Genomic DNA, 114,535 nt, shown 5'->3' with positions numbered 1-114,535 from the left:
TTGACGTGCGTGTTATTGCTGCCAGTAACGAGAATATCCCCCGACAACTTGAGTTGGGTAAGTTTCGTTCAGACCTCTATTACAGACTCAATGTCCTGATGCTTCACTTGCCGCCATTACGCGAAAGACAAGAAGATATTCCTCTTTTGTGTCGCTATTTTCTTCGCCGGTATCTCCCCAAAATAACACCGATACCCGGTTTTACTTCTGGTGCGATGCGGGAACTTTGTGAGTGGTCGTGGCAAGGAAATATCAGGGAGATGCAGAATATAATGACCCGGGTTGCGACTACGGTAAGAGGGAAACTGATAGACAGGGAAACCATTAAATATTTGCTTGAAGGGTCGGTACCACCAGAGAACGACTGCGATTTTTCACAAGAGAAAGAAGAAATTATCAGAAAAGCGCTTGTCGAAGCCGGAGGCAAAAAAGGGAAAGCAGCCGCCAGTATTGGTATGAGTCGTACCACTTTCTGGCGGAAAACACGAAAAACAGAACGTTAAATCTGAATTTATACAGCCATTTTGGGGGCTGGTGGCAAACCGACCTGTTGTTACGCTCCGAATGCCTGTTATTGCTGGCATCGTATCTTAAGTTGAGTATTTGCTGAAAAGCACAATGACGATTCAGATTGTTGACAACGTGTGTTTTGTTTATATCGGATGTGTCGACCTGAGAAATCGTATAAATTCAATATATTGCAGTCGCTATGTAGATTTGATAAGCATAGCGCACCAGGCTATTTTACGTTTGTCATTAGCCTCTGATTATTTCTCTTTCCCGCGTCCGTGCATTTCCTGAAATAGCTTTCCGACCTCAACAAAATAATCAGTCAGTGAATTGATCACGACTTGCACCTTCAACGGCAGTTTATCTTTTTCTGTATACAGCGCATAAACCGGACGTGGATCTGACTGATAACGTGGCAACAGGATCTCAAGATCCCCGTGATTGATCTCATTGATCACCCACATCAGCGGTACATAGGCGATTCCTGCCCCCGCGGTTAACCAGCGCACCAGCGTCATCGGATCATTAGTCACAAATCGCCCTTGTGGGATCAGTCGAGTCGAGATCCCTTCTGGTGCGATCAACTCAAATTCATTGTCCGGGCGCACGCTGTATTCAAGCCATGAATGACTACTTAAATCGGCGGGTTTTTCCGGCACGCCATACTGCGAAAGATAGTTTTTGGCGGCGCATACCACCATTGGCATCGCCCCCAGACGACGGGAAAACAAGCTGGAATCCTGCAATGCGCCGACGCGGATCACCACATCCAGACCATCGGCAATCAGATCAGGTGCAGGAATACCTGTGACCAGATTCACGCTTAAACCGGGATATTCTTTCAGCATCTTTGCCGTCAAGCCAGCGAGAACATTTTGTGCCATGGTTGAAGAACAGCCGATGCGCAGCGTCCCGATGGGGGTGTTGTTAAAAGCATACAGTTACTCATGAACGTCCTGCACTTCATGGAGCATTCGACGGCAGCCTTGATAGTAAATTCTTCCCGCCTCGGTCAGGCCAATGCTGCGCGTACTGCGATTTAGTAGCTTAACCTGCAGCTCGTCTTCCAGTTTAGACACCGTCTGACTGATGGACGAAACGCTCATCTGTAGCTGTCTGGCGGCGGCGGTAAAAGAGCCAAATTCAACCACTTTGGCAAAAACCGACATGCGTTTTAGTCGTTCCATTATTCACTCTAACTTAAAAGTGATTTAGATCACATAATATAGATAACAGCATAACAGTTACGCTAATATATTAAATATCAATCAACGGCAATGTTGCTCTCGCTCGGCTTTCCATGCCCTTCTCTGCGGCGACAGATGCTGAAAATAATAACACCTGCTCTCTCTATACAACCAAGGTCAACATGAGTCTGTTTCCCGTTATCGTGGTGTTTGGGCTGTCATTCCCACCGATATTTTTCGAATTGCTTTTATCACTGGCGATTTTCTGGCTGGTGCGCCGGGTACTTGTGCCAACAGGTATTTATGATTTTGTCTGGCACCCGGCGCTGTTCAACACTGCGCTCTATTGCTGCTTGTTTTATTTGATATCGCGACTGTTCGTTTGAGGTTGAAGTGAAAACACTAATAAGAAAATTCTCCCGTACGACCATCACGGTCGTATTAGTCATCCTGGCTTTCATCGCAATTTTTCGCGCCTGGGTCTATTACACTGAATCTCCGTGGACGCGTGACGCGCGCTTTAGCGCCGATGTGGTGGCGATCGCGCCGGATGTCTCTGGACTCATTACCCAGGTGAATGTTCATGATAACCAACTGGTAAAAAAAGGACAGGTACTGTTCACCATCGACCAGCCGCGCTATCAAAAGGCGCTTGAGGAAGCGCAAGCTGACGTTGCTTATTATCAGGTGTTAGCACAGGAGAAACGTCAGGAAGCTGGACGTCGTAACCGTCTGGGCATACAGGCAATGTCTCGCGAAGAGATAGACCAGGCGAATAACGTGCTGCAAACGGTTCTGCATCAGTTAGCGAAAGCCCAGGCGACCCGCGATCTGGCAAAACTGGATCTTGAACGTACGGTGATCCGCGCGCCAGCAGATGGCTGGGTAACGAACCTCAACGTCTATACCGGTGAATTTATTACGCGCGGATCAACGGCGGTTGCGCTGGTGAAACAGAATTCCTTCTATGTGCTGGCCTATATGGAAGAAACCAAACTGGAGGGCGTACATCCAGGTTATCGCGCTGAGATCACGCCGCTTGGCAGCAACAAGGTACTGAAAGGTACGGTCGATAGCGTTGCTGCCGGGGTGACCAACGCCAGCAGTACGCGTGATGATAAGGGCATGGCGACCATTGATTCCAACCTTGAATGGGTACGTCTGGCGCAACGCGTTCCGGTACGTATCCGCCTCGATAACCAGCAAGACAATATCTGGCCTGCGGGAACGACTGCCACCGTGGTTGTTACTGGTAAACAGGATCGCGACGAAAGTCAGGATTCGTTTTTCCGTAAAATGGCCCACCGCCTGCGTGAGTTTGGTTAATCACGATGGGCATTTTCTCTATCGCTAACCAGCACATTCGCTTTGCGGTTAAACTGGCGACCGCTATCGTACTGGCGTTGTTTGTTGGTTTTCACTTTCAGCTCGAAACGCCACGCTGGGCGGTGCTGACGGCGGCGATTGTTGCTGCAGGCCCGGCCTTCGCAGCTGGCGGTGAACCTTATTCTGGCGCTATTCGTTATCGCGGCTTTTTGCGAATTATCGGCACTTTTATTGGCTGTATTGCTGGACTAGTGATCATTATTGCGATGATCCGCGCGCCATTGTTGATGATCCTGGTGTGCTGTATCTGGGCCGGGTTTTGTACGTGGATCTCCTCGCTGGTTCGGGTTGAAAACTCCTACGCGTGGGGGCTTGCCGGTTATACGGCGTTGATCATTGTGATCACCATTCAACCGGAACCGCTGCTGGCCCCGCAGTTTGCCGTTGAACGTTGCAGCGAAATTGTCATTGGCATTGTGTGTGCCATTGTGGCGGATTTACTCTTTTCTCCACGCTCGATCAAGCAAGAAGTGGATCGCGAACTGGAAAGTTTGCTGGTCGCGCAATATCAACTAATGCAGTTGTGCATCAAACATGGCGATGGCGAGGTTGTTGATAAAGCCTGGGGGGATCTGGTCCGTCGGACCACAGCTCTGCAAGGGATGCGTAGCAACCTGAATATGGAGTCCTCCCGCTGGGCACGCGCCAATCGACGCTTAAAAGCGATCAATACACTGTCGCTTACGCTGATCACTCAGTCCTGTGAAACTTATCTTATTCAGAATACGCGCCCTGAACTGATTACCGATACTTTCCGTGAATTTTTTGACACGCCAGTAGAAACCGCGCAGGACGTTCACAGGCAGCTTAAACGCCTAAGGCGGGTGATTGCCTGGACCGGGGAGCGCGAAACGCCCATCACCATTTATAGCTGGGTAGCGGCGGCAACTCGTTATCAGTTACTTAAGCGTGGTGTCGTCAGCAATACAAAAATTAACGCTACCGAAGAAGAGATTCTGCAAGGTGAGCCAGAAGTGAAGGTTGAGTCTGCTGAACGCCATCATGCGATGGTCAATTTCTGGCGCACCACGCTTTCCTGTGTTCTGGGAACGTTGTTCTGGCTGTGGACTGGCTGGACTTCCGGCAGCGGCGCAATGGTGATGATAGCAGTGGTCACCTCGTTGGCGATGCGTTTACCGAATCCGCGTATGGTGGCGATCGACTTTATCTACGGGACGCTGGCGGCGCTGCCGTTGGGATTACTCTACTTTTTGGTGATCATTCCCAATACGCAACAAAGTATGTTGCTGTTGTGCTTAAGTCTGGCAGTGCTGGGATTTTTTCTCGGCATTGAAGTGCAGAAGCGGCGACTGGGATCGATGGGGGCGTTGGCCAGCACCATAAATATTATCGTGCTGGATAACCCGATGACCTTCCAGTTTAGTCAATTCCTCGACAGTGCATTAGGGCAAATCGTCGGCTGTGTGTTGGCGTTTATTGTTATTCTGCTGGTACGGGATAAATCGCGCGATCGGACTGGACGTGTATTGCTTAATCAGTTTGTCTCTGCGGCTGTTTCCGCGATGACCACCAACGTTGTGCGGCGCAAAGAGAACCATCTTCCGGCGCTTTATCAACAGTTGTTTTTGCTGATGAATAAATTCCCCGGCGATTTGCCGAAATTTCGTCTGGCATTAACGATGATTATCGCTCACCAGCGACTGCGCGATGCGCCGGTGCCGATAAATGAAGACTTATCGGCATTTCATCGGCAAATGAGACGGACTGCGGACCACGTTATTGCAGCTCGCAGTGATGACAAACGCCGTCGTTACTTTAGCCAGTTGCTGGAGGAACTGGATATTTACCAGGAAAAGCTACGCATCTGGCAGGCGCCGCCGCAGGTCACAGAATCGGTGCATCGGCTGGCGGGCATGCTGCATAAATACCAGCACGCGCTAACCGATAATTAAGCCAAAAGGTGTTGGTTGATATTGCAGACAGACTCCAGATTGCCTGATGCGCTACGCTTATCAGGCCTGCAAGGGAATTGCATTATATTGAATTTGCACATCCTGGTAGGCCGGATAAGGCGTTCACGCCGCATCCGGCATGAACAAAGCGCACGTTGTCAGCACTCTGAAACCGACGCCAAAAGGTGTCGGTTGATATTGCAGACAGACTCCAGATTGCCTGATGCGCTACGCTTATCAGGCCTACAAGGGAATTGCATTATATTGAATTTGCACACCCTGGTAGGCCGGATAAGGCGTTCACGCCGCATCCGGCATGAACAAAGCACACGTTGTCAGCACTCTGAAGCCGACGCTAAAAGGTGTCGGTTGATATTGCAGACATACTGTAAATTGCCTGATGCGCTACGCTTATCAGGCCTACAAGGGAATTGCATTATATTGAATTGGCACACCCCGGTAGGCCGGATTAAGGCGTTCACGCCGCATCCGGCATGAACAAAGCGCACGTTGTCAGCACTCTGAAGCCGACGCTAAAAGGTGTCGGTTGATATTGCAGACATACTGCAAATTGCCTGATGCGCTACGTTTATCAGGCCTGCAAGGGAATTGCATTATATTGAATTGGCACGCCCCGGTAGGCCGGATAAGGCATTCACGCCGCATCCGGCATGAACAAAGCGCAACTTTGTCAGCACTCTGAAACCGACGCCAAAAGCGTCGGTTTTTTCATGTCTATACTTAGCGATGATCGGCTGAACTGGCCGCGAAACGTGACGGTGGTAACAGATGAATATCTATACCTTTGATTTTGATGAGATCGAGAGTCAGGAAGATTTCTATCGCGACTTTAATCAAACCTTTGGTCTGGCGAAAGAACAAGTTAGCGATCTCGACTCACTGTGGGATGTATTAATGAATGATGTCCTGCCGTTACCACTGGAGATCGAATTTGTTCATCTGGGGGAGAAAACGCGTCGGCGTTTTGGGGCGTTAATATTGCTGTTTGATGAGGCGGAAGAAGAGCTGGAAGGGCATTTGCGTTTTAATGTTCGCCATTAGCGTAAAAAAAGCCCCCGAACCGGGGGCAATATCGTCGGACAGACGGTTGGGGGTTACTTGTACAATTCTGCCGTAGCGTGCCAGGTATCACCGCTGCGAGCTTCAGTAATCTGGTAGGCCGTTGCACCTTTCTCTTCTGCTTTTTTGTTCAGCATCTCACGCATATCCATTGGAGAGGACGCTACACCGCTGACGGATACAGTACCGATTGGTTCACGATTCTGTGCCTGGGCAGCATCAATGGAGTCGGCAGCGAATGCGCCGAAAGAGAGAACAGAAAGTACACTTAATGCAGTAACAGCGGTTTTGATTTTCACCTCGACATAATCTTTTAGCTGGGCCTTTGTTTCGTGACCCATATCACAAAATCAAGTATACACTAATTATTGCTCTAATTAATACCACACTAACTGTTTCAGTTGATACTAAATGTTAAAAATATTGATTTTTATAACAGAAAAGAATTAAAAAACGAGCGGCATAAAATAAATGTTAATTATTTCAATGGTATATGGATTTTTGCAAAATGTGCGTTATCGATATTAAGTATTCACTATGTGAATAATATGTCGCGATAAAACGCACTATTCGTTAAATGAATCGCAGGGAGATGCGGAAGGCGGTTAAGAGGGAACGGCGGGATTTTCCCGCCGCCAATAGCGACGGGATAGAGATTAAAGCTCCTGGTCGAACAGCTCTAAAATCGCTTCGTACAGGTCTTTGACGCTGAAACCGTTCGCAGGGGTGGTAAAGATGGTGTCATCACCAGCAATGGTGCCGAGAATACCTTCTGCTTTACCCAGTGAGTCCAGCAGACGTGCAATCAACTGTGCCGCGCCCGGACTGGTGTGAATCACAACGACAGCATCGTTGTAGTCGATATCCAGCACCAGATTTTTCAGCGGGCTGGAAGTGGTCGGTACGCCTAATTCTGCAGGCAGGCAGTAAACCATTTCCATTTTTGCGTTGCGGGTGCGTACAGCACCAAACTTCGTCAACATCCGCGAGACTTTGGACTGGTTAATATTGTCAAAACCCTGCTCCTGTAATGCGGCGACAATTTCGCCCTGGGAGCTAAATTTCTCTTCTTTAAGTAACGCTTTAAACGCTTTAACTAATTCTTCTTGCTTAGCCGAGCTTCGCATAAGTCACCCGATATGGTGGTTGATACAACATTATTGTGCATACAGATGAATTTTTATGCAAACAGTCTGCCCTGGAGAGGGCTGAAATAATGTTATGAAAGAGCGGAATTTTATCAAATTTCGTTATTGAGAAACATGCCTGTGTCACGGTGTGTAAATTTCGCTTAAAAGTAAACTTATTGTTATCAAATTGATATTGTTTTGGCTAAACGGTAGGGTATATTGTTACCACCTGTTGGAATGTTGCTCTAATGCATAAGAGGCTGTTAATTACGTAAATTAGCTTCCTGATTACGTCAATTAAATGCATAAACGCTAAACTTGCGTGACTACACATTCTTGAGAAGTGGTCATTGTAAACGACGAATTTGTGGATTAAGGTCGCGGCAGCGGAGCAACATATCTTAGTTTATCAATATAATAAGGAGTTTAGGATGAAAGTCGCAGTCCTCGGCGCTGCTGGCGGTATTGGCCAGGCGCTTGCATTACTGTTAAAAACCCAACTGCCTTCAGGTTCAGAACTCTCCCTGTATGATATCGCTCCAGTGACTCCCGGTGTGGCTGTCGACCTGAGTCATATCCCTACTGCTGTGAAAATAAAAGGTTTTTCTGGTGAAGATGCTACTCCAGCGCTGGAAGGCGCAGATGTAGTACTGATTTCTGCGGGTGTAGCGCGTAAACCGGGTATGGATCGTTCCGACCTGTTTAACGTTAACGCCGGTATTGTGAAGAATCTGGTTCAGCAAGTTGCGAAAACTTGCCCGAAAGCGTGCATTGGCATTATCACTAACCCGGTTAACACCACTGTGGCTATCGCTGCGGAAGTGCTGAAAAAAGCCGGTGTTTATGACAAAAACAAGCTGTTTGGCGTTACTACGCTGGATATTATTCGTTCCAACACCTTTGTCGCGGAACTGAAAGGTAAACAACCGGGTGATGTAGAAGTGCCTGTTATTGGCGGTCACTCTGGCGTTACTATTCTGCCGCTGCTGTCACAGGTTCCTGGCGTCAGTTTTACCGAGCAGGAAGTCGCAGATCTGACCAAACGTATCCAGAACGCGGGCACGGAAGTGGTTGAAGCAAAAGCCGGTGGCGGGTCTGCAACCCTGTCGATGGGTCAGGCCGCAGCCCGTTTTGGTCTGTCTCTGGTTCGCGCATTGCAGGGCGAAAAAGGCGTTGTTGAATGTGCTTATGTTGAAGGCGACGGTCAGTACGCACGTTTCTTCTCTCAGCCGCTGTTGCTGGGTAAAAATGGCGTGGAAGAGCGTAAATCTATCGGCACCCTGAGCGCATTTGAACAGAACGCGCTGGAAGGTATGCTGGATACGCTGAAGAAAGATATCGCGTTAGGCGAAGAGTTCGTTAATAAGTAATGAATTAACGAATAACAAAAAACCGGAGCACAGACTCCGGTTTTTTTGCTTTTAACGCCGGTATTAATTCGTCGCTGGATATTCCTGAATAGTAACCTGCAACGTTAACTGTTTATCGTCACGCATCACCACGACTGGAATCACTGAGCCGGGGCGAATTTCTGCAACCTGATCCATTGTCTCCAGAGCCGAGATGGCGGGTTTGTTATCCACCGAGATAATCAGATCATTAACCTGAATACCTGCATTTGTCGCCGGGCCATCAGGCGACACTTCGTTAACCACGATCCCTTGCAGTTGATCCATGCCGCCATTCTGCGCATGTAATGGAGCGATCTCGCGCCCACCAATGCCAATGTAGCCACGGATCACTCGTCCATCACGGATCAGTTTATCCATAATTTTGGTCGCTAACTGGAAGGGGATGGCAAAACCGATCCCTTCCGGCGTTTCACCATCGTTACTCTTATCAAATGACAGCGTGTTAATACCCATCAGTTCGCCTAGCGAGTTAACCAGCGCACCGCCGGAGTTACCGTGGTTTATAGAGGCATCGGTTTGCAGAAAGTTTTGTCGCCCGGTCGGGTTCAGGCCGATTCGCCCGGTGGCACTGATAATCCCTTGGGTAATGGTCTGCCCGAGGTTGTACGGGTTACCGATCGCCAGCACCACATCGCCAATGTGCGGTACGCGGCGTGGATTGATCGGAATCGTTGGTAAACCGCCAGTGGCGTTAATTTTCAACACTGCCAAATCGGTCAGAGAGTCCGAGCCAACCAGCAATGCTTCGAAAACCCGACCATCCTGCAAGGCGACAATGATCTGATCGGCGTCGTTGATAACGTGTTTATTGGTGATGATGTAACCGCGTTGATCCATGATTACGCCGGATCCCAATGTGCGGATCTCAAGCTGGTTGTGCGAAGTTGTGTTCAAACCGCGGTTGTAAACGTTAACCACCGCTGGCGCAGCGCGGCGAACCGCCAGATTATAACTGGCAGGCGTCTCATCGGTACTGTCGAATTGCGGTACGGAAAGCGGATTAATGTTGCGTAGCGAAGGCATCGCCACCAGCAAAATAGCGCCGACAATTAATCCGATCGCAACGGAACGTAAGAGCTTCACAAACATGATGGAGGCATCGTTAAAAAAGGGAACGGCAGCAGCATATCACGAGTCAACTGGACATCACACATTAGCCTGATGCCCGGTTTACGACATTAACGCATCAGCAGGTAGATGCTTTCATTGCCACGTATGATTTGCAAGGCGATTATGGCCGGTTTTGCCGCCAGTACTTTGCGCATTTCAGCAATTGAGTTAACTCGATCGCGGTTGACGCCAATGATCATATCGTCTTTTTGTAAACCAGCCTGAGCCGCAGGACTACCTTTGACGACTTCATCGATCTTAATTCCTTTTCCGCCATCTTTTAGCTGACCATCGCTCAGGGTCGCACCTTCCAGCGCTGGTGTGATCATCTCGGCGCTGGCCGACGAAGAAGTGCTGGTATCGAGCGTCACTTCCACTTCCAGCGGCTTGCCGTTACGCAGCAGGCCGAGTTTCACTTTCGTACCTGGTTCGGTAGTTGCGATGCGGGAGCGCAATTCAGCAAAACTGTTAAGTGGTTTGCCATTGAGGCTGGTAATAATATCGCCCGCTTTGATGCCCGCTTTCGCCGAGCCGGAACCCGGCAGCACTTCGCTGACAAACGCGCCACGCTGTACATCAAGGTTGAAGGCTTTGGCGATATCGGCACTCATCTCCGTGCCTTTGATGCCTAACAGACCGCGTTTGATCTCACCAAAGTCGATAAGTTGTTGCGCCAGAGTTCGCGCCATATTACTGGGGATGGCAAAACCAATCCCCACACTGCCGCCGCCGGGGGCAAGGATTGCGGTGTTGATGCCGATTAATTCACCGTTAAGGTTTAATAGCGCACCACCGGAGTTACCGCGGTTAATGGAGGCATCAGTTTGAATAAAGTTTTCCAGGCCTTCGAGATTCAGCCCACTGCGACCTAATGCAGATATAATCCCGGAGGTGGCGGTTTGCCCGAGGCCAAACGGGTTACCGACTGCAACAGCAAAATCGCCAACGCGCAGTTTGTCAGAGTCAGCAATAGCGATTTGCGTTAATTTGCCTGGATTCTGGATTTGTAGCAGGGCGATATCGCTCTGGTCATCGCCGCCAATCAGCTTTGCATCGAACTCTCGCCCATCATTGAGCTGAATACTGATTTTCTGTGCCTGATTAATTACGTGATTATTGGTCAGCACATAACCTTTATTGGCATTGATGATGACGCCGGAGCCTAAACCTTCGAAAGGTTGTGCCGGTTGCTCCGGTAAATCATCACCGAAAAATTTTTTGAATTCTTCCGGGATTTTCTGATCCTGACTGGCTGTCCCCTCAACCCGAACGCTCACCACTGCGGGAAGCACTTTCTCCAGCATCGGGGCCAGGCTGGGCAGTGGAGGCTGGCCGGCAACCTGACCGGGAATCGACGCGACGGCCTGAAATGGCGCCGAGAGAGTTAACCCGACACTTAACGCTAACGCACTCAACAGCTGGGTTTGTTTTTTCATTATTCCTGCTCTCGTACCTGAATGATAAGAAAAGAGATTCAAAACAGTTTGATGTTATTGAATTTTCAGACGGCTAACAATGAGACGCCAAATTAAATGATAGTCGGGGAGGGAGATAAGAGGAGGGCGCAACGACTGCGCCCGAAAAATAAATTAGTCGCGCTTTGCACCAGTACGCAGCAGGCCGGATGCGCCTTCAGAATAGTCACGCGGCATTTGAACCGGCGCTTGATCGTTGCTGGCTTCGGACTCGGCCAGACGATTACGGAACGGGTTGGCTTCCGCAGACAGTTCTGGCAGCAGGCTGCTGGAGCTTTTCGCCATGTGTTGATACAACTGGCGATAGTCGTGCGCCATGGTATCCAGTAATTCCGCGCTGCGGGCAAAGTGGTTAACCAGCTCTTCGCGATACTCGTCCAGTTCAGCTTTATTCTTTTCCAGTTCGTACTGCAACGCCTGTTGCTGGCGTAGTTTACGATTACCAAAACGCATGGACACAGCACCAATAATGATGCCGACGACTAACCCAATTAGCGCATATTCCCAGGTCATGAACATCTCCCGTTGTCTTTTGTTTCCGTAGGGTGTTGGCTTCAGGCTCCATGCCTGCGGCTGATTATGCCACTATAACCGTTAATTCCACAGAAGTGGAATCCCGACAGCATATCGCGTAGTGTAGAACGGCCTTTTTTTCGTCAACCGTGAACAACGGCACACCGATTATTCAAGGAATAACAATAAGATCATGCAAAGCCCTACCCCAACATCGCAATACCTGAAGGCCCTCAGTGAGGGCAACCATCAACCCGATGACGTACAAAAAGAGGCCGTCAGCCGGCTGGAGATTATCTACCAGGAATTAATCAGCAGCACGCCGCCAGTTGCGAGGACGGGTGGATTAATGGCGCGAGTCGGTAAATTGTGGGGTAAACGCGAAGAGGTAAGCAGTACACCGGTGCGTGGCTTATATATGTGGGGCGGGGTGGGACGCGGGAAAACCTGGCTGATGGACCTTTTCTATCAAAGCCTGCCGGGTGAGCGGAAACAACGCCTGCATTTTCACCGTTTTATGTTACGCGTGCATGAAGAACTGACCGCATTACAGGGGCAGACCGACCCGCTGGAAATTATTGCCGATCGCTTTAAAGCAGAAACTGACGTGCTCTGTTTTGATGAGTTTTTCGTTTCTGATATTACCGACGCCATGCTACTGGGCGGCCTGATGAAAGCCCTGTTCGCTCGCGGAATAACGTTGGTCGCAACGTCAAATATTCCGCCGGATGAGCTTTATCGCAATGGCCTGCAACGTGCGCGTTTTTTGCCTGCAATCGATGCTATTAAACAGCATTGTGATGTCATGAACGTGGACGCCGGTGTTGATTATCGACTGCGTACACTCACTCAGGCGCATCTGTGGCTTTCTCCGCTCAATGATGAAACGCGCGAACAGATGGATAAACTGTGGCTGGCGCTGGCGGGGGCAAAGCGAGAAAAATCCCCATTGCTGGAAATCAATCATCGACCGCTGGCGACAATGGGCGTTGAGAATCAGACGCTGGCTGTGTCATTTGCTACGCTATGCGTCGACGCCCGTAGCCAACATGACTATATTGCGCTTTCACGCCTGTTTCATACCGTGATGTTGTTTGATGTACCGGTCATGACGTCGCTTATGGAAAGTGAAGCCCGGCGTTTTATTGCGTTGGTGGATGAGTTTTACGAACGCCACGTCAAGCTGGTGGTGAGCGCGGCAGTGCCTTTATATGAGATTTACAGAGGCGAGCGGTTAAAATTTGAGTTCCAGCGTTGCCTGTCGCGTTTACAAGAAATGCAAAGCGAAGAGTATTTGAAGCGCGAGCATTTGGCGGGGTAAAACCTGCCACAAATCACAAAAAGGGGTCGATCTTTGACCCTGACTTCTCTATAATCCTGCGACCCCACGTTACAAGAAAGTTTTTTTCCCAGAACTTTTTGTGTGCTGGCATAGGCTATTCGAAGGGGTAGGTTTGCCGGACTTTGTCGTGTGAACCTCAACAATTGAAGACGTTTGGGTGTTCACCAACGTGTAACTATTTATTGGGTAAGCTTTTAATGAAAACTTTTACAGCTAAACCAGAAACCGTAAAACGCGACTGGTATGTTGTTGACGCGACCGGTAAAACTCTGGGCCGTCTGGCTACTGAACTGGCTCGTCGCCTGCGCGGTAAGCACAAAGCGGAATACACTCCGCACGTAGATACCGGTGATTACATCATCGTTCTGAACGCTGACAAAGTTGCTGTAACTGGCAACAAGCGTACTGATAAAGTGTACTATCACCACACCGGCCACATCGGTGGTATCAAACAAGCGACCTTTGAAGAGATGATTGCCCGCCGTCCTGAGCGTGTGATTGAAATCGCGGTTAAAGGCATGCTGCCAAAAGGCCCACTGGGTCGTGCTATGTTCCGTAAACTGAAAGTTTACGCGGGTAACGAGCATAACCACGCGGCACAGCAACCGCAAGTTCTTGACATCTAATCGGGATTATAGGCAATGGCTGAAAATCAATACTACGGCACTGGTCGCCGCAAAAGTTCCGCAGCTCGCGTTTTCATCAAACCGGGCAACGGTAAAATCGTCATCAACCAACGTTCTCTGGAACAGTACTTCGGTCGTGAAACTGCCCGCATGGTAGTTCGTCAGCCGCTGGAACTGGTCGACATGGTTGAGAAACTGGACCTGTACATCACCGTTAAAGGTGGTGGTATCTCTGGTCAGGCTGGTGCGATCCGTCACGGTATCACCCGCGCTCTGATGGAATACGACGAGTCCCTGCGTTCTGAACTGCGTAAAGCTGGCTTCGTTACTCGTGACGCTCGTCAGGTTGAACGTAAGAAAGTCGGTCTGCGTAAAGCACGCCGTCGTCCGCAGTTCTCCAAACGTTAATTGCTTTCTGCTCTGACAGAATACAATTTGCGAAAAAACCCGCTTCGGCGGGTTTTTTTATGGCTAAAACCTGAATCCACATCAAAACAGCAAACGTGTTTTTTGCTGCCGTCTGACAGGCAGGTAAAACAAAAACAACATCGTTGATAAGGGATTAAGTCAACTATTTCAGACTAAAGCGCATCTCTTTTTCCCCATTTCCGACATCGACTCACCACAAAGGTCGTAAAATCTGGTAAACTATCATCCAATTTTCTGCCCAAATGTCGGGTATTGCTCATTTTTTGTTTGATTTTCGAACAATGAGAGTAGTTCTACATTGGGTAACTCAACTTCTGACTGGCCACCCGGTGGCTGGTAGCAGTAAAAATTCTGACTATACCTGGAGGTTTTCATGGCTGTCGCTGCCAACAAACGTTCGGTAATGACGCTGTTTTCCGGTCCTACTGACATCTATAGCCATCAGGTCCGCATCGTGCTGGCTGAAAAGGGTGTAAGTTTCGAGATCGAACACGTGGAAAAGGACAATCCGCCTCAGGATCTGATTGACCTCAACCCGAATCAGAGCGTTCCGACCCTGGTGGATCGTGAGCTGACCCTGTGGGAATCTCGCATCATTATGGAATATCTGGATGAGCGTTTCCCGCATCCGCCGTTGATGCCTGTTTACCCGGTAGCTCGTGGTGAAAGCCGTCTGTATATGCACCGCATCGAAAAAGACTGGTACACGTTGATGAACACCATCATCAACGGGTCAGCCTCTGAAGCGGATGCCGCACGTAAGCAACTGCGCGAAGAACTGTTGGCCATTGCGCCAGTCTTCGGTCAGAAGCCGTACTTCCTGAGCGATGAGTTCAGCCTGGTCGATTGCTACCTTGCCCCGCTGCTGTGGCGTTTACCGCAACTGGGCATCGAGTTCAGCGGCCCGGGGGCGAAAGAGCTGAAAGGCTATATGACCCGTGTCTTTGAGCGCGACTCTTTCCTTGCTTCCTTGACTGAAGCAGAACGTGAAATGCGTCTGGGCCGGAGTTAATTTGCATGGATTTGTCACAGCTAACACCACGTCGTCCCTATCTGCTGCGTGCATTCTATGAGTGGTTGCTGGATAACCAGCTCACGCCGCATCTGGTGGTGGATGTGACGCTCCCTGGCGTGCAGGTTCCTATGGAATATGCGCGCGATGGGCAAATCGTACTCAACATTGCGCCGCGTGCGGTAGGGAATCTGGAACTGGCGAATGACGAAGTGCGTTTTAACGCGCGCTTTGGCGGTATTCCTCGTCAGGTTGCTGTGCCGCTGGCTGCCGTGTTGGCAATTTATGCCCGGGAAAATGGCGCAGGCACGATGTTTGAGCCTGAAGCCGCCTACGAAGAAGATGCCAGCATCATGAATGATGAAGGGGCATCAGCAGACAATGAAACCGTTATGTCGGTCATTGATGGTGACAAGCCAGATCACGATGATGACCATCATCCTGATGATGAACCGCCACCGCCGCCACGAGGTGGTCGTCCGGCATTACGCGTCGTGAAGTAAAATAAAAACAGGCCCATGCGGCCTGTTTTGCTATCTGTCATCTTTTCGCCTGATTTTGATACTGTGTTACGATAACTTCGTTATTATTCGCTAACGCATTTTCCAGAATGAGCCCTATGAACGCATTTGATCCGCAAGCAGAAGATTCTCCGGCTACTATCGGTCGCAACTTACGTCGTCGTCCGCTGGCGCGTAAAAAACTCTCCGAAATGGTGGAAGAAGAGCTGGAGCAAATGATCCGTCGTCGTGAGTTTGGCGAAGGGGAGCAACTGCCGTCTGAACGCGAACTCATGGCGTTCTTTAATGTCGGGCGTCCTTCGGTACGTGAAGCGCTGGCGGCGTTAAAGCGCAAAGGCCTGGTACAAATCAATAACGGTGAGCGCGCTCGCGTCTCACGTCCTTCTGCGGATACCATCATTGGTGAGCTGTCCGGTATGGCGAAAGATTTCCTTTCTCATCCTGGCGGGATCGCCCATTTCGAACAGTTACGTTTGTTCTTTGAATCCAGCCTGGTGCGTTATGCGGCGGAACATGCCACCGATGAGCAAATTGATCGGTTGGCAAAGGCGCTGGAAATCAACAGTCAGTCGCTGGATAATAACACCGCGTTTATTCGTTCAGACGTTGATTTTCATCGTGTGCTGGCGGAAATCCCGGGTAATCCGATCTTTATGGCAATTCACGTTGCCCTGCTCGACTGGTTGATTGCCGCGCGTCCGACGGTGACCGATCAGGCACTGCACGAGCATAACAACGTTAGCTATCAACAGCATATTGCGATCGTTGACGCGATCCGCCGTCACGATCCCGATGAAGCCGATCGCGCGTTGCAATCGCATCTCAACAGCGTTTCTGCCACCTGGCACGCCTTCGGCCAGGCGACCAACAAAAAGAAATAATGCCACTTTAGTGAAGCAGATCGCATTATAAGCTTTCTGTATGGAGTGTTGCTAATTTAATCTGGTACAACAGGTATAAAGGTATATCGTTTTATCAGACAAGCATCACTTCAGAGGTATTTATGGCAACGAATTTACGTGGCGTAATGGCCGCACTCCTGACTCCTTTTGACCAACAACAGGCACTGGATAAAGCGAGTCTGCGTCGCCTGGTTCAGTTCAATATTCAGCAGGGCATCGACGGTTTATATGTGGGTGGTTCGACCGGCGAAGCCTTTGTACAAAGTCTTTCCGAGCGTGAACAGGTACTGGAAATCGTCGCCGAAGAGGCGAAAGGCAAGATTAAACTCATTGCCCACGTAGGTTGCGTCAGCACCGCCGAAAGCCAACAGCTTGCGGCATCTGCCAAACGTTATGGTTTCGATGCCGTCTCCGCCGTCACGCCGTTCTACTATCCTTTCAGCTTCGAAGAACACTGCGATCACTATCGGGCAATTATTGATTCGGCGGATGGTTTGCCGATGGTGGTGTACAACATTCCTGCTCTGAGCGGGGTAAAACTGACTCTGGATCAGATCAACACACTGGTTACGCTGCCAGGTGTCGGTGCCCTGAAACAGACTTCTGGCGATCTCTATCAAATGGAACAGATCCGTCGCGAACATCCAGATCTGGTGCTCTATAACGGTTACGACGAAATCTTCGCCTCTGGTCTGCTGGCGGGCGCTGATGGTGGTATCGGCAGTACCTACAACATCATGGGCTGGCGTTATCAGGGTATCGTGAAGGCGCTGAAAGAAGGCGATATCCAGACCGCGCAGAAGCTGCAAACCGAATGTAATAAAGTCATTGATTTATTGATTAAAACTGGCGTATTCCGCGGCTTGAAAACCGTTCTGCATTATATGGATGTGGTGTCTGTGCCGTTGTGCCGCAAACCGTTTGGTCCGGTAGATGAAAAATATCTACCAGAACTGAAAGCGCTGGCTCAGCAGTTGATGCAAGAGCGCGGGTGAGTTCTTTTCCCTCACCCGCCCCCTACCGGGTGAGGGGAAAGAAACGCATCTGTACCCTACAACGTTCATACCAAAGCGTGTGGGCATTGCCCACAGCGGGAGACTCACAATGAGTACAACGACCCAAAATATCCCGTGGTATCGCCATCTCAACCGTGCACAATGGCGCGCATTTTCTGCCGCCTGGTTGGGATATCTGCTTGATGGTTTTGATTTTGTTTTAATCGCTCTTGTACTGACTGAAGTACAAAGCGAATTTGGACTGACGACGGTGCAGGCGGCAAGCCTGATCTCTGCTGCTTTCATCTCTCGCTGGTTCGGCGGTCTGATGCTCGGCGCCATGGGCGACCGCTACGGACGTCGACTGGCAATGGTCACCAGTATTGTTCTCTTCTCTGCTGGTACTCTGGCTTGTGGCTTCGCGCCTGGCTACATCACCATGTTTATCGCACGTCTGGTCATCGGCATGGGAATGGCTGGCGAATACGGTTCCAGCGCCACCTATGTTATTGAAAGTTGGCCAAAACACCTGCGTAACAAAGCCAGTGGTTTTCTGATCTCCGGCTTCTCTGTGGGGGCCGTCGTTGCTGCTCAAGTCTACAGCCTGGTCGTTCCGGTCTGGGGCTGGCGCGCACTGTTCTTTATCGGCATCTTACCGATCATCTTCGCCCTCTGGCTGCGGAAAAACATCCCGGAAGCGGAAGACTGGAAAGAAAAACACGCAGGCAAAGCACCAGTACGTACCATGGTGGACATTCTCTACCGTGGTGAACACCGTATCGCCAATATTGTAATGACGCTGGCGGCGGCGACTGCGCTGTGGTTCTGCTTCGCCGGTAACCTGCAAAATGCCGCAATCGTGGCGGTTCTCGGGTTGTTATGTGCCGCTATCTTTATCAGTTTTATGGTTCAGAGTACGGGTAAACGCTGGCCGACAGGCGTAATGCTGATGGTCGTTGTACTGTTTGCGTTTCTTTACTCATGGCCGATTCAGGCGCTGCTGCCAACGTATCTGAAAACCGATTTGGCTTATGACCCGCATACCGTCGCCAATGTGCTGTTTTTTAGCGGCTTTGGTGCGGCGGTGGGTTGCTGTGTCGGCGGTTTCCTCGGTGACTGGTTGGGAACGCGCAAAGCCTATGTTTGCAGTCTGCTGGCTTCGCAACTGCTGATTATTCCGGTATTTGCGATTGGCGGTGCAAACGTCTGGGTGCTTGGTTTGCTACTGTTCTTCCAGCAAATGCTTGGACAAGGGATCGCCGGGATCTTGCCGAAACTGATCGGCGGCTATTTCGATACTGACCAACGTGCGGCGGGGCTGGGCTTTACCTACAACGTTGGCGCATTGGGCGGCGCACTGGCCCCAATCATCGGCGCATTGATCGCTCAACGTCTGGATTTGGGTACTGCGCTGGCATCGCTCTCGTTCAGTCTGACATTTGTGGTGATCCTGTTGATTGGCCTGGATATGCCATCCCGTGTTCAGCGTTGGTTGCGCCCGGAAGCATTGCGAACTCATGATGCTATCGACGGCAAACCCTTTAGCGGTGCCGTGCCGTTTGGCAGCGCCAAAAACGATTTAGTCAAAACCAAAAGTTAATCCTGTCGCCCGGTCCTGGACCGGGTCTTTTGCTAAGGGAAGATATATGTCGTTACTTGCACAACTGGATCAAAAAATCGCGGCTAACGGTGGCCTGATTGTCTCCTGCCAGCCGGTGCCGGACAGCCCGCTCGACAAACCTGAAATCGTCGCCGCCATGGCATTAGCGGCAGAGCAGGCGGGGGCGGTTGCCATTCGCATCGAAGGTGTGGCAAATCTGAAGGCCACACGTGCGGTAGTGAGTGTGCCGATTATCGGGATTGTGAAACGCGATCTGGAGGATTCTCCGGTACGCATCACCGCTTATATTGAAGATGTCGATGCGTTGGCGCAGGCGGGCGCGGATATTATCGCCATTGACGGTACCGAACGCCCGCGTCCGGTGCCTGTTGAAACGCTGCTGGCGCGTATTCATCATCACGGTTTGTTGGCAATGACGGACTGTTCAACGCGAGAAGATGGTCTGGCATGTCAAACACTGGGCGCAGAAATTATCGGCACCACGCTTTCTGGCTATACCACAGCAGAAACGCCGGAAGAGCCGGATCTGGCGCTGGTGAAAACGTTGAGCGACGCCGGATGTCGGGTGATTGCTGAAGGGCGTTACAACACGCCAGCTCAGGCAGCAGACGCAATGCGCCACGGCGCATGGGCGGTGACGGTTGGTTCTGCAATCACGCGCCTTGAGCACATTTGTCAGTGGTATAACACAGCGATGAAAAAGGCGGTGCTATGACCACACTGGCGATTGATATCGGCGGTACTAAACTTGCCGCCGCGCTGATTGGCGCTGACGGGCAGATCCGCGATCGCCAAGAGCTACCGACACCTGCAAGTCAGACTCCTGAAGCACTGCGTGAATCCTTAGCTGAGTTAGTTGCTCCGCTACAGACTCAGGCACAGCAGGTCGCTATCGCTTCAACCGGGATTATCCGCGACGGCAGCCTGCTGGCGCTGAATCCATGTAATCTCGGTGGATTGCTTCACTTTCCGTTAGTTAAAACGCTGGAACAACTTACCAATTTGCCGACCATTGCGATAAACGACGCGCAGGCTGCGGCATGGGCAGAGTATCAGGCGCTGGAAGGCGATATAAACGATATGGTGTTTATCACTGTTTCTACTGGTGTTGGCGGCGGTGTGGTCAGCGGCGGCAAACTGCTGACCGGCCCTGGTGGTCTGGCGGGTCATATCGGGCATACGCTGGCCGATCCACACGGCCCAGTCTGTGGCTGTGGGCGCACTGGTTGCGTGGAAGCGATTGCTTCTGGTCGCGGCATTGCGGCGGCGGCGCAAGGTGAACTCATGGGCGCGGATGCGAAAACTATTTTCACGCGCGCCGGGCAGGGCGACGAACAAGCGCTGCAACTGATTCACCGCTCTGCACGCGTGTTGGCAAGATTGATTGCCGATATCAAAGCCACAACGGATTGCCAGTGTGTGGTGGTTGGCGGCAGCGTTGGTTTGGCGGAAGGATACCTGGCGCTGGTGGAAACGTATCTCGCTCAGGAGCCAGCAGCATTTTGCGTTGATTTACTGGCGGCGCACTATCGCCATGATGCAGGTTTACTTGGGGCTGCGTTGTTGGCCCAGGGGGAAAAATTATGATGATGGGTGAAGTACAGTCATTACCGACTGCTGGATTGCATCCGGCGCTACTGGACGCGTTAACGCTGGCATTAGCCGCCAGTCCGCAAGAAAAAACACCGGGCCGCTACGAATTACAGGGCGACAATATCTTTATGAATGTTATGACGTTTAATACTCAATCGCCCGTTGAGAAAAAAGCCGAATTGCACCAGCAGTACATTGATATTCAGTTGTTGTTAAACGGTGAGGAACGGATTCTGTTTGGCATGGCAGGTACTGCGCGCCACTGTGAAGAGTTCCATCATGAGGATGATTACCAGCTTTGCAGCACCATTGAGAACGAGCAAACCATCATCCTGAAACCGGGAATGTTTGCCGTATTTATGCCGGGAGAGCCGCATAAACCGGGATGTGTTGTTGGCGAGCCGGGTGAGATTAAAAAGGTGGTGGTGAAGGTTAAGGCTGAGTTAATGGCTTAAAACTTAGTTCATTTTAAAGATTCTGCAGACAGTGTCTGCCAATTTCCCTGTTGTTTGAATTCACCAGACACTGTCTGGTGAATTTCAATATGTTGAAAATAAAGATAAAAAACTCTCATCTGACGTAGATTTTGTTTAGAAAATCCGCGTTTATACCGTCGACTTAAATCCTGCGATAACCGATCAATCAGTTGTGCACCATAAGCCGCTTTTGCCTCGCCGCCTTGTTCAAATTTGACAATCCGTCGGCCAATTTCCCAGTACGTCGCGGTCATTAACGCGTTAACACTACGTACCGTTTCCGTCCGGGCGCTATCGACCAGATGAATAATGTCGTCGTGGATTTGCTGGTAGCCTGCTGTGGTTCCTTCTGAGAGCGATTCCATTATCTGTCCCTTTATATGGCGCTGTATTGAATAATGGAATCAGCTATACGCCGGGCATCTGCCGGTAACAATCCAGATGTGCGTATTACATTGGTTTTCTTCAGATTATGCGAGGCGCTTTCCAGAACGAAAGGAGAATTTCAGCGCCGACTCTTTTCTGAGGAGGCGGCGCTGGAGCAGGGATTAAACTTCCAGCCAGTTCATAATGCCATCTGCCGCTTTACGACCTTCGGCAATAGCGGTCACCACCAGATCGGAACCACGGACGATATCGCCGCCAGCAAAGATTTTCGGGTTACTGGTCTGGAAGGCGTTATCGCTGCCTGCTGGAGCGATAATACGCCCTTGCGAATCCAGCTCAACGCTGTGTTTTGCCAGCCATTCCATGCTGTGTGGACGAAAACCAAACGCCATGATCACCGCATCTGCCGGAATGATATGTTCTGACCCTGCAACAATCTCCGCGCGGCGACGGCCTTTGGCATCGGGTTCGCCCATTTCGGTGCGCACCATTTTCACGCCGCTGACTTTACCGTTGCCATTCACTTCGATACCCAGCGGCTGGAGGTTGAATTTGAACTCAACACCTTCTTCCCACGCGTTTTTTACTTCGCGGCGGGAACCCGGCATGTTCTCTTCATCACGACGATAGGCACAGGTAACGTGCTTCGCACCCTGGCGTACAGACGTGCGCACGCAGTCCATCGCGGTATCGCCGCCGCCAAGAACCACTACGCGTTTGCCTTCCATGCTGACGAACGGTTCTTCGCGGGTTTCACCAAAGCCCATTAACTGTTTGGTGTTGGCGATGAGGAATGGCAGCGCCGCGTACACGCCATCGGCGTCTTCGTTTTCCAGCCCGCCGCGCATTGACTGATAAGTTCCGACGCCAAGGAATACGGCATCGTAATCACTCAGCAGATCGTCCAGTTGTACGTCGCGGCCCACTTCGGTATTGAGTTTGAATTCAATACCCATGCCAGTGAAGATTTCACGGCGGCGCGTCATTACCTCTTTTTCAAGCTTGAAGGCCGGAATACCGAAGGTCAGCAATCCGCCAATTTCCGGGTGACGGTCGAAGACGACCGCTTTCACGCCGTTGCGCGTCAGGACATCCGCGCACGCCAGACCTGCCGGACCAGCGCCGATAATCGCCACTTTTTTACCGGTCTGTTTCACGCCGGACATATCGGGACGCCAGCCCATTTCGAACGCTTTATCATTGATATAGCGCTCAATGTTGCCGATGGTTACTGCGCCAAACTCATCGTTCAGGGTGCAGGAACCTTCGCACAGACGATCCTGCGGGCAGACACGTCCGCATACTTCTGGCAGAGTGTTGGTCTGGTGCGACAGTTCTGCCGCTTCAAAAATACGTCCCTCGTTGGCGAGTTTCAGCCAGTTCGGGATGTAGTTGTGTACCGGGCATTTCCACTCGCAGTATGGGTTACCGCACGACAGGCAGCGGTCAGCCTGCGCTTTGGCCTGGCCTTCGGAAAACGGCTCGTAAATTTCCACAAACTCAATTTTGCGGATCTTCAGCGGTTTCTTTGGCGGATCAACGCGCTGCAGGTCGATAAATTGATAAACATTCTGACTCATTGTTGCTACCCCTTACTGCGCCTGCACGCGCAACTCTGCTGCGCTACGACTACGGTGACCCAGCAGTGCTTTTACATCACTGGACTTCGGTTTAACCAGCGCGAATTTAGTGGCAAAGGTCGACCAGTTCGCCAGAATTTCTTCACCACGCTGGGAACCGGTATGCTGCACATGCTCGGTGATAAGACCACGCAGATGCTCTTCATGGATCGCCAAATCGTCAACGCTTAAGACTTCCACCAGTTCCGGGTTAACGCGTTTGCGGAAATCGCCGCTTTCATCGAGAACGTAGGCGAAGCCGCCGGTCATGCCCGCGCCGAAGTTCACGCCGGTTTTACCCAGAATACAGACAATACCGCCTGTCATATATTCACAGCCATTGTCGCCAATGCCTTCCACCACGGTGATAGCACCGGAGTTACGCACGCCGAAACGTTCACCCGCGCGGCCCGCGGCATACAGACGACCACCAGTGGCGCCATACAGGCAGGTGTTGCCGATAATGCTTGCTTCATGGCTGCGGAAGGCTGAGCCAACCGGAGGACGAATGGCGATTAAGCCGCCCGCCATGCCTTTACCGACATAGTCGTTAGCATCGCCCGTCAGATACAGCTCCACGCCGCCGGCGTTCCACACGCCGAAGCTCTGGCCCGCGGTGCCGTTGAAGTACGCTTTGATCGGATCGGCCGCCAGCCCCTGATCGCCGTGCGTCTGGGCGATATAGCCTGAAAGCGACGCGCCGACAGAACGATCAGTGTTGCGAATATCGAACCAGAAGGTTTTGCTCTGGCGCTCATCGACAAAGGGTTTCGCCTGTTGTAGCAACTGCGCGTTTAGCAGGCCATTATCAAACGGCGGGTTGTTTTCGGTGCAGTAGAGCGCTTTGCCTGGATGTGGCTCGGCAGTCTCCAGCAGCTTCGACAGTGTCAGTTTCTGTTGTTTGGCAGTGAAACCGTCCAGCTCTTTCAGCAGGTCGGTGCGACCAATCAGATCTACCAGACGCGTTACGCCCAACTGTGCCATCAGCCCGCGGGTTTCACGGGCGATAAATTCAAAGTAGTTGGTCACTTTGAACGGCAGGCCGTGATAGTGGTTCTTACGTAGTTTGTCATCCTGAGTTGCTACGCCAGTCGCGCAGTTGTTCAGGTGGCAAATACGCAGATATTTACAGCCGAGCGCCACCATCGGGCCAGTGCCGAAGCCGAAGCTTTCTGCGCCGAGAATGGCTGCTTTGATGATATCAACGCCAGTTTTCAGACCGCCATCAACCTGTAAACGGATCTTGTGACGCAGACCATTAGCGACCAGCGCTTGCTGTGTTTCAACAAGCCCCAGCTCCCACGGGCAACCTGCGTATTTCACCGATGAAAGCGGACTTGCGCCAGTGCCGCCGTCATAGCCTGCGATGGTAATTAAGTCCGCGTAGGCTTTCGCCACACCGGTAGCGATAGTGCCGACGCCCGGTTCGGACACTAACTTCACGGAGATCATCGCTTTCGGGTTGACCTGTTTGAGGTCGAAAATGAGCTGCGCTAAGTCCTCGATAGAATAAATATCGTGATGCGGCGGCGGTGAAATTAGCGTGACGCCGGGTACGGAATAGCGCAGTTTGGCAATGTAAGGAGTGACTTTATCACCCGGCAACTGACCGCCTTCGCCCGGCTTCGCGCCCTGGGCGACTTTAATTTGAATGACGTCGGCATTGACCAGATATGCCGGAGTAACGCCGAAGCGACCGGACGCCACCTGTTTAATGCGCGAGACTTTGTTGGTGCCATAGCGCGCCGGGTCTTCACCACCTTCGCCGGAGTTAGAGTTGCCGCCGAGGCTGTTCATCGCTTCTGCCAGCGCCTCGTGGGCCTCCGGGCTTAACGCGCCGATAGACATCGCGGCGGTATCGAAGCGTTTAAACAGTTCGCTTGCCGGTTCAACATCAGCAATGTTGACCGAGTTTTCACCCGGCGTAATTGCCAGCAGATCGCGCAGCGTGGTTGCCGGGCGTTCATTAACCAGCTTCGCATATTCCTGATAGTCGCTGTAATTGCCACTCTGTACCGCCTGTTGCAGCGTGCGTACGACGTCCGGGTTGTAGGCGTGGTATTCGCCACCGTGCACGTATTTCAGCAGGCCGCCCTGGCTGATAGGCTTACGCGCCAGCCAGGCTCGTTTCGACAGATTCAGCAGATCCTGCTGGAAGTCTTCAAAGTTCGCGCCGCCAATACGGCTGACCGCCCCCTGGAAGCACAGGCCCACGACATCATCGTGCAGACCGACCGCTTCGAACAGTTTCGAGCAGCGGTAAGAGGCGATGGTGGAGATGCCCATTTTGGACATGATTTTGTACAAGCCTTTGTTGATGCCGTTACGGTAGTTGAGCATCACGGTACGATAATCTTTGGCAATCGCGTGGGTGTCTACCAGGCGGCCCAGCGTTTCATAGGCAAGGTACGGATAAATAGCCGTCGCGCCGAAGCCCAGCAACACGGCGAAGTGATGTGGATCGCGGGCGCTGGCGGTTTCGACGATGATGTTAGCATCGCAACGCAGGCTTTGATCGACCAGACGGGTCTGGATCGCGCCAACCGCCATCGGGGCCGGAACCGGCAGGCGATCTTTAGCAATATTCCGATCGGAAAGCACCAGCAGCACGGTGCCGCTACGCACCATTTGTTCGGCTTTATCGCACAGCTCTTTAATCGTTGCGTCGAGCGTGGTTTTGCTGGCGTCAAAGGTGATATCCAGCGTATCCGCGCGATAGTGCTCCTCTTTCATCGTGGTGAGTTGTTTGAAATCGGAGTAGAGCAGAATTGGCGATTTAAAGCTTAAACGGTGCGCCTGGCCTTCTGCTTCGCAGAAGACGTTCATTTCGCGGCCGATGCTGGTGGCAAGCGACATAACATGCGCTTCACGCAGCGGGTCGATTGGCGGGTTAGTGACCTGGGCAAACTGCTGGCGGAAGTAGTCGTAAATAATGCGCGGCTGGCTGGAGAGCACGGCGAATGGGGTGTCATCGCCCATCGACCCAACGGCTTCCTGGCCGTTTTCGCCCAGCACGCGGATCACGGAATCCAGTTCTTCCGCGCTGTAGTTAAACTGTTTCTGGTAGCTGGCAAGCGTGTCGTCGTCCAGTTCGCGGCTACCGACTTCTTCATCGGGCAGATCTTCAAACGGTACCAGGCGGCGGACGTTTTTCTCCATCCACTCTTTATAAGGATGGCGGCTTTTCAGGTCGTCATCGGTTTCTGCCGAGTGCAGAATGCGCCCGCTGCGGGTGTCGATCACCATCAGTTCGCCTGGGCCCACGCGGCCTTTTTCCACCACTTCGTCGGGCTGGTAATCCCAGATACCGACTTCAGAGGCACAGGTGATGAGCTTATCTTTGGTGATGACATAGCGCGCCGGACGCAGACCGTTACGGTCGAGGTTACAGGCGGCAAAACGACCGTCAGACATCACGATGCCCGCCGGACCATCCCACGGCTCCATATGCATGGAGTTAAAGTCGAAGAACGCGCGCAGTTCCGGGTCCATATCCGGGTTGTTCTGCCAGGCGGGCGGCACTAACAGACGCATGGCGCGGATGATATCCATCCCGCCTGCCAGCAGCAGTTCCAGCATGTTATCCATCGAGCTGGAGTCAGAACCCGTTTCGTTGACGAACGGCGCGGCATCGTGCAGGTCAGGGATTAGCGGCGTCTGGAATTTATAGGTACGGGCGCGTGCCCACTGACGGTTGCCGGTGATGGTGTTGATTTCACCGTTATGTGCCAGGTAGCGGAATGGCTGCGCCAGTGGCCAGCGTGGCACGGTGTTGGTGGAGAAGCGCTGATGGAACAGGCAGATGGCCGATTCCAGACGCAGGTCCGCAAGATCCAGATAAAAGCGCGGCAAATCCGCCGGCATACACAGACCTTTATAGATATTCACCAGATTCGACAGGCTACAGACGTAGAAGTCTTTGTCGCTTTCGAGACGCTTTTCAATGCGGCGACGGGCGATAAACAGACGGCGCTCCATATCACGCGGACGCCAGCCCGCCGGAGCGTTAACGAAAATTTGCTCAATACGCGGCAGAGAGGAGAGGGCGATTTCACCCAGCACGCCTTCGTTAGTGGGGACATCACGCCAGCCCACAATCGATAAGGTTTCGCGTTGTAATTCTTCTTCCACGATGCGACGTGCGGCAGCGGCGAGTTCAGGATCTTTATTCAGGAAAATCATCCCGACGGCGTAGTTTTTAGCTAAACGCCAGCCGCGTTCCTGCGCAACGATGCGAAAAAAGCGATCCGGTTTTTGTAATAACAAGCCGCAACCGTCTCCGGTTTTACCATCGGCGAGAATCGCTCCACGGTGCTGCATGCGGGCCAGTGCGTGTATGGCGGTACGCACTACCTTGTGGCTAGGTTCGCCTTCTATGTGGGCGATCAGGCCGAAACCACAGTTATCCCTCTCAAGGGATTTATCGTACAACATATCGTGAACCTCCCCCAGGCTCTGCGGGAACCCCACTTCCGAACCGCTGCGCACGGGCACAGAAAGAGCATGGCGACGGGGGTTACGTTTCATACGTTTACCTCGCATTCGCCCCTTTTTTATCCTTTCGCATCGGTTAATACGGTGAAGAGGGGATCTCAATTACTGCATAAATATGATGAGCAGGTCGCTCATCCAGAAAGCTTCCAGCGGATTTCCAACTTATCGGGAAAGCAGACACAGGTCAAATGGCAAGCGCATTGATACGGAAATGTGCTTTAGCGCAAAAATCTTTGTTAATTTATTGAAAGTTAATAAAAAAATTATTTTGGCTTAATGATGGCTGAGTAAAGGAAACGTCGGGTTACTGACTGCTATCGAGTCGTGTTAACCCTTATCCTGCCTTGAACTGACGGTGAGGCTAGTGTTTTATCCTGCCTTTCGCGTGAAAAGCGTTTCATACTACTGTTTTTGTCTAAAATCTCTCGGACGATAAAAAAATCCGACGCAAGATAAGTAAAAATAATTCATGCCATGCTGCATGAAATGTCAGTAATTATGATTTGTTATGCAGTTGATAAAGGTGGGCCAGGGCGATTGATCCAGGTCATCGCCGAATTGGGCTAAAAATGGCAGGCTTTGGCCTCTTTTCAGGGCGCGGTCTATCAGATTATGCAGTTACAGAAATTAGTCAATATGTTTGGTGGGGATCTTACCCGTCGTTATGGGCAAAAGGTGCATAAGCTGACGCTGCACGGCGGTTTTAGCTGCCCGAATCGCGACGGCACCATTGGGCGCGGGGGCTGTACGTTCTGTAATGTTGCTTCGTTTGCTGATGAGGCCCAGCAACATCGTTCGATCGCCGAACAACTGGCGCATCAGGCTAATCTGGTCAATCGCGCGAAACGCTATCTTGCCTACTTTCAGGCTTATACCAGCACCTTTGCTGAAGTTCAGGTACTGCGCTCTATGTATCAACAGGCGGTGAGCCAGGCCAACATTGTCGGTTTGTGCGTCGGTACGCGCCCGGATTGTGTGCCAGATGCGGTGCTGGATCTGCTCTGTGAATATAAAGACCAGGGTTATGAAGTATGGCTGGAGCTGGGGTTGCAAACTGCACACGATAAAACGCTGCATCGCATTAATCGCGGTCATGATTTTGCTTGCTATCAGCGCACGACCCAACTGGCGAGGGAACGCGGGCTGAAAGTGTGCGCGCACTTAATTGTCGGGCTGCCGGGAGAAGGGCACGCCGAATGCCTGCAAACGCTGGAGCGAGTGGTTGAAACCGGTGTTGACGGTATAAAGCTGCATCCGCTGCATATTGTGAAAGGCAGCATTATGGCAAAAGCCTGGGAAGCGGGGCGTTTAAACGGCATTGAACTGGAGGATTACACAGTGACGGCGGGGGAAATGATTCGTCATACGCCACCGGAGGTTATCTACCACCGTATTTCCGCCAGCGCCCGTCGCCCAACTTTACTGGCGCCGCTGTGGTGTGAAAACCGTTGGACGGGCATGGTCGAGTTGGATCGCTATCTTAACGAATACGGCGTACAAGGATCGGCATTGGGACGCCCGTGGTTACCTCCAACAGTGTAGGTATTGAGGGGAATTCCGCATTTCTCACACAATTTACAACGTCACTGTCAGAATTGGGTATTATTGGGGCAGGTTGTTGTGAAGGAATTCCCTAATGAAGCAAATTCGTCTGCTGGCGCAGTACTATGTTGATCTGATGATGAAGTTGGGGCTGGTGCGCTTCTCAATGTTGCTGGCGCTGGCTCTCGTCGTTCTCGCCATTGTGGTACAAATGGCAGTGACCATGGTGCTGCATGGACAGGTCGAAAGCATTGATGTTATTCGCTCTATCTTCTTTGGTTTATTGATTACGCCGTGGGCGGTCTACTTTCTTTCGGTGGTTGTTGAACAGCTGGAAGAGTCCCGGCAACGCTTATCACGTCTGGTGCAAAAACTGGAAGAGATGCGCGAGCGCGATCTGAGCCTCAATGTGCAATTGAAAGACAATATTACCCAGCTTAATCAGGAAATTGCCGATCGCGAGAAAGCCGAAGCCGAGTTGCAGGAAACGTTCGGCCAACTGAAAATTGAAATTAAAGAACGCGAAGAGACGCAAATTCAGCTCGAACAACAATCCTCATTTTTACGTTCATTCCTTGACGCTTCTCCTGATCTGGTTTTTTACCGTAACGAAGATAAAGAGTTTTCCGGCTGTAACCGTGCGATGGAATTGCTGACCGGGAAAAGCGAAAAACAGTTGGTGCATCTAAAGCCTGCGGACGTTTATTCGCCAGAAGCCGCAGCGAAAGTCATGGAAACCGATGAGAAAGTGTTCCGTCATAATGTGTCCCTCACTTATGAACAGTGGCTGGATTACCCGGACGGACGTAAAGCCTGCTTTGAAATTCGTAAAGTGCCGTATTACGACCGCGTGGGTAAACGTCACGGTTTGATGGGCTTTGGTCGCGACATTACCGAGCGTAAGCGGTATCAGGATGCGCTTGAACGCGCCAGCCGTGACAAAACGACCTTTATCTCCACCATCAGCCATGAGTTACGTACACCGCTGAACGGTATCGTCGGTCTGAGTCGCATTCTGCTGGATACCGAACTGACCGCCGAACAGGAAAAATATCTCAAAACCATCCATGTTTCCGCCGTTACTTTGGGGAATATTTTCAACGATATTATCGACATGGATAAGATGGAGCGACGCAAGGTTCAGCTTGATAACCAGCCGGTTGACTTCACCAGTTTCCTAGCTGACCTGGAAAACCTCTCTGCGCTACAGGCGCAGCAAAAAGGCTTGCGCTTTGTTCTTGAGCCGACGCTACCGTTACCGCATCAGGTTATTACCGACGGTACGCGTTTACGCCAGATCTTGTGGAACTTAATTAGCAACGCCGTCAAATTTACCCAGCAAGGCCAGGTTACTGTGCGCGTGCGCTACGATGAAGGCGAGATGTTACATTTTGACGTGGAAGACTCTGGTATCGGTATTCCGCAGGATGAGCTGGATAAAATTTTCGCCATGTATTACCAGGTTAAAGATAGTCATGGCGGTAAACCTGCCACTGGAACCGGTATTGGTCTGGCGGTATCTCGTCGTCTGGCGAAAAATATGGGCGGCGATATTACGGTTACCAGCGAACAGGGCAAAGGTTCAACCTTTACGTTGACGATCCACGCACCGTCGGTAGCAGAAGAGGTTGATGATGCGTTTGACGAAGATGATATGCCTTTACCCGCGTTGAATGTGTTGCTGGTGGAAGACATTGAACTGAACGTCATTGTTGCTCGTTCGGTACTGGAAAAACTGGGTAACAGCGTCGATGTGGCCATGACCGGCAAGGCGGCGCTGGAGATGTTTAAGCCGGGTGAATACGACCTGGTGCTGTTGGATATTCAACTGCCGGACATGACCGGACTGGATATATCTCGTGAACTAACGAAGCGGTATTCGCGCGAAGATTTACCACCGCTGGTGGCCTTAACCGCCAACGTGCTGAAAGATAAACAAGAGTACCTCAACGCCGGAATGGATGATGTGCTGAGTAAGCCGCTTTCCGTGCCAGCACTAACCGCGATGATCAAGAAATTCTGGGATACCCAGGATGATGAGGAGAACACGGTGACAACTGAAGAGAGCAGTAAATCAGAAGCATTGCTCGATATTCCCATGTTGGAACAGTATCTCGAACTCGTGGGGCCGAAGCTGATCACTGACGGGCTGGCGGTGTTTGAGAAGATGATGCCAGGCTATGTGAGCATACTGGAGTCGAATCTGACGGCGCAGGATAAAAAAGGCATCGTTGAGGAAGGGCATAAAATTAAAGGCGCTGCCGGTTCAGTGGGGTTACGCCATCTGCAACAGCTTGGTCAGCAAATTCAGTCTCCCGATCTTCCTGCATGGGAAGATAACGTCGGTGAATGGATTGAAGAGATGAAAGAAGAGTGGCGTCACGACGTAGAAGTGCTGAAAGCGTGGGTGGCAAAAGCCACTAAAAAATGACCCCGGCTATACCGGGGTGCGCGAATACTGCGCCAACACCAGGGAAATCGTAGCTGCGCCGTACATTATTATGATGCGTTACAAAGGCACAGCGCTGTTTTTCAGGCCGCACGCAGTTAAGATAGCAAATCTTAAATGATTTGTTACATGAATCATTTAAATGTGTGATGCGTAGCGTTTTTATTAAAAAGATTAATGTGTTTTAGTCAGTTGCGAAAGGATGATCACAATGAAGAAAATTGGCGTAGTTCTGAGCGGATGCGGTGTTTACGACGGTTCTGAAATACATGAAGCCGTGCTGACGCTTCTGGCGATAGCGCGTAGCGGCGCGCAGGCGGTCTGCTTTGCGCCGGATAAGCAGCAGGTTGATGTCATCAACCATTTAACTGGGGAGGCAATGGCTGAATCACGTAATGTGCTGATTGAAGCGGCGCGCATTGCTCGTGGTGAGATCCGTTCTTTGGCGCAGGCCGATGCTGCCGAACTGGATGCGCTGATTGTGCCCGGAGGCTTTGGCGCAGCAAAAAATTTAAGCAACTTTGCAAGCCAGGGCAGCGAGTGCCACGTTGACAACGCGTTAAAAGCACTGGCGCAAGCGATGCATCAGGCCGGTAAACCGCAGGGGTTTATGTGTATTGCTCCAGCAATGTTGCCGAAAATCTTTGATTTCCCCCTGCGCCTGACCATTGGTACAGATATTGATACCGCTGAAGTGCTGGAGGAGATGGGGGCAGAACATGTACCTTGCCCGGTCGATGATATCGTTGTTGATGAAGACAATAAGATTGTCACTACGCCAGCATATATGTTGGCACAGAATATCGCTGAAGCGGCAAGCGGTATCGATAAGCTGGTTTCCCGCGTACTGGTTCTGGCTGAATGAGCAAAAGCCGCTTAACGGCGTTCAACTTTGTTCGCCGTTTTCTTCTGCGGTTAGTCGTTGTCCTCGCTGTGTTCTGGAGCGGGGGCATTGTACTGTTTAGTGTGGTTCCGGTACCGTTCTCGGCGGTAATGGCGGAGCGGCAAGTGAATGCCTGGCTACACGGTAATTTTCGTTATGTGGCGCATTCTGAGTGGGCCAGTATGGAGCAAATTTCGCCGTGGATGGGGCTGGCGGTGATTGCCGCTGAAGATCAAAAATTTCCCGAGCACTGGGGGTTTGATGTCGCTTCCATTGAGAAAGCTCTGGCACACAATGAGCGCAATGAAAACCGCATTCGCGGTGCATCAACCCTTTCCCAGCAGACGGCTAAAAATCTTTTTTTGTGGGATGGGCGTAGCTGGATACGTAAAGGGCTGGAAGCTGTCCTGACGTTGGGGATAGAAACAGTCTGGAGCAAAAAGCGCATCCTGACGGTTTACCTCAATATTGCTGAATTTGGTGAAGGGGTGTTTGGTGTCGAAGCCGCGGCGCAGCGCTATTTTCATAAGCCAGCCAGCAAACTTACTCAGTCGGAAGCCGCGTTACTGGCAGCAGTGCTACCGAACCCGCTACGTTTTAAAGTTTCTGCGCCATCAGGTTACGTGCGTAACCGTCAGGCGTGGATTTTACGACAAATGCGCCAGTTAGGCGGCGAGTCATTTATGCGGCAACACCAACTGGATTAAGCTTCGCGTGAGGAGAGGGCGAGCCTTTTGCTCTCGCGAGGCAGCGCCTCTTTTTGTAGAGCAATAGCTAATGCCGGTTGTGCGACAAACCGTTTCCATAACCGCGCTTGTTTACGCTGGCAACACCACTTCGACCAGGTCGCCAGTGGAATTAGCGTACTTTCCCCAATATTGTCGCAGACGACAGGGACAATCTCTGATTCGCTGATACGATGGCAGAGGATGTTTTGTGGCTTCAGCGACATCGTCACGATGCGATTATCCTGTAAATAACGTTTCAGTTGTTTCAGTAACTGGCGCAATTGTGTGACATCATCTTCGTAACGGCATTGCTCAGCAAATTCACTCAACGTAATTGATGGCTTTCCGTCGAAATCGGTAATTACGTCGTAGACGTAACCCGTTCCACAATCCGTCTCAACTGTACCGTGGTAGCGTGGGAGCCCGCTCCAGTCTTTTAATCGGCGGCTAAGGTGCGCATAGTATTTTAACTCACGGCGAATCTCTTTATCCCCACCGTCGCCACGGTGGTAGACAATCTTAATGCAGCGTTGGGTATCATCCGGATGCGCATAACATTTACGATGTCTTCCGGTGCCCAGGGGAGTTTGTGCGGATAAGTGGATCATGCCATCTCCTGGAAATATATCCTGACATTCTCCAGTATGGGCGTTTTACTTAAACAGAATTTAAACAGCTTTTCTTAAGGTTTTCTTAATATTGGTTTGGGGATAAAAAGCGCACGAAATGTACAAATCTCGGAAGCCAGGGATGATCCCATCCCAGGTGCTATTTCGTCTGAAGGTGTGTATTTAGAGGGATTTAAGTGTCTGAATGATGAAGGTTAATCTTCGTCAAAACCGGAGTTAAAGAGGGCGATAACGGCGGCAAGTGCCTCAACTTCCTGTGGGCCAGTTGCTTCTACTTCAATCTGCCGTCCTTTGGCGGAGTCCAACATCAACAGAGCAATAACGCTATTGGCTTCAGCTTCGGTCCCTTCGTCGTTGCGTAGCAGCACTTCAGCGTCAAAACCTTGCATTAATTCAAACAATTTCATAGCAGGCCGGGCATGCATGCCCAGCTTATTAGTGATTTCGACAGTTTGTTTGACGGTCATGATTTGCGTTTTTCCAGCGTACGATGGCGTGACTGCACGTTTTTACCGCGTGAGCGGAAGTAGTCTGCCAGTTGTTCTGCAATATACACCGAACGGTGTTTCCCGCCGGTACAACCAATAGCGACCGTCAGGTAGCTACGGTTATTGGTTTCCAGCATAGGTAACCATAGCTCAAGATAACTACGCGTCTGGTAGATAAAATTGTGTACTTCTGTGTGGCGGTCAAGGAATGCGGCGACGGGCTTATCAAGACCGGTCATCGGACGCAGTTTGGGATCCCAGTGCGGGTTCGGCAGGAAACGTACGTCAAAGACGTAATCCGCATCGATAGGAATACCGTGCTTGAAGCCGAAGGACTCAAACACCATCGTCAGTTCACGCTCACGTTTACCCAGCAAACGGGTACGCAGCATTTCTGCCAGCTCGTGAACGGACATTTCTGATGTATCGACAATCAGATCGGCCCGTGAGCGCAGTGGTTCCAGCAGATCGCTTTCCTTGTCGATAGCACTTTCCAGCGACAGGTTTTTGCTGGAGAGCGGATGCAGGCGTCGCGTATCGCTGTAACGGCGAATTAAGGTGTTACGGTCGGCATCAAGAAAAAGCAGTTGCGGTGAGAAAGCATCAGGTAGATTGCTCATCGCCTGTTCGAATATTTCAGGCGACTCTGGCATATTGCGAACATCAATGCTGACAGCAGCAGAAATCTCGCGATCGGCCAGGGTGCGGGCCAGATCGGGTAACAGTACGACGGGAAGGTTATCCACGCAGTAAAAACCCATATCTTCCAGCGCACGCAGGGCGACAGATTTACCTGAACCTGAACGTCCGCTGACGATCATCAGTACCATGTACTGTTTCTCCTCACAACGTCTAAAAGAGACATTACCGAATAACTACGCTTCATTCGGAGTACCTTCGGTATCCGTAATGATTTGATACAGCTCTTCATCGCTCTGGGCGGCGCGTAAACGGCGGCAAATGGTTTTGTCCGCCAGGCGTTTCGCAACCAGTGAAAGAGTATGCAGGTGCGTTTTGGTTTGGTCAGCAGGCACCAGCAGGGCAAAAAGCAGATCGACGGGTTGGTTGTCGATAGCATCAAAAGCGATTGGCGTTTCCAGTTGAACGAAGACGCCAACGGCACGCAGGGTATCTTCTTCCAGTTTGCCGTGCGGGATCGCAATGCCATTACCGATACCGGTACTGCCCATTTTTTCCCGCGTCAGGATAGCTTCAAAAACTACCTGAGGCGGCAGGCTAAGCTGCTTTGCCGCCAGTTCGCTGATGATTTCCAGTGCACGTTTTTTGCTCTGGCAGTGGACGCGACTTCGCGTACATTCCCTGTTAAGAACACTGCTAAGCTGTAGAGTTGTATCATTATTTATCATAATTTCACCTAAGAACCCGTCCACTCAAACCGTGGAACAGGTTCGGAGCATTAACCGTACAAATGGCCTGTTGTGCTGCACAACAGGCCGTTATGCACTTGCTAATCGCCCGGACAATTAGTGTTGTTTCAATTTATCTTTATGCTTGGTCAACTGACGTGCCAGCTTATCAATTAAACCGTCAATGGCGGCGTACATATCCTGACCTTCCGCACTGGCATGAATTTCACCACCGTTAACATGCAGTGTCGCATCTGAGGTGTGGGTGACTTTCTCCACTTTCAGAACAACATAAACCTGGTTGATTCGGTCAAAATATTGCTCAAGTTTGGCAAATTTTGAGGTGACAAATTCGCGCAGGGCCTCGGTGATCTCGACGTTATTTCCGGTAATGTTGAGCTGCATAGCGTCTTCCTTATCAGTTGGGTCAAACGAGCTGTTTACGCTGGTTTGACGGCGGAATGGATAAAGACTCTCGGTACTTCGCAACAGTACGGCGCGCCACCATGATACCTTGTTCCGACAGCAAAGAGGTTAACTTGCTGTCGCTCAACGGTTTCGCTGGGTTTTCCGCCGCGATTAATTTCTTCACCAGTGCGCGAATCGCTGTGGAAGAGGCTTCGCCCCCGCCCTCAGTATTGACGTGACTGGAAAAGAAATACTTCAGTTCAAAAATGCCTCGTGGACTATGCAGATATTTTTGCGTGGTCACGCGAGATATCGTCGATTCATGCATCTCGACGGCCTGGGCGATATCGGCCAGCACCATCGGTTTCATATATTCTTCGCCTTGTTCAAAGAAGGCTTGCTGCTGTTCAACGATACAGTGACTGACGCGCAGCAGCGTATCGTTACGGCTTTCCAGACTCTTTATCAACCATTTGGCATCCTGCAGATTGCTGCGGATAAACTGACTATCGCCATCGTTGCGTGCGCTGTTGCACATTGAGGCGTAGTGCTGGTTGATTTGCAGACGCGGAATGCTGTCACTGTTGAGTTCAACCGTCCAGCGACCGTTATGCTTACGTACTAACACGTCTGGAATGACATATTCCGGTTCGCCGGTCTGGATCGACTGACCCGGACGCGGATCGAGCGACTGGATCAGATTGACGGCTTCTTTCAGCACATCTTCTTTCAGTCGTGTAACGCGCATTAACGTGCGGAAGTCGTGATTGGCTAACAGATCAAGGTGATCGCTTATAATGAGTCTGGCCTCTTCCAGCCACGGCGTGGTTTTGTCGAACTGGGAGAGTTGGATCAACAGGCAGTCGCGCAGATCTTTCGCTGCTACGCCAACCGGGTCAAAGCGCTGGATCCGTTTGAGGACAGCTTCAATTTCATCGATATCGATCTCGTCATCACCCATGCTTTCGAGAATATCTTCCAGCGGCACGGTGAGATAACCCGTCTCATCAACAGCATCGACGATAGAGGTGGCGATAGCGCGGTCAGTATCGGAAAACGGCGTCAGTTCGACCTGCCACATCAGGTAATCTTGCAAGGTTTGCGTCGTTTCACCCTGATAGATCGGCAACTCGTCGTCGATGTAGTCGCCGCTGGTGCCAGATGGTGTACCGGCGGTATAGATCGTGTCCCAACTGGCATCAAGCGGTAGCTCTTCCGGCATCTCTTTTTGTTCGAGCGCGTCAGCGGCGTCCAGCGTTTCGCTGTCTTGTGTTTCGCGGGTGTCGATTTCTTCATGAGTGTCGATTTGCTCAAGCAGCGGATTGCTCTCCAGCGCTTGCTGTAGCTCCTGCTGAAGCTCCAGCGTGGACAACTGCAACAGACGAATCGCCTGTTGTAGCTGAGGCGTCATCGCCAGTTGTTGACTAAGCCTGAGTTGCAAACCTTGCTTCATGTTCAGAATCGTATTCTCCTGCTAAAACGTCGCAAACTTCTACCCTATCAGAGTCTGAAGTCTTCCCCAAGGTATACACGCTTAACGTGTTCGTCTTGTAAGATTTCCGTAGGCGTGCCGTGGGCGATCAAATGCCCCTGACTGACGATGTAAGCGCGTTCACAAACCGCCAGTGTTTCACGCACATTGTGGTCAGTGATCAGCACACCCAGACCGCTATCGCGCAGATGTTCAATAATGCGTTTGATGTCGATAACCGAGATCGGATCAACCCCAGCAAATGGTTCATCGAGCAGGATAAATTTCGGATTCGCTGCCAGTGCGCGGGCAATTTCTACACGGCGACGTTCACCACCGGAGAGTGACTGTCCCATGCTGTCGCGCAAATGCTCAATGTGGAACTCTTCCATCAGCTCATTTGCGCGGTCTTCGCGCTGTTCAGCCGATAAGTCGTCACGAATTTGTAGCACTGCCATCAGGTTATCGTAGACGCTCAGGCGACGAAAAATTGAAGCTTCCTGCGGCAGATAACCGATACCGCGACGTGCGCGGGCGTGTAGTGGAAGCAGGCTGATATCGTCATCATCAATGATGATGTTGCCCGCGTCGCGCGGCACGATACCTACAACCATATAGAAAGTCGTTGTCTTACCGGCGCCGTTTGGCCCAAGCAGACCGACAATTTCCCCGGAATTGACGGTCAGACTGACGTCTTCTACCACGCGGCGGCCTTTATAGGCTTTTGCAAGGTTCTTTGCGGTTAATGTTGCCATAACGAATTAATTACCCTTCTTCTGCGCCGGGGTTTGGCCTTTGTTGTTTTTGTCCTGCAACTGCGACGGTACCAGAACGGTGGTGACGCGCTTGCCTTTGTCGCTGAAAGCCTGCATTTTCTGCTCTTTCACCAGATATGTGATCTTATCACCCGTGATGTTGCTGTCGATCTGCTTCAGAAAGGCATTGCCAGTAAGTACAACAAAATCTTTTGCCAGTTCGTAGTGCATCTGGGAGGCGTGACCTTCGACAGGTTTGCCGTTGTCCTGCATCTGATAGAAAGTTGCAGGTTTACCGTAGCCATCGATCACTTCTTTACCTTGTTCGCCACCGGGACGGGTGACGACCACTTTATCGGCATTAATTTTGATGGTGCCCTGGGTAACGATGACGTTACCGGTGAAGGTAACCACGTTGCCTTGCATATCAAGAGACTGCTGGTCCGATTCAATGTGGATCGGCTGGTCAGTGTCCCCGGTTACGGCAAATGCCGGAATACTGGCGGCCAGAAGTGAGCTGGCAAGCACAAGATTAAGGCTGAGTTTGTTTGTTTTGAATTTCATAGGATGTTCTAACCTTTTCAATCAGCTCGGCGTTCTTGCTGCGTAAGTTGCCGCGCATTTTCAGACCGCTGGAGTTAAATGTTGTTCCGTATAACGTGACGAGGTCTTCAGAGGTAACATCCTGCGTTACCAGATTGATCTGCGCGTTATCTGTCGTGATTCTACGAAGTTGAGAGTCCGGCACTAGCGCGTTGACTTCAACGTGTCCATACAAATAGAGCATCCGGTCATTAGTCAGCTTGGCTTTATCAGCTTTTACCGACCATGTCGGGATTTTATCCTTATCAAACGTGGTAAGTACCGGCTGCGTAAACCACGAAACAGCCTGATCGGAATAATATTCAACGTGTTGAGCAATCAATCGATAGCTTAGCGCTCCTTCTGGGTTATAGACGAGCGTGTCCGTATGCTCGCTTTTATAGGTGGGATCATTATTGTTGACGACCACCTGGGCGATATCGTCTTTCTCGGTCATGTTAATGCCGATCATCACCAAAACCGCCAGTGATAGCACAATGATAACCCAACGTCTGGCTTTACTCATATCGATTGCCCTTTGGCTTCATCCAGTTTGCCCTGCGCCAGGAGTAATAAGTCGCAAACTTCTCGTACCGCGCCGCGACCGCCAGCAATGTACGTCACATAGTCGGCGCGTGGAATCAACAGTGGATGCGCATCGGCAATGGCAACGCTTAAGCCCACTTTTTCCATCACCGGCCAGTCGATGAGATCATCTCCAACGTAAGCCACGTTTTCCGGTGCGATCGCCAGTTTTTTTAGCAGATCGTTAAAGGCGATAAGTTTGTTCGACTGCCCCTGGTATAAATGGGTGATCCCTAAAGTCGCACAACGATCTTCTACCAGTTTAGCCTTTCGCCCGGTAATGATAGCGACTTCAATATCAGAGGTGAGCGCACAACGAATGCCATAACCGTCACGAACATTGAACGCTTTCAACTCTTCGCCGTTGTTGCCCATATAAATCAGACCATCTGACAATACGCCATCGACGTCGAGGATCAGCAGACGAATATTTTCTGCTTTTGCCATAACATCAGCGCTGACAGGGCCGTAACAGGTCTCAATCGACGCACCTGCTTTACTCATTGTCGTTTATCCTTGAATCTTTACACTACGCCTGCACGCAGTAAATCATGCATATGTAACACACCGAGTAAACGGTCGCCATCGGCAACCATTACGGAGGTGATATGGCGGGACTGCATTAAGTTCAGCGCCTCGACGGCCAGAATGCCAGGACGTACGCGAATTCCGCCTGGCGTCATCACATCGGCAATACCTAATTGACGGACATCCACGCCCATATCGAAGACACGGCGTAAATCGCCGTCGGTAAAGATGCCTTCAATCATCATATTGTCATCGCAAATGACGGTCATACCAAGATTTTTGCGGGTGACTTCCAGTAATGCGTCTCGCAGACTGGCGGTTTTTTTGACATGCGGGATCTCATCGCCCGTATGCATAATATCGCTGACCCGTAACAGAAGTTTACGACCTAGTGCGCCGCCCGGATGCGAGAGCGCAAAATCCTCAGCGGTAAAGCCGCGTGCCTTTAGCAGAGCAACGGCGAGCGCATCGCCCATGACTAGCGTGGCGGTGGTGCTGCTGGTCGGCGCCAGCCCCAGTGGACAGGCTTCTTTCGCGACTTTAACACACAGGTGCACGTCTGCTGCGCGCGCCATGCTGCTATCCGGGCGGCCCGTGATGCAGATTAACGGTACGCGCAGACGCTTGAGAACCGGAATTAATGCGGATATTTCGCTGGATTCGCCTGAGTTGGAGATGGCTATCACTACGTCCTGCGGAGTGACCATGCCTAAATCACCATGCGCGGCCTCACCAGGATGCACAAAAAACGACGGCGTACCGGTGCTGGCAAACGTTGCGGCCATTTTGCGTCCAATGTGCCCCGATTTTCCCATCCCCATGACCACGACTTTCCCTTTACACCAGAACATCTTTTCACAGGCGAGTGTGAAATTCTGATTGATATATTGATCAAGCTCCGCCAGGCATTCACGTTCAATCGCCAGGACTTCTTTACCTGTTTGCTGAAAGTCAAAACCCGGTTGTAACTCTACGTGCGACATAATGCGTTTCCAGTTATTCAACGAGTATTGGCGATAACCAGTACAACATCGCCAGCCATACGATAAATCCGCTTATTAATAATCCCCCTACGCCGCGGCCTGGTTGAGGGGAGCGTCGCCAGCACAGCAACGCAAAAATAATGCTCACCAGCAGCATCACGCTATAGTCACGGCTGTACGCCAGCGGGTTAATTTCCCCTGGCGTTATCAGCGCAGGCAGGCCCAACACAATAACGATATTAAAAATGTTCGCACCGATGATATTACCGACGGCGATGTCGTTTTCACCTTTACGAACACCGGCTATTGCGGTTGCCAGTTCCGGCAGGCTGGTGCCGATAGCAACTACCGTCAGACCGATGGTCAGCTCGCTGATAGCAAAATAATTTGCCAGCACAGTCGCATTATCAATCACCATTCGCGTTGCTACTGGCATGATAATCAGCGCAATACCGAGCCATAAAAATGCGACGGGCAATCCCCCTTCGCGTGGCAACTCTGCCAACTGTTCTTTGGCCAGGCTGTCCGTCCCCTGACGCTCGGTCTGACGTGCAAGTTTAACAATGAACAGCAGCCATAGCACAGCCAGAAAAAGGAGAAAGATACCATCGTTACGGCTAAGTTGTCCGTCGTAGAGTACGGAACCAGCCACCACGCTGACCAATAACATTAAGGGTAATTCGCGGCGCAGAACATCGGAATGGACGGTAAAAGGGCGCACCAGCGCGGCCAGACCGAGAATCAGTAATATGTTGATAATGTTTGAGCCGAGCGCAGTGCCGACAGCTAAGTCTCGTTGTTCATGTAATGATGTTGCGAGTGAAACGATGATTTCTGGCAGTGAAGTCCCAATACTGACGATCGTCATACCGATGATTAGCGGTGGAATGCCAAACGTTCGGCAAAGAATTGAGGCGGCAAATACCAGACGGTCGGCACTGTAAACGACCAAAAGTAAACCAACAATTAACAGTGCCGTTGCTAAAAACATCTAACGTCCTTTCTTCAGGTATACTCGCCGGTCCGCTGAAGATTTTCAGAAAGCCGTGACGAATTCTTAATTTTGACTTTATGCGGCTAAAAAGTAAAACAAATGCCAGCTTTCGCTAACCATGGCAGGTAATATTCTGTAAATATGCTGGGTTCATGGTTAAATTGAGCGCCATGCTTAGAAAAACAACGCAAGACGAAGGGTGAATCAATGGATCAGTCTGTGGCGAATTTAGTCGATATGCGCGATGTCAGTTTTACGCGTGGCAATCGCTGCATCTTCGATAATATTTCCCTGACCGTGCCGCGAGGGAAAATTACGGCAATCATGGGGCCATCAGGTATCGGTAAAACGACGCTGCTCCGACTGATTGGCGGGCAGATCGCGCCAGATAACGGCGAGATCCTTTTTGATGGCGAAAATATTCCGGCAATGTCTCGTTCGCGGTTGTATACGGTGCGTAAGCGGATGAGCATGTTGTTCCAGTCCGGGGCGTTGTTCACTGATATGAACGTATTTGACAACGTCGCCTATCCACTGCGCGAACATACCCAACTACCCGCGCCATTGCTACATAGTACGGTGATGATGAAACTGGAAGCCGTGGGGTTGCGTGGGGCGGCTAAACTTATGCCATCGGAGCTTTCTGGCGGAATGGCGCGACGCGCGGCGCTGGCGCGCGCGATTGCCCTGGAGCCGGATCTCATCATGTTTGATGAGCCGTTTGTTGGACAAGATCCGATCACCATGGGCGTACTGGTGAAGTTGATTTCCGAGCTGAACAGTGCGCTGGGTGTGACCTGCGTGGTGGTTTCTCACGATGTGCCGGAAGTATTAAGTATTGCGGATCACGCCTGGATTCTGGCGGACAAAAAGATTGTCGCTCACGGTAGCGCCCAGGCGTTGCAAGCAAATCCTGATCCGCGCGTCCGTCAGTTTCTGGACGGGATTGCTGATGGGCCTGTTCCGTTCCGCTATCCTGCCGGCGATTATCACGCTGATCTTTTACCAGGGAGTTAAGCCACTCATGCTGTTAAATGCGCTGGCGTCGCTCGGACATAAAGGGATTAAAACCCTCAGAACGTTCGGGCGGGCCGGGTTAATGTTATTCAATGCACTGGTCGGCAAACCAGAATTTCGCAAGCATGCACCGCTGCTGGTGCGTCAGCTCTATAATGTCGGCGTCCTGTCGATGCTGATTATTGTGGTTTCTGGCGTGTTCATCGGAATGGTGCTGGGACTGCAAGGTTATCTGGTTCTGACGACTTACAGTGCGGAAACCAGTCTGGGTATGCTGGTGGCGTTATCGTTACTGCGCGAGCTGGGACCGGTGGTCGCCGCGTTGCTGTTTGCCGGGCGCGCCGGTTCGGCGTTAACCGCTGAAATCGGCCTGATGCGTGCGACTGAACAACTCTCCAGTATGGAGATGATGGCCGTAGACCCGTTGCGCCGGGTTATTTCTCCACGTTTCTGGGCTGGGGTTATTTCATTGCCGCTGCTGACGATTATTTTTGTCGCCGTGGGGATTTGGGGCGGTTCGCTGGTCGGTGTCAGTTGGAAAGGCATTGATAGCGGGTTCTTCTGGTCGGCAATGCAAAACGCCGTCGACTGGCGTATGGATCTGGTTAACTGTCTGATTAAAAGCGTAGTGTTCGCGATTACAGTGACGTGGATTTCGTTGTTTAACGGTTATGACGCCATCCCGACTTCTGCCGGGATTAGCCGGGCAACCACTCGCACCGTTGTCCACTCGTCTCTGGCCGTACTGGGGCTGGATTTTGTGCTGACCGCATTGATGTTTGGGAATTGAGTTCATGCAAACGAAAAAAAATGAAATTTGGGTGGGTATCTTTTTATTAGCAGCACTGCTGGCGGCGCTGTTTGTTTGCCTGAAGGCAGCAAACGTAACGTCAATGCGTACTGAGCCGACCTACACGCTCTATGCGACGTTCGATAACATCGGCGGTCTGAAAGCGCGCTCTCCGGTGAGTATTGGCGGCGTTGTTGTGGGGCGTGTCGCGGATATTACGCTGGATCCGAAAACCTATCTGCCACGTGTAACGCTGGAAATTGAACAACGTTATAACCACATTCCCGACACCAGTTCGCTGAGCATTCGCACCTCCGGCTTGCTTGGAGAACAATATCTGGCGTTAAACGTCGGTTTTGAAGATCCAGAACTGGGAACTGCTATTCTGAAAGATGGCGATACGATTCAGGACACTAAATCTGCGATGGTGCTGGAAGATCTCATCGGTCAGTTCCTTTATGGCAGTAAAGGCGATGACAATAAGAATAGTGGTGATGCGCCAGCAACTGCTCCAGGTAATAATGAGGCTACTGAACCTGTGGGTACAACGAAATAATTTCAGGAGAACCGACGCATGTTTAAACGTTTAATGATGGTCGCTTTGCTGGTGATTGCGCCGCTGAGCGCGGCAATCGCGGCAGATCAGACCAACCCGTATAAGCTGATGGATGAGGCGGCGCAGAAAACGTTCGATCGCCTGAAGAATGAGCAATCGCAAATTCGGGCCAACCCGGATTACCTGCGTACCATCGTCGATCAGGAACTGTTACCGTACGTACAGATAAAATACGCCGGTGCGCTGGTACTGGGCCAGTACTACAAAAGCGCGACCCCGGCCCAGCGTGAAGCTTACTTTGCCGCTTTCCGTGAGTACCTGAAGCAGGCTTACGGTCAGGCACTGGCGATGTATCACGGTCAGACTTATCAGATTGCGCCAGAACAACCGCTGGGTGATAAAACGATTGTGCCTATTCGCGTTACCATTATTGATCCAAATGGCCGTCCTCCGGTGCGTCTGGACTTCCAGTGGCGTAAAAACTCCCAAACGGGCAACTGGCAGGCTTACGACATGATTGCTGAAGGCGTCAGCATGATCACCACCAAACAAAACGAGTGGGGGACGCTGCTACGTACCAAAGGCATTGACGGCCTGACTGCGCAACTGAAGTCTATTTCTCAACAGAAAATCACTCTGGAAGAGAAAAAATAATGAGCGAGTCGCTGAGCTGGATGCAGACAGGGGATACCCTGGCATTAGCCGGAGAGCTGGATCAAGACGTATTGCTGCCGCTTTGGGAAATGCGAGAAGAAGCGGTGAAGGGAATTAACCGCATCGATCTCAGCCGCGTGTCCCGCGTTGATACAGGTGGACTGTCGTTGTTGCTCCACCTTATCGATTTGGCGAAAAAGCAGGGCAATAGCGTGACGCTTCAGGGGGTAAACGACAAAGTGTACACCCTGGCGAAATTGTATAATTTACCTGCTGATGTCCTGCCCCGTTAAATTTTTCAGGCCGGATAAGGTGTTAATCACCTGTCCGGTAAATCTGTCTGCAAGTCGAGCCTTGTCTGATTTACCAGCGAGGCTTTTTGCTTATTTATGACAGCGCAACTTTGCTCTAAGATGTTTCGCTGGTTTATTTACTGATGAATGAAGAGCCCATGGAAAATAATGAAATTCAGAGCGTGTTGATGAACGCACTTTCCCTCCAGGAAGTCCACGTTTCCGGCGATGGCAGCCACTTTCAGGTTATTGCTGTGGGTGAGATGTTTGACGGCATGAGTAGGGTAAAAAAACAGCAGACGATTTATGGTCCGCTGATGGAATATATAGCGGATAACCGTATTCATGCTGTGTCGATCAAAGCGTATACACCGGCGGAGTGGGCGCGCGATCGCAAACTGAATGGCTTTTGAGCTATGGGCGACTCGCTGGTAGCGGATATGAATTGTTAACTGAGAATAAACTAAATGGATAAATTTCGTGTTCAGGGGCCAACAAAGCTCCAGGGCGAAGTCACAATTTCCGGCGCTAAAAATGCTGCTCTGCCAATCCTTTTCGCTGCGTTGCTGGCGGAAGAACCTGTAGAGATCCAGAACGTCCCGAAACTGAAAGACGTCGATACATCAATGAAGCTGCTCAGCCAATTGGGCGCAAAAGTAGAACGTAATGGTTCTGTGCATATTGATGCTCGCGATGTTAATGTCTTTTGCGCGCCATACGAACTGGTCAAAACCATGCGAGCTTCTATTTGGGCGCTGGGGCCGCTGGTGGCCCGTTTTGGCCAGGGACAGGTTTCTCTACCTGGTGGTTGTACTATCGGCGCTCGTCCGGTTGATCTGCATATTTCCGGCCTTGAGCAGTTAGGCGCAACCATCAAGCTGGAAGAAGGTTATGTAAAAGCATCTGTCGATGGTCGTCTGAAAGGCGCGCATATCGTGATGGATAAAGTCAGCGTCGGTGCAACTGTGACCATCATGTGCGCAGCGACTCTGGCGGAAGGCACCACCATTATTGAAAATGCGGCGCGTGAACCCGAGATTGTTGATACCGCTAACTTCCTGATTACGTTGGGCGCGAAAATTAGCGGTCAGGGCACCGATCGTATCGTCATCGAAGGTGTGGAACGTTTAGGCGGCGGCGTCTACCGCGTGTTGCCTGACCGCATTGAAACCGGTACTTTCCTTGTGGCGGCGGCGATCTCTCGCGGCAAAATTATCTGTCGCAACGCTCAGCCAGATACTCTTGACGCAGTGCTGGCGAAACTGCGTGATGCCGGAGCGGACATCGAAGTTGGCGAAGACTGGATTAGTCTGGATATGCATGGCAAACGTCCGAAGGCTGTGAACGTGCGTACCGCGCCGCATCCGGCATTCCCGACCGATATGCAGGCCCAGTTCACGCTGCTGAACCTGGTGGCGGAAGGCACCGGATTCATCACCGAAACGGTCTTTGAAAACCGTTTCATGCACGTGCCAGAGCTGAGCCGTATGGGCGCGCATGCCGAGATTGAAAGCAATACCGTTATCTGTCACGGCGTTGAAAAACTTTCCGGCGCACAAGTTATGGCGACCGATTTACGTGCTTCAGCAAGTCTGGTACTCGCAGGCTGTATCGCAGAAGGTACAACGGTTGTTGATCGTATTTATCACATCGATCGTGGCTACGAGCGCATTGAAGACAAATTGCGCGCACTGGGCGCTAACATCGAACGTGTGAAAGGCGAGTAATCGTCTGATAGCTGGCAGCCCCGTTCGCGGGGCTACCGCCAGGCTACTCATTTTTGCGGTTTGGTGTAGCTTCGCATCAACTGCGTTCTGTCGATAAACTCATGTGTCTGCGGATCATGATAGCGTGATGGCCAGATAACCCAGGGGTCAGTTCCCAGCGCTTTCGCAATAATCATCTCTCCCTTTGGCCATGGACGCGACAACGCATTCGCCAGTGTTGAAGAACTTAAACCGTTTCTGCGAGATTCCGCCGCCATTGACGTACCTTTTTTCCGCAAGCCAGCAATAATATCTGCGGGATGCCAGTCAATGAAATTATTCTCCATCTTTCCTCACTCCTTAAGTCACTTACATTCAGAACATAAACTTCGGGTAGCACAACTATACTCTGGATGGCGTATTGCTCTAAAAAGTTCCTGTAAAGAGTGTGAATATTCAGAATATATCAAGATTAGCGGGCTGAAGTTTAGACAGCATTAAGCCGAATAAAGAGTTTTTTGGAGTATACTGGAATCATCCCGCGCAGCACGCGGGATGAGGGGAAGGGATTAACGATCGCGTTGAACCGCGATGTGTGCGAGGCCGATTAATGCTTCTCGCCATGGCGTATCCGGTAATACCTGCAATGCTGCTATAGCTTTGTCTGCTTCTTCCTCTGCACGCTGACGCGTCCATTCCAGAGAACCACAAGCGTTCATTGCTTCCAGAACCGGTTCCAGTAGATGGCGACCATTACCTTGCTCAATAGCTGTACGGATCATCTGCGCCTGTTCTGGAGTACCGTGATGCATGGCATGTAGCAGCGGCAGTGTTGGCTTGCCTTCGTTCAGATCATCCCCAACGTTTTTACCCAACTGCTCGCCGTCGGCGTTATAGTCCAGCAGATCGTCAATGAGCTGGAAGGCCGTGCCAAGGTAGCGACCATAATCTTGCAGGCCTTTTTCCTCTTCCGGCGTACAGCCTGCCAGAATACCGGAACACTGAGCCGCAGCTTCAAACAGACGCGCGGTTTTGCTGTAAATAACGCGCATGTAGTTCTCTTCAGTGATATCCGGGTCATTAACGTTCATAAGTTGCAGAACTTCACCTTCTGCGATGACGTTGACTGCTTCTGACATCACCTCCAGCACTTTGAGCGAGCCGAGGCTGGTCATCATCTGGAAAGCGCGGGTATAAATAAAATCACCGACCAGCACACTGGCAGCGTTGCCAAATGCGGCATTGGCCGTGGCTTTACCACGACGCATATCCGATTCATCCACAACGTCGTCGTGTAGAAGGGTCGCGGTGTGGATAAACTCGATCAGAGCGGCGATGGTGACATGCGCATTTCCCTCATAGCCAACGGCTCTGGCAGCCAGTACGGCAATCATCGGACGAATACGTTTACCGCCGCCGCTAACGATGTAATAGCCTAACTGATTGATCAGCTGGACGTCGGAATTAAGCTGCTCGAGAATTGCCGCATTAACACCCGCCATATCTTGCGCGGTTAACTCATTGATTTTTTCTAAATTCATCGCAAAAGCCGGGCTTTTCGCCCCGATTACCTTACTGTGAACACAGGCAACTTAGGGTTTATGGTTAGGAATATATGCTGATTGTACTGAAAAAACGGCACAGATAAACGTTACCGTACAAGTTGTGTTTTTTTCTTCGTGTATTGACTGTAGCACTTGTCAAAGGCGCGCGTTTTGCGTAATATTCGCGCCCTATTGTGAATATTTATAGCGCACTCTGAATCATTGAAAAGGTGTGCGCGGAAGCGGAGTTTTATATGTACGCGGTTTTCCAAAGTGGTGGTAAACAACACCGAGTAAGCGAAGGTCAGACCGTTCGCCTGGAAAAGCTGGACATCGCAACTGGCGAAACTGTTGAGTTCGCTGAAGTTCTGATGATCGCAAACGGTGAAGAAGTCAAAATCGGCGTTCCTTTCGTTGATGGCGGCGTAATCAAAGCTGAAGTTGTTGCTCACGGTCGTGGCGAGAAAGTTAAAATCGTTAAGTTTCGCCGTCGTAAACACTATCGTAAGCAGCAGGGCCATCGTCAGTGGTTCACTGATGTGAAAATTACTGGCATCAGCGCCTAAGACCTGAGGAGAGATTTCAAATGGCACATAAAAAGGCTGGCGGCTCCACACGTAACGGTCGCGATTCAGAAGCTAAACGCCTGGGCGTTAAGCGTTTCGGTGGCGAATCCGTTCTGGCGGGTAGCATCATCGTTCGTCAACGTGGCACCAAATTCCACGCTGGCGCTAACGTAGGTTGCGGTCGTGACCACACTCTGTTTGCTAAAGCAGACGGTAAAGTGAAATTCGAAGTTAAAGGCCCGAAAAACCGTAAATTTATCAGCATCGAAGCTGAATAAGTTTTTCGCGTCCCGGTAACGGATGAAAGCCCCGCAACACGTTGCGGGGCTTTTTACATTAGATAACCGGTAAAAAATGCTCACAGCGCGGCGTTAATCCGCAAACGCGTTTTGCAGGAAATACGGTATGAAGCAGCAGGCAGGCATTGGTATTCTTTTAGCGCTCACTACAGCAATTTGCTGGGGAGCGTTGCCAATCGCAATGAAGCAGGTGCTGGAGGTCATGGAGCCTCCGACAATCGTGTTTTACCGTTTCTTGATGGCAAGCGTTGGCCTGGGCGCCATTCTTGCAGCGAAAAAGAAACTGCCGCCATTACGTGTTTTTCGTAAGCCTCGCTGGTTGATTTTGCTGGCAGTGGCGACTGCCGGGCTGTTTGGGAACTTCATCCTGTTCAGCTCGTCTTTGCAATATCTGAGTCCTACTGCCTCGCAGGTGATTGGGCAACTCTCGCCGGTAGGCATGATGGTTGCCAGCGTATTTATCCTGAAGGAGAAAATGCGTAGCACCCAGGTTGCGGGGGCATTGATGCTTTTGAGTGGGCTGGTGATGTTCTTTAACACCAGTCTGGTCGAGATTTTTACCCGACTCACCGATTACACCTGGGGAGTTATCTTTGGGGTCGGTGCGGCGACGGTTTGGGTGAGTTATGGCGTGGCGCAAAAGGTTTTATTGCGTCGGTTGGCTTCACCGCAGATTCTGTTTTTACTGTACACTTTATGTACAATAGCGCTCTTCCCACTGGCACAGCCTGGGGTGATAGCGCAGCTTAGCAACTGGCAGCTCGCATGTTTAATTTTTTGCGGGCTGAATACGTTGGTAGGATATGGCGCCCTGGCGGAAGCGATGGCACGCTGGCAGGCAGCGCAGGTGAGCGCGATAATCACGCTTACCCCACTGTTTACGCTGTTTTTTTCAGATCTTTTATCACTGGCCTGGCCCGATTTCTTCGCCAGACCGATGTTAAACCTTTTAGGTTATCTCGGTGCGTTTGTCGTGGTTGCGGGCGCGATGTATTCCGCCATTGGTCATCGTATTTGGAGCGGATTACGTAAGCATGCAACGGTGGTATCGCAACCCCGCGCAGGCGAATGATTTACGGAGAATAAAATGAAGTTTGTTGATGAAGCATCGATTCTGGTCGTTGCAGGTGATGGCGGTAATGGTTGCGTGAGCTTCCGCCGCGAGAAATATATCCCGAAAGGCGGCCCGGATGGCGGCGACGGCGGTGACGGCGGTGACGTCTGGATGGAAGCCGACGAAAACCTGAATACGCTTATCGATTATCGTTTTGAAAAATCTTTCCGCGCGGAGCGTGGTCAGAATGGCGCAAGCCGCGATTGCACCGGTAAGCGTGGTAAAGACGTGACGATTAAAGTGCCAGTAGGTACGCGTGTTATCGATCAGGGCACCGGTGAAACCATGGGCGATATGACCAAACACGGTCAGCGTCTGCTGGTTGCCAAGGGCGGTTGGCACGGTCTGGGCAATACCCGTTTTAAATCTTCTGTTAACCGTACACCACGGCAGAAAACCAACGGTACGCCGGGCGATAAGCGCGAGCTGCTGCTGGAGCTGATGCTGCTGGCTGACGTCGGTATGCTGGGGATGCCAAATGCCGGTAAATCGACCTTTATCCGTGCGGTCTCGGCGGCTAAACCGAAAGTGGCGGATTATCCGTTTACCACTCTGGTGCCAAGCCTGGGCGTGGTACGTATGGATAACGAAAAGAGCTTCGTTGTTGCCGATATTCCGGGGCTGATTGAAGGCGCTGCTGAAGGTGCTGGTCTGGGGATTCGCTTCCTGAAGCACCTGGAACGTTGTCGCGTGCTGTTGCACCTCATCGATATCGATCCGATTGATGGTACCGATCCGGTTGAGAATGCGCGCATTATTATCAGTGAACTGGAAAAATACAGTCAGGATCTGGCAGCGAAACCACGCTGGTTAGTCTTCAATAAGATTGACCTGCTGGATAAAGCGGAAGCCGAAGAGAAAGCGAAAGCGATCGCTGAGGCGTTGGGCTGGGAAGATAAATATTATCTGATCTCTGCGGCGAGCGGACTGGGCGTGAAAGAGCTCTGCTGGGATGTGATGACCTTTATCATTGAAAACCCAGTTGTGCAGGCCGAGGAAGCGAAACAACCAGAGAAAGTCGAGTTCATGTGGGATGATTATCACCGTCAGCAGCTTGAAGAGATTGCTGAAGAGGATGATGAAGACTGGGACGACGACTGGGATGAAGACGACGAAGAAGGCGTTGAGTTCATTTACAAACGTTAATGACCGATGACAAATGGCCTGATGCGCTACGCTTATCAGGCCATACAGAGTATGGCAATATATTGAATTTGCATAATTTTGTAGGTCGGATAAGGTGTTTACGCCGCATTCGGCATAAACAAAGCGCACTTTGTCAATAATCTGAAACCCCGGCCATGCGCCGGGGTTTCTCTTTAGACTAATTATTCTGATAAATATCTTTATACAAACGGCTTTCAAAACGCACTAACGGAATACGGCGATTACGCTGATCCGCCGGTTCTACTGCATAGCCAGAAAGATATTGTACAAACGCCATTCGTTGCCCACTTGCTGTGGTGATGAATCCTGCCAGGTTATACACGCCCTGCAACGAACCGGTTTTTGCCGAAACTTTGCCATCCACACCTGCCTGATGCAGACCTGCACGGTACTGCAAAGAGCCGTCATAGCCCGCCAGCGGCAGCATGGAGATAAAGTTAAGTTCATTATCGTGTTGAGCTATGTATTGCAGCACTTGCATCATGGTGGCGGGGGCAATCAGGTTATGCCGCGAAAGCCCTGAACCATCGGCAATAATCGTGTTACCAATATCGATACCAGCTTGCTGGCGCAGGATCTGACGCACGGCGTCCGATCCGGCCCGCCATGTTCCAGGCACATTGAAGCGCGCATGACCAATCATGCGGAAAACTGTATCAGCGATCATGTTGTCCGACTTTTTCAGCATAATCTTAAGCAGATCGTGCAAAGGCGCTGATTGTTTACTGGCGACCACCGTTCCTGGTTCATTAACCTGCGTCTGGCGCAGCAACGTGCCGCTATAAGTGATACCCGCCTGCTTTAGCTCATCTTTCAGGATGGCCCCAGCGTAGCTGGCGCCATCCTGCACGGCGAAAGCCAATGGTAGCGGCTCTGAACGTTGTGGCAGGCATCCGGTCAACGTAAAACGATTCAGGTCGCCAGGCACTACGTCCAGCTCGCAATATTGTGCCTCAGCAGAGCCGCGAGGAAGCGTTCGTACCTGGCTGAACATCGTAACGGGGTAATATGACGCCACACGAATAAAAGCCATATCACCAGGTTTTTGTGCGCTGTAAAGCGAGACGGAGAAGCAGTTGCGATCGACAATAGCGGCGGCTGGCGGAGCGCTAAAGCATTGTGTCATATCGTTCCACGGCCAGCCGGGGGCTTTATCGTGGCTGGCGAAAATAGAAGTATCAACGAGCACATTGCCATCGATTTGTGTGACGCCAGACTTTTTCAACGCGGTGACCATATTGCGAAGATCCTGACGTTTTAGTGTCGGATCGGCACCAAATCGTGCGACTAAGTCGCCTTTAAGCACACCGTTCTCTACGTTGCCTTTGGTTTCCAGCGTGGTGGTAAAACGAAAATCGGGGCCAAGCTGAATTAATGCCGCCAGCGCAGTGATCACCTTCTGTGTACTGGCGGGAAGCGCCATCTGTTGACTGTGGTAATCAATAGTAGGGGCAGAAGCGCCGACTTTTTGCACCATCAGGGCAAGGTTGGCACCGACGGGGAGTTGAGTAATGTACTCATCAACATTCGCGGCCTGAACACTGAACGCTATACCGCTGGTCAGTCCGATGATAAATCTGGAAAATCGCATAATCTCGCGCTAACAACCTGGAATCAAGCCGTCATACTACGGCGCAACGCCCTATAAAGTAAACGATGACCCTTCGGGAACTTCAGGGTAAAATGACTATCAAAATGTGAATTGTAGCTGGCCTGGGACCTGTTCCCGGGTCGGTATTTTTTTGCTTCTGGTCCCGGCGAGGAGTTGTGCCGGGCATGCCGAACAGCCGGGGTGGGTGGAGACCTGCCCCATCAGGAATATTCAAGAGGTATAACAAATGCAAGCTATTCCGATGACCTTACGTGGCGCTGAAAAATTACGCGAAGAGCTGGATTTTCTGAAATCTGTGCGCCGTCCTGAAATCATTGCCGCTATCGCTGAAGCGCGCGAGCATGGCGACCTGAAAGAAAATGCTGAATATCACGCAGCCCGTGAACAGCAAGGTTTTTGCGAAGGACGTATCAAAGATATCGAAGCCAAGCTGTCGAACGCGCAGGTGATTGATGTCACCAAAATGCCAAATAATGGTCGTGTGATTTTTGGTGCAACCGTAACGGTGTTGAATCTGGATTCTGACGAAGAGCAGACTTATCGCATCGTTGGCGACGACGAAGCTGACTTTAAGCAGAACCTGATTTCTGTAAACTCGCCTATTGCTCGTGGGCTGATTGGCAAAGAAGAAGATGATGTTGTGGTCATCAAAACACCGGGCGGCGAAGTAGAATTTGAAGTCGTTAAGGTGGAATACCTGTAAGAATTACCCAATACTCAAGATGTTGATGTATTGTAAAGAAAGGAAAAAGGCCGCTATGCGGCCTTTTATCAACGAACAGAGCGTGGCATTTTGCTCTCCTGTCTGCGGAAAATCCCTCGTTTTACACAGCAAATGTGTGTAACTTTAGGATAATCTTAGCGCGGCAGCGAGATTTTACGTTCTTTAGTTGGACGATAAAGCACCAGCGTTTTACCGATGACCTGTACGTTACAGGCGCCGGTTTCGCGCACGATAGCTTCCACGATCAAGGTTTTAGTTTCGCGATCTTCCGAGGCGATTTTCACCTTGATAAGTTCATGGTGCTCTAACGCTTGTTCAATCTCGGCCAGTACCCCTTCGGTCAAACCATTGCTGCCAAGCAGAACTACCGGCTTGAGCGGATGTGCCAGACCTTTCAGGTGCTGTTTTTGTTTAGTACTCAGATTCATCGTATTTTTTGCTTACGTTGGGATTGAAAACGGGTCATTCTACCGCCATCTCCCATATATCGCCAAATAGGCGCGTAAAAATTTACGCAATTGGTTACGATGAGTTATCCCAATGGGAAAGTTAAATGACAGGTAAGAAGCGTTCTGCCAGCTCCAGTCGCTGGCTTCAGGAACACTTTAGCGATAAATATGTTCAACAGGCGCAGAAAAAAGGGTTACGTTCCCGTGCCTGGTTTAAACTTGATGAAATACAGCAAAGTGACAAACTCTTTAAACCGGGGATGACGGTTGTCGATCTTGGTGCTGCACCAGGTGGTTGGTCACAGTATGTGGTCAGTCAAATTGGCGGCAAAGGTCGCATCATCGCTTGTGATCTTTTACCTATGGATCCTATCGTTGGTGTGGACTTTCTTCAGGGCGATTTTCGTGATGAACTGGTAATGCAAGCATTACTGGAGCGCGTAGGCGACAGTAAAGTCCAGGTTGTCATGTCCGATATGGCACCAAACATGAGCGGAACACCGGCGGTGGATATTCCCCGTGCCATGTATTTGGTGGAACTGGCGTTAGAAATGTGTCGTGATGTTCTGGCGCCAGGTGGCAGTTTTGTTGTGAAGGTGTTCCAGGGCGAAGGTTTCGATGAGTATCTAAGGGAAATTCGCTCCCTGTTTACGAAGGTCAAAGTTCGTAAGCCGGACTCTTCTCGTGCTCGTTCGCGGGAAGTGTATATAGTAGCGACCGGGCGTAAACCCTAACCGGGAGATTTCAAACGAAAGTTTGAAAGATGCTGGATATAGAGTATCCTGACGCTGTTTTTAACACAGTTGTAATAAGAGGTTAATCCCTTGAGTGACATGGCGAAAAACCTAATACTCTGGCTGGTCATTGCCGTTGTGCTGATGTCAGTATTCCAGAGCTTTGGGCCCAGCGAGTCTAATGGCCGTAAGGTGGATTACTCTACCTTCCTACAAGAGGTCAATAACGACCAGGTTCGTGAAGCGCGTATCAACGGACGTGAAATCAACGTTACCAAGAAAGATAGTAACCGTTATACCACTTACATTCCGATTCAGGATCCGAAATTACTGGATAACCTGCTGACCAAGAACGTCAAAGTTGTCGGTGAACCGCCTGAAGAACCAAGCCTGTTGGCTTCTATCTTCATCTCCTGGTTCCCGATGCTGTTGCTAATTGGTGTCTGGATCTTCTTCATGCGTCAAATGCAGGGCGGCGGCGGTAAGGGCGCTATGTCGTTCGGCAAGAGCAAAGCACGTATGCTGACGGAAGATCAGATAAAAACGACCTTTGCTGACGTTGCCGGTTGCGACGAAGCAAAAGAAGAAGTTGCCGAACTGGTTGAGTATCTCCGTGAGCCGAGCCGTTTCCAGAAGCTGGGCGGTAAGATCCCGAAAGGCGTGCTGATGGTTGGTCCTCCGGGTACCGGTAAAACGCTGCTGGCGAAAGCGATTGCAGGCGAAGCGAAAGTTCCGTTCTTTACTATCTCCGGTTCTGACTTCGTTGAAATGTTCGTTGGTGTGGGTGCATCCCGTGTACGTGACATGTTCGAACAGGCGAAAAAAGCGGCACCGTGCATCATCTTTATCGATGAAATCGACGCCGTAGGCCGCCAGCGTGGCGCAGGTTTGGGCGGTGGTCACGATGAACGTGAACAGACCCTGAACCAGATGCTGGTTGAGATGGACGGCTTCGAAGGTAACGAAGGTATCATCGTTATCGCCGCGACTAACCGTCCTGATGTACTCGACCCAGCGCTGCTGCGTCCTGGCCGTTTCGACCGTCAGGTTGTTGTTGGCTTGCCAGATGTTCGTGGTCGTGAACAGATCCTGAAAGTTCATATGCGTCGCGTACCTTTGGCACCCGATATCGACGCGGCAATCATTGCCCGCGGTACTCCTGGCTTCTCTGGTGCGGACCTGGCGAACCTGGTGAATGAAGCGGCACTGTTCGCTGCTCGTGGCAACAAACGCGTTGTGTCGATGGTTGAGTTTGAGAAAGCGAAAGACAAAATCATGATGGGCGCGGAACGCCGCTCCATGGTGATGACGGAAGCGCAGAAAGAATCGACTGCTTACCACGAGGCTGGTCATGCGATTATCGGTCGCCTGGTACCGGAACACGATCCGGTGCACAAAGTGACGATTATCCCACGTGGCCGTGCGCTGGGTGTGACCTTCTTCCTGCCTGAGGGCGACGCAATCAGCGCCAGCCGTCAGAAACTGGAAAGCCAGATTTCTACGTTGTACGGTGGTCGTCTGGCGGAAGAGATCATTTATGGTCCTGAACATGTTTCTACCGGGGCGTCAAACGACATTAAAGTTGCGACTAATCTGGCGCGTAACATGGTGACCCAGTGGGGCTTCTCTGAGAAATTAGGTCCGTTGCTGTATGCGGAAGAAGAAGGGGAAGTATTCCTCGGACGTAGCGTGGCGAAAGCAAAACATATGTCCGATGAAACTGCACGTATCATCGACCAGGAAGTGAAGTCACTGATTGAACGTAACTATAATCGTGCGCGTCAGTTGCTGAATGACAACCTGGATATCCTGCATGCAATGAAAGATGCGCTCATGAAATATGAGACCATCGATGCGCCGCAGATCGATGACCTGATGGCACGTCGCGATGTTCGTCCGCCAGCAGGCTGGGAAGAACCAGGCGCTTCTAACAATTCTGGTGATAACGGTAGCCCAAAGGCGCCGCGTCCGGTCGATGAACCGCGCACGCCGAACCCGGGTAACACCATGTCAGAGCAGTTAGGCGACAAGTAAGTTCCCGCATCAGATGACTGTATTTGTACCGAAAACCCCGGGGCTTGCTCCGGGGTTTTTTCTTATCAATTTATACCAGGGATAACACCATGAAACTCTTTGCCCAGGGCACTTCACTGGACCTCAGCCATCCTCACGTAATGGGGATCCTCAACGTTACGCCAGATTCTTTCTCTGATGGCGGCACGCATAACTCGCTGATTGATGCGGTGAAACATGCGAATCTGATGATCAACGCTGGTGCGACGATCATTGACGTTGGCGGCGAGTCCACGCGTCCAGGGGCTGCGGAAGTGAGTGTTGAAGAAGAGTTGCAGCGTGTTCTTCCGGTGGTTGAAGCGATTGCTCAACGATTTGAAGTCTGGATCTCGGTTGATACATCTAAACCGGAAGTTATTCGTGAATCAGCGCGAGCGGGCGCTCATATCATTAACGATATCCGTTCCCTTTCCGAACCCGGCGCTCTGGAAGCGGCTGCAGAAACTGGTTTACCGGTTTGCCTGATGCATATGCAGGGAAATCCAAAGACCATGCAGGAAGCACCTAAATATGACGATGTCTTCGCCGAGGTAAATCGCTACTTTATTGAGCAAATAGCACGCTGTGAACGGGCGGGCATCGCAAAAGAGAAATTGTTGCTCGACCCCGGATTCGGTTTCGGTAAAAATCTCTCCCATAACTATTCATTACTGGCGCGCCTGGCTGAATTTCATCATTTCAACCTGCCGCTGTTGGTGGGCATGTCACGAAAATCGATGATTGGACAGTTGCTGAACGTAGGACCGTCCGAACGCCTGAGCGGTAGTCTGGCTTGCGCGGTCATTGCAGCAATGCAGGGTGCGCACATTATTCGTGTTCATGACGTCAAAGAAACCGTAGAAGCGATGCGAGTGGTGGAAGCTACTCTGTCCGCAAAGGAAAACAAACGCTATGAGTAATCGTAAATATTTCGGTACCGATGGGATTCGCGGTCGTGTAGGGGATGCGCCGATCACGCCTGATTTTGTGCTTAAGCTGGGTTGGGCAGCGGGTAAAGTTCTGGCACGTCACGGCTCCCGTAAGATCATTATTGGTAAAGACACGCGCATTTCTGGCTATATGCTGGAGTCAGCACTGGAAGCGGGGCTGGCGGCAGCGGGCCTTTCTGCGCTCTTTACCGGCCCGATGCCGACACCGGCAGTGGCTTATCTGACGCGTACTTTCCGCGCAGAGGCCGGGATTGTGATTTCTGCATCGCATAACCCGTTTTACGATAACGGCATTAAATTTTTCTCCATCGACGGCACCAAACTGCCGGACGCGGTGGAAGAAGCCATTGAAGCCGAAATGGAAAAAGAGATTAGCTGTGTTGATTCGGCAGAACTGGGTAAAGCCAGCCGTATCGTTGATGCGGCGGGTCGCTATATCGAGTTTTGCAAAGCCACGTTCCCGAATGAACTTAGCCTCAGTGAACTGAAGATTGTCGTGGATTGTGCAAACGGCGCGACTTATCACATTGCGCCAAACGTGCTGCGTGAACTGGGGGCGAACGTTATTGCCATTGGTTGTGAGCCGAACGGCGTAAACATCAATGCCGAAGTGGGGGCGACAGATGTGCGTGCGCTACAGGCGCGCGTGTTGGCTGAAAAAGCGGATCTCGGCATTGCCTTTGACGGCGACGGCGACCGCGTGATTATGGTTGACCATGAAGGCAATAAAGTCGATGGCGATCAGATCATGTATATCATTGCGCGCGAAGGTCTTCGTCAGGGCCAACTGCGTGGCGGCGTGGTGGGGACATTGATGAGTAACATGGGGCTGGAGCTGGCATTGAAACAGTTAGGCATTCCATTTGCTCGCGCAAAAGTGGGCGACCGCTATGTACTGGAAAAGATGCAGGAAAAAGGCTGGCGTATTGGCGCGGAGAACTCCGGTCACGTGATCCTGCTGGATAAAACGACCACAGGTGACGGCATTGTTGCTGCTTTGCAGGTGCTGGCGGCGATGGCGCGTAATCATATGAGTCTGCATGACCTTTGCAGCGGCATGAAAATGTTCCCGCAAATCCTGGTTAACGTGCGTTATACCGCGGGAAGCGGCGACCCGCTGGAGCATGAATCAGTCAAAGCTGTGACCGCAGAAGTTGAAGCGGCACTGGGGAGCCGTGGACGCGTGCTGCTGCGTAAATCCGGTACCGAGCCGTTAATTCGCGTAATGGTAGAAGGCGAAGACGAAGCGCAGGTGACTGAATTTGCGCATCGTATCGCAGATGCAGTAAAAGCGGTTTAATGTGATAGCTAACTGATTAAAAAGGCGGCGATTGTCGCCTTTTCCCTTTATCAAAATATCGATTTTGCTGTTTTTTTCCGCAGTTGATACAATGCAGTAAAATTGCCCTTGCGAAGGCCATTCGCTTTGGTTAGTATTCACACCCGCTTCAGTGGGAAAGATTAAAAAATCCCGTTTTATTGGTTGAAGCATTGGGACGCGGCAACTCCGCAAGGAACAGGTTGATTATGTACGAAGCTCTTTTAGTTGTTTTCCTTATTGTGGCGATTGGCCTTGTTGGTCTGATCATGCTGCAGCAAGGTAAAGGCGCTGATATGGGAGCCTCCTTCGGAGCAGGCGCTTCCGCTACGCTGTTTGGTTCAAGTGGTTCTGGTAACTTCATGACCCGCATGACGGCGCTGTTGGCAACGTTATTCTTCATCATCAGCCTGGTGCTGGGTAACATCAACAGCAACAAAACCAATAAAGGTAGTGAATGGGAAAACCTGAGTGCTCCGGCGAAAGCCGAACAGACTCAGCCAGCTGCTCCGGCTAAACCGACCAGCGATATCCCGAACTAAAAAGTAATATCTGTGCCGAGGTGGTGGAATTGGTAGACACGCTACCTTGAGGTGGTAGTGCTCAATAGGGCTTACGGGTTCAAGTCCCGTCCTCGGTACCAAATTCCAGAAAAGAGACGCTGAAAAGCGTCTTTTTTTTCGTCTGATAAATATAGCTTTATTAAGCGTATCGTTATCAGACGACAGTAGAAATACGTGATGTTGGCGTAAGTGGCTTACAGGGCTACAACGCACATAATAAAAAGGCCGCTTTCGCGGCCTACTAAACAGAATCTTTCCCGATTACTTCGTTTTGTTCTCCAGATTTTCGACCTGCGGCACACCCGAGGCAGCAGAAGAGGAGAGCAGCCCCGTTTTTGCGTAACCAAACAGTTTCTCGCGGGTATCTGTAATATCCAGATTACGCATGGTCAGCTGGCCGATACGATCATCTGGCGAGAACACCGAGTCACCTTTTTCCATCGTCAGACGTTCAGGCTTATAAGTCAGGTTGTCAGAGACGGTATTGAGGATGGAGTAATCGTTCCCGCGACGCAGCTCAAGAGTGACTTCACCTGTAATCTGGCTGGCGACCCAGCGTTGCAGGGAGTCACGTAGCATCAGCGCCTGGGAATCAAACCAACGTCCCTGGTAAAGCAAACGGCCCAACTGACGACCATGCGCATGATACTGCTCAATGGTGTCTTCGTTGTGAATACCGGTCAGCAGACGTTCATAAGCGATATGCAGCAGCGCCATCCCAGGAGCTTCGTAGATGCCGCGGCTTTTTGCTTCAATAATACGGTTTTCGATCTGGTCGCTCATTCCCAGACCATGACGACCGCCGATGCGGTTAGCTTCCAGCATCATTTCTACGTCGTTGCTAAAGGTTTTACCGTTCAGCGCCACCGGATGACCTTGCTCAAAGCGTACTGTGACTTCTTCTGCCGGGATCTTCACGCTCTCGTCCCAGAATTTCACGCCCATAATCGGATTGACGATTTTGACGCTGGAGTTGAGGTATTCCAGATCTTTCGCCTCGTGTGTTGCGCCGAGCATGTTGGAATCGGTGGAGTAGGCTTTTTCGACCGACATTTTATAGTCGAAACCGCAGGCAATCATAAATTCAGACATTTCATGACGACCGCCTAGTTCATCAATAAAGTCAGTATCGAGCCACGGTTTGTAAATCTGTAGTTCTGCGTTGGTCAGCAGGCCATAACGATAGAAGCGTTCGATATCGTTACCTTTGTAAGTGCTGCCATCACCCCAGATATTCACGCCATCTTCTTTCATAGCCGCAACCAGCATGGTGCCGGTCACGGCGCGACCCAGTGGAGTCGTGTTGAAATAGGTCAGGCCGCCAGTGGTGTTATGAAATGCGCCACACTGAATAGCGGCAATACCTTCGGCTACCAGTTGTTTGCGACAGTCGATAAGACGTGCGTTCTCCGCGCCGTATTCCATGGCACGACGAGGGATCGCATCATAATCCTCTTCGTCTGGTTGGCCCAAATTTGCAGTATATGCATAAGGAACCGCTCCCTTTTGTCGCATCCACAGCAGTGCGGCGCTGGTGTCCAGACCGCCAGAAAAAGCGATACCAATACGTTGACCTACCGGGAGATGCTTGAGAATCGTTGTCATAAAATAACACCCTGCTTGATTAACTGATGATGAGCCTGGATTTTTGCTCTTATTGAATTTTTATGCAAAATAAATGAGTTTTCATTTAATCATCTTTTATCAAAGACAGGAAGGGGAGAGCGTGTTTTTTGTAAAATAATGCGCTTAAGGGAGAGCAGGAGAGGACAAAAGCATTCAAGAAATGAAAGTGAGCTGGATATTCATTCACATGATTAGCAATAAGCGTTGACAAAATGTGGCGTAGATCACTATAATGCCCGCAGATTTTACGTCCCGTCTCGGTACACCAAATCCCAGCAGTATTTGCATTTTTTACCCAAAACGAGTAGAATTTGCCACGTTTCAGGCGCGGGGTGGAGCAGCCTGGTAGCTCGTCGGGCTCATAACCCGAAGGTCGTCGGTTCAAATCCGGCCCCCGCAACCACTTTCCCTTAGAGTTCTTTTTCAAATATACTGTGAAGACTTCGGCCTTCGTAGTGGGATTTGAAAAAATCCTTCTGGAAAGTGCTCCAGACCGCAGTTGCGGTTATAGGGTTCAGTTATATAAAGCCCCGATTTATCGGGGTTTTTTGTTATCTGACTACAGAATAACTGGGCTTTAGGCCCTTTTTTTATGTCTTGGGGGTGGGCTTGTCCACATTAGAGCAAAAATTAACAGAGATGATTACTGCGCCAGTTGAGGCCCTGGGTTTTGAACTGGTTGGCATCGAGTTTATTCGCGGTCGCACATCCACACTGCGCATCTATATTGATAGTGAAGATGGCATCAATGTTGATGATTGTGCTGATGTGAGCCACCAGGTGAGCGCTGTGTTGGATGTTGAAGATCCCATCACCGTTGCTTATAACCTGGAAGTCTCCTCACCGGGTCTCGATCGCCCACTGTTCACGGCTGAACACTACGCCCGTTTTGTCGGAGAAGAGGCGACTCTGGTTCTCCGTATGGCGGTACAAAACCGTCGTAAATGGCAGGGCGTTATCAAAGCAGTAGACGGTGAAATGATCACAGTTACCGTCGAAGGTAAAGATGAAGTGTTCGCGCTGAGTAATATCCAGAAGGCGAACCTGGTTCCCCACTTTTAATAGTCTGGATGAGGTGAAAAGCCCGCGATGAACAAAGAAATTTTGGCTGTAGTTGAAGCCGTCTCCAATGAAAAGGCGCTGCCTCGCGAGAAAATTTTCGAAGCGTTGGAAAGCGCTCTGGCTACAGCAACCAAGAAAAAATATGAACAAGAGATCGACGTCCGTGTACAGATCGATCGCAAAAGCGGTGATTTTGACACTTTCCGCCGCTGGCTGGTTGTTGATGAAGTTACACAGCCGACCAAAGAAATCACTCTTGAAGCCGCACGCTTTGAAGATGAAAGCCTGAACCTGGGCGATTATGTTGAAGATCAGATTGAATCTGTCACCTTTGACCGTATCACCACCCAGACGGCAAAACAGGTTATCGTGCAGAAAGTACGTGAAGCTGAACGTGCGATGGTGGTTGATCAGTTCCGTGAACACGAAGGTGAAATCATCACCGGCGTGGTGAAAAAAGTAAACCGCGACAACATCTCTCTGGATCTGGGCAACAATGCTGAAGCTGTGATCCTGCGTGAAGATATGCTGCCGCGTGAAAACTTCCGCCCTGGCGACCGTGTTCGTGGCGTGCTCTATTCCGTTCGCCCGGAAGCGCGTGGCGCGCAACTGTTCGTGACTCGTTCCAAACCGGAAATGCTGATCGAACTGTTCCGTATTGAAGTGCCGGAAATCGGCGAAGAAGTGATTGAAATTAAAGCAGCGGCTCGCGATCCGGGTTCTCGTGCGAAAATCGCGGTGAAAACCAACGATAAACGTATCGATCCGGTAGGGGCTTGTGTAGGTATGCGTGGCGCGCGTGTTCAGGCGGTTTCTACTGAACTGGGCGGTGAGCGTATCGATATCGTCCTGTGGGATGATAACCCGGCGCAGTTCGTGATCAACGCGATGGCACCGGCAGACGTTGCTTCTATCGTGGTGGATGAAGATAAACACACCATGGATATCGCCGTTGAAGCCGGTAACCTGGCGCAGGCAATTGGCCGTAACGGTCAGAACGTACGTCTGGCTTCGCAACTGAGCGGTTGGGAACTCAACGTAATGACCGTTGACGACCTGCAGGCTAAACATCAGGCGGAAGCGCACGCAGCAATCGACACCTTCACCCGTTATCTCGACATTGACGAAGACTTCGCTACTGTTCTGGTAGAAGAAGGCTTCTCGACGCTGGAAGAACTGGCCTATGTGCCGATGAAAGAGCTGCTGGAAATTGAAGGCCTTGATGAGCCGACTGTTGAAGCACTGCGCGAGCGTGCTAAAAATGCACTGGCCACCATTGCACAGGCCCAGGAAGAAAGCCTCGGCGATAATAAACCGGCTGACGATCTGCTGAACCTTGAAGGGATGGATCGTGATTTGGCATTCAAACTGGCCGCCCGTGGCGTTTGTACGCTGGAAGATCTCGCCGAACAGGGCATTGATGATCTGGCTGATATCGAAGGGTTGACCGACGAAAAAGCCGGAGCACTGATTATGGCTGCCCGTAATATTTGCTGGTTCGGTGACGAAGCGTAATAAACTGTAGCAGGAAGGAACAGCATGACAGATGTAACCGTTAAAACGCTGGCCGCAGAGCGACAGACCTCCGTGGAACGCCTGGTACAGCAATTTGCTGATGCAGGTATCCGGAAGTCTGCTGACGACTCTGTGTCCGCGCAAGAGAAACAGACTTTAATTGACCACCTGAATCAGAAAAATTCGGGGCCGGACAAATTGACGCTGCAGCGTAAAACGCGCAGCACCCTTAACATTCCAGGTACCGGTGGAAAAAGTAAATCGGTACAAATCGAAGTCCGCAAGAAACGCACCTTTGTGAAACGCGATCCGCAAGAGGCTGAGCGCCTTGCTGCGGAAGAGCAGGCGCAGCGTGAAGCGGAAGAGCAAGCCCGTCGTGAGGCAGAAGAATTGGCCAAACGCGAAGCGCAACAAAAAGCTGAACGTGAGGCCGCAGAACAAGCTAAACGTGAAGCCGCTGAACAAGCGAAACGTGAAGCTGCGGAAAAAGACAAAGTGAGCAATCAACAAGACGATATGACTAAAACCGCCCAGGCTGAAAAAGCCCGCCGTGAGCTGGAAGCTGCAGAGCTCAAGCGTAAAGCCGAAGAAGAAGCGCGTCGTAAACTCGAAGAAGAAGCACGTCGTGTTGCTGAAGAAGCACGTCGTATGGCGGAAGAAAACAAATGGACTGATAACGCAGAACCGACTGAAGATTCCAGCGATTATCACGTTACTACTTCTCAACATGCCCGCCAGGCAGAAGATGAAAGCGATCGTGAAGTCGAAGGCGGTCGTGGCCGTGGTCGTAACGCGAAAGCTGCGCGTCCTAAGAAAGGCAACAAACACGCTGAATCAAAAGCTGATCGTGAAGAAGCTCGCGCAGCAGTACGTGGCGGTAAAGGCGGAAAACGTAAAGGTTCTTCGCTGCAGCAAGGCTTCCAGAAGCCTGCTCAAGCCGTTAACCGTGACGTTGTGATCGGCGAAACCATCACCGTTGGCGAACTGGCGAACAAGATGGCGGTTAAAGGTTCTCAGGTCATCAAAGTGATGATGAAGCTGGGCGCAATGGCAACCATCAACCAGGTCATCGACCAGGAAACCGCACAACTGGTTGCTGAAGAGATGGGTCACAAAGTTATCCTGCGTCGTGAAAACGAGCTGGAAGAAGCGGTAATGAGCGACCGTGACACGGGGGCTGCGGCTGAGCCGCGCGCACCGGTTGTGACCATCATGGGTCACGTTGACCACGGTAAAACCTCTCTGCTGGACTATATTCGTTCAACGAAAGTGGCTTCTGGCGAAGCGGGCGGCATTACCCAGCACATCGGTGCATACCACGTTGAAACTGAAAATGGCATGATCACCTTCCTGGACACCCCGGGGCACGCCGCATTTACGTCAATGCGTGCACGTGGTGCGCAGGCAACGGACATCGTCGTCCTGGTTGTCGCTGCAGATGACGGCGTAATGCCGCAGACCATCGAAGCAATCCAGCATGCGAAAGCTGCACAGGTTCCGGTGGTGGTGGCAGTGAACAAGATCGACAAACCAGAAGCCGATCCAGATCGCGTTAAGAACGAACTCTCCCAGTACGGTATCCTGCCGGAAGAGTGGGGCGGTGAAAGCCAGTTCGTACACGTGTCTGCGAAAGCGGGTACCGGTATTGATGAACTGCTGGATGCTATCCTGCTGCAGGCTGAAGTGCTGGAACTGAAAGCGGTACGTAAAGGTATGGCGAGCGGCGCGGTTATCGAATCCTTCCTTGATAAAGGTCGTGGTCCGGTTGCCACCGTTCTGGTACGTGAGGGTACGCTGCATAAAGGCGACATCGTTCTGTGTGGTTTCGAATACGGCCGTGTTCGTGCAATGCGTAACGAACTGGGTCAGGAAGTGCTGGAAGCAGGTCCGTCCATTCCGGTGGAAATCCTGGGCTTGTCCGGTGTTCCGGCTGCAGGTGATGAAGTGACCGTTGTTCGTGACGAGAAGAAAGCACGTGAAGTTGCGCTGTATCGTCAGGGTAAATTCCGCGAAGTTAAACTGGCGCGTCAGCAGAAATCTAAACTTGAGAACATGTTCGCCAACATGACCGAAGGTGAAGTTCACGAAGTGAACATCGTGCTGAAGGCTGACGTTCAGGGTTCTGTGGAAGCGATTTCCGATTCCTTGCTGAAACTGTCTACTGACGAAGTGAAAGTTAAGATCATCGGTTCTGGCGTCGGGGGTATCACCGAAACCGATGCAACCCTGGCAGCAGCGTCCAACGCGATTCTGGTTGGCTTTAACGTACGTGCTGATGCATCTGCGCGTAAAGTTATTGAGTCCGAAAGCCTGGATCTGCGTTACTACTCCGTCATCTATAATCTGATCGATGAAGTGAAAGCGGCGATGAGCGGTATGCTTTCTCCAGAACTGAAACAAGAAATCATCGGTCTGGCGGAAGTTCGTGACGTGTTCAAATCACCGAAATTCGGTGCCATTGCAGGTTGTATGGTTACTGAAGGTGTGGTTAAACGTCATAACCCGATCCGCGTTCTGCGCGACAACGTGGTTATCTACGAAGGCGAGCTGGAGTCCCTGCGCCGCTTCAAAGATGACGTTAACGAAGTCCGTAACGGCATGGAATGTGGTATCGGCGTTAAGAACTACAACGACGTGCGCACTGGCGATGTGATCGAAGTATTCGAAATCATCGAGATTCAGCGTACCATCGCTTAAGGTTGTCTGGGTTGTAAGCCGGATAAGGCATTTACGCCCCATCCGGCAGCCGTTGCTTGATGCGACGCTGGAGCGTCTTATCAGGCCAATGTGAGCAGCCCTTCCACCTGAGATTAATTTTAAAAGGGGCTTATGGCCCCTTTTTTGTCAGGAGAATTTATTATGGCGAAAGAATTTGGTCGCCCACAGCGCGTAGCGCAGGAAATGCAAAAAGAGATCGCTATCATCCTGCAACGTGAAATTAAAGACCCTCGTCTGGGGATGATGACCACCGTTTCCGGTGTCGAAATGTCTCGTGACCTGGCCTATGCCAAAGTGTATGTGACTTTCCTCAACGACAAAGATGAAGACGCGGTTAAAGCGGGCATCAAAGCGTTGCAGGAAGCTTCCGGTTTCATCCGCAGTCTGCTTGGCAAAGCCATGCGCTTGCGTATCGTGCCGGAACTGACCTTCTTCTACGATAACTCACTGGTTGAAGGGATGCGTATGTCAAACCTGGTGACCAGCGTGGTCAAACATGACGAAGAACGTCGTGTTAACCCGGACGACAGCAAGGAGGACTAATGAGTCGTCCTCGTCGTCGCGGTCGCGACATTAACGGCGTTTTGTTGCTGGATAAACCGCAAGGTATGTCCAGCAACGATGCGTTGCAAAAAGTAAAACGGATTTATAACGCCAACCGTGCCGGGCACACTGGCGCGCTGGACCCGCTGGCGACGGGCATGCTGCCGATTTGCCTCGGGGAAGCGACGAAATTTTCCCAATATCTGCTGGATTCCGACAAACGCTATCGGGTTATTGCGCGTCTTGGACAGCGCACCGATACTTCTGACGCAGACGGGCAAATCGTTGAAGAGCGTCCGGTAACCTTTAGTGCAGAGCAACTGGCTGCAGCGCTGGATACCTTCCGTGGTGACATTGAACAGATCCCTTCGATGTATTCAGCGCTGAAATATCAGGGCAAAAAACTGTACGAATACGCGCGTCAGGGTATTGAAGTCCCGCGTGAAGCACGCCCGATTACCGTCTATGAGTTGCTGTTTATTCGCCATGAAGGCAATGAACTGGAGCTGGAAATTCACTGCTCAAAGGGTACTTATATTCGCACTATCATTGATGATCTGGGCGAAAAACTTGGCTGTGGCGCGCATGTGATTTACCTGCGTCGTCTGGCGGTGAGTAAATATCCGGTTGAACGGATGGTGACTCTGGAACATCTGCGTGAACTGGTTGAGCAAGCCGAACAGCAAGATATTCCTGCTGCGGAGTTACTTGATTCTTTACTGATGCCAATGGACAGTCCGGCTTCGGACTACCCGGTGGTTAATCTTCCGCTAACGTCTTCTGTTTACTTCAAAAATGGTAACCCGGTTCGTACATCTGGTGCGCCGCTGGAAGGACTGGTTCGCGTTACAGAAGGTGAGAACGGCAAGTTTATCGGTATGGGCGAAATTGACGATGAAGGTCGCGTCGCGCCTCGTCGCCTGGTGGTTGAATACCCGGCGTAATATTAACCGTCTTGCGATAACAAGTCGCTACGAGTAGAATACTGCCGCTTAACGTCGCGTAGATCGTTTAACACTTTACGTAACGTACACTGGGATCGCTGAATTAGAGATCGGCGTCCTTTCATTCTTATATACTTTGGAGTTTTAAAATGTCTCTAAGTACTGAAGCAACAGCTAAAATCGTTTCTGAGTTTGGTCGTGACGCAAACGACACTGGTTCTACCGAAGTTCAGGTAGCACTGCTGACTGCACAGATCAACCACCTGCAGGGCCACTTTGCAGAGCACAAAAAAGATCACCACAGCCGTCGTGGTCTGCTGCGCATGGTTTCTCAGCGTCGTAAACTGCTCGACTACCTGAAACGTAAAGACGTAGCGCGTTACACCCAGCTCATCGAGCGCCTGGGTCTGCGTCGCTAATTCTTGCGAGTTTCAGAAAAGGGGGCCTGAGTGGCCCCTTTTTTCAAGCTGACGGCAGCAATTCACTGGAAACTAATGTATTGTTGCTATGAATGATCTTCCGTTGCAGAGGTTCGCGCGGCTAATGAGAGGCTTTACCCACATCTGGCTGGGTTAGGGTTGTCATTAGTCGCGAGGATGCGCAGAAGATCGGGTATTAACACCAGTGCCGTAAGGTACTGTCTAAGAAAGAGAAAGGATATTACATTGCTTAATCCGATCGTTCGTAAATTCCAGTACGGCCAACATACCGTCACTCTGGAAACCGGCATGATGGCTCGTCAGGCTACTGCCGCTGTTATGGTTAGCATGGATGACACCGCGGTATTTGTTACCGTTGTCGGTCAGAAAAAAGCCAAACCAGGTCAGGACTTCTTCCCTCTGACCGTTAACTATCAGGAGCGTACCTACGCTGCTGGTCGTATCCCGGGTAGCTTCTTCCGTCGTGAAGGCCGCCCAAGCGAAGGCGAAACGCTGATCGCGCGTCTGATTGACCGCCCGATTCGCCCGCTGTTCCCGGAAGGCTTCGTCAACGAAGTTCAGGTTATCGCCACCGTGGTTTCTGTTAACCCGCAGGTTAACCCGGATATCGTTGCGATGATTGGCGCTTCTGCGGCGCTGTCTCTGTCTGGTATTCCGTTCAATGGTCCGATTGGTGCTGCCCGCGTAGGTTACATCAATGACCAGTATGTACTGAACCCGACTCAGGACGAGCTGAAAGAGAGCAAACTGGACCTGGTTGTTGCCGGTACTGAAGCCGCTGTGCTGATGGTTGAATCTGAAGCTGAACTGCTGAGCGAAGACCAGATGCTGGGTGCGGTTGTGTTCGGTCATGAACAACAGCAGGTTGTTATTCAGAACATCAATGAACTGGTGAAAGAAGCGGGTAAACCGCGTTGGGATTGGCAGCCAGAGCCGGTAAACGAAGCGCTGAACGCGCGCGTTGCTGCACTGGCTGAAGCTCGCTTGAGCGATGCTTACCGTATCACCGATAAACAAGAGCGCTATGCACAGGTTGATGTCATCAAATCTGAAACCATTGCGACGCTGCTTGCTGAAGACGAAACCCTGGACGAAAACGAACTGGGTGAAATTTTGCACGCTATCGAGAAAAAAGTTGTTCGTAGCCGCGTACTGGCAGGTGAACCGCGTATCGATGGTCGTGAAAAAGACATGATCCGTGGTCTGGATGTGCGCACTGGCGTGCTGCCGCGTACTCACGGTTCTGCGCTGTTCACCCGCGGTGAAACGCAGGCACTGGTTACCGCAACGCTGGGTACTGCACGTGACGCACAGGTTCTTGATGAACTGATGGGCGAACGTACCGACACCTTCCTGTTCCACTACAACTTCCCTCCGTACTCCGTAGGTGAAACCGGCATGGTCGGTTCTCCGAAGCGTCGTGAAATTGGTCACGGTCGTCTGGCGAAACGCGGTGTGCTGGCCGTCATGCCGGATATGGACAAATTCCCGTACACCGTACGTGTAGTGTCTGAAATTACCGAATCCAACGGTTCTTCTTCTATGGCTTCTGTGTGCGGCGCGTCTCTGGCGCTGATGGACGCAGGCGTGCCGATCAAAGCTGCTGTTGCGGGTATCGCAATGGGCCTGGTGAAAGAAGGCGATAACTACGTTGTACTGTCTGACATTCTGGGCGACGAAGATCACCTGGGCGATATGGACTTCAAAGTTGCGGGTTCTCGCGACGGTATCTCTGCATTGCAGATGGATATCAAAATTGAAGGCATCACCAAAGAGATCATGCAGGTTGCGCTGAACCAGGCTAAAGGTGCGCGTCTGCATATCTTGGGCGTAATGGAACAGGCGATCAACGCGCCGCGCGGCGATATCTCTGAGTTTGCTCCGCGTATCCATACCATTAAGATCAACCCGGACAAGATCAAAGACGTTATCGGTAAAGGCGGTTCTGTTATCCGCGCCCTGACCGAAGAAACGGGCACCACTATCGAAATCGAAGATGATGGTACTGTGAAGATTGCAGCGACCGACGGCGAAAAAGCGAAACACGCGATTCGTCGTATCGAAGAGATCACTGCGGAAATCGAAGTGGGCCGCGTCTACAATGGTAAAGTGACCCGTATCGTTGACTTTGGCGCATTTGTTGCCATCGGCGGCGGTAAAGAAGGTCTGGTACACATTTCTCAAATCGCCGACAAACGTGTTGAGAAAGTGACCGATTACCTGCAGATGAATCAGGAAGTACCGGTTAAAGTTCTGGAAGTTGATCGCCAGGGCCGTATCCGTCTGAGCATTAAAGAAGCGACTGAGCAGTCTCAACCTGCTGCGGCACCGGAAGCTCCGGTTGCTGAACAGGGCGAGTAAGGTTGCCATTTGCCCTCCGCTGCGGCGGGGGGCTTTTAACCGGGCTGGACGCCTTGTTAGCAACCGGGAACAGGACGTTCATTCAACCGTGGTCTTCGGGAGTGGGAAATGAAGCCTTTTTTGCGCTGGTGTTTCGTTGCGACAGCACTTACGCTTGCAGGATGCAGTAATATTTCCTGGCGTAAAAGTGAAGTCCTCGCAGTACCATTGCAACCGACTTTACAGCAGGAAGTGATTCTGGCACGTATGGAACAGATCCTTGCCAGTCGGGCTTTAACCGATGACGAACGCGCACAGCTTTTATATGAGCGCGGAGTGTTGTATGATAGTCTCGGTCTGAGGGCATTAGCGCGTAACGATTTTTCGCAGGCGCTGGCAATCCGACCGGATATGCCTGAAGTATTCAATTACTTGGGCATATATTTAACGCAGGCAGGCAATTTTGATGCTGCCTATGAAGCGTTTGATTCTGTACTTGAGCTTGATCCAACTTACAACTACGCGCACTTGAATCGCGGGATCGCATTATATTACGGCGGTCGTGCCAGGTTAGCGCAAGATGATCTGCTGGCGTTTTATCAAGACGATCCCAATGATCCTTTCCGTAGTCTGTGGCTTTATCTTGCCGAGCAGAAGCTCGATGAGAAGCAGGCTAAAGAAGTGTTGAAGCAACACTTCGAAAAATCGGACAAGGAACAGTGGGGATGGAACATTGTCGAGTTCTACCTGGGCAACATTAGCGAACAAACGTTAATGGAAAGGCTCAAGGCGGACGCAACGGATAACACCTCGCTCGCTGAGCATCTCAGTGAAACCAACTTCTATTTAGGTAAGTACTACCTAAGTCTGGGGGATTTGGACAGCGCTGCGGCACTGTTCAAACTGGCGGTTGCCAACAACGTTCATAACTTTGTTGAGCACCGATACGCATTGTTGGAATTATCGCTCCTGGGCCAGGACCAAGATGACCTGGCAGAATCGGACCAGCAATAGCTGACGTACACATCAGCCCGTAATCTTTTTTGATTGCCATCACCTTAACGGGTGAGGGCGTTGTTGTTCGTTAATACACCTACTTTGAGCCGGTTCACACTTTTCAATGAAAATTGCTGATCAATTTCATGATGAGTTATGTAGACTGGCCGCCATTAATTTTGAGGCACACGTACTACATGGCTGAATTCGAAACCACTTTTGCAGATCTGGGCCTGAAGGCTCCTATCCTTGAAGCCCTTAACGATCTGGGTTACGAAAAACCATCTCCAATTCAGGCGGAGTGTATTCCACATCTGCTGAATGGCCGCGACGTTCTGGGTATGGCCCAGACGGGGAGCGGAAAAACTGCAGCATTCTCCTTACCTTTGCTGCAAAATCTTGATCCTGAGCTGAAAGCGCCACAGATTCTGGTGCTGGCACCGACCCGCGAACTGGCGGTACAGGTTGCTGAAGCAATGACGGATTTCTCTAAACACATGCGCGGCGTAAACGTGGTTGCTCTGTACGGCGGCCAGCGTTATGACGTGCAATTACGTGCCCTGCGTCAGGGGCCGCAGATCGTTGTCGGTACTCCAGGCCGTCTGCTGGACCACCTGAAACGTGGCACTCTGGACCTCTCTAAACTGAGCGGTCTGGTTCTGGATGAAGCTGATGAAATGCTGCGTATGGGCTTCATCGAAGACGTGGAAACCATTATGGCGCAGATCCCGGAAGGTCATCAGACCGCTCTGTTCTCTGCAACCATGCCGGAAGCGATCCGTCGCATTACCCGTCGCTTTATGAAAGAGCCGCAGGAAGTGCGTATTCAGTCCAGCGTGACGACCCGTCCTGACATCAGCCAGAGCTACTGGACTGTCTGGGGTATGCGTAAAAATGAAGCGCTGGTGCGTTTCCTGGAAGCGGAAGATTTTGATGCGGCGATTATTTTCGTTCGTACCAAAAACGCGACTCTGGAAGTGGCTGAAGCCCTGGAACGTAACGGCTATAACAGCGCCGCGCTGAACGGTGATATGAACCAGGCGCTGCGTGAGCAGACTCTGGAACGTCTGAAAGATGGTCGTCTGGACATCCTGATCGCCACCGACGTTGCGGCCCGTGGCCTGGACGTTGAGCGTATCAGCCTGGTGGTTAACTACGATATCCCGATGGACTCCGAGTCTTACGTTCACCGTATCGGTCGTACCGGTCGTGCGGGTCGTGCGGGTCGTGCGCTACTGTTCGTTGAAAACCGCGAGCGTCGTCTGCTGCGCAACATCGAGCGCACCATGAAGCTGACCATTCCAGAAGTCGAACTGCCTAACGCAGAACTGCTGAGCAAACGCCGTCTGGAAAAATTTGCTGCCAAAGTACAGCAGCAACTGGAAAGTAGCGATCTGGATCAATACCGTGCACTGTTGAGCAAAATTCAGCCGACTGCGGAAGGTGAAGAGTTGGATCTCGAAACTCTGGCAGCCGCACTGCTGAAAATGGTACAGGGTGAACGTACTCTGATCGTGCCGCCAGATGCGCCGATGCGTCCGCGTCGTGAATTCCGTGACCGTGATGACCGTGGTCCGCGCGATCGTAATGACCGTGGCCCGCGTGGCGACCGTGAAGATCGTCCGCGTCGTGAACGTCGCGATGTTGGTGAAATGCAGCTTTACCGCATTGAAGTGGGCCGTGATGATGGCGTTGAAGTTCGTCATATCGTTGGTGCAATTGCCAACGAAGGCGATATTAGCAGCCGTTATATCGGTAACATCAAGCTGTTTGCTTCTCACTCCACTATCGAACTGCCGAAGGGGATGCCAGGTGAAGTGCTGCAACACTTTACCCGTACTCGCATTCTTAACAAACCAATGAACATGCAACTGTTGGGTGATGCACAGCCGCATACTGAACGTCGTGGCGGTGGTCGTGGCTTCGGTGGTGAGCGTCGTGAGGGCGGTCGTAATTTCAGCGGTGAACGCCGTGAAGGGGGTCGTGGTGATGGTCGTCGTTTCAGCGGCGAACGTCGTGAAGGCCGCGCACCGCGTCGTGATGACTCTACCGGTCGCCGTCGTTTCGGTGGCGATGCGTAATTCACACTAAATCGCTATTACCTGACGTAAAGTAAAATATACAGCCCCGATTCTAACAATCGGGGTTTTTTTTCTGTTTTTTGTACTCGCGTACTGGTACAGTGCAACACATAACAACGCAGTCGCACTATTTTTCACTGGAGAGAAGCCCTCATGGCAACACTAACCACCACCCAAACGTCACCGTCGCTGCTTGGCGGCGTGGTGATTATCGGCGGCACCATTATTGGCGCAGGGATGTTTTCTCTGCCAGTGGTCATGTCCGGTGCGTGGTTCTTCTGGTCGATGGCGGCGCTGATCTTCACCTGGTTTTGTATGCTGCATTCCGGCTTGATGATCCTGGAAGCTAACCTGAATTACCGAATCGGTTCGAGCTTTGACACCATTACCAAAGATTTACTGGGCAAAGGCTGGAACGTAGTCAACGGCATTTCCATTGCCTTTGTGCTCTATATCCTGACTTACGCCTATATTTCCGCCAGTGGTTCGATTCTTCATCACACTTTCTCTGAGATGTCGCTCAACGTCCCGGCACGGGCGGCAGGTTTTGGTTTTGCACTGCTGGTAGCGTTTGTGGTGTGGTTAAGCACCAAAGCCGTCAGCCGCATGACGGCGATTGTGCTGGGGGCGAAAGTCATTACCTTCTTCCTCACTTTCGGTAGCCTGCTGGGGCATGTACAGCCTGCGACATTGTTCAACGTCGCGGAAAGCAATGCGTCTTACGCGCCGTATCTGTTGATGACACTGCCGTTTTGTCTGGCATCGTTTGGCTATCACGGCAACGTTCCGAGCCTGATGAAATATTACGGCAAGGATCCGAAAACTATCGTGAAATGTCTGGTGTACGGTACGTTAATGGCGCTGGCGCTGTATACCATCTGGTTGCTGGCAACAATGGGGAATATTCCTCGCCCGGAGTTTATCGGTATTGCGGAGAAAGGCGGCAATATTGATGTGCTGGTACAGGCGTTGAGCGGCGTGCTGAACAGCCGTAGTCTGGACCTTCTGCTGGTCGTATTCTCAAACTTTGCAGTGGCGAGTTCGTTCCTCGGCGTAACGCTGGGTCTGTTCGACTATCTGGCGGATCTGTTTGGCTTTGATGATTCGGCAATGGGGCGCTTTAAAACGGCACTGTTGACCTTTGCACCGCCCGTCGTTGGCGGTCTGCTGTTCCCGAATGGGTTCCTGTATGCCATTGGCTATGCGGGATTAGCCGCTACCATCTGGGCGGCAATTGTTCCGGCGCTGCTGGCCCGCGCATCGCGTAAACGCTTTGGTAGCCCTAAATTCCGTGTCTGGGGCGGCAAGCCGATGATTGTCCTGATTCTGGTCTTTGGTGTGGGCAACGCACTGGTGCACATCCTGTCGAGTTTTAATTTGCTGCCGGTGTATCAGTAATCAACTGTACCTTATCCGACATTTCTACTGCCTGTACAATGCCTGATGCGCTTCGCTTATCAGGCCTACATTGGGCGGGCCGGATAAGGCTTCCCGCTGCATCAGACAAAATAAAATACACTACCCCAACAGCTCTTCCTTCACGTCCATTGCCAGTTCAAACGAATGCAGGCGCGCCTGGTGATCGAAAATTTGCCCGTTAACCATAATCTCATCGGCGTCAGTTTCGCGCAGGATCGACTGCAAACCATGACGCACTTTCGCTTTATCGCCCACCAGCGACATACTCAGTGACTGCTGTACGCCATACTGCTCGGACGGCGACCAGAACTGATCCATATTCTGAATCGGCGGCGGCAGTTGCCCGGTTTCTCCGCGGCGCAGCTTCACAAAGGCTTGCTGCATCGAGGTAAAAAGAAACTCAGCGTCGCGGTTGCTGTCGGCGGCGATAATATTGATGCACACCATCGCGTACGGTTTTTCCAGCCGTGCCGACGGTTTGAAGTTGCTACGGTAAAGATGCAGCGCCTGGAGCAACATATCCGGCGCGAAGTGTGAGGCAAACGCAAACGGCAGACCAAGCTGCGCCGCCAGTTGCGCGCTGTAAAGGCTGGAGCCTAACAACCACACCGGGATTTTCTCGCCATAGCCCGGTACCGGGCGCACATGCGGATTGGGATCGCGGGCGTCAAACCAGTCCACCAACTCTGCGACATCGCGGGGGAAATTATCAATATCTCCGCTCATATGACGACGTAGCGCCATCATTGTTCGCTGATCGCTACCCGGCGCGCGACCCAGCCCTAAATCGATTCGCCCCGGATAGAGAGTATTGAGCGTGCCGAACTGCTCGGCAATCACCAGCGGCGAATGGTTCGGCAACATCACGCCGCCAGAACCCAGGTGCAGCGTGGTAGTATTCGCCGCCAGATAGCCAATCAACACCGACGTTGCAGCACTGGCAATGCCGGTCATATTGTGGTGTTCCGCCAGCCAGTAGCGATGATAGCCGCGCTTTTCAGCCAGACGGGCAAGATCGAGAGAGTGAGAGAACGCTTCCCGCGCTGAAGAACCTTCGGGGATGGGGGCCAGATCGAGTAGCGAAAACGCAATGGTTTTATCAGTCATAACAGCTCACTTTGTTACCGATTAATCTTTAATATTGCATTAAAGGGTAGTTAAAGTTGTTAACAAAGTGAGCTATGCTCTAAATAATTCGAGTTGCAGGACAAAACGGCAGTGGCGTTTTGAACAACGCTTGCGTTGGCCCTGAAAGGGCGAGGCCTCAGGCCGAGTAACGCGACAAGAGAGTGAATCCCCAGGAGCTTACATAAGTAAGTGACTGGGGTGAACGACAAATTCGCATGGAGCGGATTTGAACGCTGCTTGCAGCGGCCCCGTAAGGGGTGAGGCCCATGGATGGGCCGAATAACCCGCAGACGCAGCACATGCAACTCGAAGTATGACGAGCATATTTGCTTACGCTTGCAGCTCCAGCCCCGCCAGCCGCCGCCAGTAGCCGTTACAGTCGCTGTTTGCCGTCAACGGGAGTGGTGCCGCACCATTTTCATTAGCGCGGAAGGCGTCGAGCATCGCGAAAGTGTCAGTACCCTGCGGTGACAGGCGGACCACATCAACCAGCCCCTGCATTGATGCCAGATCGTTACCGAGATTGTAAACGTAGCCGCTCATGGTCTGAATGCCATTGAGTACAAACACCTGCTGATTCTCCTGCGACAGCACGTTGCGCCCGTTCGGATACTTAATGCAGCAGGTTTCACACTCATCTTTCGGGCGGTCTTCCGAACGTGCCGTAAAGCAGCGGGCGGAGTAGGCCAGCGGCAGATGACCGTAGATCAGGACTTCCACTTCAAACTGGTTGCGAATGCCCAGTTCATCGCACTGATTAAGCAGATTCACCAGCCAGTCGCGGGAAAGCTCCACCGGCATACACCAGCGCATCATGCCCTGTTTGAGTAATATTTTCAGCGTCACCGCGTTATAGCAGTTCAGCGCGTGCCCGGCGACGAACGGCAATTTGCGCTCAGCGCACATATTCACCACGCCGAGATCGCTGGCTTCAATCAGAAACTCGCCGTTCTCTACATAGCGTTTCAGTTCGCCCAGTTCGGAGGACGCCTGCACCAGCGCCAGCGTGGAGAGCACTATCTGCTTGCCACTCCCGGCGAGTGATTTTGCCATCTCCAGCCAGTCGCCAACTTTGGTTGCCCGGCGCTTGCTGCATACCGCTTCACCGAGATAAATCACGTCGGCGCTGCTGGCGGCGGCCTGCTGATAAAATTCTTCCAGCGTCTCTTTTGGCCAGTACCACAGTACCGGCCCTAAGGAATATTTCATTGCTTTTCTCACTGCCATTTACGGTGATACGCGCCAAGGGTGGTTTGCGTGCCTTCGGACATCGACCCGAGCGTCTCCATCCACGCACTTTGTGGTACGAAGTTTTGCGGATCGGCCTTACAACGATCGATAGCCTGACGCCAGACTTTCGCTACCTGGCTGACATACGCCGGGCTACGCTGACGGCCTTCAATTTTCACCGAAGCGATATTCGCCGCCATTAACTCCGGCAGTAGCTCAAGGGTATTGAGACTGGTGGGTTCTTCCAGCGCGTGATAGCGCTCGCCGTCCACCAGATAACGCCCTTTACACAACGTCGGATAACCTGCGTTCTCGCCGTCCTGATAACGATCGATCAGTACTTCGTTCAGGCGAGATTCCAGTCCCTGTGGCGTTTGTTGCCAGCGAACGAAACGAGCTGGGGAACACGCGCCCACGGTGTTGGGTGACTCACCCGTCAGATATGACGACAGATAGCAACGGCCCTCCGACATAATGCACAGGCTGCCGAAAGCAAACACTTCCAGTGGAACAGGGGTAACTCGCGCCAGTTGTTTCACCTGATGAATCGACAACACGCGCGGCAGCACCACGCGGGCAACGTCAAAATGGCGATGATAAAAGTTAATCGCCTCTTCATTGGTCGCTGAAGCCTGCACCGATACGTGACGTTCAATATGTGGGTAACGCTCGGCGGCGTATTCCAGCATGGCGAGATCGGCAAGGATCAACGCGTCGGCACCCAGTTGCGCCGCCATATCCACGACGCGCTGCCAGCGGGCGTAGCCGTCCGGGTGCGCAAAAGTGTTAATTGCGATGTGAAGTTTGCGGCGATGTTGATGGACAAAACTCACCGCTTCCTGCAATTTTTTTTCGGTAAAGTTAAGGCCGGCGAAGTGACGGGCATTGGTATCATCTTTTAGCCCGATATAAACAGCATCTGCGCCGTTTTCGATGGCCGCCTTAAGCGCCGGGAGATTTCCGGCAGGGCAGAGCAGCTCCATAATTTTTCCTGAAGGTTGCGCTGTCAAAGCGCAAAAATGTTAACGAACTGGGATTTTAGTTAACCTTGCTGCGACAATTTTTGATTTAAGGCAGTTAAAGTTGTATTGGTGGTAGCAGCAATTTCATATGGAATTGTTGATTTATACCGCTATGTTATTTTTCTGATATGGCAAAATAGGACGATTGTTGAAGCAGGGAGTAAAACTCGTGTTGGATAAACTGCGTTCCCGCATTGTGCATTTGGGACCATCTCTGTTGAGTGTACCGGTAAAACTGACGCCCTTTGCGCTTAAACGCCAGGTTCTTGAGCAAATTTTAAGCTGGCAATTCCGCCAGGCGCTGGACGATGGCGAGCTGGAGTTCCTTGAAGGTCGTTGGTTAAGTATTCATGTGCGTGATATTGACCTGCAATGGTACACCTCGGTGGTGAACGGCAAACTGGTCGTCAGCCAGAACGCACAAGCTGATGTGAGTTTTAGTGCCGATGCCAGCGATCTGCTGATGATTGCAGCGCGTAAACAGGATCCAGATACACTCTTCTTCCAGCGCCGGCTGGTGATCGAGGGTGATACGGAGCTGGGGTTATATGTGAAAAACCTGATGGACGCCATTGAACTGGAGCAAATGCCGAAAGCGTTACGTATGATGCTACTGCAATTGGCAGATTTTGTTGAGGCGGGAATGAAAACCACGCCTGAAACCAAACAGACATCGGTAGGTGAACCATGCTAATTCGAGTAGAAATTCCCATTGATGCGCCGGGTATTGATGCCCTGCTGCGTCGTTCATTCGAAAGCGATGCGGAAGCAAAGCTGGTTCACGATCTGCGTGAAGATGGCTTTCTGACGCTGGGACTGGTAGCGACGGATGATGAAGGTCAGGTCATTGGCTATGTGGCATTTAGTCCGGTTGATGTGCAGGGCGAAGACCTGCAATGGGTCGGTATGGCGCCACTGGCGGTAGATGAAAAATACCGCGGGCAAGGGCTGGCGCGTCAACTGGTCTATGAAGGACTCGATTCGCTTAATGAGTTCGGCTATGCCGCAGTGGTGACGCTGGGCGATCCGGCGCTGTACAGCCGTTTTGGCTTTGAACTGGCGGCGCATCACGATCTGCGTTGCCGCTGGCCGGGCACTGAAAGCGCCTTCCTGGTACATCGTTTAGCGGATGATGCGCTGAATGGCGTAACCGGCCTGGTTGAGTATCACGATCACTTCAATCGCTTTTAATCTCCGGGGTTTGTAGACGGTTTAACAGCTCTGCAAACCCTGTTCCTTCTGCGACCAGACGCTCTTTCTGCCGTTTGGTCAGTTGTTTGACGCGATATTCCGCCCGTAGCGCCAGCGAACGGTCGCCAACCAGTGCGGAAAACGCCAGTGTCAGTTCTCCTTTCCCGCGCAGTGCTTTTGCTCCTTTACCGCTTTGATGCTGCTGATAGCGGCGTTCAACATCCGTGGTTATCCCGGTATAAAGCTTATTGTCAGCGGTGCGGATCAAGTAAAGGAACCAGGGGGTCATTGTATGCATCACATGTTAAGTTCAGACAACAGTATAAAAGAGAACAGAAATGGAAACACTCACCGCCATCAGCCGTTGGCTGGCAAAACAACATGTTGTTACCTGGTGCGTGCAGCAGGACGGGGAACTCTGGTGCGCCAATGCCTTTTATCTTTTTGATGCGCAGAAAGTCGCATTCTACATTCTGACAGAAGAAAAAACGCGTCATGCGCAGATGAGCGGCCCACAAGCTCATGTTGCCGGAACGGTAAATGGTCAGCCGAAAACGGTGGCATTAATCCGTGGCGTGCAGTTTAAAGGGGAGATTCGTCGACTGGAAAGCGAAGAAGGCGACTTCGCGCGTCAGGCGTATAATCGTCGCTTTCCTGTTGCCAGAATGCTGTTAGCTCCAGTTTGGGAAATCCGCCTCGATGAAATCAAATTCACCGACAACACGCTGGGTTTTGGTAAAAAACTGGTTTGGCAACGGTAACCTATAGTTAAACATGAGTGTACATACAGGGCTGGAGGCAATATGAGTCAGGTTTTAATTACAGGCGCAACGGGGCTGGTGGGCGGTCATCTGCTGCGTATGTTGATTAACGAACCGAAAGTTAATGCCATTGCCGCGCCAACCAGACGCCCACTGGCAGATATGCCAGGAGTCTATAACCCACACGATCCGCAATTAACCGATGCGCTGGCGCAAGTCACCGATCCGATCGACATAGTGTTTTGTTGTCTCGGTACCACGCGGCGGGAGGCAGGTAGCAAAGAGGCGTTTATTCATGCCGATTACACGCTGGTGGTGGACACCGCCTTAACCGGGCGACGACTGGGCGCGCAGCATATGCTGGTGGTCAGTGCCATGGGGGCAAATGCCCATTCGCCGTTTTTCTATAACCGCGTCAAAGGGGAGATGGAAGAAGCGTTAATTGCCCAGAACTGGCCGAAGCTGACCATTGCCCGTCCGTCGATGTTGCTGGGAGATCGCAGCAAGCAGCGGATGAACGAAACTTTATTTGCGCCGTTGTTCCGTTTGCTGCCAGGTAACTGGAAATCCATTGATGCGAGAGACGTGGCGCGGGTGATGCTGGCAGAGGCGATGCGGCCCGAGCATGAAGGCGTGACTATTTTAACTTCTTCAGAATTACGCAAAAGAGCTGAATAAATTGATAGTGAGCATCATATTTACGCCTTCAGGGGAGCAGGTGTGATTGTCGGCAGTCTGGCGCTGTTATTCTGACCTGAAGAAAAACATGTCGGATGCGGCGTGAACGCCTTATCCGACCTACGGTTGGCGCCGTTGTAGGCCTGATAAGACGCGGCAAGCGTCGCATCAGGCAACGGCAGCCGGATGCGGCGTGAATGTCTTATCTGACCTGTGGTTGGCGCCGTTGCAGGCCTGATAAGACGTGACAAGCGTCGCATCAGGCAACGGCAGCCGGATGCGGCGTGAACGCCTTATCCGACCTGTGGTTGGCGCCGTTGTAGGCCTGATAAGACGCGGCAAGCGTCGCATCAGGCAACGGCAGCCGGATGCGGCGTGAATGTCTTATCTGACCTGTGGTTGGCGCCGTTGTAGGCCTGATAAGACGCGGCAAGCGTCTTATCAGGCATGACAAGGAGGATTATTTAATAAACGTAAACGCCGTGGTTACCCGCTTCACGCCGCTCACCCGGCTGGCAATATCGGCCGCCGCTTTTGCTTCGCGTTCAGTCACCAGCCCCATCAGGAACACTTCGCCGTTTTCGGTGGTGACTTTCACGTTAGACGATTTCACCAGGTCGCTGGCCAGCAGTTGCGAACGCACTTTGGTGGTGATCCAGGTATCGTTAGAAGCTTCGCCCAGACCAATTGGTTGACCCTGGCGGATCTCGTTATACACTTCGGTTGCGCCGTCTACGCCCATGGCAATCTGTTTCGCACGAGCCGAAAGCTCAGAGTTTGGCGACTGCCCAACCAGCAGAACTTTACCCTGATACGCCGTGACATTAATGCGCGCTTCTTTCTTAATCTGTTCGTCCTTCGACAATGCGCGGTTAACGCGCACTTCCAGGGTACCGTCGTCCACCTGAGTGCCGACACTGCGAGGATCGGTCGCCGCTTTGGTGCCGACAGCAGCAGTACCTACCACAGCGGCAGCAACGCACCCTTGCAATAGTAGCGCGGAAATAAGGACTGCGATTGGCGAAAATGCCTTCATGTGTTCTCCTTAATCATCCTGGTGAGGGAAAAGCGTGTTATCGATCAGATCGCACAGGCAATTTACCGTCAGCATATGCATTTCCTGAATGCGAGCGCTACGATGCGAGGGAATGCGGATTTCCACGTCCTGTGGCCCTAACAGCCCCGCCAGTTCACCGCCGTCATAGCCGGTTAGTGCCACAATGGTCATATCACGTGTAACGGCAGCTTCAACAGCTTTAACAATATCGCGACTATTACCACGAGTAGAAATGGCTAGCAGCACATCACCCGCATGTCCCAGCGCCCGAACTTGTTTTGCATACACTTCATCATGTAAGCGATCGTTGGCAATCGCCGTTAAGACAACATTATCCGTATTTAGTGCAATGGCGGGTAAGCTAGGTCGCTCCGTTTCGAAGCGGTTGATCATGCTGGCAGCAAAATGCTGTGCGTTGGCAGCGGAGGTTCCATTACCACAACAGAGAATTTTGTTGCCATTGAGCAGAGACTGAACCAGCGTCATGGCTGCACGGGAGATCGCATCCGGTAGTGCCTCTGCCGCCGCAATTTGAGTTTGAATGCTTTCAGTGAAGCAAGCTTTGATTCTTTCTTGCACGCTAATCCTTAAACCTTAATTATGAGTGGTTATTAAAGGCGTCCTTAATCCACTCAACTTCATTCCCGGTGAAGGCTAACACATCGAACCGACAATCCACAGTATCAAAACTCCCATTATGACGCGCGAGCCACAAGCGGGCAGTCTGTAATAATTTGTGTTGTTTGCTACGGGTCACACTGGCAGCCGCGCCGCCGTAGAAAGCAGAGCGGCGATAACGCACCTCGACAAAAACGATTGTCTGGCCTTCACGCATTATCAGATCAATTTCGCCGCCACGCTCATTCACGTTGGCGGCGACAAACCGCAGTCCATTGCCTTCCAGCCAGCGACGCGCGGAGGCTTCCCACGCATCACCGGTCTGTTTAGTCGTTAACTGGCGGGAACTACCTGACCCTGTTGGTACTGTAGCCATGATAACTTCCTGTTAATCACGCAATCCGGGCTAGCCGTCAGGCTTCCGGTATTACCGTTGATTTCAAAACCCTGAACCTGGCGCATTTGCGAGAAATGATTTGCCAGTGACCAGGCATCGACGCCCATTGCATACATCCGAGCCAGCGAATAGTCATTGTTCACGGCACTGAGCGCCTGCTGCATTAATGGCAGATTGTTACCCGCCAGCATGGGGATTTCACTGTACTGCAAGCCTTCCATTTCCAGACGGAAATCCGGGCCTGCGGTGCCTTGCGCGCTACGAGAACTGGCGTATAACGTTGCGCCGCTCTGGCTACTGTTACGCATGGCGATCATCGGCTTGATAAAGGCGATCTCGCTCGGTGTCGCGACGATATACACCGCGTCCACTCGACCGCCGTTATTGGTGAATTGATCACTGGTTGGTGTGGTTTGCAGTGACGGATTACTTGTTGTTCCTGTATCAGCGGAGGTGCTGGTGGCAATTGGACTACCTGTTAAAGCGATACCAGAACCGCCGTTAACACCCGCGCGTAATTCGCTGGTGGATCCAAATTTTTGTTGCAGAACGGTGCCGCCGCCCAGTTTCTGCCACTCTTGTGCAAACGCATTTGCCACGCGATCGCCCAGTGAACTCCGCGGGATCAGCACCAGCGGCGCTTGTTTGCCCTGGTCATGAATATGGCGCGCCGCATCGCGGGCTTCATCTTCCGGCGACAGCGCGAAGTAACAGATATTAGCGCGGTTTTCGACATTTTCCGGCTGATTCAGCGCCAGCACGTTCAGCGGAGTGTTGCTCTTCAGCAACTCTTCAACGTTATTTTTCAGCAGCGGACCGACCACAATGCTTGCGCCATCCTGCTGAACCTGGTTGAGGATCTGGCTAAGCGGTTGTGATGAGGTATCGTAGATTTTCAGTTCTGCAGACGGATTCGCAGGCGCGCTTACTGCCGCAGTGGTTGCCGACGGAGCGCTAACTGGCGCGGGTTGGGGCGTAGTTTCTTCACCCGTCAGATCGCTAACTGAAGCTTGCGCCGGGCTGGCAACGCCATCCACGGTTTGCGGCTGAGGTTGTTCTGCTACGTCCGTGGCAGGCGCAGCGGCTACCTGAGCCGCGACAGGCTGAGTACCAAGATTTTTCGCCGCTTCAAAGCCTTGCTGAATAGTGCGACCAAATACCGCGGCCTGACCATTCAACGGCAATAGCAGGGCGATTTTATTGGTTGACGCAGGTTTAAACGCTTTTACGTTTACCAACTGTGTTGGCAACATTTTCGCGCCCGGGTTGTTCGGATAACGTTTCTGCCAGTCGGCAATGCCGGCTTTCATCATGTCGGGATCGTTACGGTTATCAAACCAGACACGCTGCAGATCCAGCCAGCCTTGCAGGATATTTTCATCGGCATTGATCACCAGCGTGTTCGCTTGATCCTGAGTCATGGAGGAGAGCGCCTGCCATGTGGCGTCGATATTCTGCTGTTTTTCTTTCGCGCCGAGCAGTGGTTCCTGAGCAATTAACGCACGCAGTAAATCAAGGGAAGGACGGCCCTGGCTGGCGTCGATTTTCGCCTGCCAGTAGCGAGCCTGCTGGTTTTGTTCTAAATCGGCAGGTGTGATTTTCGCCAGCAAGGTTTGCGCGCCAGTAAAATCTTTCTGCGCCAGTTTAATTTCTACGGCCAGCAATGACTGCTCGCGACGCTGGGTATCGTTCAGTTCTTGCGGTAGTTGGTTGAACAACTCCACCGCCTGTCCGGTTTTACCTTCTTTCACCAGTGCACGAATGGCAAGTAATTGCCAGTTGATCCTGGTATCATCAGAGCTTTGCTGCATCTGTTGCAGGTAAAAGGCAGAATCTGCCTGTGCCGTCCCCTGCATATAGGCAGTGGACTGATCGGGGGTATGGGTGCCACAACCGGCGAAAATCAGGGCTGCCAAAACAACAGGCAGACAACGCGCGGCTTTCAAACGAGAAAATGTTGAGGGTACCATAGTGTATCCAGTGATATTTTTTTACGCAATGCTCAATATTAAATCGGCAATACGGACGACACAATGAAACAACACCAATCAGCGGATAATTCTCAGGGCCAGCTTTACATTGTACCGACACCGATCGGCAATCTGGCGGATATCACCCAGCGTGCGCTGGAGGTGTTACAGGCCGTTGATCTGATTGCCGCCGAAGATACACGCCATACCGGTTTACTGCTGCAACATTTTGGTATCAACGCCCGGTTGTTCGCCTTGCATGACCATAACGAACATCAGAAAGCTGAAACGTTACTGGCTAAGCTGCAAGAAGGGCAAAACATTGCGCTGGTTTCTGATGCCGGAACGCCGCTGATTAATGATCCGGGCTATCATCTGGTACGCACCTGCCGTGAAGCGGGTATTCGCGTGGTGCCGCTACCTGGACCGTGTGCTGCCATCACTGCATTAAGCGCCGCGGGTTTGCCATCAGATCGCTTTTGTTATGAAGGTTTCCTGCCTGCCAAATCGAAAGGTCGCCGTGATGCGTTAAAAGCCATTGAAGCGGAACCGCGCACGCTGATTTTTTATGAATCTACCCACCGTCTGTTAGATAGCCTGGAAGATATCGTCGCGGTATTAGGCGAATCCCGCTACGTGGTGCTGGCGCGTGAGCTAACCAAAACCTGGGAAACCATTCATGGCGCGCCAGTTGGCGAGCTGCTGGCGTGGGTGAAAGAAGATGAAAACCGTCGCAAAGGCGAAATGGTGCTGATTGTCGAAGGCCATAAAGCACAGGAAGAAGACTTACCCGCCGATGCCCTGCGCACGCTGGCGCTGTTACAGGCCGAGCTTCCGTTGAAAAAAGCAGCGGCGCTGGCAGCAGAAATTCACGGCGTGAAGAAAAACGCGCTGTATAAGTATGCGCTGGAGCAGCAAGGGGAGTGATTACAGGCGTCGCAGCAGGAATAGCGCTGCAACGCCTGTAGCAGGCGAGTTAACGACGACACATCTCATCAGTCAAACACGTGAAATGGTTATGCAGCCATAAAAACGAAGCAGGGATAGCGGTGGAGACTTTAGCTGTGAGAAAACGTTCTGTCGCATCCTGCTTTTCTTCGCCTGTCACCAGCAGCAAAACTTCGCGGGCATTGAGAATATCCTTCAGCCCTAAGGTGATCCCCTGAGTCACCGGGTGGTCAGCGGTTTTTAACATTTCATGTTGCTGTGTTCTGGCATCGAGTTGGCTGATATGGCAGGTCGGTTGCAGGCTTTCTCCCGGTTCGTTCAGCCCCAGATGAGCGTTTTTCCCCAGACCGAGTACGCATAAATCCAGCCCGCCTTTACGTGCAATCAGGTTCGTCACCCGTTCACACTCGCTCTCATCAATATCTTCGGAGCGAAAGCTGATGAGCTGATCTTCACGTAGCCCCAGCGGCTGCACGATATGCTGTTGAAGGAAAGTTTCGCAGGTGCCAGGCATCGTTAATGGCAGGCCTACCCATTCATCGAGCTTCACAAAGGTGAGATGGCTGATATCAACGCGCTGCTGGTGGATTTTTTCTACCAGATATCGATAAGTCAGTAATGGCGTGGCTCCGGTTGCCAGGCAAATCACGGCATTCGGGTTGCTACAGATCACGTCCAATAAATATTCGCTGGCGAGTTCACTTAACGCCGTATAGTTTTCCACTTGCTGAAGGGTTTGCACAGGATGAAATTCCTTAAGTAAGGAGGCACCGTCAGACGCAGTGCCTCGTTCCATTTACAAAATGCCGAATGCGGAACAAACGATGGAAAGCACAAACGTTACGCCGATTAACAGTACTGGATGCGCTTTTTTCACCCGCAGTAAGTAGTACATCAACAGGGTGTAAGCCATCGGTAAAATATTCGGGAAGACTTTATCGAAGAAATCCTGCTGCAGCGCGACGCTGTGGGTACTGTCGATGGCAAACGATGTCACCACGTTAATATGCACATACGAAGCGATCAGCCCGCCGATTACCGTGATCCCGGGGATGGTTGCCGAACGAGCAATCATCTGCGAGTTCTCTCGCACTTTATCAATAGCCTTCACGCCGACTGAATAACCGACGTGGGTCCAGCCGACGCGCAGGAAAAAGATAAGCAGGTAAACGGCGAAAAATAGAATCGGCCCCAGCAGGTTTCCCTGGCTGGCAAATGATGAGCAAATTCCCGCCATAATCGGCAACAAGGTAAACCAGAAAATCGCATCGCCAATCCCGGCGATTGGGCCAAACAGCGCTACTTTCAGACCTTTAATGGTGTCGCGGTTTTCCCTTTTTCCTCCATTGAAATTAATAACCCCATCAGGAACCCGACCAGATTCGGGTGGGTGTTAATAAATTCCAGATTATCTTTCATCGCCGCGCTTAAGCCCGGTTTGTCGTCCTTATAGATCTTTTTCAGGAGCGGCAACATCGCCCAGGTAAAGCCGCCCGCCTGCATCCTTTCGTAGTTAAAGCTCGCTTGCAGCAGCGATGAACGAAAGCCCAGACGGGTGATATCTTTTTTACTGATTTCAGATCCCATTGCTGTAGTCCTCTTCTTCATTTTTACTGGCAACGGGCTGCGGTTGCACTTGTTGCCGGGATTTCGCGTTGAAAAACTCATACACGGCAAAGCCTGCGCCCAGTACGGCAACAGGTAACAAATTGCTGACCTGGATGTAGCAAATAAACAGGAAACCGGCGATCAGATAAGGGATGTATTGCGCTTTGAACATCACGCGCAGCAGCAGACCAAAACCGACGGCAGGTAAAATACCGCCAGCCACTTCAAAGCCGTGAGTCAACCAGGCCGGCATTGCTTTCACCAGTGCCTGCATCGCGCCTTGCGCCAGGTAAGTACAGAGAAACGCAATCACCACATACGAAGAGGCAACAATCAGCATCGTTATCCAGTTAAGTCGGGTAAACGCTGCTGTATCCGCCTCTTTCGCGTATTTATCGGCTTTGCTCATAAATAATGAGAATGCCGAATAGAAGAACAGAATGACGTACTGCATTAACAGACTAAACGGCAGACCAAGACCAATTGCCGTTTTGGCATCGACGCCCGTAGACCACGCAATGACGGTGGTCATCAGACCCGCCATAATCGGGTTGGGCGGTTGAACGCCGCCGGCAGGGGTTAACCCGGCGAAAGCCAGTTCTGTCAGACCGCCGGTAATTAAACCCGTCTGAATATCACCAAGAATAGTGCCAGTAAGAGTACAAACGATTATCGGTCGGAATAAAAATAAGGCTTCCAGCCAAAAATCAATCCCCAGAAAGAAAACTAACGCCGCCAGGGAGAGCCCCTGAAGAAGAGTTATTTCATGCATTTTTATTACCTCAAACGAATATTAAGGCGATGGCGACGTTAGTCAGGAATTTGCTCTTTTTGAGAGCCAGGGACGTCCTGAATAAAAACATTCACGCCGCGTCGTTTAATAAAACGTAAATCTGTGAGATCCTGCTCATCGACATAAACTCTACTGCTGATTTGTGTTTTCCCTTCCGAGAAATGCATATTGCCGACGTTGACATCTTTCAGATCAAGACCGCCTTCTATCAGTTTACGTACCGTCTGCGGCGTACGGCAAATCAGAAATATTTTCTGATGCGGCGCAGCTTTGCCGATGACGTTAATGGTTTTTTCAATAGTAAAAAAACGAATGCCAAAGCCGTAGGTTTCCGCGGTAATACCCATCAGTTTCTGTTGAATATCATCGTTAGCGACAACATCGTCTACAACCACCAGCAGATTCGCACCGATGGTGGATGTCCAGGTCACGCCAACCTGGCCGTGAACCAGACGGTTATCAATACGGGTTAAGAGAATATTTGGACTGCTCATTTTTAATCCTCGCCATAAAAATTGATTATATAGATTTTTTAAATATATTATTGTTGTGGCATTGTACGGATGTATTTATTAAATTTAGCCATCTCCTTTACCATTAATGCACTACCCGATATTAATCGGGCAGCACCTGTGAATAAATATTATTAAATTAATGATTATGCTGAGATTCGATTCGCTGAACCACAGACATTAATTTTATTTCTGACAACCTCTTTCATCGCATCCATGCCGACGCGCATATAATAGCGAGGATCATTACCCTGCGGATTTTCTGCAAACCAGGCTTTTACTGCGCCGGCGAAGGCTATTTTTAATTCTGTGGCAACGTTCACTTTTGTGACGCCAAGTTCAATCGTACGACGGACAAATTCGTCCGGGACATCGCTGGCACCGTGCAGCACCAGAGGAACGTCCACCACTTCACGAATTTCCGCCAGTCGCTGGAAATCAATCTTCGGCGTTTTACTGTACAGACCATGTGCCGTACCAATCGCCACTGCCAGGCTATCGACGCCAGTCAGTTCAACAAAGCGTTTCGCTTCTTGTGGGTCGGTCAGGTATGCGCTTTCAGCATCAACATGCATATCATCTTCCACGCCGCCCAGTCGTCCCAGCTCCGCTTCTACGCTGCAATCCTGCGAGTGGCAGAAATCGACAACCGATTTCACCAGCTTCACGTTCTCGGTAAACGGGAAGTGACTGCCGTCGATCATTGCGCTGCGCACGCCTGCGTGGACTTTACGGCGAATATCATCCAGCGATTCGTGGTGGTCGAGATGCAGCGCCAGCGGCATGTTGTAGGTTGTGGAATAGGCGCTACACAGGGCGTAGATCTCTTCCAGCTCAATATGTTTAAAGGTCCCCGGCGTTCCGGCGAGGATCACCGGCGATCGCATTTCGCTACATACTTCGAGGATCGCCTGGATAGTCTCGGCATTATGGATGTTAAATGCAGGCACCGCGTAACCATTGGCCTGGGCGTCCTGTAACAGATATTTAGTGGAGATAATGCTCATAATGCGATCCTTTTATGCCTGCCACGGATGAATAATGACGCCTTGCACCACGCGGTTTACGGTGCCACTGGCTGATGGGGAATCCGGTGTATTGCCCATATGTAGCGACTGCATCAGTGCAAACGTCTGGGCGTACATCAGGAAGCAAAATGCTTGCTCAACGTCGATAAAGTGACGGGAGGGGGGCAGGATAATATGTGGGCCAGCGGCGATAACGTCGTTGCTTTCCGCGGCGATGGCGATTACGCGCATCGCCTGGTTATCGCGGCGGAGTTCTGCCAGCAGATCAAGATCATACTGACGGGTGTAAGGGTGGCTGGAGACAAACACCACCACCAGTGTTTCACCATCGACCAGTGATTTTGGGCCATGACGGAATCCGGTTGGGGAATCATAAAAGGCTGCCAGCTTACCCGCCGTCAGTTCCAGTACCTTCAGCGCCGACTCGCGTGCCGCGCCCTGTAAGCCACCGCTGCCGAGATAAACGACCCGTTTCCACGACGCGTAACCAAACACGCCTTCGCTGAAATCGCCCAGAGAGGTCAGGATCGTCTGGCAACGATCCGCCACGTCGCGGAAGGTCTGGCTGTTGATCATCTCAGGTGCGAAAACCGCGAGGCAGCTGGTCATCATGGTGGTAATACTGCTGGTCATCGCAAAGCCGCGATCGTGCGTTTCTGCGGGCATCAGCAGGGCAAATGCATTATTGCTGTTGATCGCGTTTTGATAGAGCGCGCCCGCTTCGTTGCAGGTGATCGGCAGGTGATAGCACTCCGGTACAAACTGATTTGCCAGTTCTACGGCGGCGACGCTTTCCGGGCTATTGCCAGAACGGCCAAAGGAGATAAGCAACAATGGATGGGCTGGATTCAGGTAATCCATTGGATTGGTAACCAGATCGGTGGTCGGTACGGCGCTGAAGTTTTTGCCAGTATGGCTGGCAAGCCACGGTGCGATGATGTCGCCGATAAATGCCGAGGTTCCGGCGCCGGTCAGGATGATCCGCAGGTTCTCTTTGCGCAGTAATGGTTGAAGGAAGTTATCAATCGCGGAGCGTAACGCGTCAATGTTGACGAGAGAACGGATCCAGGCGCGAGGCTGTTGGCGGATTTCTTCTTCAGTCCATGTGCCGGTAGTTGCGACAGCAGGGGTGTAATTTTCTGGCATAACTCAATCCTTAGTCTGATGAACTGGACTGCAGGCGCAGTATCTTTCGCTTGCCTTTCGTTTCACTTAGTGATGTCTTTCGTTTGTTAAAATCTATATAAAAGGAATTGAAACCTAAATGCTTAAGAAAGAAATGAAGTGAAATTTGTGATCGTTGAAAGAAAAGATAAGGGAAGGAAAAAGGAGAACATACAGAGAGCTGTACGTAAGATTGTGTAAGTGTCTGCTTTTGATGTGTTCAATCCAACATCAAAACCAGGTTGCGGTATGGTCGAAAAACAGTTGCAGGCTCTGGCTGTCGAACTTGTGCCAGTCTGTCGACGTTCTTCGCTTACCTGGCTGAGATTCGTAAAGTCGGTATTGTGATAGACGACACTATGAAAAAGACCGTGTGGTGGGCAATCCGGGCGGCCTCAGATGATTCCTCTGGTACAACCAAACCGGGCATCTTCAATGAACACCGATATATATCTCCTGATACTATAATGTCATCTTACTGTCTTTATAATATGATTCCTTTATCAATAAATATTAAATGGGGAAAACCGATATACTTGCAGTAATGTCTGTCAGTGTTAAATAATAACTATGTTGGTGGTTGTTTATTTGGATGGTTGGGTTGTAAAAAGAGGGCGCTTTAGCGCTTCAGAAAAGGCCAGCCAGATAAAACGACCAGATATCGATAACCAACCTTTTTGGGGCTCTATAAATAAGGGGAGATGATGAAGAAAGTTCTGAAGTCGTTTTTTCTAATATCTGCATTGCTATTGGCATTTGTGCCTTTGGCTCACTCAAGTGAAAATGGTACACATATGTTGATTACATCTCAGAGTGCATTCGATTATCAACAGACCAGGGAACGTCTGATCAAAGCAATTTCAGATAACGGACTGGTCTTATTTGGCGAATTTGATCATGCAAAGGCAGCTCATGGTGCCGGGCTTACAATGCCCCCCACGACTGTTCTGGTATTTGGTAACCCCAGAGCGGGAACGCCCTTGATGATAGCTCACCCGGAACTTGCGCTGGATTTACCTTTCCGCGTTCTCATCAGCCAGCGCCCTGATGGACAGGTGAATGTCAGCTATCATTCTGCAGAAGAGCTCAAACGTTATGGTCTTGATATGGATTCAGTACACGTGTTGAAAAAACTGGAGCAATTCGTCCAGAAAAACATTCAGCCATAAAGACGAGTAGTTCCGGTTTCCTGAAAGCGTACAGAATTCTGTGTTACGTTAAAAGGTCTACAACGCCACTACAGTATTCAGTTGCCTTTCAAAATAAATGGTTAACTGCGACAATGTTAAATCCCACTGCTGGATTAGCATTGTCCATTTTTTTCTGCATATTCATCAGCGACAGATAATAAAGCAACTTTAATAGATTGTTTCTATTCGTTTCCAATGAAACAACTCAGGAAATCATCTCACAGGCAATTCCGAATAAATTAAATGATAAAATTTAAATAACGGGGCGTTGGTGCGTAAAAAGAAAAAATACTTTGTTACGATTTTATTTCGTGCTGGGATACATGCACAATATCATCGCTTTTGTTGATTACTCACGAATGATTTACACCATGATGGCTTTATTTTGCTTATTTTCTCTGATTCAGGACGTAAATTCCTTGCGGAAAGTCCGGGTTGGCCCCGTCGCAAGTGGCTCATGTATCAGGTTCTGTTCTGACCAACGATAGCTCCCCTGCAGATCTATCAAACACATCTGGCTTCAGTGAAGCGACCTTCAGTAACCGCCGATGCACTCGTCTTCATTATCCTTATACATCACACCTTCAAGTATTCGCATTTTCCCCGGAACCAGTAACCTGTCGCTCCTTCTTTATCTTCCACATACCTCCATGAACTCATTGCTACTTACCACCAGGTATTCCTTCTGGTGGGCGATGAAAGATTTCATCCCGATCCGCACCTTTAATATTTTGTGTAACAAAATGAATGATTTTTAAAATTATGTAATGAGTGTTGGCATGTTGTTTGGTTTGGTTATGATTTCAATGCATTATGTAACTACAGGAGTTATTTATGAAAAAAACACTGGCTGGCGTTTTAATCTTTCTATCTTCTGCTGCATATGCAGATATCAATTTGTATGGGCCTGGTGGCCCGCATACAGCGTTGCTGGATGCCGCTAATCTTTACACCAGGAAAACCGGTGTTACGGTAAATGTTCATTACGGGCCACAGAAGAAGTGGAATGAAGAAGCCAGACAAAACGCTGATATTCTGTTTGGTGCTTCCGAGCAGTCTGCTTTGGCTATCGTCCGTGATCATAAAGACAGATTCAGCGAAAAGGATATTCAACCTCTTTACCTGCGTAAAAGTATTTTACTGGTAAAGAAAGGCAATCCTAAAAACATTCAAGGGATTGACGATCTGACCAGGCCTGGTATTGGTATTATCGTCAATGATGGTGGCGGAACCAGTAATACATCTGGCACCGGTGTTTGGGAAGATATTGCCGGGCGTAAGGGGAATATTGAAACCATAGCCGGTATTCGCAAGAATATTATTCTGTATGCGCCCAACAGTGGAACAGCACGTAAAGCGCTGGAAAATCAGCCAGATGCTGATGTCTGGATAACCTGGGCTGACTGGGCAGCCAGTAACCCCGGTATTGGTGATGTGGTAGAGATAGCGCCGGATTATGTTATCTGGCGTGATATGAATATTGCCGTACGCCAGGATGCGGATGCTGAAACCCGCCAGTTTGCTGCATGGCTGCATTCTGATGAAGCAGCACCAGCATTCGAAAAATATGGCTGGGTCAAAAAGGGCACCCCATAAATATAAAGACAGGGAGTGTTATAAATTCCAACACTCCCAAATTTACAATACTCCTGAAGCTAATTGGCCCTGAATCCAGACTTGTTGCACATGCAATCCGCTATCCAGAGCGATAATGCTGGCGCGTTTCCCTGGTTTTAGCGATCCGAGAACATCATCCATACCCAGCATTCGCGCCGGATGTAGCGATGCCATATGAATCGCCTCTGCTGGCGTCACACCTGTCAGCTCGACCATATTCCGTACCGCCGCATCGACAGACAGCGTGCTGCCCGCCAGTCCACCAGACGCGGTGCGTACAATACCGTCGTGCATCTGCACCTCCTCACCGCATAATGTATAACGACCATCTGGCATCCCGGCGGCCTGCATCGCGTCAGTGATCAGTACGATCCTCTCTTTCGCACAGCAACAGCACAGCGACATCGCCGCCGGATGCACATGATGACCATCGGCAATCAGCTCCAGCCAGGCGCGTTTGTCCGTTAACCCCGCGCCAATCATTCCCGGTTCGCGGTGATGTAAACCTGTCATCCCGTTATAGCAATGCACCAGGCCGTCTGCACCAGCGTCAAATGCGGCGCAGGTTTGTTGCCAGGTCGCCGCGCTATGCCCCAGCATCACCCGTACGTTTTGCTGATTAAGATGGCGGATGGCCTGCAATGCCCCCGTTTTTTCTGGTGCCAGCGCTACCACGCGCAAGGTGTGCTGAGAAACGGCAATCAGTTGATCCAGTTCGGCAATCTCCAGCTCGCGGAACAGCTCCGGCGGATGCGCGCCTTTATTCTGCGGCGTGAAGTACGGTCCTTCGAGATAACTCCCCAGCACCTGTGCGCCTGGCCCGCCACGTTGGCAACGTTGTGCGATACGTTCCAGCGCCGTATGAATGTCATTGAGTGGCGCGGTTACGGTCGTCGGCAACCAACTGCCGACGCCTTCGCGCGCTTTGTGCATTGCCAGCTTGTCGAGCGCATCCGGCGCATCATCCATCACATCAACGCCCGCACCGCCGTGTACATGAGTATCGATATAAGCGGGGCAGAGCAGCTCCGCATCGCGTTCGGTTACACCTACGGGGATCGGTTCGATTGCCGCGATCACACCGTCAGCAATACGCAGCTGATGGTCATCGAGCCAGCCCTCTTCAGTCAGCAGCCTTCTGGCGCGCAGAACGTGTGTCATATTCCTTCCTCGACCGGGCATTCTTCATGGCAGCGACCTAACTCGTCCACCAGACTGGTCAGCCCACGGTGTCCGCACTCCAGCGCTTGTACACGGAATTCTTCACCGCTTAATCCTTCGCGTTCCAGCACCATTTCGAGTAACAGTTGTAAATTGGTGCCGGTGATCACTTCACAGCCCGGTTTTTGCATTGCCAGCGTTGAAGCCGCGCGAAACGGTGTGCCGCCCAACAAATCCGTCAGAAAAACAATGCCGTCTTCACAATCCAGTTGGGCGATGGCTTCTTCAAGCTGCGAAGTCAGTAATGCGGTACTTGAGGTTTCCGGGAAATCGATCGCGATAAACTGCGACTGCTCGCCGAGAATTTGCTTCATTGCTTTTTCCATGCCGCTGGCAAATCCGCCATGCCCTGTCAAAATAATACTTAACATCTATTACCTCGTTGTATTTAAAGGAAATGACAGAATTTACCGACGATGCCGAGGACCACGGTGACGGCAATCAGACGCAGCGGACTCCAGCCGCGACGTACCAGCCAGAACATCGTCAGGGTATAGACCAGCGGTAAGAAGGCTGGCATCAGTTTGTCGATAACGTCAGCCTGCAATTTCACCACAGCATCGCCAGCCGTAATTTCCAGCGTGGTGCTTAAACGGACATAGGTCGCTACCAGTGCGCCGATCACCGTCATCCCAACGATAGACGCCGCATGATCCACTTTTTTGGTGTTCGCTTTAATCAGCGGGATTGCGGCGACGCCCATTCGATACGCGTAATGCGCAAGACCAAAACGCAAACCGAGATGCACCACGTTGAACAGCACAATAAATACGACCGCGCCAAGAATAGAGCCTTGTAGTGCGAGGCTTGCGCCTATCCCGCCACAAATCGGCAGCAGCGTCAGCCAGAACATCGCATCACCAATCCCGCCGAGCGGCGCGCCGACGGCAATTTTGGTGCTCTGAATACTGTTTACATCCTGCTTAGAACGCTCCATCGCGAGGATAATGCCGATAACAAACGTCACCAGAAACGGATGGGTATTGAAGAAGCCCATATGTCCTTTCATGGCGCGCGCCAGGTCGCGTTTATTGGTGTGGATCTTTTTCAGAGCCGGCAGCAGACCGTACAGCCAGCCGGAAGCCTGCATATGTTCGTAGTTAAAAGAAGCCTGCAACAGCATGGAACGCCAGGCGACACGGTTGATATCTTTTTTCGTCAGCTCCGCGCCAATGCTCTGATCTTCATACACGTTTTCATTGACGCCAGTCAGCAGCGTTTCTTCGTTTTCGCTGACATTCGGCAGGGTGGTTTGGTTAGATGCCATCTTCAAATTCCTCTTTCTGTGCCGCAGGTTGAGTCGGTTCAGGAGATTTACGCAGCAGGTCGATCAGCGCCATCGCCAGTGCGGCGGCAGCAATAGCCAGCACCGGTAGCTTGAGCCAGGCGGCGGCAACAAAGCCCAGGATGAAGTAAGGGATGTAGACGTTTTTCATCATGATTTTCAGCAGTACGGCAAAACCGATGGCTGGCATGATGCCGCCTGCGACGCCGAGGCCGTCGATTAAGCGTTGCGGCAGGACATCAATAATGGTTTTTGCGTGTTCTGCACCGAAATAGATCGGCAGAAAAGCGCAGAGAAAGTAGAAGATGCCAAGCGCCAGCAGCGCCAGATAGTTCACGCGTTCAATGCCGCGCGTATCGGCATTCTCCGCCATCCGGTCACAGCGGGACATCACGCCAGACATCACCGAGAACAGGAAGGTAATCCCCATCTGTACCGCAACCGCGAAAGGTACGGCGACCCCGACAGCAACATCCGGCTTCACACCTGTGGTAATGGCAAACGCCGTGCCGACAATGGTGCCGATAATGACGTTAGGCGGTTGTGCGCCCGCCAGCGGAGCCAGCCCCATCCATACCAGTTCCAGCGTACCGCCGGTTAAAATACCGGTATGCAGATCGCCAAGTATCAGCCCGACTAACGGACCGAGGACCACCGGGCGGTGCATATGGGTTAAACCGTTAAACATATCCAGGCCAGCGATAAAGGCGAGAATGCCTAACGCGAATGCCTGCAACAGACTAATTTCCATGATGATTCCCTCAAAGTAATTTAAAGAGGTCCACAGCAGGTTCTGTTGGAACGCCCTGAACGAAGCATTCCACCCCAGCGGCTTTCAGATCGTTAAATGCCGCGATATCGCCTGCATCCACAGAAACCGTTTTGGCGATTTGTTGCTTGCCATTGGCGTAGTGCATATTGCCAACGTTAATGCGACTCACCGGAACGCCACCTTTAACCAGCGTCAGGAAATCGGCAGGTGTTTTACAAACCAGCAGGATTTTCTGCCGATCGGCGGCGCGGTGGATGTTGTCGATGACTTTTTGCAGCGACCAGAAACGTACGGCGATCCCCTCTGCCAGCACCATTTCCATCAGGTTTTGTTGTACCGGATCTTCGGCAACTTCATCATTGGCTACCAGCACCAGATTTGCCCCCGCAAATCCGACCCACTGAACGCCGACCTGACCGTGAATCAAGCGTTCATCAATCCGGCTTAAAACAATATTTGGCATAGCGTGTTCCTCGTTGTTTTGGTTATTGGCCTGCACAGGCGGCGTGGTACTGCGCCAGGATGTCCTGAATATGGTTGATAATGAGTTCCCGTGGCGTTGGCTGTAGCTCGCCGGATCGAACCTTCACGTATTGCAGCGGCAGATACTGGCTGATGAGCGGCAGCGGAATAGGCGCATCCGCCAGATTGCGGACCAGATGAGCGAAAGCGTCATCAATCTGGCTGTCTGGCCAGTAGTAGCGTACGCGATCCGAGTAGCTGTAACCGCGTGCCAGACGACGCGCGTTGCCGTCTCCGTGGTAGTGGCTTTGCCAGTATTCCGGGCGGTCGAGCATCACGTTTTCCAGTACCTGGCGTAGACCGGAACAGGCTTTTGCCGACACCAGTTCTTCTTCAATCGCCGCCAGAGAAAACAGAGCCTCACGCAGGGCGAAAGTCAGCGCCGGGCCAACTTTCAGAATGGCAAAGTGGTCAATCACCAACTGGCGCAGTGACTGCGGCGTTTGATAATCGGTGGAGTGAGCTTCGAAAATCAGCGTTTCATAGTTTTCGACCATCTGGCTTAAGGCGGTCGCTTTTGCTGGCTGGTAATCAATAACATTGGTGTGATCGAATTCGACGCCAGGCTGCACGACCAGCGCAATAATGCGCGGCCAGATGGCGTTCAGCCCCTGCTTTTCAAAGGCGTGACGATGGGCTTCCAGCGTGGCGCGGGAGGCATCCGGTGTGGTGACCGCCAGTTCGTTTAAGGTTTCATGCGCGCCGCCGGGCACCGGAACTTCAGTACCAATGACATACACCAGATCGGCTTCGCCAAAGTGTTCACGACAGGTTTCTTCCGCCACTTTCGCCAGACGGGCAGCGCGCTCAGCCACGATGTCATCGGTTAAGGGAACCGGATCGTCCTGACAAGACATACTGCAATCGAGATGGATTTTTTTGAATCCCGCCGCGACGTAGCTTTTAATCAAATCATCGGCATTAGCCATGGCCTGAGCGGCAGGCAAGTTTTGCCAGCGGTTAGGGCCAAGATGATCGCCACCCAAAATCAACGCGTCCTGTGGGAAATGCAGCGAGTCGGCGAGTTGGCAAACGAAGCCGTGAAAATCGGCGGGCGTCATTCCGGTATAACCGCCGAACTGGTCCACCTGGTTGGAGGTCGCTTCAATCAGTAGCGGCGTGTGGTTTGCGCAGGCGTAGCGGATTGCTGCTTCCAGCACCAGCGGATGCGCGGAACAAACGGCATAAATCCCCTTTGTTTTGCCCGCTTTGTGCTGTCTCACCATTTCTGTCAGATGTTTCACTTTCCTCTCCAGTTCAGATTACTGCGATATCAATCTTTCGTTTTGTTTCAATTGATACTGCGTCATGGTGAGATAAAAATAAAACGAAAGGTAATGGTTTTCTGATCTGATTCACAAAAGAAACATAATGAAAGCAACTGAAACGATAGCAGCTTGCGCCACCGGGCGATGTGGGCTTGCATTTGCTTAATAGAAAGGCGTTAATAGACGAAACGAAATAAAACGAAAGTTTTACGAAAGGACTTACTATGAGCAATACCGACGCTGCAGGCGAGAAGCGAGTAACGGGCACCAGCGAACGACGAGAGCAGATCATTCAACGACTACGCCAGCAAGGTAGCGTGCAGGTTAATGATCTGTCGGCATTATTTGGTGTTTCTACGGTGACGATCCGCAACGATCTTGCATTCCTGGAAAAACAGGGGATCGCTGTGCGTGCCTACGGCGGCGCGTTGATCTGCGACAGTAATACGCCCTCGCTCGAGCCTTCGGTGGAAGATAAAAGTGCGTTGAATATCGCGATGAAACGTAGCGTTGCAAAGGCAGCCGTCGAGTTAATTCAACCGGGTCATCGCATCATTCTTGACTCAGGAACCACTACTTTTGAGATTGCTCGTTTGATGCGCAAGCACACCGACGTCATTGCCATGACCAACGGTATGAACGTGGCCAATGCTTTGCTGGAAGCGGAAGGCGTTGAGCTCCTGATGACCGGCGGGCATCTGCGCCGTCAGTCGCAATCTTTTTACGGCGATCAGGCGGAGCAATCGCTGCAAAATTATCACTTCGATATGTTATTTCTCGGCGTAGATGCTATCGATCTGGAGCGTGGCGTCAGCACGCACAATGAAGATGAAGCACGTTTAAATCGGCGGATGTGCGAAGTCGCGGAACGGATCATCGTGGTCACCGATTCCAGTAAGTTCAACCGATCCAGCCTACATAAAATCATCGATACCCAGCGGATCGATATGATCATTGTTGATGAAGGCATTCCTGCGGATAGTCTGGAAGGACTGCGAAAGGCTGGGATTGAGGTGATTCTGGTCGGAGAGTGAGAAAGGGTGCCCGCTGGTCAACACCAATGCGTTTGGCGGGCATTGTGAACACCATCAATGCTTTTCTTCTGTCTCTTGGGTGAGGGTTTCCCAGTCGGCAGGAGGATGTCCTCTTTTTAACATTTTGCTGAATACTGTATAGGCATCTGTTTTTTTACCGTAGGTGCGCAGTGTGTTTTCATCGTTCATCCATCCCAGAATGATGACTTTCTCTTTTTCACTGTAACGAAAGAAGAGACGATAGCGACCAGCACCAAATTTTACCCGTGACCAGTCTTTATTTTTCCCTGAGCCTAACGACTTGCCATGACGGAATGCCGGTGATGATGGATTGACCGTGATATGCTCCTCAATCACTTTATGGACCACCGCCAATAACTTTGTGGCAGCTTTTCTCTGATAATTTTCAGGATCTTTTCCCTTTAATGCCTCGACTTCGGCAACTAAAGCATCGTAGGTTTCCTGAAAACAGGGATGAGCATATAGCGCCCAACCATTAACCCTTTGTGGAAAATCCATTATTCGTCGTCGCCAATCTCATCGTCAATGTTGACGTCCATGCCAGCGACAAGTTTCTTTCCTTGTTGAATGTCGAATGGACGAGTTTTTTGCGGGTTGTTCTGGATATCTGCATCCAGAAAACGCAAAAATACATTCATAGTATGATCCTCCTGTTCATCTCCCAGTCGGCACATAAATACTTGCCCACCAGGCAGAATTTCGTAATGAATGCTGTCCAGGCCTGGCTTCAGTTTTAAGGCCTCACGCACTGGCGCGGGGATAGTTGTTTGTCCGCGTATCGTGACCTTTGATTCAGTGGTCAGTACAGCGTTAGAGCGAGCATTAGCGGGCATTATTTACTGTCCTTTTACAGCCTGTTTTCTGCTCAAATTATAAGCTTGAACTAAGGTAATGCAAATGCATTATTAATGGATGTGTGGACTTTAAACAATAAAAACATGGCACTAAGGCCATGTTTTGCGAGGGACGTTCCAAAAGAAATCAGGTCACCGGTGCCGGGTTAAACACCGCCAGTTGGTTATGCAGTCCCCATTGATCCGAGAAGGTTTTCTTCTTCCCGCTGGCGACGTCGAGAATAAAGTGGAACAGTTTCCAGCCGACCTCTTCGATGGTTTCTTTGCCGGTGGCGATGGTGCCTGCGTTGATATCCATTAAGTCAAACCAGCGGTTCGCCAGCTCTGTGCGAGTCGCCATTTTAATCACCGGCACCGCCATCAGGCCGTATGGCGTGCCGCGATCTGTCGTAAACACTTGCACGGTAATTCCTGAAGCCACTTGCTGTGTGCCGCAGACAAAATCGCTGGCAGGCGTGGCGGCGTAAATTAATCCGCGCTTAGTCGGGCGTTGACCAGGTGACAATACTTCAACAATGGCGCTTTTGCCTGATTTCGCAATGGAGCCGAGTGCTTTCTCCACCACGTTTGCCAGGCCGCCCTTTTTATTACCGGGCGAAGGGTTGGCGCTGCGGTCGGTTTTCCCCATATTGAGGTAGTTATCGTACCATTCCATCTCTTCCAGCAGACGCTTGCCGACCTCTTCGTTAACGGCGCGCGGTGTCAGCAAATGAATCGCGTCACGTACTTCCGTTACTTCCGAGAACATCACAGTTGCACCGCAGCGCACCAGTAGATCAGATGCGTAGCCCACTGCCGGATTTGCTGTCACGCCAGAAAACGCGTCGCTGCCGCCGCACTGCATACCAACCACCAGTTCTGAAGCCGGACAGGTTTCTCGCTGGCGTTGATTCAACTTGTGCAGGTGGCGCTCGGCAACCTGCAAAATATCCTCGACCATCGACTGAAAACCGACATGCTTTTCATCCTGTAAGCTGATAATACTGGCATTTTCCTGTGAAATGGCTGGTACATCTTCCGTTCCAGCCAGCAGGCGCTCAGGTTGCAATTTTTCGCATCCCAGACCAATTACCATCACTTCGCCGCCAAAGTTTGGGTTAAGCGAAATATTGTGAATGGTGCGAATGGGTATCACTGCCGCCGGAGCATTAATCGCTACGCCACAACCGTACAGGTGATTCAGTCCTACTACGCCATCGACGTTCGGGTATTTCGGCAGTAGATCACGCTCAATGATTTTCACTACGTAATCCACCACACCTGCGACACAGTGGACGCTGGTGGTGATTCCAAGCAGGTTTTTGCTGCCGACGCTACCATCGGCATTGCGATAGCCCTCAAAGGTGTACCCTTCCAGCGGCGGTAAGGGGGCTGGCACTTTGGTTGCCAGCGGTAGCGTATGTAATGGCGGAGCTTCCGGCAATATCACCATCGATTCGTCGATCCAGCTTCCGCGGAGGATTGCACGCACGGCATAACCAATCACTTCGCCATAACGAATGATTTCGCCATTAGCCGGAATATCTACTAATGCGACTTTATGCCCCCGGGGAATATGTTCAATTAATTCCAGACCATCCGGGAAACATGTTCCTGCTTTAAGGCCATTATCATTAACAATGATCGCGACATTATCTGTGTCGTGTACTTTTATATAAAACGCAGTCGGTGTTGTTTGTCTAATTTTGATGTTGGCCATTGTGCAATATTCTCCAGCCAGGGATATTAAAATGAGTATCGTGGCTCATTTAATAAAAAAATAACGTAAGGTGAATTTAGAATGTCAGGAGTTTGACTGCATAAATGTGATCGATATCAATCATTTTAGTTATAGCAACGCTTGTCGCCTGAGTGATATATCAATCTGTGCCTTAGCGCGCAGTGTCATGTGCATTTGCTCAAAATAATATTTAAATAACATTAATTAAATTAGCAAATGCACAATGATTATTATTCTCCTGTTACTTATACTAATTCACGACTTCATTATGCTCGAAATATTAATGAGGCTTATACATGACACTCATCAAATAATAATAAAATTAACACCAGTACCCGAGGTAAATAGAATGATTCTGGACACCGTGGAAGAAAAAAAGAAAGGCGTACATACACGCTATTTAATATTACTTATTATTTTTATTGTGACCGCTGTTAACTATGCCGATCGTGCAACGCTGTCGATTGCCGGTACTGAAGTGGCAAAAGAACTGCAATTAAGCACGGTTTCAATGGGCTATATTTTCTCCGCTTTTGGTTGGGCCTACCTGCTGATGCAGATCCCTGGCGGCTGGTTGCTTGATAAGTTTGGATCGAAGAGAGTTTACACTTACAGCCTCTTTTTCTGGTCGCTGTTCACCTTCCTGCAAGGCTTTGTCGATATGTTCCCGCTGACCTGGGCAGGTATCTCGATGTTTTTTATGCGCTTTATGCTGGGGTTCTCGGAAGCACCTTCCTTCCCCGCTAACGCCCGTATTGTGGCTGCCTGGTTCCCGACGAAAGAACGGGGAACCGCCTCCGCTATCTTTAACTCGGCGCAATATTTCTCTCTGGCGCTTTTCTCGCCGCTGTTGGGGTGGCTGACCTTCGCCTGGGGCTGGGAACATGTTTTTACCGTCATGGGAGGAATTGGTTTTGTGCTAACGGCGTTGTGGGTCAAGTTAATTCATAACCCGACAGAGCACCCGCGTATTTCAGCGGAAGAGCTGAAGTTTATCTCTGAAAATGGCGCGGTGGTCGATATGGATCACAAAAAGCCGGGCAGTGCGACGGTAAGTGGTCCCAGGCTGCATTACATCAAGCAATTGCTCTCTAACCGCATGATGTTGGGAGTATTTTTCGGACAATATTTTATCAACACCATCACCTGGTTTTTCCTGACCTGGTTCCCGATTTATCTGGTGCAGGAAAAGGGGATGTCGATTCTGAAAGTGGGACTGGTCGCGTCGATTCCGGCATTGTGTGGTTTTGCCGGCGGCGTACTCGGCGGTGTCTTTTCGGATTATTTGATCAAACGCGGCGCTTCTCTGACTCTGGCGCGTAAGTTACCGATTGTGCTGGGTATGCTGCTGGCTTCCACCATCATCTTATGTAACTACACCAACAACACCACGCTGGTAATCATGCTGATGGCGCTGGCTTTTTTTGGCAAAGGTTTTGGCGCGCTGGGGTGGCCGGTGATTTCCGATACCGCGCCGAAAGAGATTATTGGCCTCTGCGGCGGCGTATTTAACGTCTTTGGCAATGTTGCTTCCATCGTCACTCCCCTGGTGATTGGTTATCTGGTGAGTGAATTGCACTCCTTCAATGCGGCTCTGGTCTTTGTCGGATGTTCGGCGCTGATGGCGATGGTCTGCTACCTCTTTGTGGTTGGCGACATTAAACGAATGGAATTGCAGAAATAAGCGAAGGTATAAGCGATGAATAACAATATTTTCCCCAATAAATTCAAAGCCGCATTGGCCGCGAAACAGGTGCAGATTGGCTGCTGGTCAGCGCTCTCTAATCCTATTAGCACAGAAGTTCTGGGCCTGGCCGGCTTTGACTGGCTGGTGCTTGATGGGGAACATGCGCCAAATGATATCTCGACGTTCATTCCACAATTGATGGCCCTGAAAGGCAGTGCCAGCGCGCCAGTGGTACGGGTGCCGACCAACGAACCGGTGATGATTAAGCGTCTTCTGGATATCGGTTTTTATAACTTTCTGATCCCATTTGTGGAAACGGAAGAGGAAGCAGAGCAGGCGGTGGCGTCGACGCGTTATCCGCCGGAAGGTATCCGTGGCGTCTCTGTTTCTCATCGCGCCAATATGTTTGGCACCGTGGCGGATTACTTCGTCCAGTCGAATAAGAACATCACTATTCTGGTGCAAATTGAAAGCCAGCAAGGCGTAGATAATGTCGATACCATCGCTGCGACCGAAGGCGTAGATGGCATCTTCGTCGGTCCCAGCGATCTGGCGGCAGCATTAGGCCATCTCGGTAATGCCTTACACCCGGAAGTACAAAACGCCATTCAGCATATTTTTAATCGCGCCAAAGCTTACGGTAAGCCCTGCGGCATCCTTGCGCCTGTTGAAGCTGATGCTCGTCGTTATCTGGAATGGGGGGCGACGTTTGTGGCCGTCGGTAGCGATCTCGGCATGTTCCGCTCTGCCACCCAGAAACTGGCAGATACCTTTAAAAAATAACCACCGCCGCAACAAGAGAGATGATTGATATGACGATGAAAGTGGGTTTTATTGGCCTGGGTATTATGGGTAAACCAATGAGTAAAAACCTTCTGAAAGCGGGTTACTCGCTGGTGGTTTCTGACCGTAATCCTGAAGCGATTGCTGAAGTGATTGCCGCAGGTGCAGAAACAGCCTCTACGGCTAAAGCGATTGCTGAACAGTGCGATGTCATTATTACCATGCTGCCAAACTCCCCGCATGTAAAAGAGGTGGCGCTGGGGGAAAATGGCATCATTGATGGCGCCAAACCGGGCACGGTATTGATCGATATGAGTTCAATCGCTCCGCTGGCAAGTCGTGAAATCAGCGAAGCACTGAAAGCGAAAGGTATTGATATGCTGGACGCCCCGGTGAGCGGCGGCGAACCGAAAGCGATCGATGGCACTTTGTCAGTGATGGTAGGTGGCGATAAGGCTATTTTCGACAAATACTATGATTTGATGAAATCGATGGCGGGGTCCGTGGTGCATACCGGTGAAATCGGTGCGGGTAACGTCACCAAACTGGCAAACCAGGTCATTGTTGCGTTGAATATTGCAGCGATGTCAGAAGCATTAACGCTGGCGGCCAAAGCGGGCGTTAACCCGGATCTGGTTTATCAGGCAATTCGTGGTGGGCTGGCGGGGAGTACCGTTCTGGATGCGAAAGCGCCAATGGTTATGGACAGGAATTTTAAACCAGGGGTTCGTATTGATTTGCATATTAAAGACCTGGCAAACGCGCTGGATACTTCCCATGGTGTGGGCGCACAACTGCCGTTGACAGCAGCGGTCATGGAGATGATGCAGGCGCTGCGTGCCGATGGTTCAGGAACGGCGGACCATAGCGCCCTGGTGTGCTACTACGAAAAACTGGCAAAAATCGAAGTCACTCGTTGATGATGTCGTGCCCGGATGGCGTATTGCTATCCGGGCACGGAATTCAGGCCGATAAGAGAAACGCCCTCCGGCGTCATGTGGTAACAGGCAAAGGTATGAAAATCGTAATCGCTCCAGACTCTTATAAAGAAAGTTTATCTGCCAGCGAGGTCGCACAGGCGATAGAAAAAGGATTTCGGGAAATTTTTCCTGATGCGCGGTACGTTTCTGTTCCAGTTGCTGACGGAGGGGAAGGGACAGTAGAGGCGATGATTGCCGCCACTCAAGGCGCTGAGCGTCAGGCGTGGGTTACCGGGCCATTGGGCGAGAAAGTGAAGGCCAGTTGGGGGATTTCTGGCGACGGCAAAACGGCGTTTATCGAAATGGCCGCAGCCAGTGGGCTGGCGTTGGTACCTCCAGAAAAGCGAGATCCGCTGGTGACCACTTCACGTGGCACTGGTGAGCTTATCCTACAGGCGCTGGAGAGCGGCGCGACCAGTATCATTATTGGCATTGGCGGCAGCGCCACCAATGATGGCGGTGCAGGCATGGTGCAGGCATTGGGGGCGAAGCTAAGCGATGCCAATGGCAATGAAATAGGCTTTGGCGGCGGCAGCCTTAATACCCTGAACACGATTGATATTTCCGGCCTCGACCCGCGTTTAAAGGATTGTACGATCCGCGTAGCCTGTGATGTCACCAACCCGCTGGTGGGCGATAGTGGTGCTTCGCGTATCTTTGGCCCACAAAAGGGAGCGAGCGAAGCGACCATTGTCGAGCTGGACAAGAATCTCTCTCATTATGCTGATGTCATCAAAAAATCTCTCCATGTTGATGTGAAGGATGTGCCTGGTGCGGGCGCGGCGGGCGGTATGGGGGCGGCGTTGATGGCGTTTCTCGGGGCAGAGCTAAAAAGCGGTATTGAAATTGTTACCGCGGCGCTGAATCTGGAAGAGCACATTCATGATTGTACGTTGGTGATCACCGGAGAGGGGCGCATCGATAGCCAGAGCATACACGGCAAGGTGCCTGTTGGAGTGGCGAGCGTGGCGAAGAAGTACCATAAACCGGTAATTGGTATTGCAGGTAGCCTGACGAACGATGTCGCTGTTGTACATCAACATGGCATTGATGCTGTATTCAGCGTATTGAACAGCGTTGTTACGCTGGATGAAGCTTTCCGTGGGGCTTATGACAATATTTACCGTGCTTCGCGTAATATCGCCGCGACACTGGCGATTGGAATGCGCAACGCGGGGTGACAAGGGCGTGCAAACCCTCTATACTGCACGCCGAAGCTGACCAGACAGTCGCCGCTTCGTCGTCGTCCTCTTCGGGGGAGACGGGCGGAGGGGAGGAAAGTCCGGGCTCCATAGGGCAGGGTGCCAGGTAACGCCTGGGGGGGAAACCCACGACCAGTGCAACAGAGAGCAAACCGCCGATGGCCCACGCGAGTGGGATCAGGTAAGGGTGAAAGGGTGCGGTAAGAGCGCACCGCGCGGCTGGTAACAGTCCGTGGCACGGTAAACTCCACCCGGAGCAAGGCCAAATAGGGGTTCATAAGGTACGGCCCGTACTGAACCCGGGTAGGCTGCTTGAGCCAGTGAGCGATTGCTGGCCTAGATGAATGACTGTCCACGACAGAACCCGGCTTATCGGTCAGTTTCACCTGTTTTAACGAAAACCCGCCAGTGTAAGCTGGCGGGTTTTTGCTTTTGGCGTGCAAGAGGATGAATGACTGTCCACACGCTATATCCAAAAGAAATATTTTGCATGCCGGATAAGACGTTCACACCGCATCCGGCATGAACAACGCGCAATTTGTCAACAATTAATATGAGAATAATGAAAAATAAATATAACATCCATTATGTTCATCCATGCCTGGATAAGAATTGCAATCATAATTCATATATATTTAATATATGAATTATCCATGTTATTAAGCCCCACGTTATTTTCAATAACATCATACGCTGAGATTATCTCCGCAAACTTTATTTTTACCGACCAATAATCAATGACTTTATTATTATTGTAACTATGTGTTTGCATTGGTGGGGGAGAACGGTCAGAAAAATGCTCACTTACCAGCATTAGCGTAAACGGATAAAAAACTTCGTGACCTTGACGATGCGGAGTGTGACTTCAGCTACCCTTGTGTTCTCCTTTTCGGCATATGGTTTCTGGCAGCAATTATTAGTTTTGTGATCCTCAACACAAAATGCTATTCGGTAGTCAGAAGAAAGGAAAAAATTATGAAAAACGATTGCATTCACAAAATGACGTTCTGTTATGGCGGAAAACATGGATGTTGATGGGGTGTTTCATGTGTTTACCTGTTGTGATGAATTGTTTGTTGTATTGATAAAATAAATGTTGTGCGACCAACAAATAGCGTAAAAAAATGTGATGCGGCGCATTATTTATCCGTAGAAATGATTTATTTATAGTAAAAGTTGATAACTTGCTTATTAAATTTAACTTAAAGTTTGCTTGTGAAATACACAGTAATTGCTTGAAATATCATCGCAGAGTACTTTTTTAATAAGCCATATAAAATGTGTTGTTATCGCCATAAAATATGGTTATCCCTCCTTGTTTCTTTGATAAAAATCAGGGTTTATGCTGATTTTATGTTTATAACTCATTGATATTTAATGTGTTTATTGGTTTTAAAAGATACCTGGAAAACAATTGAAAGATAATTTGTGAGTGGTCGCACATATCCTGTCGATTTCAATTTGGTACACTCCATGCCGTCAATGAGGTAATTAACGTAGGTTGCTATGAGCACTATTCTTCTTCCTAAAACGCAACATCTGGTGATCTTTCAGGAAGTCATCAGAAGTGGCTCTATCGGCTCGGCTGCAAAAGAGTTAGGGCTAACTCAACCTGCTGTCAGTAAAATCATTAATGATATTGAAGATTATTTTGGTGTGGAATTAGTGGTGCGGAAAAATACTGGCGTAACGTTAACACCTGCTGGTCAATTATTGCTCTCACGCTCCGAATCCATTACCCGTGAAATGAAAAATATGGTTAATGAAATTAGCGGAATGTCCTCTGAGGCTATTGTTGAAGTTTCATTTGGCTTTCCTTCGTTGATTGGCTTCACTTTTATGTCAGGAATGCTCAGCAAATTCAAAGAGGTGTTCCCGAAAGCGCAGGTTTCAATGTATGAAGCGCAATTGTCTTCATTCTTACCCGCAATCCGTGATGGGCGTCTGGACTTTGCGATTGGTACGTTGAGTGCAGAAATGAAACTTCAGGATTTGCATGTTGAGCCGCTGTTTGAGTCAGAGTTTGTTCTGGTGGCCAGCAAGTCCCGAACATGCATCGGCACCACCACACTGGAGTCATTAAAGAATGAACAGTGGGTGTTGCCGCAGACGAATATGGGATACTACAGCGAGCTTCTTACTACATTACAAAGAAATGGCATCAGTATTGAAAACATCGTTAAAACCGATTCAGTTGTAACAATATATAATCTTGTTCTCAATGCTGATTTCTTAACTGTAATTCCTTGTGATATGACTTCGCCTTTTGGTTCTAATCAATTTATTACTATTCCTGTTGAAGAAACATTGCCTGTAGCGCGATATGCCGCGGTATGGTCAAAAAATTATCGTATTAAAAAAGCAGCATCGGTTTTGGTGGAATTAGCCAAAGAATATTCATCTTATAATGGGTGTCGACGAAGGCAATTAATAGAAGTTGGTTAGATATTTATTTTTTCTTAAGCATAAATAATCCACCTGTCTGTTTTTCGGGTGTCGGTTACGGTTACCTACATATTTAATCTAGGTTAAGAGGTTTTATAATGCATATTACATACGATCTGCCGGTTGCTATTGATGACATTATTGAAGCAAAACAACGTCTGGCTGGGCGAATTTATAAAACAGGCATGCCTCGCTCTAACTATTTTAGTGAACGTTGCAAAGGTGAAATATTCCTGAAATTTGAAAACATGCAACGTACTGGCTCTTTTAAAATTCGTGGCGCATTTAACAAATTAAGTTCACTTACTGATGCAGAAAAACGCAAAGGCGTGGTGGCGTGTTCCGCAGGCAATCACGCACAAGGGGTTTCACTCTCCTGCGCAATGCTTGGGATCAACGGTAAAGTGGTGATGCCGAAAGGTGCGCCAAAATCTAAAGTCGCGGCAACGTGCGATTACTCTGCTGAAGTGGTGCTGCACGGTGACAACTTCAACGACACTATCGCTAAAGTAAGCGAAATTGTCGAAACGGAAGGTCGCATCTTTATTCCTCCTTATGATGATCCGAAAGTCATTGCCGGCCAGGGAACCATTGGTCTGGAAATTATGGAAGATCTCTATGATGTTGATAACGTGATTGTACCAATCGGCGGCGGCGGTTTAATTGCTGGTATTGCGGTGGCGATTAAATCTATTAATCCAACTATCCGCGTTATTGGTGTGCAGTCAGAAAACGTTCACGGCATGGCGGCATCTTTCCACTCTGGAGAAATAACCACGCACCGAACTACCGGCACCCTGGCGGATGGTTGTGATGTCGCCCGCCCGGGTAATTTAACTTACGAAATCGTTCGTGAATTAGTCGATGACATTGTACTGGTTAGCGAAGATGAAATCAGAAACAGCATGATTGCTTTAATTCAGCGTAATAAAGTCGTCACCGAAGGCGCTGGCGCTCTGGCATGTGCTGCATTATTAAGCGGTAAATTGGACCAATATATTCAAAACAGAAAAACCGTCAGTATTATTTCCGGCGGAAATATCGATCTTTCTCGCGTCTCTCAAATCACCGGTTTCGTTGACGCTTAATTATCTCGTTGAGGATAGGATATGAGTACTTCAGATAGCATTGTATCCAGCCAGACAAAACAATCGTCCTGGCGTAAATCAGATACCACATGGACGTTAGGTTTGTTTGGTACAGCAATCGGCGCCGGGGTGCTGTTCTTCCCTATCCGCGCAGGTTATGGCGGACTGATCCCGATTCTTTTGATGTTGGTATTGGCATACCCCATTGCATTTTTCTGCCACCGGGCGCTGGCGCGTCTGTGCCTCTCTGGTTCTAACCCTTCCGGCAACATTACGGAAACGGTGGAGGAGCACTTCGGTAAGATGGGCGGGGTAGTTATTACCTTCCTGTACTTCTTCGCAATTTGTCCGCTGTTGTGGATTTATGGCGTCACCATTACCAATACCTTTATGACCTTCTGGGAAAACCAGTTGGGCTTTGCGGCGCTAAACCGTGGCTTTGTGGCGCTGTTCCTGCTGCTGCTGATGGCATTCGTCATCTGGTTTGGTAAAGATTTGATGGTTAAGGTGATGAGCTTCCTGGTGTTTCCGTTTATCGCCTGTCTGGTATTGATCTCTCTGTCACTGATCCCTTACTGGAACTCTGCGGTTATTGATCAAGTTGATCTGAGCAATATCGCGCTGACCGGACATGATGGCATTCTGGTTACGCTGTGGCTGGGGATTTCCATCATGGTCTTCTCCTTTAACTTCTCGCCCATTGTCTCTTCCTTTGTGGTTTCTAAACGCGAAGAGTATGAAAAAGATTTTGGTCGCGACTTTACCGAGCAGAAATGTTCCCAAATTATCTCCCGCGCCAGCGTGTTGATGGTTGCTGTGGTGATGTTCTTTGCTTTTAGCTGCCTGTTTACTCTGTCTCCGGCAAACATGGCAGAAGCAAAAGCGCAGAACATTCCGGTGCTCTCTTACCTGGCTAACCACTTTGCTTCCATGTCCGGTGAGAAATCGACCTTTGCCACCACGCTGGAATATGCGGCTTCCATCATCGCGTTAGTTGCTATCTTCAAATCTTTCTTTGGTCACTATCTGGGAACACTGGAAGGCCTGAATGGCCTGATTCTGAAGTTCGGTTATAAAGGCGACAAAACCAAAGTATCGATGGGTAAACTGAACACCCTTAGTATGATTTTCATCATGGGTTCCACTTGGGTAGTTGCTTACGCCAACCCAAATATTCTGGACCTGATTGAAGCCATGGGCGCGCCGATTATCGCTTCATTGCTCTGCCTGTTGCCGATGTATGCCATCCGTAAAGCGCCGTCTCTGGCGAAATACCGTGGCCGTCTGGATAACGTGTTTGTCACTGCGATTGGTCTGCTGACCATTCTGAACATCGTATACAAATTGTTTTAATCCGTAATTCAGGATGAGAAAAGAGATGAATGAATTTCCGGTTGTCTTGGTTATTAACTGTGGTTCGTCTTCAATTAAATTTTCCGTACTGGATGCCTGTGATTGTGAAGTATTAATGTCAGGTATTGCCGACGGTATTAATTCGGAAAATGCATTCTTGTCCGTAAATGGAGGAGAGCCAGCTAAGCTGGCTCTCCACAGCTACGAAGGTGCGTTGAAGGCAATTGCATTTGAACTGGAAAAACGGAATTTAAATGACAGTGTGGCCTTAATTAGCCACCGCATCGCCCACGGCGGCAGTATTTTTACTGAGTCCGTCATTATTACCGATGAAGTCATTGATAATATCCGTCGTGTTTCTCCATTAGCACCACTACATAATTACGCCAATTTAAGTGGTATTGAATCGGCGCAGCAATTATTCCCGGGCGTCACTCAAGTGGCGGTATTTGATACCAGTTTCCACCAGACAATGGCGCCAGAGGCTTATTTATACGGTCTGCCGTGGAAATATTACGAAGAGTTAGGTGTGCGTCGTTATGGTTTCCACGGCACGTCGCACCGTTATGTTTCTCAGCGCGCCCATTCGCTGCTGGAGCTGGCGGAAGATGACTCTGGCCTGGTTGTGGCGCATCTTGGCAATGGCGCGTCAATCTGCGCAGTTCGTAACGGTCAGAGCGTGGATACGTCGATGGGTATGACGCCGCTGGAAGGCTTGATGATGGGCACGCGCAGTGGTGATGTTGATTTCGGCGCAATGTCCTGGGTGGCGAGCCAAACCCGTCAAAGTCTGAGTGACCTGGAACGTGTAGTGAATAAAGAGTCGGGATTATTAGGTATTTCCGGTCTTTCTTCAGATTTACGTGTTCTGGAAAAAGCCTGGCATGAAGGTCACGAACGCGCGCAACTGGCAATTAAAACCTTTGTTCACCGTATTGCTCGCCATATTGCCGGACATGCCGCTTCGTTACATCGGTTGGATGGCATTATATTCACCGGAGGAATAGGGGAAAATTCAAATTTAATTCGTCGATTGGTTATGGAGCATTTAGCCGTATTAGGTGTAGAGATTGATGAGGATTTAAATAATCGCTCTAATGCTTATGGCGAACGAATTATTTCCAGCGAAAATGCCCGCGTAACTTGTGCCGTTATTCCGACAAATGAAGAAAAAATGATTGCGTTAGATGCTATTCATTTAGGCAAAGTTAACGCTCCCGCAGAATTTGCATAATTTAGTTGAAGTATTGTAGAGAGATTATTTTCCATGAAGGTAGATATTGATACCAGCGATAAGCTGTACGCCAACGCATGGCTTGGCTTTAAAGGTACGGACTGGAAAGATGAAATTAATGTCCGCGATTTTATTCAACATAACTATACGCCATATGAAGGTGATGAATCTTTCCTCGCCGAAGCGACACCTGCCACCACGGCATTGTGGGAAAAGGTGATGGAAGGAATTCGTATT

General features: G+C 50.9%; 113 protein-coding genes, 2 tRNA genes, 1 other RNA gene and 4 pseudogenes (1 of these 120 cut by a window edge). 69 read left to right on the top strand and 51 right to left on the bottom strand.

All coding sequences use genetic code 11. The features are described from left to right. On the top strand, positions 1–503 hold the 3' end of the coding sequence (locus EA14781_RS00590) for a sigma-54-dependent Fis family transcriptional regulator (protein WP_000065814.1). It extends 1,354 nt beyond the left edge of the window; the window shows 503 of its 1,857 coding nt (coding positions 1,355–1,857); its start codon lies beyond the left edge, outside the window; its stop codon occupies positions 501–503. A gap of 264 nt (positions 504–767) precedes the next feature. Here the strand turns inward: EA14781_RS00590 and aaeR are convergent. Then, positions 768–1,697, bottom strand: a pseudogene (gene aaeR, locus EA14781_RS00585) (HTH-type transcriptional activator AaeR). A 182-nt stretch (positions 1,698–1,879) separates the two neighbouring features. Here aaeR and aaeX point away from each other — a divergent pair. The 4 genes from aaeX (at position 1,880) to EA14781_RS00565 (ending at position 6,058) form a co-directional block, all read left to right on the top strand. Next, a complete protein-coding gene (aaeX, locus tag EA14781_RS00580; RefSeq protein WP_000051841.1) occupies positions 1,880–2,083 on the top strand; it encodes a p-hydroxybenzoic acid efflux pump operon protein AaeX in 204 nt (67 codons plus the stop codon). Positions 2,084–2,090: 7 nt separating this feature from the next. Then, a complete protein-coding gene (gene aaeA, locus EA14781_RS00575) occupies positions 2,091–3,023 on the top strand; it encodes a p-hydroxybenzoic acid efflux pump subunit AaeA (RefSeq protein ID WP_000854040.1) in 933 nt (310 codons plus the stop codon). A gap of 5 nt (positions 3,024–3,028) precedes the next feature. Next, positions 3,029–4,996, top strand: coding sequence for a p-hydroxybenzoic acid efflux pump subunit AaeB (gene aaeB / locus EA14781_RS00570; RefSeq protein WP_000510986.1), 1,968 nt, complete (start codon positions 3,029–3,031; stop codon positions 4,994–4,996). A 789-nt stretch (positions 4,997–5,785) separates the two neighbouring features. Next, on the top strand, positions 5,786–6,058 hold the full coding sequence (locus EA14781_RS00565; protein WP_001029003.1) for a barstar family protein: 273 nt from the start codon (positions 5,786–5,788) through the stop codon (positions 6,056–6,058). A gap of 53 nt (positions 6,059–6,111) precedes the next feature. On the opposite strand, the gene yhcN is transcribed toward EA14781_RS00565, so the two are convergent. Further along, on the bottom strand, positions 6,112–6,375 hold the full coding sequence (yhcN, locus tag EA14781_RS00560; RefSeq protein WP_024164698.1) for a peroxide/acid stress response protein YhcN: 264 nt from the start codon (positions 6,373–6,375) through the stop codon (positions 6,112–6,114). Between the two features lie 357 nt (positions 6,376–6,732). Further along, on the bottom strand, positions 6,733–7,203 hold the full coding sequence (gene argR, locus EA14781_RS00555; RefSeq protein WP_001257845.1) for a transcriptional regulator ArgR: 471 nt from the start codon (positions 7,201–7,203) through the stop codon (positions 6,733–6,735). A 434-nt stretch (positions 7,204–7,637) separates the two neighbouring features. On the opposite strand from argR, the gene mdh reads away from it, so the two are divergent. Beyond that, entirely contained in the window at positions 7,638–8,576 is a 939-nt protein-coding gene (gene mdh, locus EA14781_RS00550) for a malate dehydrogenase (RefSeq protein ID WP_001517183.1), read from the top strand. A gap of 63 nt (positions 8,577–8,639) precedes the next feature. Here mdh and degS read toward each other — a convergent pair whose 3' ends face one another. From degS to zapG, 3 genes are all read right to left on the bottom strand, one after another. Then, complete coding sequence (degS, locus tag EA14781_RS00545; RefSeq protein WP_000497714.1) at positions 8,640–9,707, bottom strand: outer membrane-stress sensor serine endopeptidase DegS; 1,068 nt, start codon at positions 9,705–9,707, stop codon at positions 8,640–8,642. 89 nt (positions 9,708–9,796) lie between these two features. Then, complete coding sequence (gene degQ / locus EA14781_RS00540; protein WP_002460944.1) at positions 9,797–11,164, bottom strand: serine endoprotease DegQ; 1,368 nt, start codon at positions 11,162–11,164, stop codon at positions 9,797–9,799. Positions 11,165–11,317: 153 nt separating this feature from the next. Further along, positions 11,318–11,716, bottom strand: coding sequence for a Z-ring associated protein ZapG (gene zapG / locus EA14781_RS00535; RefSeq protein WP_002460946.1), 399 nt, complete (start codon positions 11,714–11,716; stop codon positions 11,318–11,320). A 193-nt stretch (positions 11,717–11,909) separates the two neighbouring features. On the opposite strand from zapG, the gene zapE reads away from it, so the two are divergent. From zapE to nanQ, 11 genes are all read left to right on the top strand, one after another. Further along, entirely contained in the window at positions 11,910–13,037 is a 1,128-nt protein-coding gene (gene zapE / locus EA14781_RS00530; protein WP_001191765.1) for a cell division protein ZapE, read from the top strand. 218 nt (positions 13,038–13,255) lie between these two features. Continuing rightward, positions 13,256–13,684 carry a 50S ribosomal protein L13 gene (rplM, locus tag EA14781_RS00525; protein WP_000847559.1) on the top strand — a complete coding sequence of 143 codons (429 nt, stop codon included), beginning with the start codon at positions 13,256–13,258 and terminating at the stop codon, positions 13,682–13,684. Positions 13,685–13,699: 15 nt separating this feature from the next. Then, positions 13,700–14,092, top strand: a complete 393-nt coding sequence (gene rpsI, locus EA14781_RS00520; protein ID WP_000829818.1) for a 30S ribosomal protein S9 — start codon at positions 13,700–13,702, stop codon at positions 14,090–14,092. Between the two features lie 394 nt (positions 14,093–14,486). Next, the gene (sspA, locus tag EA14781_RS00515; protein ID WP_000257293.1) at positions 14,487–15,125 is read left to right on the top strand and encodes a stringent starvation protein SspA; all 639 of its coding nucleotides are present in this window, start codon (positions 14,487–14,489) and stop codon (positions 15,123–15,125) included. A gap of 5 nt (positions 15,126–15,130) precedes the next feature. Continuing rightward, positions 15,131–15,628, top strand: a complete 498-nt coding sequence (gene sspB / locus EA14781_RS00510) for a ClpXP protease specificity-enhancing factor (protein WP_000366122.1) — start codon at positions 15,131–15,133, stop codon at positions 15,626–15,628. A gap of 107 nt (positions 15,629–15,735) precedes the next feature. Then, positions 15,736–16,527 carry a transcriptional regulator NanR gene (gene nanR, locus EA14781_RS00505; protein WP_000074794.1) on the top strand — a complete coding sequence of 264 codons (792 nt, stop codon included), beginning with the start codon at positions 15,736–15,738 and terminating at the stop codon, positions 16,525–16,527. Between the two features lie 122 nt (positions 16,528–16,649). Further along, the gene (gene nanA / locus EA14781_RS00500) at positions 16,650–17,543 is read left to right on the top strand and encodes an N-acetylneuraminate lyase (RefSeq protein ID WP_000224714.1); all 894 of its coding nucleotides are present in this window, start codon (positions 16,650–16,652) and stop codon (positions 17,541–17,543) included. Positions 17,544–17,652: 109 nt separating this feature from the next. After that, on the top strand, positions 17,653–19,143 hold the full coding sequence (gene nanT, locus EA14781_RS00495) for a sialic acid transporter NanT (protein WP_000108488.1): 1,491 nt from the start codon (positions 17,653–17,655) through the stop codon (positions 19,141–19,143). Positions 19,144–19,189: 46 nt separating this feature from the next. Next, a complete protein-coding gene (locus tag EA14781_RS00490) occupies positions 19,190–19,879 on the top strand; it encodes an N-acetylmannosamine-6-phosphate 2-epimerase (RefSeq protein WP_000054236.1) in 690 nt (229 codons plus the stop codon). After that, on the top strand, positions 19,876–20,751 hold the full coding sequence (gene nanK / locus EA14781_RS00485; RefSeq protein WP_000208987.1) for an N-acetylmannosamine kinase: 876 nt from the start codon (positions 19,876–19,878) through the stop codon (positions 20,749–20,751). The genes EA14781_RS00490 and nanK overlap by 4 nt, the downstream gene beginning before the upstream one ends. Next, positions 20,748–21,212, top strand: a complete 465-nt coding sequence (nanQ, locus tag EA14781_RS00480) for an N-acetylneuraminate anomerase (RefSeq protein WP_000979909.1) — start codon at positions 20,748–20,750, stop codon at positions 21,210–21,212. The genes nanK and nanQ overlap by 4 nt, the downstream gene beginning before the upstream one ends. 20 nt (positions 21,213–21,232) lie before the next feature. Here the strand turns inward: nanQ and EA14781_RS00475 are convergent. From EA14781_RS00475 to gltB, 3 genes and pseudogenes are all read right to left on the bottom strand, one after another. Then, positions 21,233–21,598: pseudogene (locus EA14781_RS00475) on the bottom strand (DUF1016 N-terminal domain-containing protein); the annotation flags it as partial. A gap of 183 nt (positions 21,599–21,781) precedes the next feature. After that, on the bottom strand, positions 21,782–23,200 hold the full coding sequence (gene gltD, locus EA14781_RS00470; protein ID WP_000081684.1) for a glutamate synthase subunit GltD: 1,419 nt from the start codon (positions 23,198–23,200) through the stop codon (positions 21,782–21,784). A gap of 12 nt (positions 23,201–23,212) precedes the next feature. Next, positions 23,213–27,673, bottom strand: coding sequence for a glutamate synthase large subunit (gltB, locus tag EA14781_RS00465; RefSeq protein ID WP_042326776.1), 4,461 nt, complete (start codon positions 27,671–27,673; stop codon positions 23,213–23,215). 672 nt (positions 27,674–28,345) lie between these two features. Here gltB and mnmL point away from each other — a divergent pair. The 4 genes from mnmL (at position 28,346) to mtgA (ending at position 33,314) form a co-directional block, all read left to right on the top strand. After that, positions 28,346–29,275, top strand: coding sequence for a tRNA modification radical SAM protein MnmL/YtqA (mnmL, locus tag EA14781_RS00460; protein ID WP_024164699.1), 930 nt, complete (start codon positions 28,346–28,348; stop codon positions 29,273–29,275). 94 nt (positions 29,276–29,369) lie between these two features. Continuing rightward, entirely contained in the window at positions 29,370–31,706 is a 2,337-nt protein-coding gene (gene arcB, locus EA14781_RS00455; protein ID WP_000809798.1) for an aerobic respiration two-component sensor histidine kinase ArcB, read from the top strand. 229 nt (positions 31,707–31,935) lie between these two features. Next, the gene (gene elbB / locus EA14781_RS00450) at positions 31,936–32,589 is read left to right on the top strand and encodes an isoprenoid biosynthesis glyoxalase ElbB (protein ID WP_002460962.1); all 654 of its coding nucleotides are present in this window, start codon (positions 31,936–31,938) and stop codon (positions 32,587–32,589) included. Beyond that, a complete protein-coding gene (gene mtgA / locus EA14781_RS00445) occupies positions 32,586–33,314 on the top strand; it encodes a monofunctional biosynthetic peptidoglycan transglycosylase (protein ID WP_000047060.1) in 729 nt (242 codons plus the stop codon). Before elbB ends, mtgA begins: the two co-directional genes overlap by 4 nt. Here the strand turns inward: mtgA and yrbL are convergent. From yrbL to EA14781_RS00385, 12 genes are all read right to left on the bottom strand, one after another. Beyond that, a complete protein-coding gene (gene yrbL / locus EA14781_RS00440) occupies positions 33,311–33,943 on the bottom strand; it encodes a PhoP regulatory network protein YrbL (RefSeq protein ID WP_000581585.1) in 633 nt (210 codons plus the stop codon). The two genes, mtgA and yrbL, sit on opposite strands and share 4 nt — an antisense overlap. Positions 33,944–34,158: 215 nt before the next feature. Further along, the gene (npr, locus tag EA14781_RS00435) at positions 34,159–34,431 is read right to left on the bottom strand and encodes a PTS phosphocarrier protein NPr (RefSeq protein WP_000216792.1); all 273 of its coding nucleotides are present in this window, start codon (positions 34,429–34,431) and stop codon (positions 34,159–34,161) included. Beyond that, positions 34,428–35,282: an RNase adapter RapZ gene (gene rapZ, locus EA14781_RS00430; protein ID WP_000243742.1), complete on the bottom strand. Its 855-nt coding sequence runs from the start codon at positions 35,280–35,282 to the stop codon at positions 34,428–34,430. Before rapZ ends, npr begins: the two co-directional genes overlap by 4 nt. A 45-nt stretch (positions 35,283–35,327) precedes the next feature. Further along, a complete protein-coding gene (ptsN, locus tag EA14781_RS00425) occupies positions 35,328–35,819 on the bottom strand; it encodes a PTS IIA-like nitrogen regulatory protein PtsN (protein WP_000609337.1) in 492 nt (163 codons plus the stop codon). 117 nt (positions 35,820–35,936) lie between these two features. Then, complete coding sequence (gene hpf / locus EA14781_RS00420) at positions 35,937–36,224, bottom strand: ribosome hibernation promoting factor (protein WP_001176602.1); 288 nt, start codon at positions 36,222–36,224, stop codon at positions 35,937–35,939. A gap of 22 nt (positions 36,225–36,246) precedes the next feature. Continuing rightward, the gene (rpoN, locus tag EA14781_RS00415; RefSeq protein ID WP_000809031.1) at positions 36,247–37,680 is read right to left on the bottom strand and encodes an RNA polymerase factor sigma-54; all 1,434 of its coding nucleotides are present in this window, start codon (positions 37,678–37,680) and stop codon (positions 36,247–36,249) included. Between the two features lie 47 nt (positions 37,681–37,727). Then, on the bottom strand, positions 37,728–38,453 hold the full coding sequence (gene lptB, locus EA14781_RS00410; RefSeq protein WP_000224099.1) for an LPS export ABC transporter ATP-binding protein: 726 nt from the start codon (positions 38,451–38,453) through the stop codon (positions 37,728–37,730). A 6-nt stretch (positions 38,454–38,459) separates the two neighbouring features. Then, the gene (gene lptA / locus EA14781_RS00405; RefSeq protein WP_000669777.1) at positions 38,460–39,017 is read right to left on the bottom strand and encodes a lipopolysaccharide ABC transporter substrate-binding protein LptA; all 558 of its coding nucleotides are present in this window, start codon (positions 39,015–39,017) and stop codon (positions 38,460–38,462) included. After that, entirely contained in the window at positions 38,986–39,561 is a 576-nt protein-coding gene (lptC, locus tag EA14781_RS00400) for an LPS export ABC transporter periplasmic protein LptC (RefSeq protein WP_000030541.1), read from the bottom strand. Before lptC ends, lptA begins: the two co-directional genes overlap by 32 nt. Continuing rightward, positions 39,558–40,124 carry a 3-deoxy-manno-octulosonate-8-phosphatase KdsC gene (gene kdsC, locus EA14781_RS00395; RefSeq protein ID WP_000029998.1) on the bottom strand — a complete coding sequence of 189 codons (567 nt, stop codon included), beginning with the start codon at positions 40,122–40,124 and terminating at the stop codon, positions 39,558–39,560. The genes lptC and kdsC overlap by 4 nt, the downstream gene beginning before the upstream one ends. A 20-nt stretch (positions 40,125–40,144) precedes the next feature. After that, entirely contained in the window at positions 40,145–41,131 is a 987-nt protein-coding gene (gene kdsD, locus EA14781_RS00390; protein WP_002460973.1) for an arabinose-5-phosphate isomerase KdsD, read from the bottom strand. Between the two features lie 13 nt (positions 41,132–41,144). Next, the gene (locus tag EA14781_RS00385; protein WP_000477916.1) at positions 41,145–42,122 is read right to left on the bottom strand and encodes a calcium/sodium antiporter; all 978 of its coding nucleotides are present in this window, start codon (positions 42,120–42,122) and stop codon (positions 41,145–41,147) included. 210 nt (positions 42,123–42,332) lie between these two features. On the opposite strand from EA14781_RS00385, the gene mlaF reads away from it, so the two are divergent. The 7 genes from mlaF (at position 42,333) to murA (ending at position 47,162) form a co-directional block, all read left to right on the top strand. Then, complete coding sequence (mlaF, locus tag EA14781_RS00380) at positions 42,333–43,142, top strand: phospholipid ABC transporter ATP-binding protein MlaF (RefSeq protein ID WP_000372845.1); 810 nt, start codon at positions 42,333–42,335, stop codon at positions 43,140–43,142. Positions 43,143–43,149: 7 nt separating this feature from the next. Continuing rightward, a complete protein-coding gene (gene mlaE, locus EA14781_RS00375) occupies positions 43,150–43,932 on the top strand; it encodes a lipid asymmetry maintenance ABC transporter permease subunit MlaE (protein WP_000925792.1) in 783 nt (260 codons plus the stop codon). A 4-nt stretch (positions 43,933–43,936) separates the two neighbouring features. Beyond that, on the top strand, positions 43,937–44,488 hold the full coding sequence (gene mlaD, locus EA14781_RS00370) for an outer membrane lipid asymmetry maintenance protein MlaD (RefSeq protein ID WP_002460978.1): 552 nt from the start codon (positions 43,937–43,939) through the stop codon (positions 44,486–44,488). A gap of 18 nt (positions 44,489–44,506) precedes the next feature. Beyond that, positions 44,507–45,142, top strand: a complete 636-nt coding sequence (gene mlaC, locus EA14781_RS00365; protein ID WP_000476469.1) for a phospholipid-binding protein MlaC — start codon at positions 44,507–44,509, stop codon at positions 45,140–45,142. Next, complete coding sequence (mlaB, locus tag EA14781_RS00360; protein WP_000004486.1) at positions 45,142–45,435, top strand: lipid asymmetry maintenance protein MlaB; 294 nt, start codon at positions 45,142–45,144, stop codon at positions 45,433–45,435. The genes mlaC and mlaB overlap by 1 nt, the downstream gene beginning before the upstream one ends. A 158-nt stretch (positions 45,436–45,593) precedes the next feature. Further along, positions 45,594–45,848 (top strand): BolA family iron metabolism protein IbaG, encoded by a 255-nt coding sequence (gene ibaG, locus EA14781_RS00355; protein WP_002460982.1) that lies wholly within the window; start codon positions 45,594–45,596, stop codon positions 45,846–45,848. Between the two features lie 54 nt (positions 45,849–45,902). Continuing rightward, the gene (gene murA / locus EA14781_RS00350) at positions 45,903–47,162 is read left to right on the top strand and encodes a UDP-N-acetylglucosamine 1-carboxyvinyltransferase (protein ID WP_000357276.1); all 1,260 of its coding nucleotides are present in this window, start codon (positions 45,903–45,905) and stop codon (positions 47,160–47,162) included. 47 nt (positions 47,163–47,209) lie between these two features. Here murA and sfsB read toward each other — a convergent pair whose 3' ends face one another. Both sfsB and ispB read right to left on the bottom strand, forming a co-directional pair. Continuing rightward, positions 47,210–47,488: a DNA-binding transcriptional regulator SfsB gene (gene sfsB, locus EA14781_RS00345; protein ID WP_000429728.1), complete on the bottom strand. Its 279-nt coding sequence runs from the start codon at positions 47,486–47,488 to the stop codon at positions 47,210–47,212. 222 nt (positions 47,489–47,710) lie between these two features. Next, positions 47,711–48,682, bottom strand: coding sequence for an octaprenyl diphosphate synthase (gene ispB / locus EA14781_RS00340; RefSeq protein ID WP_001047336.1), 972 nt, complete (start codon positions 48,680–48,682; stop codon positions 47,711–47,713). A 257-nt stretch (positions 48,683–48,939) separates the two neighbouring features. Between ispB and rplU the strand changes: the two genes are divergently transcribed. The 4 genes from rplU to cgtA all read left to right on the top strand — a co-directional run bounded on the left by rplU (position 48,940) and on the right by cgtA (position 51,810). After that, positions 48,940–49,251 carry a 50S ribosomal protein L21 gene (rplU, locus tag EA14781_RS00335; protein WP_000271401.1) on the top strand — a complete coding sequence of 104 codons (312 nt, stop codon included), beginning with the start codon at positions 48,940–48,942 and terminating at the stop codon, positions 49,249–49,251. Between the two features lie 20 nt (positions 49,252–49,271). Then, on the top strand, positions 49,272–49,529 hold the full coding sequence (gene rpmA, locus EA14781_RS00330; RefSeq protein WP_000940595.1) for a 50S ribosomal protein L27: 258 nt from the start codon (positions 49,272–49,274) through the stop codon (positions 49,527–49,529). Positions 49,530–49,656: 127 nt separating this feature from the next. Then, positions 49,657–50,622, top strand: a complete 966-nt coding sequence (locus EA14781_RS00325; RefSeq protein ID WP_000813044.1) for a DMT family transporter — start codon at positions 49,657–49,659, stop codon at positions 50,620–50,622. A 15-nt stretch (positions 50,623–50,637) separates the two neighbouring features. Beyond that, on the top strand, positions 50,638–51,810 hold the full coding sequence (gene cgtA, locus EA14781_RS00320; protein ID WP_000673566.1) for an Obg family GTPase CgtA: 1,173 nt from the start codon (positions 50,638–50,640) through the stop codon (positions 51,808–51,810). Between the two features lie 178 nt (positions 51,811–51,988). Here the strand turns inward: cgtA and dacB are convergent, their stop codons facing one another. Then, positions 51,989–53,422, bottom strand: a complete 1,434-nt coding sequence (gene dacB, locus EA14781_RS00315; RefSeq protein ID WP_001212672.1) for a serine-type D-Ala-D-Ala carboxypeptidase — start codon at positions 53,420–53,422, stop codon at positions 51,989–51,991. 247 nt (positions 53,423–53,669) lie between these two features. On the opposite strand from dacB, the gene greA reads away from it, so the two are divergent. Next, positions 53,670–54,146 (top strand): transcription elongation factor GreA, encoded by a 477-nt coding sequence (greA, locus tag EA14781_RS00310; RefSeq protein WP_001148003.1) that lies wholly within the window; start codon positions 53,670–53,672, stop codon positions 54,144–54,146. Between the two features lie 155 nt (positions 54,147–54,301). Here the strand turns inward: greA and yhbY are convergent, their stop codons facing one another. Continuing rightward, positions 54,302–54,595: a ribosome assembly RNA-binding protein YhbY gene (yhbY, locus tag EA14781_RS00305; RefSeq protein ID WP_002460990.1), complete on the bottom strand. Its 294-nt coding sequence runs from the start codon at positions 54,593–54,595 to the stop codon at positions 54,302–54,304. Positions 54,596–54,720: 125 nt separating this feature from the next. Between yhbY and rlmE the strand changes: the two genes are divergently transcribed. The 6 genes from rlmE to EA14781_RS00275 all read left to right on the top strand — a co-directional run bounded on the left by rlmE (position 54,721) and on the right by EA14781_RS00275 (position 60,313). Further along, positions 54,721–55,350, top strand: coding sequence for a 23S rRNA (uridine(2552)-2'-O)-methyltransferase RlmE (gene rlmE / locus EA14781_RS00300; protein ID WP_000145968.1), 630 nt, complete (start codon positions 54,721–54,723; stop codon positions 55,348–55,350). A gap of 99 nt (positions 55,351–55,449) precedes the next feature. Beyond that, positions 55,450–57,384: an ATP-dependent zinc metalloprotease FtsH gene (ftsH, locus tag EA14781_RS00295; RefSeq protein WP_001107461.1), complete on the top strand. Its 1,935-nt coding sequence runs from the start codon at positions 55,450–55,452 to the stop codon at positions 57,382–57,384. Positions 57,385–57,473: 89 nt separating this feature from the next. Beyond that, complete coding sequence (gene folP / locus EA14781_RS00290) at positions 57,474–58,322, top strand: dihydropteroate synthase (RefSeq protein ID WP_000764743.1); 849 nt, start codon at positions 57,474–57,476, stop codon at positions 58,320–58,322. Beyond that, positions 58,315–59,652, top strand: coding sequence for a phosphoglucosamine mutase (gene glmM, locus EA14781_RS00285; RefSeq protein ID WP_000071145.1), 1,338 nt, complete (start codon positions 58,315–58,317; stop codon positions 59,650–59,652). The genes folP and glmM overlap by 8 nt, the downstream gene beginning before the upstream one ends. Before the next feature lie 227 nt (positions 59,653–59,879). After that, entirely contained in the window at positions 59,880–60,212 is a 333-nt protein-coding gene (gene secG, locus EA14781_RS00280; RefSeq protein WP_002460995.1) for a preprotein translocase subunit SecG, read from the top strand. 14 nt (positions 60,213–60,226) lie between these two features. Beyond that, a tRNA-Leu gene (locus tag EA14781_RS00275) sits at positions 60,227–60,313 on the top strand. 181 nt (positions 60,314–60,494) lie between these two features. Here the strand turns inward: EA14781_RS00275 and argG are convergent. After that, positions 60,495–61,838 carry an argininosuccinate synthase gene (argG, locus tag EA14781_RS00270; protein ID WP_000207690.1) on the bottom strand — a complete coding sequence of 448 codons (1,344 nt, stop codon included), beginning with the start codon at positions 61,836–61,838 and terminating at the stop codon, positions 60,495–60,497. Positions 61,839–62,185: 347 nt separating this feature from the next. Here argG and EA14781_RS00265 point away from each other — a divergent pair. From EA14781_RS00265 to mtr, 12 genes are all read left to right on the top strand, one after another. Then, a tRNA-Met gene (locus EA14781_RS00265) sits at positions 62,186–62,262 on the top strand. Between the two features lie 206 nt (positions 62,263–62,468). After that, a complete protein-coding gene (rimP, locus tag EA14781_RS00260; RefSeq protein WP_002460999.1) occupies positions 62,469–62,921 on the top strand; it encodes a ribosome maturation factor RimP in 453 nt (150 codons plus the stop codon). Positions 62,922–62,948: 27 nt separating this feature from the next. After that, a complete protein-coding gene (gene nusA, locus EA14781_RS00255) occupies positions 62,949–64,436 on the top strand; it encodes a transcription termination factor NusA (protein ID WP_001031048.1) in 1,488 nt (495 codons plus the stop codon). 24 nt (positions 64,437–64,460) lie between these two features. Next, positions 64,461–67,133: a translation initiation factor IF-2 gene (gene infB / locus EA14781_RS00250; protein WP_000133077.1), complete on the top strand. Its 2,673-nt coding sequence runs from the start codon at positions 64,461–64,463 to the stop codon at positions 67,131–67,133. A 162-nt stretch (positions 67,134–67,295) separates the two neighbouring features. Next, entirely contained in the window at positions 67,296–67,697 is a 402-nt protein-coding gene (gene rbfA / locus EA14781_RS00245; protein WP_001040202.1) for a 30S ribosome-binding factor RbfA, read from the top strand. Further along, entirely contained in the window at positions 67,697–68,641 is a 945-nt protein-coding gene (gene truB / locus EA14781_RS00240; protein WP_000089700.1) for a tRNA pseudouridine(55) synthase TruB, read from the top strand. The genes rbfA and truB overlap by 1 nt, the downstream gene beginning before the upstream one ends. Before the next feature lie 149 nt (positions 68,642–68,790). Continuing rightward, positions 68,791–69,060 carry a 30S ribosomal protein S15 gene (gene rpsO, locus EA14781_RS00235; protein ID WP_000059466.1) on the top strand — a complete coding sequence of 90 codons (270 nt, stop codon included), beginning with the start codon at positions 68,791–68,793 and terminating at the stop codon, positions 69,058–69,060. A gap of 246 nt (positions 69,061–69,306) precedes the next feature. Continuing rightward, positions 69,307–71,442: a polyribonucleotide nucleotidyltransferase gene (gene pnp, locus EA14781_RS00230; RefSeq protein WP_002461002.1), complete on the top strand. Its 2,136-nt coding sequence runs from the start codon at positions 69,307–69,309 to the stop codon at positions 71,440–71,442. A 108-nt stretch (positions 71,443–71,550) separates the two neighbouring features. Next, positions 71,551–72,435 carry a lipoprotein NlpI gene (gene nlpI / locus EA14781_RS00225; protein ID WP_000802066.1) on the top strand — a complete coding sequence of 295 codons (885 nt, stop codon included), beginning with the start codon at positions 71,551–71,553 and terminating at the stop codon, positions 72,433–72,435. Positions 72,436–72,541: 106 nt separating this feature from the next. After that, positions 72,542–72,622, top strand: a complete 81-nt coding sequence (yrbN, locus tag EA14781_RS24040; RefSeq protein WP_010723222.1) for a protein YrbN — start codon at positions 72,542–72,544, stop codon at positions 72,620–72,622. Then, positions 72,615–74,498, top strand: coding sequence for an ATP-dependent RNA helicase DeaD (deaD, locus tag EA14781_RS00220; RefSeq protein WP_002461004.1), 1,884 nt, complete (start codon positions 72,615–72,617; stop codon positions 74,496–74,498). The genes yrbN and deaD overlap by 8 nt, the downstream gene beginning before the upstream one ends. 153 nt (positions 74,499–74,651) lie before the next feature. Next, positions 74,652–75,896, top strand: coding sequence for a tryptophan permease (gene mtr / locus EA14781_RS00210; RefSeq protein ID WP_000224366.1), 1,245 nt, complete (start codon positions 74,652–74,654; stop codon positions 75,894–75,896). A gap of 120 nt (positions 75,897–76,016) precedes the next feature. Here the strand turns inward: mtr and EA14781_RS00205 are convergent, their stop codons facing one another. The 3 genes from EA14781_RS00205 to ubiU form a co-directional block, all read right to left on the bottom strand. Continuing rightward, on the bottom strand, positions 76,017–77,024 hold the full coding sequence (locus EA14781_RS00205; protein ID WP_000130389.1) for a luciferase-like monooxygenase: 1,008 nt from the start codon (positions 77,022–77,024) through the stop codon (positions 76,017–76,019). Between the two features lie 351 nt (positions 77,025–77,375). Then, positions 77,376–78,254: a U32 family peptidase gene (locus EA14781_RS00200; protein ID WP_002461007.1), complete on the bottom strand. Its 879-nt coding sequence runs from the start codon at positions 78,252–78,254 to the stop codon at positions 77,376–77,378. 8 nt (positions 78,255–78,262) lie between these two features. Next, entirely contained in the window at positions 78,263–79,258 is a 996-nt protein-coding gene (ubiU, locus tag EA14781_RS00195; protein ID WP_002461009.1) for a ubiquinone anaerobic biosynthesis protein UbiU, read from the bottom strand. Between the two features lie 208 nt (positions 79,259–79,466). Between ubiU and ubiT the strand changes: the two genes are divergently transcribed. Next, the gene (gene ubiT / locus EA14781_RS00190; protein ID WP_002461011.1) at positions 79,467–79,991 is read left to right on the top strand and encodes a ubiquinone anaerobic biosynthesis accessory factor UbiT; all 525 of its coding nucleotides are present in this window, start codon (positions 79,467–79,469) and stop codon (positions 79,989–79,991) included. After that, positions 79,985–80,488, top strand: coding sequence for a GNAT family N-acetyltransferase (locus tag EA14781_RS00185; RefSeq protein WP_000908549.1), 504 nt, complete (start codon positions 79,985–79,987; stop codon positions 80,486–80,488). Before ubiT ends, EA14781_RS00185 begins: the two co-directional genes overlap by 7 nt. On the opposite strand, the gene yhbQ is transcribed toward EA14781_RS00185, so the two are convergent. Then, positions 80,475–80,777 carry a DNA damage response exodeoxyribonuclease YhbQ gene (yhbQ, locus tag EA14781_RS00180; protein ID WP_010338903.1) on the bottom strand — a complete coding sequence of 101 codons (303 nt, stop codon included), beginning with the start codon at positions 80,775–80,777 and terminating at the stop codon, positions 80,475–80,477. The genes EA14781_RS00185 and yhbQ overlap by 14 nt on opposite strands. Before the next feature lie 49 nt (positions 80,778–80,826). Here yhbQ and EA14781_RS00175 point away from each other — a divergent pair, with 49 nt between their 5' ends. Together EA14781_RS00175 and EA14781_RS00170 are read left to right on the top strand one after the other, a co-directional pair. Continuing rightward, the gene (locus EA14781_RS00175; protein ID WP_000449446.1) at positions 80,827–81,249 is read left to right on the top strand and encodes a YhbP family protein; all 423 of its coding nucleotides are present in this window, start codon (positions 80,827–80,829) and stop codon (positions 81,247–81,249) included. A 42-nt stretch (positions 81,250–81,291) separates the two neighbouring features. Further along, on the top strand, positions 81,292–81,927 hold the full coding sequence (locus EA14781_RS00170; RefSeq protein ID WP_000084523.1) for an NAD(P)H-binding protein: 636 nt from the start codon (positions 81,292–81,294) through the stop codon (positions 81,925–81,927). Positions 81,928–82,387: 460 nt separating this feature from the next. Here EA14781_RS00170 and dolP read toward each other — a convergent pair whose 3' ends face one another. From dolP to lpoA, 4 genes are read right to left on the bottom strand one after another with little or no spacing between them, the layout of a single operon-like run. After that, on the bottom strand, positions 82,388–82,963 hold the full coding sequence (gene dolP / locus EA14781_RS00165) for a division/outer membrane stress-associated lipid-binding lipoprotein (protein ID WP_000643277.1): 576 nt from the start codon (positions 82,961–82,963) through the stop codon (positions 82,388–82,390). A gap of 9 nt (positions 82,964–82,972) precedes the next feature. Further along, entirely contained in the window at positions 82,973–83,563 is a 591-nt protein-coding gene (diaA, locus tag EA14781_RS00160) for a DnaA initiator-associating protein DiaA (protein ID WP_001158034.1), read from the bottom strand. 19 nt (positions 83,564–83,582) lie between these two features. Further along, entirely contained in the window at positions 83,583–83,978 is a 396-nt protein-coding gene (locus EA14781_RS00155) for a YraN family protein (protein WP_000246820.1), read from the bottom strand. Continuing rightward, complete coding sequence (lpoA, locus tag EA14781_RS00150) at positions 83,936–85,969, bottom strand: penicillin-binding protein activator LpoA (RefSeq protein ID WP_000249174.1); 2,034 nt, start codon at positions 85,967–85,969, stop codon at positions 83,936–83,938. The genes EA14781_RS00155 and lpoA overlap by 43 nt, the downstream gene beginning before the upstream one ends. Positions 85,970–86,032: 63 nt before the next feature. Here lpoA and rsmI point away from each other — a divergent pair, with 63 nt between their 5' ends. After that, positions 86,033–86,896, top strand: coding sequence for a 16S rRNA (cytidine(1402)-2'-O)-methyltransferase (gene rsmI, locus EA14781_RS00145; RefSeq protein ID WP_000809245.1), 864 nt, complete (start codon positions 86,033–86,035; stop codon positions 86,894–86,896). Between the two features lie 49 nt (positions 86,897–86,945). Here the strand turns inward: rsmI and EA14781_RS00140 are convergent, their stop codons facing one another. The 6 genes and pseudogenes from EA14781_RS00140 to EA14781_RS00115 form a co-directional block, all read right to left on the bottom strand. Continuing rightward, positions 86,946–87,713 carry a galactosamine-6-phosphate isomerase gene (locus tag EA14781_RS00140; protein ID WP_077776575.1) on the bottom strand — a complete coding sequence of 256 codons (768 nt, stop codon included), beginning with the start codon at positions 87,711–87,713 and terminating at the stop codon, positions 86,946–86,948. After that, a pseudogene (gene agaD, locus EA14781_RS00135) lies at positions 87,714–88,504 on the bottom strand (PTS galactosamine transporter subunit IID). It lies immediately after the preceding gene. After that, positions 88,494–89,297: a PTS galactosamine transporter subunit IIC gene (gene agaC, locus EA14781_RS00130; RefSeq protein WP_000544478.1), complete on the bottom strand. Its 804-nt coding sequence runs from the start codon at positions 89,295–89,297 to the stop codon at positions 88,494–88,496. Before agaC ends, agaD begins: the two are co-directional and overlap by 11 nt. Positions 89,298–89,335: 38 nt before the next feature. Next, complete coding sequence (gene agaB, locus EA14781_RS00125; RefSeq protein WP_000098014.1) at positions 89,336–89,812, bottom strand: PTS galactosamine transporter subunit IIB; 477 nt, start codon at positions 89,810–89,812, stop codon at positions 89,336–89,338. 164 nt (positions 89,813–89,976) lie between these two features. Then, entirely contained in the window at positions 89,977–90,837 is an 861-nt protein-coding gene (kbaY, locus tag EA14781_RS00120) for a tagatose-bisphosphate aldolase subunit KbaY (RefSeq protein ID WP_000022778.1), read from the bottom strand. Between the two features lie 12 nt (positions 90,838–90,849). Continuing rightward, positions 90,850–92,004 carry an AgaS family sugar isomerase gene (locus tag EA14781_RS00115; RefSeq protein ID WP_001114900.1) on the bottom strand — a complete coding sequence of 385 codons (1,155 nt, stop codon included), beginning with the start codon at positions 92,002–92,004 and terminating at the stop codon, positions 90,850–90,852. A gap of 722 nt (positions 92,005–92,726) precedes the next feature. On the opposite strand from EA14781_RS00115, the gene EA14781_RS00110 reads away from it, so the two are divergent. Next, positions 92,727–93,191, top strand: a complete 465-nt coding sequence (locus tag EA14781_RS00110; RefSeq protein ID WP_000756774.1) for a DUF302 domain-containing protein — start codon at positions 92,727–92,729, stop codon at positions 93,189–93,191. 57 nt (positions 93,192–93,248) lie between these two features. Here the strand turns inward: EA14781_RS00110 and EA14781_RS26035 are convergent. Next, positions 93,249–93,399, bottom strand: a pseudogene (locus EA14781_RS26035) (IS256 family transposase); the annotation flags it as partial. A gap of 647 nt (positions 93,400–94,046) precedes the next feature. Here EA14781_RS26035 and paa point away from each other — a divergent pair. Continuing rightward, positions 94,047–94,808: an AcfC family adhesin Paa gene (gene paa, locus EA14781_RS00105; protein WP_000751603.1), complete on the top strand. Its 762-nt coding sequence runs from the start codon at positions 94,047–94,049 to the stop codon at positions 94,806–94,808. Positions 94,809–94,850: 42 nt separating this feature from the next. On the opposite strand, the gene nagA is transcribed toward paa, so the two are convergent. Genes nagA through kbaZ form a run of 6 tightly spaced genes read right to left on the bottom strand, consistent with a single transcriptional unit; the run spans position 94,851 to position 99,873 of the window. Beyond that, on the bottom strand, positions 94,851–95,990 hold the full coding sequence (nagA, locus tag EA14781_RS00100) for an N-acetylglucosamine-6-phosphate deacetylase (RefSeq protein ID WP_002461026.1): 1,140 nt from the start codon (positions 95,988–95,990) through the stop codon (positions 94,851–94,853). After that, positions 95,987–96,421: a PTS galactosamine/N-acetylgalactosamine transporter subunit IIA gene (agaF, locus tag EA14781_RS00095; RefSeq protein ID WP_000948821.1), complete on the bottom strand. Its 435-nt coding sequence runs from the start codon at positions 96,419–96,421 to the stop codon at positions 95,987–95,989. Before agaF ends, nagA begins: the two co-directional genes overlap by 4 nt. Before the next feature lie 17 nt (positions 96,422–96,438). Beyond that, positions 96,439–97,317, bottom strand: coding sequence for a PTS N-acetylgalactosamine transporter subunit IID (agaE, locus tag EA14781_RS00090; RefSeq protein ID WP_002461028.1), 879 nt, complete (start codon positions 97,315–97,317; stop codon positions 96,439–96,441). Beyond that, the gene (agaW, locus tag EA14781_RS00085; protein WP_000406226.1) at positions 97,307–98,086 is read right to left on the bottom strand and encodes a PTS N-acetylgalactosamine transporter subunit IIC; all 780 of its coding nucleotides are present in this window, start codon (positions 98,084–98,086) and stop codon (positions 97,307–97,309) included. Before agaW ends, agaE begins: the two co-directional genes overlap by 11 nt. A gap of 10 nt (positions 98,087–98,096) precedes the next feature. Further along, positions 98,097–98,570 (bottom strand): PTS N-acetylgalactosamine transporter subunit IIB, encoded by a 474-nt coding sequence (gene agaV, locus EA14781_RS00080; protein WP_002461030.1) that lies wholly within the window; start codon positions 98,568–98,570, stop codon positions 98,097–98,099. A 22-nt stretch (positions 98,571–98,592) separates the two neighbouring features. Next, positions 98,593–99,873, bottom strand: coding sequence for a tagatose-bisphosphate aldolase subunit KbaZ (kbaZ, locus tag EA14781_RS00075; protein WP_000681902.1), 1,281 nt, complete (start codon positions 99,871–99,873; stop codon positions 98,593–98,595). A gap of 248 nt (positions 99,874–100,121) precedes the next feature. Between kbaZ and agaR the strand changes: the two genes are divergently transcribed. Next, positions 100,122–100,931, top strand: a complete 810-nt coding sequence (gene agaR / locus EA14781_RS00070; RefSeq protein WP_000072169.1) for an aga operon transcriptional regulator AgaR — start codon at positions 100,122–100,124, stop codon at positions 100,929–100,931. A 54-nt stretch (positions 100,932–100,985) separates the two neighbouring features. Here the strand turns inward: agaR and yhaV are convergent, their stop codons facing one another. The 3 genes from yhaV to garD all read right to left on the bottom strand — a co-directional run bounded on the left by yhaV (position 100,986) and on the right by garD (position 103,505). After that, on the bottom strand, positions 100,986–101,450 hold the full coding sequence (gene yhaV, locus EA14781_RS00065; protein ID WP_000347254.1) for a type II toxin-antitoxin system ribonuclease toxin YhaV: 465 nt from the start codon (positions 101,448–101,450) through the stop codon (positions 100,986–100,988). Next, positions 101,450–101,785, bottom strand: a complete 336-nt coding sequence (gene prlF / locus EA14781_RS00060; protein ID WP_024164702.1) for a type II toxin-antitoxin system antitoxin PrlF — start codon at positions 101,783–101,785, stop codon at positions 101,450–101,452. Before prlF ends, yhaV begins: the two co-directional genes overlap by 1 nt. 148 nt (positions 101,786–101,933) lie before the next feature. Beyond that, positions 101,934–103,505 (bottom strand): galactarate dehydratase, encoded by a 1,572-nt coding sequence (garD, locus tag EA14781_RS00055; protein ID WP_001273944.1) that lies wholly within the window; start codon positions 103,503–103,505, stop codon positions 101,934–101,936. 370 nt (positions 103,506–103,875) lie between these two features. On the opposite strand from garD, the gene garP reads away from it, so the two are divergent. The 5 genes from garP to rnpB all read left to right on the top strand — a co-directional run bounded on the left by garP (position 103,876) and on the right by rnpB (position 108,566). Then, on the top strand, positions 103,876–105,210 hold the full coding sequence (garP, locus tag EA14781_RS00050) for a galactarate/glucarate/glycerate transporter GarP (RefSeq protein ID WP_000599659.1): 1,335 nt from the start codon (positions 103,876–103,878) through the stop codon (positions 105,208–105,210). A 15-nt stretch (positions 105,211–105,225) separates the two neighbouring features. Next, positions 105,226–105,996, top strand: a complete 771-nt coding sequence (garL, locus tag EA14781_RS00045; RefSeq protein ID WP_001063507.1) for a 2-dehydro-3-deoxyglucarate aldolase — start codon at positions 105,226–105,228, stop codon at positions 105,994–105,996. 29 nt (positions 105,997–106,025) lie between these two features. Then, the gene (gene garR, locus EA14781_RS00040) at positions 106,026–106,916 is read left to right on the top strand and encodes a 2-hydroxy-3-oxopropionate reductase (protein ID WP_024164703.1); all 891 of its coding nucleotides are present in this window, start codon (positions 106,026–106,028) and stop codon (positions 106,914–106,916) included. Between the two features lie 95 nt (positions 106,917–107,011). After that, positions 107,012–108,157 carry a glycerate 2-kinase gene (gene garK / locus EA14781_RS00035; protein ID WP_000706499.1) on the top strand — a complete coding sequence of 382 codons (1,146 nt, stop codon included), beginning with the start codon at positions 107,012–107,014 and terminating at the stop codon, positions 108,155–108,157. A gap of 32 nt (positions 108,158–108,189) precedes the next feature. Then, positions 108,190–108,566, top strand: an RNA gene (gene rnpB, locus EA14781_RS22290) — RNase P RNA component class A. A gap of 237 nt (positions 108,567–108,803) precedes the next feature. On the opposite strand, the gene EA14781_RS26225 is transcribed toward rnpB, so the two are convergent. Then, positions 108,804–108,992 (bottom strand): hypothetical protein, encoded by a 189-nt coding sequence (locus tag EA14781_RS26225; protein WP_002461041.1) that lies wholly within the window; start codon positions 108,990–108,992, stop codon positions 108,804–108,806. Between the two features lie 692 nt (positions 108,993–109,684). Here EA14781_RS26225 and tdcA point away from each other — a divergent pair. The 5 genes from tdcA to EA14781_RS00005 all read left to right on the top strand — a co-directional run. Next, positions 109,685–110,623 carry a transcriptional regulator TdcA gene (gene tdcA, locus EA14781_RS00025; RefSeq protein ID WP_000104193.1) on the top strand — a complete coding sequence of 313 codons (939 nt, stop codon included), beginning with the start codon at positions 109,685–109,687 and terminating at the stop codon, positions 110,621–110,623. A 98-nt stretch (positions 110,624–110,721) separates the two neighbouring features. Then, positions 110,722–111,711 (top strand): bifunctional threonine ammonia-lyase/L-serine ammonia-lyase TdcB, encoded by a 990-nt coding sequence (gene tdcB / locus EA14781_RS00020; protein WP_000548358.1) that lies wholly within the window; start codon positions 110,722–110,724, stop codon positions 111,709–111,711. A gap of 21 nt (positions 111,712–111,732) precedes the next feature. After that, positions 111,733–113,064: a threonine/serine transporter TdcC gene (gene tdcC / locus EA14781_RS00015; RefSeq protein ID WP_000107730.1), complete on the top strand. Its 1,332-nt coding sequence runs from the start codon at positions 111,733–111,735 to the stop codon at positions 113,062–113,064. Between the two features lie 25 nt (positions 113,065–113,089). Beyond that, a complete protein-coding gene (gene tdcD, locus EA14781_RS00010; protein WP_002461046.1) occupies positions 113,090–114,298 on the top strand; it encodes a propionate kinase in 1,209 nt (402 codons plus the stop codon). A 33-nt stretch (positions 114,299–114,331) separates the two neighbouring features. After that, on the top strand, positions 114,332–114,535 hold a 204-nt coding region (locus EA14781_RS00005), incomplete at its 3' end, for a formate acetyltransferase (protein WP_042335266.1).

This window comes from Escherichia albertii NBRC 107761 = DSM 17582 (assembly GCF_000759775.1).
GTDB classification, from domain to species: domain Bacteria; phylum Pseudomonadota; class Gammaproteobacteria; order Enterobacterales; family Enterobacteriaceae; genus Escherichia; species Escherichia albertii.
The sequence above is the reverse complement of the archived record's forward strand: the minus strand, read 5'-3'. Positions and strand labels throughout refer to the sequence as shown.

Coding starts and splice junctions, on each gene's coding strand:
- tdcD (WP_002461046.1), top strand. CDS start 113,090: ATGAATGAATTTCCGGTTGTCTTGGTTATTAACTGTGGTTCGTCTTCA.
- sfsB (WP_000429728.1), bottom strand. CDS start 47,488: ATGGAGAATAATTTCATTGACTGGCATCCCGCAGATATTATTGCTGGC.
- dolP (WP_000643277.1), bottom strand. CDS start 82,963: ATGAAGGCATTTTCGCCAATCGCAGTCCTTATTTCCGCGCTACTATTG.
- rlmE (WP_000145968.1), top strand. CDS start 54,721: ATGACAGGTAAGAAGCGTTCTGCCAGCTCCAGTCGCTGGCTTCAGGAA.
- ispB (WP_001047336.1), bottom strand. CDS start 48,682: ATGAATTTAGAAAAAATCAATGAGTTAACCGCGCAAGATATGGCGGGT.
- EA14781_RS00385 (WP_000477916.1), bottom strand. CDS start 42,122: ATGTTTTTAGCAACGGCACTGTTAATTGTTGGTTTACTTTTGGTCGTT.
- EA14781_RS00170 (WP_000084523.1), top strand. CDS start 81,292: ATGAGTCAGGTTTTAATTACAGGCGCAACGGGGCTGGTGGGCGGTCAT.
- ptsN (WP_000609337.1), bottom strand. CDS start 35,819: ATGATAAATAATGATACAACTCTACAGCTTAGCAGTGTTCTTAACAGG.
- gltB (WP_042326776.1), bottom strand. CDS start 27,673: ATGTTGTACGATAAATCCCTTGAGAGGGATAACTGTGGTTTCGGCCTG.
- arcB (WP_000809798.1), top strand. CDS start 29,370: ATGAAGCAAATTCGTCTGCTGGCGCAGTACTATGTTGATCTGATGATG.
- prlF (WP_024164702.1), bottom strand. CDS start 101,785: ATGCCCGCTAATGCTCGCTCTAACGCTGTACTGACCACTGAATCAAAG.
- zapG (WP_002460946.1), bottom strand. CDS start 11,716: ATGACCTGGGAATATGCGCTAATTGGGTTAGTCGTCGGCATCATTATT.
- zapE (WP_001191765.1), top strand. CDS start 11,910: ATGCAAAGCCCTACCCCAACATCGCAATACCTGAAGGCCCTCAGTGAG.
- mdh (WP_001517183.1), top strand. CDS start 7,638: ATGAAAGTCGCAGTCCTCGGCGCTGCTGGCGGTATTGGCCAGGCGCTT.
- mlaF (WP_000372845.1), top strand. CDS start 42,333: ATGGATCAGTCTGTGGCGAATTTAGTCGATATGCGCGATGTCAGTTTT.
- hpf (WP_001176602.1), bottom strand. CDS start 36,224: ATGCAGCTCAACATTACCGGAAATAACGTCGAGATCACCGAGGCCCTG.
- rbfA (WP_001040202.1), top strand. CDS start 67,296: ATGGCGAAAGAATTTGGTCGCCCACAGCGCGTAGCGCAGGAAATGCAA.
- elbB (WP_002460962.1), top strand. CDS start 31,936: ATGAAGAAAATTGGCGTAGTTCTGAGCGGATGCGGTGTTTACGACGGT.
- kdsC (WP_000029998.1), bottom strand. CDS start 40,124: ATGAGTAAAGCAGGTGCGTCGATTGAGACCTGTTACGGCCCTGTCAGC.
- nanQ (WP_000979909.1), top strand. CDS start 20,748: ATGATGATGGGTGAAGTACAGTCATTACCGACTGCTGGATTGCATCCG.
- EA14781_RS00185 (WP_000908549.1), top strand. CDS start 79,985: ATGCTAATTCGAGTAGAAATTCCCATTGATGCGCCGGGTATTGATGCC.
- rpoN (WP_000809031.1), bottom strand. CDS start 37,680: ATGAAGCAAGGTTTGCAACTCAGGCTTAGTCAACAACTGGCGATGACG.
- EA14781_RS00565 (WP_001029003.1), top strand. CDS start 5,786: ATGAATATCTATACCTTTGATTTTGATGAGATCGAGAGTCAGGAAGAT.
- degS (WP_000497714.1), bottom strand. CDS start 9,707: ATGTTTGTGAAGCTCTTACGTTCCGTTGCGATCGGATTAATTGTCGGC.
- EA14781_RS26225 (WP_002461041.1), bottom strand. CDS start 108,992: ATGCTGGTAAGTGAGCATTTTTCTGACCGTTCTCCCCCACCAATGCAA.
- nanT (WP_000108488.1), top strand. CDS start 17,653: ATGAGTACAACGACCCAAAATATCCCGTGGTATCGCCATCTCAACCGT.
- yhbQ (WP_010338903.1), bottom strand. CDS start 80,777: ATGACCCCCTGGTTCCTTTACTTGATCCGCACCGCTGACAATAAGCTT.
- nusA (WP_001031048.1), top strand. CDS start 62,949: ATGAACAAAGAAATTTTGGCTGTAGTTGAAGCCGTCTCCAATGAAAAG.
- mlaB (WP_000004486.1), top strand. CDS start 45,142: ATGAGCGAGTCGCTGAGCTGGATGCAGACAGGGGATACCCTGGCATTA.
- agaC (WP_000544478.1), bottom strand. CDS start 89,297: ATGCATGAAATAACTCTTCTTCAGGGGCTCTCCCTGGCGGCGTTAGTT.
- garD (WP_001273944.1), bottom strand. CDS start 103,505: ATGGCCAACATCAAAATTAGACAAACAACACCGACTGCGTTTTATATA.
- kbaY (WP_000022778.1), bottom strand. CDS start 90,837: ATGAGCATTATCTCCACTAAATATCTGTTACAGGACGCCCAGGCCAAT.
- agaV (WP_002461030.1), bottom strand. CDS start 98,570: ATGCCAAATATTGTTTTAAGCCGGATTGATGAACGCTTGATTCACGGT.
- truB (WP_000089700.1), top strand. CDS start 67,697: ATGAGTCGTCCTCGTCGTCGCGGTCGCGACATTAACGGCGTTTTGTTG.
- rplM (WP_000847559.1), top strand. CDS start 13,256: ATGAAAACTTTTACAGCTAAACCAGAAACCGTAAAACGCGACTGGTAT.
- tdcB (WP_000548358.1), top strand. CDS start 110,722: ATGCATATTACATACGATCTGCCGGTTGCTATTGATGACATTATTGAA.
- degQ (WP_002460944.1), bottom strand. CDS start 11,164: ATGAAAAAACAAACCCAGCTGTTGAGTGCGTTAGCGTTAAGTGTCGGG.
- EA14781_RS00490 (WP_000054236.1), top strand. CDS start 19,190: ATGTCGTTACTTGCACAACTGGATCAAAAAATCGCGGCTAACGGTGGC.
- ftsH (WP_001107461.1), top strand. CDS start 55,450: ATGGCGAAAAACCTAATACTCTGGCTGGTCATTGCCGTTGTGCTGATG.
- folP (WP_000764743.1), top strand. CDS start 57,474: ATGAAACTCTTTGCCCAGGGCACTTCACTGGACCTCAGCCATCCTCAC.
- garL (WP_001063507.1), top strand. CDS start 105,226: ATGAATAACAATATTTTCCCCAATAAATTCAAAGCCGCATTGGCCGCG.
- nanK (WP_000208987.1), top strand. CDS start 19,876: ATGACCACACTGGCGATTGATATCGGCGGTACTAAACTTGCCGCCGCG.
- tdcC (WP_000107730.1), top strand. CDS start 111,733: ATGAGTACTTCAGATAGCATTGTATCCAGCCAGACAAAACAATCGTCC.
- dacB (WP_001212672.1), bottom strand. CDS start 53,422: ATGCGATTTTCCAGATTTATCATCGGACTGACCAGCGGTATAGCGTTC.
- deaD (WP_002461004.1), top strand. CDS start 72,615: ATGGCTGAATTCGAAACCACTTTTGCAGATCTGGGCCTGAAGGCTCCT.
- EA14781_RS00205 (WP_000130389.1), bottom strand. CDS start 77,024: ATGACTGATAAAACCATTGCGTTTTCGCTACTCGATCTGGCCCCCATC.
- nanR (WP_000074794.1), top strand. CDS start 15,736: ATGAGCCCTATGAACGCATTTGATCCGCAAGCAGAAGATTCTCCGGCT.
- tdcA (WP_000104193.1), top strand. CDS start 109,685: ATGAGCACTATTCTTCTTCCTAAAACGCAACATCTGGTGATCTTTCAG.
- rpsO (WP_000059466.1), top strand. CDS start 68,791: ATGTCTCTAAGTACTGAAGCAACAGCTAAAATCGTTTCTGAGTTTGGT.
- EA14781_RS00155 (WP_000246820.1), bottom strand. CDS start 83,978: ATGGCTACAGTACCAACAGGGTCAGGTAGTTCCCGCCAGTTAACGACT.
- argG (WP_000207690.1), bottom strand. CDS start 61,838: ATGACAACGATTCTCAAGCATCTCCCGGTAGGTCAACGTATTGGTATC.
- mlaC (WP_000476469.1), top strand. CDS start 44,507: ATGTTTAAACGTTTAATGATGGTCGCTTTGCTGGTGATTGCGCCGCTG.
- sspB (WP_000366122.1), top strand. CDS start 15,131: ATGGATTTGTCACAGCTAACACCACGTCGTCCCTATCTGCTGCGTGCA.
- yhbY (WP_002460990.1), bottom strand. CDS start 54,595: ATGAATCTGAGTACTAAACAAAAACAGCACCTGAAAGGTCTGGCACAT.
- nagA (WP_002461026.1), bottom strand. CDS start 95,990: ATGACACACGTTCTGCGCGCCAGAAGGCTGCTGACTGAAGAGGGCTGG.
- argR (WP_001257845.1), bottom strand. CDS start 7,203: ATGCGAAGCTCGGCTAAGCAAGAAGAATTAGTTAAAGCGTTTAAAGCG.
- ubiU (WP_002461009.1), bottom strand. CDS start 79,258: ATGGAGCTGCTCTGCCCTGCCGGAAATCTCCCGGCGCTTAAGGCGGCC.
- rpsI (WP_000829818.1), top strand. CDS start 13,700: ATGGCTGAAAATCAATACTACGGCACTGGTCGCCGCAAAAGTTCCGCA.
- nlpI (WP_000802066.1), top strand. CDS start 71,551: ATGAAGCCTTTTTTGCGCTGGTGTTTCGTTGCGACAGCACTTACGCTT.
- EA14781_RS00175 (WP_000449446.1), top strand. CDS start 80,827: ATGGAAACACTCACCGCCATCAGCCGTTGGCTGGCAAAACAACATGTT.
- cgtA (WP_000673566.1), top strand. CDS start 50,638: ATGAAGTTTGTTGATGAAGCATCGATTCTGGTCGTTGCAGGTGATGGC.
- mlaE (WP_000925792.1), top strand. CDS start 43,150: ATGCTGTTAAATGCGCTGGCGTCGCTCGGACATAAAGGGATTAAAACC.
- EA14781_RS00140 (WP_077776575.1), bottom strand. CDS start 87,713: ATGGAACGAGGCACTGCGTCTGACGGTGCCTCCTTACTTAAGGAATTT.
- mnmL (WP_024164699.1), top strand. CDS start 28,346: ATGCAGTTACAGAAATTAGTCAATATGTTTGGTGGGGATCTTACCCGT.
- agaB (WP_000098014.1), bottom strand. CDS start 89,812: ATGAGCAGTCCAAATATTCTCTTAACCCGTATTGATAACCGTCTGGTT.
- aaeX (WP_000051841.1), top strand. CDS start 1,880: ATGAGTCTGTTTCCCGTTATCGTGGTGTTTGGGCTGTCATTCCCACCG.
- murA (WP_000357276.1), top strand. CDS start 45,903: ATGGATAAATTTCGTGTTCAGGGGCCAACAAAGCTCCAGGGCGAAGTC.
- glmM (WP_000071145.1), top strand. CDS start 58,315: ATGAGTAATCGTAAATATTTCGGTACCGATGGGATTCGCGGTCGTGTA.
- EA14781_RS00110 (WP_000756774.1), top strand. CDS start 92,727: ATGAAGAAAGTTCTGAAGTCGTTTTTTCTAATATCTGCATTGCTATTG.
- garP (WP_000599659.1), top strand. CDS start 103,876: ATGATTCTGGACACCGTGGAAGAAAAAAAGAAAGGCGTACATACACGC.
- mtr (WP_000224366.1), top strand. CDS start 74,652: ATGGCAACACTAACCACCACCCAAACGTCACCGTCGCTGCTTGGCGGC.
- ibaG (WP_002460982.1), top strand. CDS start 45,594: ATGGAAAATAATGAAATTCAGAGCGTGTTGATGAACGCACTTTCCCTC.
- gltD (WP_000081684.1), bottom strand. CDS start 23,200: ATGAGTCAGAATGTTTATCAATTTATCGACCTGCAGCGCGTTGATCCG.
- rpmA (WP_000940595.1), top strand. CDS start 49,272: ATGGCACATAAAAAGGCTGGCGGCTCCACACGTAACGGTCGCGATTCA.
- nanA (WP_000224714.1), top strand. CDS start 16,650: ATGGCAACGAATTTACGTGGCGTAATGGCCGCACTCCTGACTCCTTTT.
- yhaV (WP_000347254.1), bottom strand. CDS start 101,450: ATGGATTTTCCACAAAGGGTTAATGGTTGGGCGCTATATGCTCATCCC.
- infB (WP_000133077.1), top strand. CDS start 64,461: ATGACAGATGTAACCGTTAAAACGCTGGCCGCAGAGCGACAGACCTCC.
- sspA (WP_000257293.1), top strand. CDS start 14,487: ATGGCTGTCGCTGCCAACAAACGTTCGGTAATGACGCTGTTTTCCGGT.
- EA14781_RS00200 (WP_002461007.1), bottom strand. CDS start 78,254: ATGAAATATTCCTTAGGGCCGGTACTGTGGTACTGGCCAAAAGAGACG.
- rsmI (WP_000809245.1), top strand. CDS start 86,033: ATGAAACAACACCAATCAGCGGATAATTCTCAGGGCCAGCTTTACATT.
- kdsD (WP_002460973.1), bottom strand. CDS start 41,131: ATGTCGCACGTAGAGTTACAACCGGGTTTTGACTTTCAGCAAACAGGT.
- mtgA (WP_000047060.1), top strand. CDS start 32,586: ATGAGCAAAAGCCGCTTAACGGCGTTCAACTTTGTTCGCCGTTTTCTT.
- lptC (WP_000030541.1), bottom strand. CDS start 39,561: ATGAGTAAAGCCAGACGTTGGGTTATCATTGTGCTATCACTGGCGGTT.
- agaE (WP_002461028.1), bottom strand. CDS start 97,317: ATGGCATCTAACCAAACCACCCTGCCGAATGTCAGCGAAAACGAAGAA.
- aaeB (WP_000510986.1), top strand. CDS start 3,029: ATGGGCATTTTCTCTATCGCTAACCAGCACATTCGCTTTGCGGTTAAA.
- secG (WP_002460995.1), top strand. CDS start 59,880: ATGTACGAAGCTCTTTTAGTTGTTTTCCTTATTGTGGCGATTGGCCTT.
- garK (WP_000706499.1), top strand. CDS start 107,012: ATGAAAATCGTAATCGCTCCAGACTCTTATAAAGAAAGTTTATCTGCC.
- EA14781_RS00115 (WP_001114900.1), bottom strand. CDS start 92,004: ATGCCAGAAAATTACACCCCTGCTGTCGCAACTACCGGCACATGGACT.
- yrbL (WP_000581585.1), bottom strand. CDS start 33,943: ATGATCCACTTATCCGCACAAACTCCCCTGGGCACCGGAAGACATCGT.
- lptA (WP_000669777.1), bottom strand. CDS start 39,017: ATGAAATTCAAAACAAACAAACTCAGCCTTAATCTTGTGCTTGCCAGC.
- rplU (WP_000271401.1), top strand. CDS start 48,940: ATGTACGCGGTTTTCCAAAGTGGTGGTAAACAACACCGAGTAAGCGAA.
- greA (WP_001148003.1), top strand. CDS start 53,670: ATGCAAGCTATTCCGATGACCTTACGTGGCGCTGAAAAATTACGCGAA.
- agaW (WP_000406226.1), bottom strand. CDS start 98,086: ATGGAAATTAGTCTGTTGCAGGCATTCGCGTTAGGCATTCTCGCCTTT.
- rapZ (WP_000243742.1), bottom strand. CDS start 35,282: ATGGTACTGATGATCGTCAGCGGACGTTCAGGTTCAGGTAAATCTGTC.
- agaF (WP_000948821.1), bottom strand. CDS start 96,421: ATGTTAAGTATTATTTTGACAGGGCATGGCGGATTTGCCAGCGGCATG.
- garR (WP_024164703.1), top strand. CDS start 106,026: ATGACGATGAAAGTGGGTTTTATTGGCCTGGGTATTATGGGTAAACCA.
- npr (WP_000216792.1), bottom strand. CDS start 34,431: ATGACCGTCAAACAAACTGTCGAAATCACTAATAAGCTGGGCATGCAT.
- paa (WP_000751603.1), top strand. CDS start 94,047: ATGAAAAAAACACTGGCTGGCGTTTTAATCTTTCTATCTTCTGCTGCA.
- mlaD (WP_002460978.1), top strand. CDS start 43,937: ATGCAAACGAAAAAAAATGAAATTTGGGTGGGTATCTTTTTATTAGCA.
- lpoA (WP_000249174.1), bottom strand. CDS start 85,969: ATGGTACCCTCAACATTTTCTCGTTTGAAAGCCGCGCGTTGTCTGCCT.
- EA14781_RS00325 (WP_000813044.1), top strand. CDS start 49,657: ATGAAGCAGCAGGCAGGCATTGGTATTCTTTTAGCGCTCACTACAGCA.
- lptB (WP_000224099.1), bottom strand. CDS start 38,453: ATGGCAACATTAACCGCAAAGAACCTTGCAAAAGCCTATAAAGGCCGC.
- agaR (WP_000072169.1), top strand. CDS start 100,122: ATGAGCAATACCGACGCTGCAGGCGAGAAGCGAGTAACGGGCACCAGC.
- yrbN (WP_010723222.1), top strand. CDS start 72,542: ATGAAAATTGCTGATCAATTTCATGATGAGTTATGTAGACTGGCCGCC.